Origin of the sequence: Paraburkholderia sp. J94 (assembly GCF_905220285.1) — a bacterium.
GTDB classification, from domain to species: domain Bacteria; phylum Pseudomonadota; class Gammaproteobacteria; order Burkholderiales; family Burkholderiaceae; genus Paraburkholderia; species Paraburkholderia tropica_A.
In genome coordinates, this window is sequence record NZ_CAJMZH010000025.1 from 1 (window position 1) to 98032 (window position 98032).

General features: G+C 59.7%; 68 protein-coding genes and 8 pseudogenes. 33 read left to right on the plus strand and 43 right to left on the minus strand.

The genetic code is table 11. The annotated features are described in order from the left end of the window. From U4Y88_RS35410 to U4Y88_RS35420, 3 genes are all read left to right on the plus strand, one after another. A partial coding sequence (locus U4Y88_RS35410) for a catalase (RefSeq protein ID WP_321789520.1) occupies positions 1 to 721 on the plus strand: 721 nt, incomplete at its 5' end. 79 nt (positions 722 to 800) lie between these two features. Beyond that, the gene (locus U4Y88_RS35415) at positions 801 to 2165 is read left to right on the plus strand and encodes an FAD-dependent oxidoreductase (RefSeq protein WP_321789522.1); all 1365 of its coding nucleotides are present in this window, start codon (positions 801 to 803) and stop codon (positions 2163 to 2165) included. Positions 2166 to 2443: 278 nt separating this feature from the next. Next, the gene (locus U4Y88_RS35420; protein ID WP_321789524.1) at positions 2444 to 3577 is read left to right on the plus strand and encodes an L-dopachrome tautomerase-related protein; all 1134 of its coding nucleotides are present in this window, start codon (positions 2444 to 2446) and stop codon (positions 3575 to 3577) included. Between the two features lie 252 nt (positions 3578 to 3829). Here the strand turns inward: U4Y88_RS35420 and U4Y88_RS35425 are convergent, their stop codons facing one another. The 8 genes from U4Y88_RS35425 to U4Y88_RS35460 form a co-directional block, all read right to left on the minus strand. After that, a complete protein-coding gene (locus U4Y88_RS35425; RefSeq protein WP_321789530.1) occupies positions 3830 to 5521 on the minus strand; it encodes an FAD-dependent oxidoreductase in 1692 nt (563 codons plus the stop codon). A 169-nt stretch (positions 5522 to 5690) separates the two neighbouring features. Then, complete coding sequence (locus U4Y88_RS35430; protein WP_321789532.1) at positions 5691 to 6698, minus strand: zinc-binding alcohol dehydrogenase family protein; 1008 nt, start codon at positions 6696 to 6698, stop codon at positions 5691 to 5693. Positions 6699 to 6736: 38 nt separating this feature from the next. Further along, positions 6737 to 7591, minus strand: coding sequence for an alpha/beta hydrolase (locus U4Y88_RS35435; protein WP_321789534.1), 855 nt, complete (start codon positions 7589 to 7591; stop codon positions 6737 to 6739). A gap of 40 nt (positions 7592 to 7631) precedes the next feature. Next, a complete protein-coding gene (locus tag U4Y88_RS35440; RefSeq protein WP_321789536.1) occupies positions 7632 to 8351 on the minus strand; it encodes a hypothetical protein in 720 nt (239 codons plus the stop codon). A 10-nt stretch (positions 8352 to 8361) separates the two neighbouring features. Beyond that, the gene (locus U4Y88_RS35445) at positions 8362 to 9393 is read right to left on the minus strand and encodes an alcohol dehydrogenase (RefSeq protein ID WP_321789538.1); all 1032 of its coding nucleotides are present in this window, start codon (positions 9391 to 9393) and stop codon (positions 8362 to 8364) included. Then, positions 9390 to 10121 (minus strand): hypothetical protein, encoded by a 732-nt coding sequence (locus tag U4Y88_RS35450; protein ID WP_321789540.1) that lies wholly within the window; start codon positions 10119 to 10121, stop codon positions 9390 to 9392. The genes U4Y88_RS35445 and U4Y88_RS35450 overlap by 4 nt, the downstream gene beginning before the upstream one ends. 104 nt (positions 10122 to 10225) lie before the next feature. After that, positions 10226 to 11080 (minus strand): alpha/beta hydrolase, encoded by an 855-nt coding sequence (locus U4Y88_RS35455; protein ID WP_321789542.1) that lies wholly within the window; start codon positions 11078 to 11080, stop codon positions 10226 to 10228. A gap of 36 nt (positions 11081 to 11116) precedes the next feature. After that, the gene (locus U4Y88_RS35460) at positions 11117 to 11578 is read right to left on the minus strand and encodes an SDR family NAD(P)-dependent oxidoreductase (RefSeq protein WP_321789544.1); all 462 of its coding nucleotides are present in this window, start codon (positions 11576 to 11578) and stop codon (positions 11117 to 11119) included. A gap of 116 nt (positions 11579 to 11694) precedes the next feature. Here U4Y88_RS35460 and U4Y88_RS35465 point away from each other — a divergent pair, with 116 nt between their 5' ends. The 3 genes from U4Y88_RS35465 to U4Y88_RS35475 all read left to right on the plus strand — a co-directional run bounded on the left by U4Y88_RS35465 (position 11695) and on the right by U4Y88_RS35475 (position 16960). Continuing rightward, positions 11695 to 12660 carry a GlxA family transcriptional regulator gene (locus tag U4Y88_RS35465; protein WP_321789546.1) on the plus strand — a complete coding sequence of 322 codons (966 nt, stop codon included), beginning with the start codon at positions 11695 to 11697 and terminating at the stop codon, positions 12658 to 12660. A 1187-nt stretch (positions 12661 to 13847) separates the two neighbouring features. After that, positions 13848 to 14678, plus strand: coding sequence for a tyrosine-protein phosphatase (locus U4Y88_RS35470; RefSeq protein WP_321789548.1), 831 nt, complete (start codon positions 13848 to 13850; stop codon positions 14676 to 14678). Positions 14679 to 15418: 740 nt separating this feature from the next. Next, positions 15419 to 16960 (plus strand): type VI lipase adapter Tla3 domain-containing protein, encoded by a 1542-nt coding sequence (locus tag U4Y88_RS35475; RefSeq protein ID WP_321789550.1) that lies wholly within the window; start codon positions 15419 to 15421, stop codon positions 16958 to 16960. Between the two features lie 943 nt (positions 16961 to 17903). Here U4Y88_RS35475 and U4Y88_RS35480 read toward each other — a convergent pair. From U4Y88_RS35480 to U4Y88_RS35495, 4 genes are all read right to left on the minus strand, one after another. Beyond that, on the minus strand, positions 17904 to 18350 hold the full coding sequence (locus tag U4Y88_RS35480; RefSeq protein WP_415774542.1) for a TIGR02594 family protein: 447 nt from the start codon (positions 18348 to 18350) through the stop codon (positions 17904 to 17906). A 397-nt stretch (positions 18351 to 18747) separates the two neighbouring features. Next, positions 18748 to 19116 (minus strand): DUF1493 family protein, encoded by a 369-nt coding sequence (locus U4Y88_RS35485; RefSeq protein WP_321789553.1) that lies wholly within the window; start codon positions 19114 to 19116, stop codon positions 18748 to 18750. Position 19117: 1 nt separating this feature from the next. Next, entirely contained in the window at positions 19118 to 19549 is a 432-nt protein-coding gene (locus U4Y88_RS35490; protein WP_321789555.1) for an STM2901 family protein, read from the minus strand. A gap of 706 nt (positions 19550 to 20255) precedes the next feature. Continuing rightward, a complete protein-coding gene (locus tag U4Y88_RS35495) occupies positions 20256 to 21335 on the minus strand; it encodes a zinc-binding alcohol dehydrogenase family protein (protein WP_321789557.1) in 1080 nt (359 codons plus the stop codon). A gap of 115 nt (positions 21336 to 21450) precedes the next feature. Here U4Y88_RS35495 and U4Y88_RS35500 point away from each other — a divergent pair, with 115 nt between their 5' ends. Continuing rightward, positions 21451 to 22224, plus strand: a complete 774-nt coding sequence (locus tag U4Y88_RS35500) for a helix-turn-helix transcriptional regulator (RefSeq protein WP_321789559.1) — start codon at positions 21451 to 21453, stop codon at positions 22222 to 22224. Between the two features lie 218 nt (positions 22225 to 22442). On the opposite strand, the gene U4Y88_RS35505 is transcribed toward U4Y88_RS35500, so the two are convergent. The 5 genes and pseudogenes from U4Y88_RS35505 to U4Y88_RS35525 all read right to left on the minus strand — a co-directional run. Further along, entirely contained in the window at positions 22443 to 23159 is a 717-nt protein-coding gene (locus U4Y88_RS35505; RefSeq protein ID WP_321789561.1) for a peptidase E, read from the minus strand. A gap of 268 nt (positions 23160 to 23427) precedes the next feature. Continuing rightward, positions 23428 to 24741 carry an MFS transporter gene (locus U4Y88_RS35510; RefSeq protein WP_321789563.1) on the minus strand — a complete coding sequence of 438 codons (1314 nt, stop codon included), beginning with the start codon at positions 24739 to 24741 and terminating at the stop codon, positions 23428 to 23430. A 445-nt stretch (positions 24742 to 25186) separates the two neighbouring features. Then, positions 25187 to 25477 (minus strand): hypothetical protein, encoded by a 291-nt coding sequence (locus U4Y88_RS35515; RefSeq protein ID WP_321789565.1) that lies wholly within the window; start codon positions 25475 to 25477, stop codon positions 25187 to 25189. A 36-nt stretch (positions 25478 to 25513) separates the two neighbouring features. Next, positions 25514 to 26434 carry a DUF72 domain-containing protein gene (locus U4Y88_RS35520; RefSeq protein ID WP_321789567.1) on the minus strand — a complete coding sequence of 307 codons (921 nt, stop codon included), beginning with the start codon at positions 26432 to 26434 and terminating at the stop codon, positions 25514 to 25516. An 11-nt stretch (positions 26435 to 26445) separates the two neighbouring features. Then, a pseudogene (locus U4Y88_RS35525) lies at positions 26446 to 27993 on the minus strand (OB-fold nucleic acid binding domain-containing protein); the annotation flags it as partial. 124 nt (positions 27994 to 28117) lie between these two features. Between U4Y88_RS35525 and U4Y88_RS35530 the strand changes: the two are divergent. From U4Y88_RS35530 to tnpC (U4Y88_RS35575), 11 genes and pseudogenes are all read left to right on the plus strand, one after another. After that, a pseudogene (locus U4Y88_RS35530) lies at positions 28118 to 28552 on the plus strand (IS66 family transposase); the annotation flags it as partial. Between the two features lie 752 nt (positions 28553 to 29304). Beyond that, positions 29305 to 31743: a hypothetical protein gene (locus U4Y88_RS35535; protein WP_321789569.1), complete on the plus strand. Its 2439-nt coding sequence runs from the start codon at positions 29305 to 29307 to the stop codon at positions 31741 to 31743. A gap of 87 nt (positions 31744 to 31830) precedes the next feature. After that, complete coding sequence (locus tag U4Y88_RS35540) at positions 31831 to 33954, plus strand: type I secretion system permease/ATPase (protein ID WP_321789571.1); 2124 nt, start codon at positions 31831 to 31833, stop codon at positions 33952 to 33954. A gap of 6 nt (positions 33955 to 33960) precedes the next feature. Next, a complete protein-coding gene (locus U4Y88_RS35545) occupies positions 33961 to 35379 on the plus strand; it encodes an HlyD family type I secretion periplasmic adaptor subunit (RefSeq protein ID WP_321789573.1) in 1419 nt (472 codons plus the stop codon). 178 nt (positions 35380 to 35557) lie between these two features. Next, entirely contained in the window at positions 35558 to 36808 is a 1251-nt protein-coding gene (locus tag U4Y88_RS35550) for a TolC family protein (protein WP_321789575.1), read from the plus strand. Between the two features lie 369 nt (positions 36809 to 37177). Next, entirely contained in the window at positions 37178 to 37606 is a 429-nt protein-coding gene (locus U4Y88_RS35555) for a hypothetical protein (RefSeq protein WP_321789577.1), read from the plus strand. A gap of 148 nt (positions 37607 to 37754) precedes the next feature. Continuing rightward, positions 37755 to 38174 (plus strand): GNAT family N-acetyltransferase, encoded by a 420-nt coding sequence (locus U4Y88_RS37825; RefSeq protein WP_415774544.1) that lies wholly within the window; start codon positions 37755 to 37757, stop codon positions 38172 to 38174. Positions 38175 to 38389: 215 nt separating this feature from the next. After that, complete coding sequence (locus U4Y88_RS35560) at positions 38390 to 38857, plus strand: hypothetical protein (protein WP_321789579.1); 468 nt, start codon at positions 38390 to 38392, stop codon at positions 38855 to 38857. Between the two features lie 211 nt (positions 38858 to 39068). After that, positions 39069 to 39449, plus strand: coding sequence for a transposase (locus tag U4Y88_RS35565; protein WP_321789581.1), 381 nt, complete (start codon positions 39069 to 39071; stop codon positions 39447 to 39449). Continuing rightward, positions 39446 to 39799: an IS66 family insertion sequence element accessory protein TnpB gene (gene tnpB, locus U4Y88_RS35570; protein WP_321789583.1), complete on the plus strand. Its 354-nt coding sequence runs from the start codon at positions 39446 to 39448 to the stop codon at positions 39797 to 39799. The genes U4Y88_RS35565 and tnpB (U4Y88_RS35570) overlap by 4 nt, the downstream gene beginning before the upstream one ends. 47 nt (positions 39800 to 39846) lie before the next feature. Next, a pseudogene (tnpC, locus tag U4Y88_RS35575) lies at positions 39847 to 40840 on the plus strand (IS66 family transposase); the annotation flags it as partial. A 38-nt stretch (positions 40841 to 40878) separates the two neighbouring features. On the opposite strand, the gene tnpC (U4Y88_RS35580) reads toward tnpC (U4Y88_RS35575), so the two are convergent. From tnpC (U4Y88_RS35580) to tnpA (U4Y88_RS35590), 3 genes are all read right to left on the minus strand, one after another. Next, entirely contained in the window at positions 40879 to 42423 is a 1545-nt protein-coding gene (gene tnpC, locus U4Y88_RS35580; protein ID WP_415774545.1) for an IS66 family transposase, read from the minus strand. Positions 42424 to 42501: 78 nt separating this feature from the next. After that, positions 42502 to 42849, minus strand: a complete 348-nt coding sequence (tnpB, locus tag U4Y88_RS35585; protein WP_321789587.1) for an IS66 family insertion sequence element accessory protein TnpB — start codon at positions 42847 to 42849, stop codon at positions 42502 to 42504. Continuing rightward, positions 42846 to 43253, minus strand: coding sequence for an IS66-like element accessory protein TnpA (tnpA, locus tag U4Y88_RS35590; RefSeq protein WP_321789589.1), 408 nt, complete (start codon positions 43251 to 43253; stop codon positions 42846 to 42848). Before tnpA (U4Y88_RS35590) ends, tnpB (U4Y88_RS35585) begins: the two co-directional genes overlap by 4 nt. A 74-nt stretch (positions 43254 to 43327) precedes the next feature. Here tnpA (U4Y88_RS35590) and U4Y88_RS35595 point away from each other — a divergent pair. After that, positions 43328 to 43867: pseudogene (locus U4Y88_RS35595) on the plus strand (IS66 family transposase); the annotation flags it as partial. A gap of 424 nt (positions 43868 to 44291) precedes the next feature. Here U4Y88_RS35595 and U4Y88_RS35600 read toward each other — a convergent pair. From U4Y88_RS35600 to imuA, 6 genes and pseudogenes are all read right to left on the minus strand, one after another. Beyond that, a complete protein-coding gene (locus U4Y88_RS35600) occupies positions 44292 to 46313 on the minus strand; it encodes a hypothetical protein (RefSeq protein WP_321789591.1) in 2022 nt (673 codons plus the stop codon). Continuing rightward, positions 46310 to 48022, minus strand: a complete 1713-nt coding sequence (locus U4Y88_RS35605) for a site-specific integrase (protein ID WP_321789593.1) — start codon at positions 48020 to 48022, stop codon at positions 46310 to 46312. The genes U4Y88_RS35600 and U4Y88_RS35605 overlap by 4 nt, the downstream gene beginning before the upstream one ends. Then, positions 48015 to 49280 (minus strand): site-specific integrase, encoded by a 1266-nt coding sequence (locus U4Y88_RS35610; protein WP_321789594.1) that lies wholly within the window; start codon positions 49278 to 49280, stop codon positions 48015 to 48017. Before U4Y88_RS35610 ends, U4Y88_RS35605 begins: the two co-directional genes overlap by 8 nt. Positions 49281 to 49408: 128 nt before the next feature. Continuing rightward, positions 49409 to 51025 (minus strand): annotated as a pseudogene (locus tag U4Y88_RS35615) (PHP domain-containing protein); the annotation flags it as partial. 2 nt (positions 51026 to 51027) lie between these two features. Then, positions 51028 to 52503 (minus strand): DNA polymerase Y family protein, encoded by a 1476-nt coding sequence (locus U4Y88_RS35620; RefSeq protein ID WP_321789596.1) that lies wholly within the window; start codon positions 52501 to 52503, stop codon positions 51028 to 51030. Next, a complete protein-coding gene (imuA, locus tag U4Y88_RS35625) occupies positions 52424 to 53134 on the minus strand; it encodes a translesion DNA synthesis-associated protein ImuA (protein WP_415774546.1) in 711 nt (236 codons plus the stop codon). Before imuA ends, U4Y88_RS35620 begins: the two co-directional genes overlap by 80 nt. Before the next feature lie 113 nt (positions 53135 to 53247). On the opposite strand from imuA, the gene U4Y88_RS35630 reads away from it, so the two are divergent. Together U4Y88_RS35630 and U4Y88_RS35635 are read left to right on the plus strand one after the other, a co-directional pair. After that, entirely contained in the window at positions 53248 to 53835 is a 588-nt protein-coding gene (locus U4Y88_RS35630; RefSeq protein WP_321789599.1) for a hypothetical protein, read from the plus strand. Between the two features lie 81 nt (positions 53836 to 53916). Continuing rightward, positions 53917 to 54141 (plus strand): hypothetical protein, encoded by a 225-nt coding sequence (locus tag U4Y88_RS35635; protein ID WP_321789601.1) that lies wholly within the window; start codon positions 53917 to 53919, stop codon positions 54139 to 54141. A gap of 51 nt (positions 54142 to 54192) precedes the next feature. Here U4Y88_RS35635 and U4Y88_RS35640 read toward each other — a convergent pair whose 3' ends face one another. Both U4Y88_RS35640 and U4Y88_RS35645 read right to left on the minus strand, forming a co-directional pair. Continuing rightward, positions 54193 to 57129, minus strand: a complete 2937-nt coding sequence (locus U4Y88_RS35640; RefSeq protein ID WP_321789603.1) for a Tn3 family transposase — start codon at positions 57127 to 57129, stop codon at positions 54193 to 54195. 532 nt (positions 57130 to 57661) lie between these two features. Continuing rightward, positions 57662 to 58024: pseudogene (locus U4Y88_RS35645) on the minus strand (ATP-binding protein); the annotation flags it as partial. 83 nt (positions 58025 to 58107) lie between these two features. On the opposite strand from U4Y88_RS35645, the gene tnpA (U4Y88_RS35650) reads away from it, so the two are divergent. From tnpA (U4Y88_RS35650) to tnpC (U4Y88_RS35660), 3 genes are all read left to right on the plus strand, one after another. Continuing rightward, on the plus strand, positions 58108 to 58590 hold the full coding sequence (tnpA, locus tag U4Y88_RS35650) for an IS66-like element accessory protein TnpA (RefSeq protein WP_321789605.1): 483 nt from the start codon (positions 58108 to 58110) through the stop codon (positions 58588 to 58590). Further along, positions 58590 to 58943: an IS66 family insertion sequence element accessory protein TnpB gene (gene tnpB, locus U4Y88_RS35655; RefSeq protein ID WP_027821151.1), complete on the plus strand. Its 354-nt coding sequence runs from the start codon at positions 58590 to 58592 to the stop codon at positions 58941 to 58943. The genes tnpA (U4Y88_RS35650) and tnpB (U4Y88_RS35655) overlap by 1 nt, the downstream gene beginning before the upstream one ends. A gap of 99 nt (positions 58944 to 59042) precedes the next feature. Continuing rightward, positions 59043 to 60647, plus strand: a complete 1605-nt coding sequence (gene tnpC, locus U4Y88_RS35660; RefSeq protein ID WP_321789607.1) for an IS66 family transposase — start codon at positions 59043 to 59045, stop codon at positions 60645 to 60647. A 152-nt stretch (positions 60648 to 60799) separates the two neighbouring features. Here the strand turns inward: tnpC (U4Y88_RS35660) and U4Y88_RS35665 are convergent. From U4Y88_RS35665 to rarD, 3 genes and pseudogenes are all read right to left on the minus strand, one after another. Beyond that, a pseudogene (locus U4Y88_RS35665) lies at positions 60800 to 61219 on the minus strand (ATP-binding protein); the annotation flags it as partial. Beyond that, positions 61209 to 62724: pseudogene (gene istA, locus U4Y88_RS35670) on the minus strand (IS21 family transposase). The pseudogenes U4Y88_RS35665 and istA, both read right to left, overlap by 11 nt. 323 nt (positions 62725 to 63047) lie before the next feature. Beyond that, the gene (rarD, locus tag U4Y88_RS35675; protein WP_321789609.1) at positions 63048 to 63971 is read right to left on the minus strand and encodes an EamA family transporter RarD; all 924 of its coding nucleotides are present in this window, start codon (positions 63969 to 63971) and stop codon (positions 63048 to 63050) included. Between the two features lie 32 nt (positions 63972 to 64003). On the opposite strand from rarD, the gene U4Y88_RS35680 reads away from it, so the two are divergent. Both U4Y88_RS35680 and U4Y88_RS35685 read left to right on the plus strand, forming a co-directional pair. Next, positions 64004 to 65020 carry a LysR family transcriptional regulator gene (locus U4Y88_RS35680; protein WP_321789611.1) on the plus strand — a complete coding sequence of 339 codons (1017 nt, stop codon included), beginning with the start codon at positions 64004 to 64006 and terminating at the stop codon, positions 65018 to 65020. 904 nt (positions 65021 to 65924) lie between these two features. After that, positions 65925 to 66128: a hypothetical protein gene (locus U4Y88_RS35685; protein WP_321789613.1), complete on the plus strand. Its 204-nt coding sequence runs from the start codon at positions 65925 to 65927 to the stop codon at positions 66126 to 66128. A gap of 215 nt (positions 66129 to 66343) precedes the next feature. Here U4Y88_RS35685 and U4Y88_RS35690 read toward each other — a convergent pair whose 3' ends face one another. From U4Y88_RS35690 to U4Y88_RS35720, 7 genes are all read right to left on the minus strand, one after another. Continuing rightward, positions 66344 to 68317, minus strand: a complete 1974-nt coding sequence (locus tag U4Y88_RS35690) for an alkyl/aryl-sulfatase (RefSeq protein ID WP_321789615.1) — start codon at positions 68315 to 68317, stop codon at positions 66344 to 66346. A 65-nt stretch (positions 68318 to 68382) separates the two neighbouring features. Further along, entirely contained in the window at positions 68383 to 70473 is a 2091-nt protein-coding gene (locus tag U4Y88_RS35695) for a cation-translocating P-type ATPase (RefSeq protein WP_321789617.1), read from the minus strand. Continuing rightward, positions 70470 to 71603 carry an SPFH domain-containing protein gene (locus tag U4Y88_RS35700; RefSeq protein WP_321789620.1) on the minus strand — a complete coding sequence of 378 codons (1134 nt, stop codon included), beginning with the start codon at positions 71601 to 71603 and terminating at the stop codon, positions 70470 to 70472. The genes U4Y88_RS35695 and U4Y88_RS35700 overlap by 4 nt, the downstream gene beginning before the upstream one ends. After that, positions 71600 to 72664: a protease modulator HflC gene (locus U4Y88_RS35705; protein ID WP_321789622.1), complete on the minus strand. Its 1065-nt coding sequence runs from the start codon at positions 72662 to 72664 to the stop codon at positions 71600 to 71602. Before U4Y88_RS35705 ends, U4Y88_RS35700 begins: the two co-directional genes overlap by 4 nt. A 55-nt stretch (positions 72665 to 72719) precedes the next feature. Continuing rightward, positions 72720 to 74633 (minus strand): protease modulator HflK, encoded by a 1914-nt coding sequence (locus tag U4Y88_RS35710; RefSeq protein WP_321789624.1) that lies wholly within the window; start codon positions 74631 to 74633, stop codon positions 72720 to 72722. A gap of 126 nt (positions 74634 to 74759) precedes the next feature. Then, a complete protein-coding gene (locus tag U4Y88_RS35715) occupies positions 74760 to 75932 on the minus strand; it encodes a transporter substrate-binding domain-containing protein (protein ID WP_321789626.1) in 1173 nt (390 codons plus the stop codon). Between the two features lie 81 nt (positions 75933 to 76013). Then, positions 76014 to 76916 (minus strand): hypothetical protein, encoded by a 903-nt coding sequence (locus U4Y88_RS35720; RefSeq protein WP_415774547.1) that lies wholly within the window; start codon positions 76914 to 76916, stop codon positions 76014 to 76016. A gap of 333 nt (positions 76917 to 77249) precedes the next feature. Here U4Y88_RS35720 and U4Y88_RS35725 point away from each other — a divergent pair, with 333 nt between their 5' ends. Next, positions 77250 to 77657, plus strand: coding sequence for an RT0821/Lpp0805 family surface protein (locus U4Y88_RS35725; RefSeq protein ID WP_321789630.1), 408 nt, complete (start codon positions 77250 to 77252; stop codon positions 77655 to 77657). A gap of 96 nt (positions 77658 to 77753) precedes the next feature. Further along, positions 77754 to 79166, plus strand: a complete 1413-nt coding sequence (locus tag U4Y88_RS35730) for a DUF2252 domain-containing protein (protein ID WP_321789632.1) — start codon at positions 77754 to 77756, stop codon at positions 79164 to 79166. Between the two features lie 114 nt (positions 79167 to 79280). On the opposite strand, the gene U4Y88_RS35735 is transcribed toward U4Y88_RS35730, so the two are convergent. After that, positions 79281 to 79616 (minus strand): response regulator, encoded by a 336-nt coding sequence (locus U4Y88_RS35735; protein ID WP_321789651.1) that lies wholly within the window; start codon positions 79614 to 79616, stop codon positions 79281 to 79283. Between the two features lie 415 nt (positions 79617 to 80031). Here U4Y88_RS35735 and U4Y88_RS35740 point away from each other — a divergent pair, with 415 nt between their 5' ends. The 3 genes from U4Y88_RS35740 to U4Y88_RS35750 are packed head-to-tail and all read left to right on the plus strand — an operon-like array spanning position 80032 to position 81851. After that, complete coding sequence (locus U4Y88_RS35740; RefSeq protein WP_321789634.1) at positions 80032 to 80802, plus strand: DUF2092 domain-containing protein; 771 nt, start codon at positions 80032 to 80034, stop codon at positions 80800 to 80802. A 4-nt stretch (positions 80803 to 80806) separates the two neighbouring features. Continuing rightward, positions 80807 to 81301 carry a hypothetical protein gene (locus U4Y88_RS35745; protein WP_321789636.1) on the plus strand — a complete coding sequence of 165 codons (495 nt, stop codon included), beginning with the start codon at positions 80807 to 80809 and terminating at the stop codon, positions 81299 to 81301. 19 nt (positions 81302 to 81320) lie between these two features. Continuing rightward, complete coding sequence (locus tag U4Y88_RS35750; RefSeq protein ID WP_321789638.1) at positions 81321 to 81851, plus strand: hypothetical protein; 531 nt, start codon at positions 81321 to 81323, stop codon at positions 81849 to 81851. On the opposite strand, the gene U4Y88_RS35755 is transcribed toward U4Y88_RS35750, so the two are convergent. Both U4Y88_RS35755 and U4Y88_RS35760 read right to left on the minus strand, forming a co-directional pair. Continuing rightward, complete coding sequence (locus U4Y88_RS35755) at positions 81837 to 83771, minus strand: ATP-binding protein (RefSeq protein WP_321789640.1); 1935 nt, start codon at positions 83769 to 83771, stop codon at positions 81837 to 81839. The two genes, U4Y88_RS35750 and U4Y88_RS35755, sit on opposite strands and share 15 nt — an antisense overlap. Positions 83772 to 83835: 64 nt before the next feature. Further along, on the minus strand, positions 83836 to 84438 hold the full coding sequence (locus U4Y88_RS35760) for a response regulator transcription factor (RefSeq protein ID WP_321789641.1): 603 nt from the start codon (positions 84436 to 84438) through the stop codon (positions 83836 to 83838). A 312-nt stretch (positions 84439 to 84750) separates the two neighbouring features. On the opposite strand from U4Y88_RS35760, the gene U4Y88_RS35765 reads away from it, so the two are divergent. Continuing rightward, positions 84751 to 85518 carry a hypothetical protein gene (locus U4Y88_RS35765; RefSeq protein ID WP_321789643.1) on the plus strand — a complete coding sequence of 256 codons (768 nt, stop codon included), beginning with the start codon at positions 84751 to 84753 and terminating at the stop codon, positions 85516 to 85518. 27 nt (positions 85519 to 85545) lie between these two features. Here the strand turns inward: U4Y88_RS35765 and U4Y88_RS35770 are convergent, their stop codons facing one another. Beyond that, positions 85546 to 87258 (minus strand): ShlB/FhaC/HecB family hemolysin secretion/activation protein, encoded by a 1713-nt coding sequence (locus U4Y88_RS35770; RefSeq protein WP_321789645.1) that lies wholly within the window; start codon positions 87256 to 87258, stop codon positions 85546 to 85548. A 104-nt stretch (positions 87259 to 87362) separates the two neighbouring features. Then, complete coding sequence (locus U4Y88_RS35775; protein WP_415774543.1) at positions 87363 to 96980, minus strand: YDG domain-containing protein; 9618 nt, start codon at positions 96978 to 96980, stop codon at positions 87363 to 87365. A 756-nt stretch (positions 96981 to 97736) separates the two neighbouring features. On the opposite strand from U4Y88_RS35775, the gene U4Y88_RS35780 reads away from it, so the two are divergent. After that, positions 97737 to 98032: SUMF1/EgtB/PvdO family nonheme iron enzyme (locus U4Y88_RS35780; RefSeq protein ID WP_321789649.1), on the plus strand; the 296-nt coding region annotated here is incomplete at its 3' end.

Consider the following 98032-nt stretch of genomic DNA (forward strand, 5'->3'; position numbering starts at 1 on the left):
ATCGGCGCAGCGCGATCTGTACAACGAGATCGAGAAGGGCAATTTCCCGAAGTGGCATTTCCGCGTTCAGGTGATGCCGGAAGCCGATGCCGCGAAGGTGCCGTACAACCCGTTCGACATCACGAAGGTGTGGCCGCACAAGGATTACCCGCTGATCGACGTGGGCACGATCGAGCTGAACCGCAATCCCGAGAACTATTTCGCCGACGTGGAGCAGGCCGCGTTCACGCCGGCGAACGTGGTGCCGGGCATCAGCTTCTCGCCCGACCGTCTGTTGCAGGGCCGCCTGTTCTCGTACGGCGACACGCAGCGTTACCGTCTCGGCGTGAACCATCACCAGATTCCCGTGAACGCGCCGCGTTGCCCGTTCCACGCGTATCACCGTGACGGCGCGATGCGCACCGACGGCAACCTCGGCGGCAACGTGAATTACGAGCCGAACCGTTTCGGCGACTTCGCGCAGCGTCCGGGCGCAGGCGAGCCGCCGCTCGCGGCCGGTGAGGTCGATCACTACGATCATCGCGAGGATGGCGATTACTACAGCCAGCCGGGCGCGTTGTTCCGCCTGTTCGACGCTGGTCAGCGCGAGCGTCTCTTCGGCAATATTGCGCGTGCGATGAGCGGTGTTCCACAAGACATCGTTGATCGAGTGGTGAAGCTGTTTGACCAGATTGATCCGGCTTATGGCGCCGGTGTACGGAGCGCGCTGACGGGCGACTGACACTCGGCCCATTCCAGGTAGATAGCACGAGCGTCCTATCAGCGGCGCATTGCTCACGCTCTTCATTGAGGAACTGTAGATGCCTGATATCAAACATTTCGAATACTTATTTCTCGGCGGCGGCAAGGGTGGCAAGTCGCTGGCGATGGACCTGGCTCGTAAAGGCAAGCGCGTCGCGCTCATTGAACGGGGAATGATCGGAGGGTCATGCATCAACGTCGCGTGCATTCCGAGTAAGACGCTGATCCAGAACGCACGGAATATGCAGGTCTGGCGCTCAATGTCGGCCGATCCGGAACTGCGTGCGGACATGACGCATGTGCATGCGAGCATCCGCACTGTTGTGGACGGCATGGTCGGCATCAATCGTCGCGCGTTTGAACAGTCAGGGCTCGAGCTTGTACTCGGAACAGGCCGGTTCGTCGCACCGCGACGAATTCTCGTTCGCCTGAATGACGGCACCGAACAACTTTTCTCTGGCGACGAGGTATATATCAACACGGGAACCGTCGCGATGATTCCGGACATTCCGGGATTGCGCGACTCCCGGCCAATGACCCATGTCGAGGCACTCAACCTCGAAAGTCTGCCGGAGCATCTCATCGTGCTCGGTGGCGGCTATATCGGGCTGGAAATGGCTCAGGCATTTCGTCGTCTCGGCAGCCAGGTTTCGCTAGTTCACAATATGCCGCGCGTCGCAATGCGTGAGGACGAGGACGTTAGCCTCGAGATTCAGAGCGCATTCGAGGCGGAGGGGATCCGCCTGTTGCTGGCCACGACAATTACCCGCGTCGACGGGATTTCCGGCAAGAGGGTCACTGTCGAGTTCAAAGATGGCAGTTCAATCGAAGGTAGCCATCTCCTCGTCGCGGCCGGTCGACAACCGGTAACCACCGACCTCGGGCTGGATCTCGCTGGCGTAGATCTGGACGAGCGCGGCTACATTAAGGTCGACGATAAGCTTGCGACGACCGCCGAGAACACGTGGGCGATTGGCGAGGTGGCTGGATCGCCCATGTTCACTCACGCTTCATTTGATGACTTTCGCGTACTTAAGGCCGGGATTGAAGGGGGCTCGTCTAGCACGGCGTCACGTGTCGTGCCTTATGCTCTTTTCACGGAGCCGGAACTCGGCCGTGTGGGCATCAACGAATCCGAAGCCAAAGCGCGCGGAATCGCTGCACGGGTGGCGCGATTGCCGATGATGGCGGTGCCACGTGCGCGCACCAATGGCACGACACGTGGATTCATGAAGGCACTCGTGGCCCCCGACTCTGGACGCATCCTTGGCTTTACGATGGTTGGCTCGGGGGCAGGTGAAGTCACGTCGGTGGTCCAGATGGCCATGCTCGGAGATCTGCCATACACCGCAATACGTGACGCGATTATCGCGCACCCTCTGCTTGCGGAAGGGCTAAATCTACTCTTCGCGACGCTTGACTGAGTTCGTCGGAGCGAATATCCCAAGGACTGACGTGCTGTCGGGTTGTACATCTGAGCCGAGAGTGTGTTGAGACTGGTGTCGTGTGTCTTCTTCTCAAACACGTGGGTATCGAGCGCTCTCTGGAGTACGTTGACGTTGAGGGATTTTCAAGGTTTCTTTGATTCTGAATACCGTCGTGGATGATTTTTCGTTGATCACCCGGTACAGCAGAGTTCTTTAACCGGTGCTTTGGCTTGATTGCGTATACAGCCTATTGAACGGGGAAAAAGGAGAGTCAAATGTGGAATAGAAAACGACTGGCGCTTGCGGTCGTCGCGGCGATAGCCGGATTTGCTGCACGAGTAGCAATTGCGGAAGATGAATCGACGGGGGCCCACAAGGAAGCTTCAGCGGTGCAGCTTTTCAGCATTCGTTCCAGTGAGAAAATGCCGTGGAATGCAGTGGTTGTCGACTCACGGAGTCGGGTCATCGTGAGCTCACCCCGCTGGACGGGAAGCGTGGGGCCGGCAGTTGCCATTGCAGGAGAACACGGCGAATTGACGCCGTTTCCGGATGCGTCATGGAACGACTGGAATCCGGGCTCGGATGCATCCAGACGTTTCGTCAGCGTCAATGCGATCCACGCCGACACAAGTGGCGACTTGTGGATCGTCGATACCGGTTCGCCGGATTTTGGTGGGAGTCCGATCGAGAACGGCGCCAAGATCGTACGAATCGATCCACGCACAGACGCGATCATACGAGTCTACATACTGCCTAAAGGTGCGCTCCGCCCACACACCTACGTTGACGATATCCGGATCAATGGTACGCATGCTTATCTCACGGATGCCGGTGAGGGGGCGTTGCTTGTGCTGAACCTCGAAGACGGAGCGGTACGCCGGCACTTCGACAGCGCGGCGTTCACCCATGCCAGACCGGATGACAAGATCGTTGTCAACGGCAAGGTGCTTGCAGGTGCAGATGGAAAGCCATTGAAGGTTAACGCTGATCCACTAGAACTAAGTCCCGATGGCAGAGTGCTGTACTTTGGACCACTTTCGGGGCCGATGTCCCAGATCGAGACCAGATATCTCGATGATGAGTCCCTGAGTGAAGGGACACTCGCGGAACACGTGACGTCATGGTTCGCCGATATGCCACCGGTCGGCGGCACTGCAATGGACGCAGACGGCAGTCTCTATTACACGCCGCTTGCCGACAATTCACTAATGCGCAGAGCACCCGACGGAACAGTTTCAACGGTGATCCGGGATAATCGGTTGCGCTGGGTCGACGCGCCTTTTATTGACGGGCACGGCAACATATTCCTCCCTGTCCCGCAAATCGATGGTGCACCGGCCTTTAACCACGGAAAGTCCACAATGAATATGCCTATCGAGCTTTATCGCCTTCGTCTGCCTCATGCTTGAAGTTGAGGGGGCACGGCGTGTTCCCATAGTAGAGACTGTCTGCGATGGTGTGACTGCCGTGTGCGCTTTGTTGGAGAGCTGTGGATTAAATATGCCGCGAGCCCGATAAGACATGAAAGTAGGCTCATCGGGCCGTTGACTAGTTTCATCGCTCTCGCGACGTTTGCGGGTCGAAAACGCGTCGGCAGTCACGAACAAGTCTGGCGCCAAATAATCCTCGTTTCGACGCTGCAGAGAGTAGCAGTGTGCTTGTCAGAGCGATGGGGTCTGACGTTCGAGATATTGATGAATCTGCGCGACCACGGAAGCCCCATCGCCAACGGCCGCTGCTACGCGCTTCGCGGAACCACGACGCGCGTCGCCTGCGCAAAATATGCCGCTAACGCTGGTTTCGTGCTCAGAGGAACCGGTGGAGGCCGATGTCCCCGTCAAAACGAAACCACCAGGGTCGACAGCTACACCGCATCCACTGAGCCATTCGGTGTTTGGGTGGGCGCCGATGAAAAGAAACACATGTCCTATCTCACGCGTCGTCCGCCCGGATTCATCGAGAATTTCCACAGTTTCGAGATTTGCGGACCCGTGAAGGGCAGTGATGGTGGCGTTGTAGTGAACCTCAATGTTTTTGAGCGTAGCGATGCGTTCAATCAGATACTGGGACATGCTGGCATTCAGGTTTCGCCCGCGAACAAGCATGACTACGCGCCGCGCATGTGAGGCAAGATAGACAGCTGCTTGACCGGCCGAATTACCTCCGCCGACGAGGATGACGTCCTGTCCAGTACACATCTTTGCCTCAACTGGAGACACCCAATAATATGCGCCTCGCCCTTCGAAGCGTGCGAGCCCATCGATATCCGGTTTGCGATAAGCAGCGCCAGATGCGATGACCACGCTGCGCGTTCTGATGGCTGTCTTGTTTGCGAGCTGCAACTGAAACGGCGACGAAGCGCAATCGAGCGATGTAACCGCTAAAGGGATCGCGAAGCGGGCACCGAATTTTTGGGCCTGAACGAAAGCTCGTGCCGTAAGTGCGTGCCCCGAAATGCCTGTCGGAAATCCGAAGAAGTTTTCGATGCGCGCGCTTGCGCCGGCCTGTCCGCCGGGCGCTTGTGGGTCAAGCACAACTACCCGAAGTCCTTCGGATGCGGCATAAACGGCGGTTGCCAGTCCAGCGGGCCCGGCGCCGACTATAGCGACGTCGAAAACTTCATCTGTTCCGAACTCGGGCAGCCAACCCAGGGCTTCCGCAAGTTGTGCTTCTGTTGGGGCGTGGAGAATGACGCCATCCGGGCTGAGAACGATTGGGTATTCCGCGCGATGATGCGAGCACTTCTGAAGGAACTGCGATACATCCCCATCCACGTCGGAATTGACTACCGTGTGGGGAATGTTATTGCGAGAGAGAAAGCCCTGCAGCGCGTTTAGTTTCTGCGTCGGTGCATCAGTTAAAAGAACGATACCGCTGCCACTTTCGATGAGGCCTACGCGTCTTAGGATCAGAGCGCGCATGATACGTTCGCCGAGTTCCGCCTCGGCAATGAGTAGCGAGCGTAGCTCCGCGGGCCGCAGGTGTACGGCGCTAACCTCTCCGATTGCGTGACCATCCACGAGACACCGACTCCCGGAAAGCTGTCCGGCTTCACCGACGAAATTGCCGGGCCCCTGTTCGTTGATGACAATCGCGCGATCGAAGGCATCCCGGCGCGTCACCCGAATCTCGCCGGTGAGTACGACGTACATGCCGAATCCCGGATCGCCAATCTTGAACATGAGCGAGCCGTCTGGCCATACCCGGACTTCCCCGAACCGCGCGATGCGGGACACTTCGTCGTCGGAGAGCTTCGGATACATCTGCTCTCGACGTGACGAACTGACGGAGCGTTGTGTCGCTGGAGCGGGCAGTTCGCCGGAACGATCATCGAAATCGCTCGGTGGTTGCATTGATAATCCTGACTCGTAGAGGAAATCGTTGGTTAGTCGACACGGAAGCCGCGGCTGGCATGTGGTGATGGTTCGGTACCACTCGCGAGCCGCGATCCGCATTTAGAACTGGTGCGAAACAGCGACGTGATCGGAACCGGGCTGGACGAAGGAATTTATTTCCGTTCCGTCAAAAGCCTTCCAGAACGATCTTGCCGACCGCCTTGTTGCTCTCTATCTGCGCGTGCGCCTTTCGAAGATTGGTCGCGTTGATGATTCCGATATGTTCCCCGAGCGTCGACTTAAGCGTTCCTTCGTCAATTAGAGCGGCAACGCGATCAAGCAGGAGATGCTGCTTGTCCATGTCAGCGGTCCGGTACATCGACCTGGTGAACATGAACTCCCAGTGAAGCGAGATCGACTTGCGCTTGAGCGGCATCGCATCAAGCGTAGAGGGATCATCGATCAGCGCGAGTTGGCCCTGCGGCTTAAGCAGATCCACTATCTGCTCGTAATATGTGTCCGTATGCGTCAGGCTGATGACGTGATCGACTTGCTTGATCCCGAACTCTTCCAGCTGCGCACGCAGTGGCTTCGTGTGATCGATGACATGCTTGGCTCCGAGTTCACGTACCCAGGCCTGTGAGGCTGCTCTCGATGCCGTACCAATCACAGTGACTTTGGTCAACTTGCTCGCCAGCTGCACGAGGATCGAGCCTACGCCGCCACCTGCGCCGATGACGAGCAGGCTTTCACCCTGTCCGCCGCGCTCTGCAACCTTGATGCGCTCGAACAGCAATTCCCAAGCCGTAATGGCTGTCAGGGGCAACGCAGCTGCTTGCGCAGCAGAAATGCTGGTGGGGCGACGCGCAGCGATGCGTTCATCCACGAGCCCAAATTCTGCATAGCTTCCCGGACGTGTGATGTCGCCGGCATACCAGACCGCATCGCCAGGTTTGAAACCTTTGACCTCAGCCCCGACCGATTCGACGGTCCCCGCTGCATCCCATCCGAGAATGCGCGCGCCGGGTGGCTGAACACCCTGGCGCAGTTTGCTGTCGACCGGGTTTACGGAGATTGCTTCGATCTTTACGAGAAGGTCGCGGGGACCCGGTTCCGGCTTTGGCAAATCCACTTCGTACAGCGCCTGCGGATCATCGATAGGCAGGCCTGCCTGCGTGTAGACGACGGCTTTCATATAGCATTCCTTGATGATTGAGGTGGGACAAACAAGCTTTATTCGCCGCGCAGGAATTCACGTACGTGCGCGGTATAGGTCGATGCGTATTGGAACAGGGCGCCGTGGCCTGCGTTGGGATACACAATGAGCGTTGCGTTCGGCAAATCTCTTACGAGAACAAAGCTGTTTTGCGTTGGGATCATGATGTCGTTGTCGCCATTGGTGACAAGTACCGGATGGCCGATCTTCGCCAGCTTCCCACTGACATCGCCCTTCCAGTTTGCCCACGCGATCATGGCCTGTAGTTGTGTTCCCGCTACTTCTGGGCCTGCCGGTACGTCGCGCTCTGCGCTGCGGGTGCCAAGGCGACTGACAAAGGCGGACGCCGCCGCCTTACCGTCTGCCGTAGAGGGGAAAAACAGACGCTTGAGCTTCTCACTCATCGGCATTTCGCTGTCGGTGTAGATCGCGACAAGTTCTGGCCGATCCATGCCTGCCCCCTCGCCGCCTTGGGGGGCGGTCCCCGAAAGAATGATGCGCGACACGCGGCCCGGCATCTCGATTGCGATCTCCTGCGCCAGGAAGCCACCTAGCGAGAAGCCGAGGATGTGGAGCTTGGACACCCCTATCGCATCAATGAACTTCATTGCGTGTGCGGCCATTTCGGCAATCGTTGCTGGGACAGTTCCAGTAGAACGGCCAACCCCTGCGTTTTCGAAGAGGATGATTTCTCGATCCTCGGCAAGCGCGTCGACGATTTCTGGATCCCAGTTGTCAAGCGTGCCGGTGAAGTGTTGCAGACAGAGCAGCGGCAGGCCGCCGTTGCTGTTGCCGAAACGGCGCATGGCGTAACGGACACCAGACACTTCGACGAATTGAGTTTCGACGCCGGATGAGCGATTGGTATTCACGGGTATTCCTCCGGGGCACACGCTGCGCCCCGTCAATTTTTTAGGTGAGGCTGATATTGCTCAGGTCGATCGATACAACCAGTGGCTCTGGGAGCGAGGAGCCGTCCGGCAGCCTAGGGAAGATGCGCCGCTTGGTCGGGATGCGAATTCCAGAAATCGTGATGTAGTCGCTTACGTAGTGCGCGCCGGGAGTGTTCCCTGCAATTTCCACGTCATAGTCGAGACGTCGAACAAGGTGGTCAGCGTTAACATAGATTGTCTGGACTTTGCTGAATACCTCTAGCGAATCGGGGTAGCGCACGACCACCTTGCGCCAGACTTCATCCCGCTCCTTCCACTCTCCAGCGTCTTCACATTCGACGCCGGGCCATGCAAGGACGAATGGCGTGTTCAGATACGTCCACATAGCGCATCCCGCAAAAAATGCGAGCTGCAGTGAATTCCAGGGGGTCTCAAGCGTGTGGCCGGCAAAGGACGAGCGTGGCTTGTCGGTTGTTTCGACGACGTTCTGCGATTCGTCGAGCAGCGAAATCGTATCGCCCGTGAATTCCGTGCGTGCCGCGAGCGTGCCGAACGGCGCGTGCGATGCCCACTGGCGATCGGTCGCTACGGTGACTGTCGTCTGATCGAGTATTCCACCTTGACCTTTTAGTCCCCACAACGCACCGCCTTGCGTGAGGTCGGCACGGATTTTCGTGAATTTGCGCCATTGCGTGAGTCCGCCATGGGCATCGATGATTGTTTGCGTGAGAGAATTCATGCGAGGCTCCTCAGTGTGTGGGGTTCATTACAAGGACCGCGCGGAAGCGAACATCACCGCGCATCATGCGGTCATAGGCTGATTGCGCCTGGTCCAGCGGAAATGTCTCGATCATCGGACGGATGTTCCGCTGTTGCGCGAACGCAAGCGTTTGCTCGTTATCTGCGACGGTGCCGGTCAGTGCGCCAACTACCGAGCGGCCACCGAACACGAGATCTATGGCGTTCACCGTAATGGGTTCGCTGGCGATCGCAACGACGACGAGCTTCCCGCGAGGCGAGAGCCCAGGCACCATCTCCGACATGCCGGGACCAGTCGGCGCGGTAGCGAGGACGACCTTTGCGCCGCCGAGGCTACGCAGAACCTCAGCGACGTTTTCGGCCTTGGCGTCAATGTACCGATGTGCGCCAAGGTCGCGCGCCAGCGGTGCCTTGTCAGCACCACGCGCAATCGCGACGGTGTAGAAGCCCATACTGTTGGCAAACTGAACCGCAAGATGGCCGAGGCCACCAAGGCCATGGACAGCAACGACGTCTCCTGGTCGCGCGCCTGCGTTTCGAAGCGCGTTGAAGGTAGTCAGACCTGCGCAGAGCAGCGGTGCGGCTTCTGCGGCGTCCAGGTCGTCAGGCACGCGAACGAGTCCGCGCGCCTCGGCGATCATGATTTCAGCGTAGCCGCCGTCGACGGTCATACCGGTGATGACCGGCTTCTCGCAATTTACGATGTCGCCTTGTCGGCACGATGGACACGTCCGATCTTCGCCGGCAAGGAAGCCGACTCCGACTCGTTGGCCGAGCGCCCAACCCTCAACACCTTCGCCGAGTGCTTCGATGCGTCCTACGACCTCATGGCCGGGTACGAGTGCGCTGTCGCTTTCGGCTCGTTCACGTTCAATTGTGGCGCTGTCGGAGTGGCATACCCCGCAGGCCTCGATACGAATGCGGACTTGTCCGTAGCGAGGTTCAGGAACGGGGCGCTCCACGAATTCGAGTTTTCCCGAACCCACTGCGATGGCCGCACGGTAAGTGACTGGTTGGATCATTTGGGTTCGCACTCGAAACGGAAGTCAGAAAGATCAACACCGACGATCAACGGCTCCGGCAGGGTGACGTTGTCCGGGGTGCGAGGGTAAATGCGCAGACGCGTCGGCATCCGGATGCCTTGGACCGTGACGTAATCGCTCAGATAACGCGCGGCGGCATTGCGCCCCTGGATATCGACTTCGTAGTCGTGGCGGCGGAGAAGCCCATCTGCATCGAAGTAAAGCGTCTGGACGGCGCTGTGCGTTGCGATGCTCGGTGCGAATTCGACCCGGAGGCGTCGCCACGGCAGGCCATCGACAAGCCAGGGATCAATCTCCTGCGCTGCCACGCCTGGGTGTCGCAATAGGAATGGAGACGTCAGATAGGTCCACATGGTGTAACCCGCGAAATACGCGAGCTGCGCATTAGACCAGGGCGTTTCCATCTCGTATCCTTCGAATGACGCCCGCGGATGATTGAGGGTCTCCACGATCGAGTCGTCAGCTCGGCGAATCTCGACCAGCGACGGGGTATAGATCGAATGATCTGAGGATGGCGCGAACGGCTCGTGTGACACTCGTTGTTCGTGAAGATCGACGGTGACACGTGAGTGCGTCAACACGTTGTCGCACTGTTTGAGTTTCCAGAGCGCGCCGGTGTGATGAAGCTTCGCAGACACGCGGCGAAAGCTACGAAATCGCTCAAGACCGCCTGCAGCCTCGATAGCTTTATCGATGAGATTATCCATTAGTAATCCATATTTGATATCCGAAGGGTTTTTTGTCACTATTCAGATATCGTCCCATGGGGGCTGTCTAAACCGTACGCCGCGTCGGCGGAGGGCGTTGGCGACTAAGCTAAAAATGCCGCGATATGGGCTGCACATGCCTGAGGAAACTGGAGTTGAGGTCCGTGTCCCGACTGTGGAAATGTGACAAGGTGAAGACTGGGTAACTGGCCGTTCAAGGTATACCAGTTCTCAATTGGAAATACGATGTCGTGATCTCCGCCAACGTGCAGAATTGGAATCGAAGTGGCGCGCAGCGCTTGCAGGACCGGTGGTGCAGGGAAAGCAGGATTTCGCGGGCCTTCACCGAGTTGATCCGCGGCCCAGCTATAGGGCACTTCAGGACTGACGTCGGACGTGCGGGAGCTGAGACGTCGTGAAGCCCTCTCTGCAGCTGCGCGGCTCTCCGCTGAAGTAGGTTCGAAGAAAAGGCTGACGAAATCTTCGAAATCGTTCTCGCGCTTTGCCAGCGTGTAGAACAGGGGCTCACCTGTTTTCACCAGCGGTCCGGGTGGTGTAGTCGCGATAAGCACCGCGTCACTCACAATTTGCGGAGCTTGCGCCAACACAATTTGTGCAGCCATGCCACCGATAGACCAGCCACCGATGACTACGCGACCAAGCTCCAGTGCACCGATCAATTCGATGGCGTCTCGCGCCAGTGCGGCGGGGCTGTAGGTGCGCTCGCCGGTGGACTGTCCGAGTCCACTGTAGTCAAAAGTGACGACTTCGAACCCCTTTGCGGCGAGACTGTCGAGGAACAGAGGATCCCAGGAATCCATCGTGCCCCTGAAGCGGACGCACAGTACGATGGGCTTACCGCTACCAAAACGTCGATACGCGAGGCGTCGGTTCGGTAGGTCGGCGAAGCGAGTTACCGCGCTGAGAGAAGGGGAATCAACATCAGGAGTTGTGCTCATCCGTATTCACCTGGTTAGTCAATCGATTCTGCGGAGCTAAAACGGGAAGGGGCCGCCATTCATTCCACCGGTGCTGGTCACAACGACGGCTGAACGGTAGAGGTTGGCCGAGCTACCACTCGACGCGAATTTCCTTACTGCTGCGCAGGACACTTCGCACTCAAGTTCCGCGGACTGGATCAACGAGTCGGCCTGCGCAGCAGAAAATGCGTTCTCTACGCCTTCGTCTGTGACACTGACGACCAGAACGACGCTGGCGTCCTGATCGATCTTTTCGACGATCGACGCGACATCGGAGGGAGAGCGTCGATCTGCGGCTACGACCTCAACTGCGCGTCGGGTCTGCGTGGTCAACTCTTCCGCGAGTGCGTTCAGACTCGCGCGATCGCGATCGATCAGAATGAGATCGTGCCCGTTGGCTGCAAGGTAATCCGCATAGGCTGCACCAATAACAGACAATGCGCCGCTTACCACTGCAGTTCCGCGTGAAGTCGTCATTCTTATTTCCTCGTTGGAAGACCTATCGACGCTAGGAGCCTATGATCCAGGGGAATCACACATTTCTCCAACGACATTTATAATCAGGTTTTCGGTCATGGCCCGCGGTGACAGTGATGCATCGAATTGGTTATTTTTTGACTGATGGATTCCAGGTTATGGCCATCGGAACACAAACTGTTTTCGAAATTGCCAACGTAGTGGCGCGAGAACAGATTTATAGCGTCACAAATTATTCACTTGCAGGTGGGGAAACCAAGGCATCACTTGGTGTATCCGTGAATACCCAGCCAGTTGACTCTACTGCGGTGGCGGACACGTGGATGGTCAGTGGAATCGTCAATCCGATAGGGCGAACCACTGCTCCTGAGGAGCTCCGATTCGTCATCGAAGCGTCTGAGCGGTCGCGGCGCACGGCGGGACTTTGCACCGGTGGATTTGTCCTTGGAGAAGCTGGTCTTCTCGACGGGCGGCGCGCGACGACGCATTGGGCGTTTGCGGCGGCGATGCAGGAGCGCTGGCCAAAGGCGGAAGTGGAGGCAGACCGGATCTTCATCGTCGATGGCCCGATATGGACCTCAGCTGGGCTGACCGCGGCGATGGATCTTGCTCTAGGGATGGTGGAGAAGGACCAGGGGCCCGATTTTGCCAATTCGGTCGCACGTGCGCTTGTCATGCACCATCGTCGATCCGGTGGCCAGTCGCAGCATTCCGAAATGCTGGCGCTTGCACCAAAATCGGACAGGATTCAGTTAGCCCTTGAGTATGCGCGGGTGAATCTGTCAAAGCCTTTGCGTGTCGATGATCTCGCAAAGGCCGCGCACTTGAGTCCTCGCCAGTTTGGACGTATTTTCCTCGCTGAGACTGGTGAGTCGCCGGCTAAAGCCATCGAGCGCCTTCGCCTGGAGGCAGCGCGGAACATGATTGAGCGAGGTCGGCATCCGCTCGAGACCATTGCCCGTGAGACGGGGTTTCGCGACAGGCGCCATTTGCGGGAAGTTTTTGTTCGTGGGTTTGGAGTATCCCCGCAGTCATTGAGGCGGGATGCCCGAAGCGATGAGCCGTCTGAGGTTGCAGAATAAATGGCTAACGATCTACTTGCTTTTGGCGAAAATCGGAATGCCGATCAAAATCGTAACGACTCTGTTCAAAGAGTTACTTTTCCTGCCCTAACTCAGTAACAGAAATCCCGCGGACAGGTGTTGGCAGCAGGATGATTTTATTCGAAGAACTGCATGGGTGGGCAACACCTGATTTCTCTACTCGGCTTCTTGGTTTTATCGCCAAAGCTCGGCATAAGTACTCCGTGTCATAGCGCGCCGTGAACGTCAGTTGCGCTTTGCTGCGAATTGCGACCCATCGACTAGCGCGAGATGGACAGGTCTCGGCTCGAGCCGCCAGCGATCCGCAGCTAGGTCCGGTGAGCCGAGCATCGGGGAGGCGTGACTTGCCGTCATGTCTGTGGCAGTTCTTCGACACGCGCGCGTGGGCGTTGTTGTGCAGCGCGGTTTCCCGCAGATCTGAAGTCGTCGCTGAATCCGGAGTCAAAACGCAAGCGCGGTTCATTGGCTACATCTATCGGTAGGTCTACTCCACGCGGCTCGCGGCGCGGACTGTCGAGAAAACGCTACTGCGCTAGATACTGAGACTGTCGCAGACGCGTTTGAGATGAATCGAGTCATTTGTTTTGACTTGGACGAAAGGCCGCTTTGTCGTGAAACACGGCCTTTCGAATCGGCAGTCCAGATGGCAGCTCATGGCCGGCTACCGACTCATGCGTAGCGCAGGAACGCGCCGCGGCGGCGGACCGGCTCAGTGCGACCCTTTCCAGACGCCCACCGTAGAGATCTCCGAATGTCGGATTCGGGGCACTCGGTGATCGTTCGCAATCGGCGGCGATGGGCCATTTCGAGACCGAGCCAGCCACGAGTCAGATCGTCCGAATTCGCAGGCGCGTCCCGCAGGGCTACTCCGCGCGTTATAGTCTGCCGACTCCTCTTGTGCGTCAGGACGCTCATGAGACGCCCGCCTATCGGATGCCCGGCTCAGCTAGCATCGGTATTAAACGTCCGATGGCGCAGAATCACAAAACAATGGCGTCCATTCAGAAAAGCATATCGCGGGCTTGCTTTATTGTGCAGTTTCCACGGGCCATCCCGCTTCGCACGTCAATCGCGCGAGCTCAGGTATGCATTGGATTCGCCCTCTCTTCTTCCTGTCGCAGAACCGCACGAGTGCGGGTGACGACAAACGAAACCGGAAACAACATATGTCCAGCGAGATCTCTTCGCTTCTGTCTGGCGCCGCCTCTGCAGAGGTCTTTCAGTCAGGTCAGGGATTCGAAACCGCAAACACCAGCCCACGACTGCCGTTCGAGAACATTCACAATCTGCGCGACCTAGGTGGCCTGCGTAGCCGCGACGGCAGACGCGTGCGCTCGGGTCGGCTCTTCCGCAGCGGCAATCCGGGTATGGCAAGCGCCGCCGACATCGCGCGGCTGAGAACGCTTGGCCTCGACGCTGTGATCGATTTTCGTTCGCCAGAAGAAAAGTCTCCTGAGGAAAGCGGATTCGCCGAAGCATTCAAGTGGATGGCACTGCCGGTGCTGGAAGGCAGCATGAACATGAACGAACTGGTGCCGCGGCTGCGAAGCGCGACACGGCAGGAAATGGACGACTTCGTGCTGCAGCTGTATCGCGATTTCCCAATCAAGCACCAGTCTGCTTTTGGCAGTTTCATGAAAGAGGCGGAAGCGGGCCGCACGTTGCTCTACCACTGCAGCACTGGCAAAGACAGGGCCGGTTTTGCCACTTTCCTGCTGCTGTCAGCACTTGACGTGGATGCCGAGGCGATTCTGGCCAACTACCTGGAGTCGAACCACTGGAACCGGCGACTCGTCCAGGGGCTGCTGGGACGCGTCGAATCCCTCGGTATTTCGCCCGACGTGGCAATGCCATTACTGGAGGTCCGCTCAGGTTATCTTCAAACGTCACTACGGACTATCGAGCAGGAATGGGGCAGCACCGCGCAATTCCTGAGCGAGGTGCTGGGCATCGACGTGCAGCGGGTGCGCGAGCACTACCTTGAGCAAGCTGACTGACCCAAATCAGCGAGACGTTCGACGATTCTGACAAACGAGCTGAGTCGATCTTCGAACGTCAGTTCCCGCCGCGAAGTGCAATAGCCTGAATTGGCTCGGCAGTTACACGAGAGCATGATCCGCATTCAAAGGGCCGCTGATTGATGTGGAGCGGCCAGTGGAATGGTCGTGTGATGGAAATGGCGAATGACGGCTCCTGGCCGAGCAGCGCCCCCGGGCAAGCACGACAACTGTCTCGGGCGCGGTCGTCTATGCAATCGGCATAGATCGACCCATAGCGGTCCTGCAGATCGTTCATGGGAATGTCCGCCTACTGCGGAAAAGCCATCGTTTGTTTGCGCAGCGATTGTTTCCCGATTGCCAATTTTGGCCGAACGCATGTCGATGCTATTTGCATGAAATGCGCGTTTGCTGAGGTACCTTTTCGCACACTGACGACCCGGGCAGTTTGTCGCCCACAGCAGGTAGCTCATCCCGTCGAGGACGTACGTCGTCGGCCCGTATAGAATCTTCTGGAATTCACCGCGCACGTCGAGATCCAGTGTCTCGTACGAGGGCGGCGCCGCGGCGGCAACTTTTAACGCGAGCGCCCCATGCTCGAGGGTGCGAAAAACGCGGTACTCGACTCACTGATGGTTAATCGGCACCGAGCAGTTGCCCCAAGCATCGCAGAACGCGCGTACGAGACGCTCCGCTTCGAAGTCGGGGTTGACTGGCTCTGGCTGTTGATCATATAGGTGATGGCAACCAAGAACCTTTTTGAACTAGACCGCTCTCCCATGCTCCAACGTTTGCTCCCGTTCTTTGTTCAGGTCGTGTTGGTAGCAGCAGGCACGCTCGCCTTCGCTGGCTTCGCTGTCTTCGCACGGTCAAGTAACGCCGCGGAGAAAAATGCAGGTAGTGGAGTTATCGCCGCTGGCGTTGCTTTATCTGCCGATGCGCCTCAGTCAGACGCAAACCCTCAGTTCAGTCTTGAAATTCGCCGGGTAGGAGTGACGGTAGACCGCTTCCGGCAACGGGCTTTGCTCATGCGACTCGACGAGGTTGGCCCCAAGGGCGCCGTGCTCTTGGCGGACCCCAAGGAGTACGAGTGGTCTCACAGCACACGGTGGGACCAGTTCACCACCCGTACCAATAACATCGTGAGTTATACGATCCTTGACTGGGTTCAATATTGGCCTATTCCGACGGTACTTGTTGGACCGCCAAGCGATTTGTCCAGATCAAACGCGGTACAGTTGGGCGCATTCCTTGGTGACGCCGACAACGGGTCCGGTGTGGGGAACAGCTTCTACATTCGGGTAAGTGATCTCAACACGGCTGACGGCTCTGAAGTTGTCGGGAAGCTGTTCAAGCTGTTTGACGAGCATCCCGATCTCCCGGCGGTGTTTGTCATGGCATTGGATGGTTCAAGCACACGCGGATTTGCCAAAACTCCCGGTAGCCCGTTGCCCGAGTTCAATAAGGACGGAAACTTCGTGCCCACCCAGCCTGACGCCATCGTTGGTCTGATAGTCACACGCAAGGACCGTATTGATCAGAAGATCCGGCCATATGCGACCGAGACATCAGGCACCATCGATAAAAGCAAAACGCGGTATGACGTTGTAAAGCTGTCCAATTTTTACTGGCGGGAGCAGCGTGCCTACCCGAGTCCCTCAAGTGGCGTCTACGACCCAACCAATGAATATTGGCAGTCGAAGTTGCCTGATTTTTATAAGACTGAATCCCTCAATTTGCCAAAGGGATTCAAACCCAATCCATGGGTGCCAATCCCCTGGACGACGTGGCAGCTCAAGGAATTCGATCAGTGGCCAGTACTCGGCTATCTGCACCGCCCTGTGACGGTAGACCTCTCGGACGGGCACGGCGCTCCGGCGAAAAAGGCCGACAAGATCGAGAAGCTGCGCACTGGCTGGGAGCAGGCCCTGGCAACGTTGCCGCAAGGCACGCAACCGGAGCGGATGTTCTACGACACAGGAGCTTCGACGGCAAACCTTGCTTTGCTTGTGCAGTCATTGCATGACAACAAGCAGAATATTGATCTAGACGATCCGGCCGACGCGTTCGACATGCAACATCGCATCGGCGCCGACACTGGCGTCAGCTCGACGTTTGTGCAGATTGCCCTTGCTACCATGATCGGCTATGGCGATGGCAAGACGAATGCACTTGTGAATCTGCGCGACCCCGGGCATGCGACGATTACGATGTTGACGCCGCCGGACGAAGCCTCGCGCAAGGCGAATCCGCAGGTTTTCAGTTGGAGCGTTCCGCAATAGCAGAGGGTCGAGGTGCCAAGGGGGAGGTAATCGTTGTTGGAAACGCACACGGCCACGGCGGCTAAGGTGTCGCCGGGCTGCTATAGCGCCGAGCCTAGTCGCTCCACCACCCAGGCGTGGGGAGCTTCTTGGTATAAGGCGAGCACTGCTCGCGAAGAAGTCGCATGCCCTTGTAGTCCAACGTAACGACCGAAACGGCGGGGTCGGTTGGCCATTTCGCGAACGCGTAATCTGCTTCGTACTCTTTGCCTTCTATGCACGCGATATAGGGCTCAGCCACGAACCCCACAGCCGTGGTCACCCAGATGCGCGCTTCTCCATGTCGATCGAGGGTGCCATCGAAGGCAGTCGAATGATACTGATTGCAGGCGGCCCCAGACCATCCGAATAACGGGATGCACGGCGTCTGCCATGTCGTCTGGTAGACCGTGACATCTGCCCCAGAGAGAGGGTGACCCTCTCCCGCGACTACCCTTAGGGTAAGGTGCCGGGGGAAGACCCAAGGCCCCGCGTGTTCCCACATCAGGAAAAAGAGCGCCATGGGGATGGCAACGAAGAGCCAACGTCTTTTGAGCTTCATACGCATCTACTCGTCGATTCCGCGCCCGTTCAAAGCCGCATTGACCACCGCAGACAGCACACGATGCGCTGCCTCCAAGGTCACCGTGTTGGATGCCTTGCCGCTCTTAGCATGCTTCCGTGCGTGCGCTACCCACTTGCTGATCCTCATTGCAGCAACACCATGTCAGTTTAGGAAAGCCGGCGCCATCAGTCTGATTTGACGCGGCGTGGCCGTGGTTTGGGCTGCATTGTCGGCGATTCAGATCTCATTGTCGAACGGCCGCTTCTGGCCGACCCGTGCCGTATCCGGTCGGCAAAGGTCGCCCCAAAAGGGGCAAGGCGGCCGCCCAAAACCGGGTCTTCATCAACGTCGCTGGAACCGTCAGGACGGCTCTGGCCACCTGTAGCCGAGGACCGATTCGACCGGATAAGCTAGCTCGCGAACTTCATCCAACTGGTTTCCGCCGAGGAGATAAACAAACTTTTCGTCGTGGCGAAGGTAGAAGCCTACGTGTCCCTTCCAACTTGTCGGATCGTCGCGCGTTAGCACAGTAACGCAACCGTAGATCGGGTTCTCCAGAGCGACGCCCCAATCGAGCCATGACCGAGCCAAGGCTGATCGCGTCCCGCGAACCCCGGCACCTGCCAGGCACCAGTTAATAAATGAGGAACACCAGGAGATCTTGTCGTCGTAGCCAATCAGATTTGTTTGGTTGTTGTATTCGACTATCCGGGGATTGGTTTCGCCAACCGGAAAACGTCTGACACCACATTCTGCAATCGCTACCGGCATCCAGACAGGTTCGGCGTCACTATCTCTGATATCCATGGTCATTCGCGTTGGCGGGATTCTCAAGTTGTCGAGGGGATTGTCACCGATTCGAGCGGCTTGGTCGACAGTCTGATTCTGGCCGGGTGCCGTCCGATGCAAATCGCAAATCGCCTGCCTCGTGCGCAGACGCCTTTGGCAGGCAGCACACGCCGCCCGAGCAGACCTTCGCGAAGTCGGAAAGCCGACGTTAATTTTCTGACTGATCTACGCCCCGCCTGTTGATCTGCAAGCGCAGAAAGCCGCGATGAAAGCACGAAAGAAACTCAAAGCTGCGTAGCGGTTCCACGGCAGAACCATGCTTTCTTGCGAAACCCCATAAAAACACCGGTTTCAGGGGGTTTAGGCAATGCCGCGAAGGGAATCTAGCAGCGGCATATCGCGGTTGTGCGTGCAGTCAATTGCGCGGGTTGGTCGCTTCGATTTCCTCGGTATCCCATCGCCCGCGCCGCATTGCCTCAGCCAGCATGCCCAGCGTGATCGGCACTAGCGGGGCATCGCGGAATTTCTTGGAGAACAATCCAGCGACTGCCCGCACGACATCCAGCGAGTCCGGGCCGAAATACCTGGCGTACGGGAAGCCCCCCGGAGCCTCAATCTTGAATTTTTCCGCCCATGCATCGATAAACTCAACAGCGTCCACGCCGGTAAGCCGTAGGTCTTCTTCGATGCGCGATTCTGGCGTTAGCTCAAGGCGGCCAAAAAGCGGGCGGCCCAGTTCTTCGCGGGCGAAAGCCTCAAGATCTTCCCAAGTCTGATCCGTCATTTCAAAGAATCCGATCCTCTGGCTTCACCATTCGGTTGTACGTGAAGAGCGTGTTACGCATGATCAAAAACGCATCAGCGCCAAGCATTACTGTTCCGACAACCGGAATGGTGCGACCAACGAATGCACCAAGGCTGCGAGTCATGGCGATGCGAAGTCCGCCCGCACCAGCCTTTACGATGGTCGGCAACCGAACGGCCACACGGAACGGCAGGAATTTGCGTGCGGCCATTGAGACAACCGATGTACCGGCAACCGCCCCAGCGAGTTTGCCGCCAACAGGCACATCATTTTGACCCAAGAGGATTGCCGCCGCCGCGGCTAGATCGTCCAGGCCCAATTCCTCACGAGTTTTATCGACCGCGATGTAAAAAAACAGTTCACCAGCGCTGATACCTCGGTGTATGCCGTATGAATATGCGTTCGTGCTCATTGGTCTGCGTGGCGAATATCTGAGATATTACGGGATTCAGTCGCAGGTACTTTACCGTATTCCAATGACGATCTCAAAAGCCCGGGAGCTATCGCTATAGTTCCGCGAAAGAACTACCGATGTTCTACCGAAAGGCGGTAAAACCAGATATGTAGGCTCGTCCGTAAGTCACATGGGGGGATTTACCAGCGGTTTCCAAGCCGCGCAGATCAACATGCGGTGGCCTCAACCGATTTGCGCGAAGAACTCCCGGTGCATGATCCCCAAGATGGTCGCATACATTAGTTTCAGTGCGTCGCTGTCCTTCTGGCTTGCCGCTCATCTTTCACCGTTGACAGGAACTCGGTTGCGCCGATTGTTAGCGATCTAGACGACGCCTTCGACTGACCGCTTCTGGCCGCGTACCGCCCGACAACCAAGCGCGGCGGTCGCCGCAGGCGCACCCTGTCATGCAAAAGGCATAAGGCGACCCGAAGCGGTCGGCCGACTTTCTTAAAAGCGGCCGTTCCACACAACTTTGCACGTGGCCATTGTCGGTAGCCGCCCTCCATTCCCGCTCTGCCTTAGGCTTTTGCATCAAAAATTTGCACAGCAAGATCTCGTGAAGCCTATTCCGGTCAGATCGTTCAGGCGTGATCGGACGTGGCATTGTCTGAAAGGAGCCGGCGCGCTGGCATCGCCTGAGCGAAGCGCTAGAAAACGGCGTTTATGGCTGGACGACCGTCATCCTGAATGGACCGCCATTCGCCGCGGCATGACTGATGGCCGCGTTAACGTCGTCGAGTTTAAAGGACGTCACGTCGAAGAGTGCGAGATCGAGCAGACCGCCGCGGATTAGGCCGGTCATAAGCGTGACCGCTTCAGGCGGATACATCCATTTGCCCCGCACGGTGATATCGTTGCGCATGATCCACGGATAAGGCAAATCGAGTCCGTCGCCGCCGAGCATGCCGACACCGCCCATTAACACAATACGTCCATAGGGCCGCACGGCCATCATCGCCGCGCGCACCGTCCTCGTAGTCGCAGATGGCGGCAGCAGATCCATTACGCAGTCGATAGGGGCTCCGGCAGCTGCACGCATCCGTTCCCTATCGTCGTCCTCGTTGCCGGTTAGCTTCACGGTACGGATGCGTTCGCCGAAGCGCCTTTGCAGATCGGCGAGCACGAGTTCATTGCGGCCTGGCGCGACCACGCAGCGCACACCCATTGCGAGGGCTACGGCTATGCACGCGCTGCCGAAGTTGCCGGTTGCGCCGCTCACAAGCAATGTCTCGCCAGCCTGCAGATTCGACGCAAGCAGCCCGCCGTACGGAACCAGCATTGTGTTGAGTGCGCACCATTTCGAGGCATCGGCGGGACCGATTTCACCGATGCGAATGGCGTTCTCTGTTGGCACGCGCATTTGGGCGGCGAATGGGCCGTGGCGGAAATGGCGCGCGAGCCGCAGGCCTCCTTCGCCGCCTGCACTCCAGCCCTGCAATGTAATGTCGGGCGTGAGCGCGTCATCGCGTGAACGGACGGTCGGATCGCAGAAAACCCAGTCGCCTGTTTTGAGATGTGTGGCGTCGGGGCCGAACGCACGCACGCGCCCGATTGCCCCGCAGCCCGGCACGATCGGCAATTCGATCGCGTAGCGGCGCTCGCCTGTGAACACTTCCCGCGCATACGACAGTACTGGCGCGGCAACGACGTCGACGATCACTTCGCCGGTGCCCAACGAAGGATCTGCTACATCTTCAATCGCAAGTGGCTCGCCGAGTGTCTTCAAAATCGCTGCTTTCATTTGAGTTTCCTTTGATGATGATCGGAAGAGGCCATTCTGGCAGGCGTAGAATCGGCAACAAGGCCTGGTACTATCCTGGGATTGCTGCGTACCTGCTTGTGGAGGAGGGGCGGTCATGACAACAGCGAGCCGAAGCGAATTTGGCGACTTTCTGCGCTCACGGCGCGAGAAGCTAAGCCCCGAATCGGTAGGACTTAACAACGGGCGGCGGCGTCGCACCCCCGGTTTGCGTCGCGAGGAAGTTGCAGAACTCGCGGGCATCGGCGTGGACTGGTATGTGCGGCTCGAGCAGGGCCGCACGGTGAGTCCGTCCGATACCACGCTCGAGGCGCTGGCTCGCGCGCTGCGGCTCGGCAAAGTCGAGGCGGCGCATCTGCGCGCACTGGCACGCGGCGGCGATCGGCAGCCCTTCACTCGCGAGAGCGTGCCGGAACCCATCGCGAATCTGATCGCGACACTTGCGCTTCCCGCGTATGTCACCGGCAGGCGCTGGGATTTGCTGGCCTGGAATGCGGCGGCGGCCGATCTTCTTGGCTTCGAGCGTCTTGCGGAAGCGGATCGCAACATTCTGGCGTTCATGTTCATCGAACCGGATTCGCGACCGCTATTCGGCGGGAACTGGACCAGTGAGGCGCGCCGCATGATTGCCTTGTTTCGCGCAACGCACGATCTGTATGCCGACGATCCGGCGTTTGTCGAACTGGTCGAGCGCTTGCGCGCGCACAGCGCCGAATTCGCAAAATGGTGGAACGCGCACGATATTCGTGCCGGCATGGCCGGGCAGAAGGTCCTGATCCATCCAGAGCACGGCGCGCAACGCTACGACTACGCGACGTTTCAGGCGAACGACGACCCCGCGTTGAAACTCGCGATCTACACGCCAGCGTGAATCAAAACTCTTGCGCGCGGCGCGTCAGCATGGAGAGTCAAGCCGGTTATCGCATAGGCTCGACCCACGGACGACAATGGGACGGGTCAATCGACCCGCATGTGTTTTGTCGCTGGGCGCTCGTTGACGATTCGTGGTCGAAGCCGGGTGTCCGTTCGTGGCCGCATTGCGTCTCATGACTCAATGCAGCGAGCGTGTCGGCAGCTCTCTCGGCCACGTCAGCCGATGCAAACGGTCGGCAGTGCGGTCTCGATTACCGAATTGGCTTCGCGGTAGACCTGATGCGCTGTCGATCCCGGTCGCCATGAGAACACGCGGTCGATAGAGGTGCCCTCATACAAAACCGCCGAAAAATCGTCAATGGCAATCGAAGCGGGAATCGCACTAGCCTGGAGGGCGGCGTGTAGCGACGTACGTCTCTTCGGATCGCTGCTGTAGTGAACAGCGCAGCCGCCTGGTAGTAAGCCCAAACAGTCGAGCGGGCGGTACGTCGGCCCCCAGAATGAGTCAGTGAGACCGGCCTCGAACCAGCACATGGCACCTGCGCTCATGCCCGCAATCAGAACGCCGTTTTCCCAAGCCTTCCGCACCGCCGTGTCGACTCCCCACTCGCGCCACACAGCGAGCGCAGACCGGGTATTGCCGCCACCAACGAATATCGCGTCCTGATCTAGAAGTCGTGCAGGAAAATCGGCGACAGGAATAGACTTGGCCACGGGCTGGCGAAAGAATGCGAGGTGGGAAGTGTCGCTGCCTAAGTCGCCGAAGGCGGCGTGGAATTTGTCCAAATGCGCCGGAAGGTCACCGCTGGGCGTCGCGAGATAGCAAATGTTTGGTCGTGCCTTTCCTGTCAGGCTGACGATGTGTTTGTCGATGGGCGATGGCCCGTCTTCCATCATGAAGCCGCCACCGCCTATGGCAAGAATACGTCGCATAGATGCTCCACTCGTTGACCGTCGGCCGCCTCGCAAATAGTTCGGCGCTCGGTCCCGATTGTCGACGAAGTAGGCGGCTACGTCGAATGTCTCAAATTGGCCGGCTACCGACCCATGCGTCGTGGAGGAGGGCGTTGCGATGATGGGCCGGCCCAGTGCGACCCTGAGCGGTCGATTAAATCTCTACAAAGCGGTCATTCGATCGTGTCTCCGGTAAGAGCAATTCGCACGTACGCGCGGCATTTCGTGACCCTCGCCACGTTGCGATCTATGTAGTCTGTCTCGATTCTGGCACTTCAGCCGCTTTGAATGCATGGGGATATTCGTGACGAAACCAATCTTTCACCTGATCGTGGTTGAGGGCAAAGAATTCGCGCGATCGCGGTATCAGGACAAAACCAAAAGCGAGCAAACATGTGGCGAGACCGAAGCATGTGTAGACCTTCACCACGGCCCAATGCGTGAGCGCGACGCCTGCGATCATCGGTCCAAGAATGCCCGCAATCTGCGTGGTCATATTGCTGGCAGCAAGAATGCGCACGCGGAAATTTTGCGGAATAGCCAGTGAGCGGTGAGTCGCGCCGACGAGCCCCATCGATGCATTGGCGAAACCTACACATGCAAACGCCAATACGAGAACGATGGGTGAGTGAGCCCAACCCGAAACGGCAAGCGCCAGCCCTTCGCACATAGCGGCCCCGACTCGGACATTGAAACGACCGAACCGACTGACTAGTGCGTCAGAGCCACGAAAGCTGCCGAGAAGTAAACCTATAGATAAGGCCGCTTCGCTACCACCTAGCCAGAGACCCGAGAGCCCGAGTGATTGAACCTTGAGTGGAATCAGCATACCGACTGCGGGGCCTTGGAATATCCAAACGAAGAAATTGACAAGTGTCCAGCCGCGCTCCAACGGGACGATCCATTTAGCATGCAGTCCGGCGCGCAGGTCGTCCCACCAACAGGCAAGACTGCGATGGCGTTCGTGATGCTGAGATTGAGAAGGAAGCTGCCAAGTCACGTAAGCAGCGACACCGAGCAAAATGCCGTTCATCCAAAATGTTGCAGCGATACCGCTCAACGCCAATGTAGTGCCGGCCAATGCTGGTCCTAAGGCACGGCCAGCCGCCTGCGTCGATTTACGGAGACGAAGCACCTTCGCCAAACGATCCGCCGGAACAAGTTCAGCCGATATGGTAGAGCTGGCCGGCCCGACGAAAGCTTTCGCTATAACGGTCACTGTGCCTATGGCAATGATCGGCATGAGTCGGTAGCTGGACAGGGAGGCGAGCATAGCGAGGGTAAAAGCGACAACCATCAGGGTGCATAAACCCCATGCAATCTGGGGTCGCTTTGCGTAGCGATCCCCAAGTGGAGAAAGCAGTGGCATTGCAAAGATCGTGGCGATCGCAATGCTTACGCTGTAGATCGCCAGGTCGTGCGCGCCGCCCCGATGAACGATCCACCAAGGGAGCGTGATATAGCCAACCATTTCTGCCAAGATTCTCAGCAGATCGCTGAGAAGCAGACTGGCAAGAGGCACGCCGAGTGCGTTTATGCGAGCTTTTATTTTCAGGAACACCGTCTTCCCCTGTCGAGCCGATGATGCTACCTCAACATTTTTCCCGCTGTTTAGATGCACTCTTCCACAGGCTAGCGATTCATTAGTGGGCGACGTAGACGCCGTGATTCACCGCTGGCGACGCTTCAGATCGAGATTGTCAGCAATTCACGCAAATATGTTGACCGACCGTTCATGGCCGGACAGCGCCTGACGTTTGGCCCGACTACAGACGCACGTGGTTTGCCTGGAGGCTTGCACCAACAGATTTAATTCGCGGCCCGAAAGGGCCAAGCATGCCGGTTGAAAGCTGTGAATCAGTCACACGTTACCTGCAACTACATCGGACTCGGTCTGAACGCCTTCTGGCAGCGTCGAAAGATGGGGCAGACGCTGCCTTTTCGGCTGGCGAGCGGTCCTCGCGCGTTCGAGCCCCTCCTCGAACACTCTACCGGCGCTGCGCGGGTCATCGGAGAGGGGTGTCGCCCAGCCAGAGCGAGATCTCTTCCCGATACTCGAACGCGGGGTCACGCGACCACGCCACGAACCCTGCCTCCCACTCGTCCCACACAACGTCATCGAGGTCAAACTCTTCCTCGACGAAGCGTCGATCGTCGTCCCGCAGATATGCAAAGACCAGATGCCGAGCGTCTAACCAGGCGATGACGTATTCGTCCAGTCGTGCCGCGGTACCGCGTGGCTGATCGCGCAACAACATCGCCAGATCACTGACAAATTGCTCCTGCGTCGTTTTCATTTCGACCTCCGTCCCGGCAACACGCCAGGTAGCGAGCTACGTTCGCGTTACTCCACCGCTTTGCTGATCGAGGATTTCGATGAGCGTCCTCGCGTTGCGCTGCCCTTGATCTTCCATGTTGTTGTTGAACACCACGTGTGTCTGAGCAACGATGCCCGCGATTTCACGTATCCGAACCGAAAGTTTGGATAACTCATCATTCTGATAGTCATAGTTGAAACGATCGCTCGCCGCCGTCGCGCCCTTGATGTTCCACGTCTCATGATTTCGGCCGTGCAACCTCACGAGCGCCAGTGCGGGATTGGTCACCTCCCACACGGCTGGAATGCTGTTGGCGCTGCCTTGCGGCTCGTCGACGATCACGTTGACGAGCTTGCGGTCACGCTCGAAAGCGAGTGTCGAATCTGCATGCGCGTTGTCGAACCAGCTTCGATTTCTGAACTCCACAGCCATCAAGAATCGATCAGCCATAACGTCGGCGCAATGCTCGACGTGAGCGCGCCCGTCAGGACCAGACGTGACCCACGGTGCGAACTGGAAGTGGACCGCGCCCAGCTTTCCAGCGCCGGCGAGTGGGGCGATCGCCTCAAAATAACGGCGCCACAACTCGGCCCGGATCTCCTCCGGCATGTCCTTGTAGTAGAGATTCTTTTTCCCGTTTTGCGGGAGTGCGGGCTGCATGTCCTTGGGAAACATGTCGCGGGGCGTCTGGTGGCCCGTGAAGAGGCGAAACGCCTTGATGTTGAACGTGAAGCCGGGCGGGGTCCTCTCGACCCACAGGACAGAATTGCTTCCACTCGGCATCGAGTAATAACTGGAGTCAACTTCAACGAGCGGAAACTGGCTGGAGTAGAACCGCAGGCGCGCTTCCGCGCTGTTGCATCCTGGCGGATAAAAACGCTTGCTCTTGATGAGGGTGGGGTCAGTCCATGACGCCGTGCCTACGCGGATATCCATTCGCACCTCCTTCAGCAGAAGTCTCGACTGACCGTCTGAAGCTCGCCAAGCAGCTGACTCACATCCACGAGCCGGTTCGCAACGAGATGGCGCACCTCGCCCTGGCGTTGCCATACGCCGTACACGGCGAGCAACGACGAGCCGAGCGCTTCGCGCCTGAATTTTTCCAGCACCGACTCCCACACGATGATATTGACGCTGCCGCTCTCGTCTTCTAGCGTCATGAACATCACCCCATTTGCCGTGCCCGGCCGCTGGCGCACCGTGACGATTCCGCAGGCGCGTGCGAGCTGACCGTTACGATACTGCATCAGCTCACCCGAGGCGACGAGACGCATCTCCGCGAGCTTCGGCCGAAGCAGGGCAAGCGGGTGCCGGCCTAGCGTGAGTCCGGTCGCGCGATAGTCGCCAACGATCTCCTCGCCTTCCGTCATTGGCGCGAGCGCCGGAGTCTCGTCGTCGTCCGAAGCTTCACGCAGCAGATCGCGATCGGGGACGGCGGCCACTGCCTGCCAGAGCGCAGCGCGGCGCTCGCCGGCGAGCGACTGAAGCGCGTTGGCGGCCGCGAGCATTTCGAGGTCGCGGCGATCGAGCCGCGCGCGGCGCGCGAGATCCGACACGTCGCGGAAAGGGCGCACCGCCCGTGCCATTTCGATGCGCGCCGCTGACTCTGCTTTCAACCCGCGCACGAGCGACATGCCCAGACGCAACGGGTCATGTGTCGTTGCCCCCTCGATGCTGCTGTCCCAGTTACTGATCGTCACATCGACAGGCAGGACGCGGACGCCGTGGCGCTTCGCGTCCTGAACGAGTTGGGAGGGGGAGTAGAAGCCCATCGGCTGGCTGTTGAGCAGCGCACACGCGAACACCGTCGGTTCGTGGCATTTCAGCCAGGCGCTCGCGTAGACCATCAGTGCGAAACTCGCTGCGTGGCTCTCGGGGAAGCCGTACTCGCCGAAGCCCTGAATCTGCGCGAAGATCTGTTCGGCAAAGTCGCGACTGTATCCGCGCTCCAGCATGCCGTTCACAATACGGTCGTAGTACACGCCCAGTCCGCCTTTGCGACGCCACGCCGCCATCGCGCGTCGCCGCTGGTCGGCTTCGCCCGCCGTGAACCCGGCCGCGAGCATGGCCACCTGCATGACCTGCTCCTGAAAGATCGGCACGCCCAGCGTGCGCGCGAGGGCCTGCTCAACCTCCGGGCTCGGAAACGTCACCGGTTCCAGTCCCTGCCGCCTTCGAAGGTAAGGGTGCACCATGCCGCCCTGGACCGGACCCGGGCGCACGATGGCCACCTCGATCACCAGGTCGTAGAACTGGCGTGGGCGCAATCGCGGCAACATGCTCATCTGCGCGCGCGACTCGATCTGGAACACCCCTACCGTGTCCGCGCGGCAGATCATTTCGTATGTGGCAGAATCTTCCGCAGGTATGTCCTGCAACTCGAAAATCTCGCCCCGCTTGTCCGATATCAGGTCGAGCGCGCGGCGCACCGCCGAGAGCATCCCCAGCGCAAGCACGTCGATTTTCAGCAGCCCAAGCGCTTCGATGTCGTCCTTGCAACCGCGAATTGGACACCCATGGACACACGTCAAAGGCTTGTCAGAGAAGGAGCGAACTCGCACTACCAATGTCCACAGCTCTTTGATGAGGAGGCCGTCTCTCGGGGAGCAACCAACAATACAGCAGGAGAAAGCCAGACCGCTGCTTCAGATCTACGAAGCATGGCTAAGGGCAAAGCTCGAAAGACTGTCGTCGAAGTCCGATACGGCCAAGGCGATCAACTACACGCTGAACCAGTGGAGCGCCCTGACGTTGTATTGCGAAGACGGTACGCTCGAGATCGACAACAACATCGCGGAGTACGCGCTGCGTTGTGTAAGCCTGGGGCGGAAAAATTTTTTATTCGCTGGCTCAGACAGCGGTGGCGAACGGGCAGCCGCGATGTACGCATTGATTGGCACTTGCAGACTGAATGAGATTGATCCGCGTGCCTACCTCGACTACGTGCTAACCCATATCGCCGGTCACAAAATCAATCGCATCGGCGATATCTTGCTTTGGTGTGTGGCAGATAAACTGCACAACCCAGGCAGTCCGCCAGACACTTCTACCTGACTGGCAGTTCCAGTTCAACATCATGCTTTACGCGCAAGCGCATGGACGAACGGCCCAGCCGAGGCGCTTACCGTTCTCCGCCTTTTTCACGGGCTTCAACGGAGCGTCTCCGGTACCGGCCATAATGACCAGTGCATGCGATGCTGCAAACAGCGCGCGAATGACGTCCGGCTGGTTGAACGGGCTCTGGTCTCGCTGCCGAGGTGCGATTCAAGTATGCAAAATGAATTGTCAGAGTCTATCGCCTAGCGTTACGGAGAGCTTGACAAAGGCCAACGGTTATCTAAGATCATTCTTCGTAAGAAACGGAAAGGTTTCGTCAGTTCCGCATAAGATCCATGCCGCATTGGTCGCGATGGGAAACCAGTTTCCGAGAAGGTTTAAAGACAAGGAGTGGATTTTTTCGAGGCTGTATTTTTAACCAAGAATTGGATAATTTACGGACAGGCTATTTCTTTACCATTACATTCCGATGCTAAAAATAAAATCATGAACCTGCCGAGAGGGATTTTTCGAAGTCCTGGGAACGGTTAGCCAATGGGTGGAAAATTGCCCGACTCTAGGATGCCCGGTTCCACCAGTTTTCACTGCGCTTTTCAGTCCTGCCTGTAAAGCATCAATCCCGATCCGATGGAGATTGATGTTCTGATTAAAGATTGTTATTTGATTAGAATTGCATAGAAAATTGGATATCTAGATATCTCGGTGGAATTTCTTCTTGCAACATCACGTATGCACAGAGGGGAATGGCAATGAGTGGATTAACTGTCGTTCAAACAGTTACGAACGTTGCAAACTATGTCGCAGCGTGGATCGATTATCTTAATAAGAGCAATGCTCTTGCGGCGACGCCGAATGCTGACAATCAGTTGGCACTGGTCAACAGTTCGCAGTCTCTGCTAGCTGCGGCGACTGCTTTAGAGTCGACTCCAGGATTCACTATCCTTTCGCAAACAGCCGGATTTGTTACGGCCCAAGGAGCGATAAAATCAGATGTAAATGCGTATTTGGAGGCGCAATCTGTAAAGGATCAGACCACCGCTTTTGCTTCGGTAGTGAACGATGTGGCGACCATGACCGGAGCCGTCGCAACCGTTGTTGAAGGGGTGGCGGCGAGTGTCGGCGCGGTCGGGCTCGTATCGATAATGGAAAATGTAGCGCGAGATGCCAGTGGTATTGGCGCGCTGTTCACATTGCTACAGGTTGGCGAAGATGTTGGTGAGTGGTACAACAACACCTACTTGCCGGGTCTGAAGAAATTTCTAGGTACTGGCACAACTATTCAGGACGAGGGTATCCTCACTAGCATGGATGGCCCCGGGGGCACCGCGGTGATCGCGATGTCAGGTCAAATCGGCGATACCTTGTCGGGTGGATCGCTGGCGTATTCAGAGTCAGGCAGTCTCCCTGGCAGTGTAACTATCGCATCTGATGCGTCGGGTGTGACACAGGTCAGCGGTACAGGCGTCACTTTAGACATTAGCAACGCGAACCTCTCTATCGATCAAACGGATGATTTGCGTATCGATGGGCGCGGAAATAGTATTTCGATTGCTAGCGAAACCTCAAATTCTGTAACTCTGTTCGGTCAGCAAAACAATATATTCATTGACGGGGCCGCCTCCGGAAATGTAATTACCCTTATGGCCAGCGGCGGCTCAAACAGTGCGTATATAAACGACGCGACAGGGGCCAGCATAGTACTCGGCGACGCGAATGGTCATCTTGACCTCTACGACGTGGACAGCAATATCAACCTGATAGAACAGGGAATCGGGAGCACTGTCACAGGTTACATGGGCACAAACGCTGCGGTTAGCGGTGACGGGCTAAATTTCGAGGTTGGCAGCGGTGAATTTACTTTGACAGGAACCGGTAACAACATTGTTCTTGACGACGGCGCATCAGTGACGGTGAGCGCAGGTAGTGGCGATGTTATTACCAACATGAAGACGGGGCAGAGCATCGCATTCAGAACCGGTATCGACGGTGCGAATCTCAGTGATCAGATTTTAATGGTTAGCGGAGCTGGCCTTGTCATGATCGGAAATGGCGATGGAAGTGAGAGCGATACTTTCACAGCCAATTCGGACGGAACCATGACGGTAACGATGGTCGGTTCAGCTGGCGAAGAAGTAGCCAATTTTAACGCCAGCGGAGAAATAACGGACTCGGAAATATATTTTGGCGGTATCCTCAATTCGTCTACTAGTTACGTTTACGACGGAAACGAGATCACTTCGTCATGGTCAGACGCAAACGGAACCTTACTTCAGACCCAAACAATAAATGCGACTGATGGCTCTGTCATAAGTGGGAAATCGTACAATCCTGACGGTAGCGTTTATTCGCAATTATGGGGTATATCGGGCGGATTTGTGCAAATGACATGGTCATCATCATCGCTGTTAAATACGGAGATCGAGACTCGAGCCGGTAATATATTGCAGCAAACCCTCTATTATCCCGACGGGAGCGAGTGGGGTACTTACTCAACTGACCTGGCGACAGGAAACATTGACCAATGGAACTATCAGGACGACGGTAGCGCTTACGCAAGCTCAGAAAGCTCTACTATTGTTCTCTCGTCAGGTTACTATGCGAAGACGCAGTCTGTTTCATTCGACACTAGCACCGGGCAGGTAACTAGTGCGGTCCTATATAGTAATTTCGACGAATACGGAAATGCCGCCAATGTTGAGACCCTGTCAAGCAGTGGGGGCTCATTTTTTTCGGAAATTGATTCATACGACGCGAAAACGTGGCAACTGCTTAGCAGCACAACTTTCGACCCACTTACGGGTGACGTCATCAGTTTCACCGGCTCGTCGGTTCCAGCGCAGGCAACAGCGTTGTCAGAATATTCTGATCAGCTTACCGCTGCGGCATTTGACCCGAGTTTATATGGGATTACTGATGCGACTTCAACAGCTAGTGTGGCGTCACTCGTACCAAGTACCTCGACCTCAGCTGCATCTCTTGACGTGGTGGGAAGTCCGTTGGCGGAAGCAGTCTTGTCCGATCGCGTGCGTGGACACGCACAGGACAAAAGCGGTGCAACTTTCGCGGATGAGGGAGTTAGACTGCTTATTCAATCGATGGCTACATTTTCCGTACATCCGGACGATACGCACCGATGGTCCAGCTCAGATGTAACTCGTCCTTTGAGCGATGTCGCAGGTCATTCCTGACAGGAATCGTATGCCTATGATTTATTTATTGCGACGTGAAGTTGGCATCAATCGGTTAATAACATTATTCACTTAGCGCTTATACAGATGGAACAAGATAAAGAGTTCCACGCAGCGGACTTCGGACTGAATGGTCTCGTCATGATCGCACGCTACCATGGGATGGCGATTGATGCACAACAGATCCGGCATGCAGCGGGTTGTGGTAAGGAGGTCTTCAGTGAACGACAGCTATTGTTGTCTGCGCGAGCTATAGGACTCAAAGTCCGAGCAGTAACGATAACAGCCGCACGCCTTAAGACGACCCCCTTTCCCGCTCTGGCGATGGCGCATAACGGTGCACACTTCATGATCGCCGCTTGTGATGGGACAAAAGCCCTCACTCTGTTGCCTGGAGAACGTGCGCCAGTAGCTCGCGCGCTGGAGGATGTCATCGATGCCTGCAACGGGCGTGTTCTCCTGTTTGCTTCTCGTGCTTCTGTCTCCGGGGAACTGGCACGCTTCGATTTTTCGTGGTTCATACCAGCTATTGTAAAATATCGAAGGCTGCTTCTCGAGGTACTGGCCGTCTCGTTCCTGCTGCAGATATTTGGACTTGTCTCGCCGCTAATGTCGCAAGTGGCGATGGACAAAGTGATCACTAACCACGCGTACAGTACGCTTAACATAGTTGTCATCGCACTTTGTATCGCGTCGACTTTTGAGATATTGTTGACCGGATTGCGTAACTACGTCTTAGTTCACACCACAAACAGAATTGACGTAGAACTCGGTGCACGCCTCTTCAGACATCTTATGGTATTGCCCATAGGGTATTTTGAAGTTCGCCGTGTTGGCGACACTGTATCACGTGTTCGTGAGCTCGAAAATATTCGAAATTTTCTCACAGGCCAGGCACTAACGGCGATACTCGATCTGTTTTTTTCAATCGTTTTCTTGGCAGTGATGTTTTTTTACAGTGCTCGCCTAACAATTATTGTCGTTATATCTCTTGTGTTGTATGCGGCGATATCGTTTGCACTAAATCCTGCTTTTAGGTTTCGACTCGGAGAGAAATTCTCCAGAGGTTCCGACAATCAGTCATTCCTTGTTGAAGCGATATCAGGCATCCATACTGTTAAATCGATGGCCGTGGAGCCACAATTTGTCCGCCGCTGGGAAAGCCAATTGGCATCGTATGTTACTGCTGGATTTTCCGTTAGCTCATTAGGAAATGTCGGGCAGCAATTGATCCAGTACGTTGGAAAAATTGTTACGTTTCTTCTTCTGTTTTTTGGCGCAAGGCTTGTTATAGACGGCAGACTTAGTCTCGGTCAATTTGTTGCATTTAATATGATGTCTCAGCGCGTTTCAGGTCCTGTTTTGCGTCTCGCGCAGCTTTGGCAAGACTTCCAGCAGATCGGTATCTCCATGCATCGGCTTGGCGATATCCTGAACGCTCGAACGGAACTTCCTGCATCGAGACAGACACTGCCCCCTATGCGCGGGGATGTGTCGTTCGAGAATATTCAGTTCCGGTATCGACAAGATGGGCAGTATGTCCTTAACGGCGTTTCACTCAAGATCAAAGCGGGCGAGACGATCGGTATCGTTGGGCGATCGGGTTCCGGTAAAAGCACCTTGACGAAACTTCTTCAACGTCTTTATGTACCGGAACATGGCAAGGTGTCCATTGATGGAATCGATCTCGGGCTCGCTGACCCCGCGTGGCTACGTCGGCAGATTGGAGTGGTGCTGCAAGATAGCCTCCTATTCAACCGCTCAATTCGTGAAAATATAGCGGTAGCCGAACCCGGGCTTCCGATAGATGCTGTCATACGAGCTGCCACGTTAGCGGGTGCACACGATTTCATTCTTGAGCTTCCGGAAGCATACGATACGCTCGTTGGCGAGCATGGCTGCTCTTTGTCTGGTGGCCAACGTCAGCGAATTGCAATTGCGAGGGCGCTCGTAACTAACCCTCGCATCCTGATCTTTGACGAAGCGACAAGCGCATTAGATTTCGAAACCGAGCGCATCATTCAAAACAATATGCGAGGAATCTGCAAGGGCCGTACCGTGCTGATCATAGCGCACAGGTTGACTGCGGTACGAACCGCAGATTTCATCGTTGCTATGGATAAAGGCAGGATTATCGAGGCTGGAACTCATGAGACGCTGGCGACGAATGGTGGCTACTATTCACATCTGCTAGCGCTACAAAATGGGTAGTCCGTCATGACGATATATTTTCGAGCTCTGACGGATTTGCTTTGCCGATACGGCGAGGCATTCCGCACTGCCTGGTCGATGCGAGAAACGCTTGACGGCGGACACCGCAGCGTCGACGAAATTGATTTCCTTCCGTCGCAGCTCGAGCTGGTTGAACGACCTCCTCATCCAGCGCCACGCTGGGCGCTACGCATGCTGTGCGCCCTTTCGGCAGCGATCGTGCTCGCTTGCGCATTCGGCAGGCTCGATATTGTCGCGACTGCGAAAGGGAAGGTGCTTCCTAGTCAACGTGTAAAGGTCATCCAGCCGGCGATCACGGGCGTCGCACGCAGCATTCTGGTCCATGATGGCCAGCGCGTTATGGCTGGAGAGAGACTTATTGAACTCGATACGACTCAAGCTGCTGCCGATTCGGATCGGGCGCGCAAAGATCGCATCAACGCTGAACTTGCAATCGCGAGCGCGCAAGCAACGCTTCACGCTCAAGCTGTTGGCGGAGTTCCGATCGTTGCCGCAGTTACGGGTGCGAGCGCTGATGATCAGCGGCAGGCCCAAGCATTGGCAGATAGCATCGTCAAGGAGGTGCAGGCAAAGGTAAGCAGCGCAACTGCAGAATATCAGAAGCGCATTGCTGAAAGGGCTACGGCCGATGCCGAGGTCCAAAAATTAGCTGCGACGACTCCGCTTGCGCGCCGTGAGGCGGACGACTACAGAAATCTTGCAAGCGAGAAGTACGTATCCGAGCACGACTATCTCGACAAGGAGCAAAAGGCATTAGTTTCCGAGCACGATCTGGTCGCTCAACGTAGCCACTCTAATGAGCTTGCTGCGGCTATTGCAGAACAGCGTGCGGATATTGCCACGACAGTTGCAACGTTCCGAAAGGAGCAACTAGATAAACTGACGAAAGCGGAGCAGGAGCTACAACACAGCTCCGACGAGGAGACGAAGGCAACGACACGCGAGGGGTTGCTTTCGTTGACTGCGCCTGTCTCTGGCACAGTTCAGCAGCTTTCTGTGCATACGTTAGGCGGCGTTGTTACGACTGCCCAGCAGCTTATGGTGATCGTTCCAGATGATGCACTTGAAGTCGAGGCCAATATCGAAAACAAGGATATAGGATTTGTGAAGCCGGGCCAGGAGGCTAACGTCAAGATCGACGCGTTTCCTTATACTGAATATGGAATCTTCAAAGGGCAAGTCGTTTCTGTTTCGAATGACGCTGTCCCCGACAAGAGATTGGGGCTCGTTTTCAAGGCGCGTATCAGGTTGCCGGGAAATTCTGTGTTTGTAGGCGGTAAGTCGATTTCCATTACGCCTGGAATGCAAGTCACAACGGACATCCTTACAGGGAAGCGCTCCGTTGCGGCTTACTTTCTCACTCCACTCATGGAAAGTGCTCAGGAGGGATTGCGTGAGCGCTAGGAAGTGCGCGGCTTACGCCAGCGTTATTTTTGGGGCATATTTGTTCGCGTCGCATGCTGTAGCGGATGTTCTAAACATAGATGTCTTCCGCACCGCACGCGCAGTGCCTTCGTATGCGGAAGGGGCGCTCAGTAACTCCGCAAGCTGCGCTGACTCGTCGAGTCGTGAACCTGTCACGTTGCGCGAGGCACTGGATCGTTCACTATGCAACGATCCAAAGCTTCGTGCTGCCTGGGTAGATATAAAGGTGAAAGCTGCACAGTTAGGTCAGGCTGACGCTGCGTATCTCCCAACCGTGTCCGCGAACTACCAAGGCCTGCGCGACGATTCTGCTACGGACGTACACGGATATCCCAGGCTCAGTGCAGCAAACCAGTCGTTCATCCAGACTGTCGACGCGACAGCAACGCTTGTCATATGGGACTTTGGTGCTCGCTCATCAGCGGCGCGCGCGGCAAGAGAGCTGGTTTTGGCTGCAACGGCGACATATCGGGCGACGTTGCAGACAGCGATAGCCAATGTGTCTAAAGATTACTTTTCCGCAATCGGGGCGGAGGGGCAGGTTAGTGCCGCACAAAAAACGCTCGCCGTGGCCCAACAGACATTCACTGCGGCTATCGCTCGTGTCGAACACGGCGTTGCTCCGATTTCAGATAAGCTTCAGGCGGAAACGTCTTTGCAGGAAGCTGTATATGCCGCACAGAAGGCAGGTAGTGATGCGCGCGCGGCAAAAGGAATTCTCTCAATCGACATGGGGCAGGCGCCAACAACAGTTTATGCGCTTCCTGACATGCAATCGGCCATTCGGGTTGGTAGTGTGAATGGATCATCGGTGCATGAACTGTTGGAGGAGGCTGATATAGGCGATCCGTCTATAGCGGCCGCACTCGCGCAACTCGATGCGGCCCGAGCAAGCGTCGACAAGGCGAAGGCCGATGGGATGCCTACGATATCTCTCACCACGAAGTACACTTTGAACAATCAACCCGCTAGTCTCGGCCTCGGGGTAGCGGAATTCCCCGCAACTGGGCACGACTGGTATTTCGGTGTCGTAGTACGTATCCCTGTTTTCGATGGGTTTTCTCGGTCGTATCAAATCCGTGAGGCGGAGGCTACGGTTGAAGCAAAACTGGAAGCTGTGCGTGATGCACGAAAGCAGGTTGCGACGGGTATCTGGACGAACTATGAGGCAGTGACCTTAAGTGAGCAAAATGTCGAATCATCTGAGCGATTGCTGGACATCGCAAACAGCTCATTTGACGCTGCGAATCGCCGCTATAGGCTTGGCGCCGGCTCAATACTAGAGGTTTTGAACGCCCAGTCAGCGCTGGCGCGGGCTCAGAAGGGATTGGTTAGCTCCTTGACGGATTACGCAACGGCGACACTTCAACTCGCTGCTAAGCTCGGCCGACTTCGGGACTGGGAATAGTCTCGTGTGCAGACCTACGATGAGCTGCCGCTAGATTGACTAAGCATGCCTGGCCTGTGTCTCGCGGCAGTTTCTGCGGCCTTGACGGATTGTGGAATTTGCGCGTCGTCAATGCGATCGTCTCGCCCGCGTTCTTTACTCGATCTCGGGGTTTTGGCAAGGAGAAGGGCGTGGACGATACAAACTGCAATCATGCGAAGTACTTATGCGTAGTTGAGTATTACGTCGGCGTCCGACTGGAGAGCGGCGTACTTGCGAATAGGGCCTGTCGTTTGGAGGCGGTTCTTCAGTTTGCGGCGCTAGGTTTCATTAGCGCGATTTCCGATACGTAGATGCATTGTCATAACTAACATAGGCTTGGGGGTTGCATTGAAAAAATGGAATCGTGCAAAGAGTAAAGCTGCAGCTTGGTGGACACATTCGCCGACATCCATTAAAGCTGCGATTTTCCTTCTTTCAACGTTCTTGGCTATTCACGCTCTGTTTTTAGTGGGTATTCAAAGAACAATTCCTGCTCCGTCGTGGAGACATCCGTTCATTACCGGTCTAATCATAGAAGCAACGTTAGTAGCCCAACTCGTTTTCGACCTGTACGTCATCGCGCTCATTGGGCGCAAACGCGCTATCGGTCGTCTCGTCGTGTTCTTAGCATTTGTCGCACTTTCAGCTCTCCGCTTCATATACGGTATCAAACTTCACATCGACGTGGGCACCGCTATCTTCTTGGTGCTTGGCGCTGTCTCGGCGCTACTCTTCACCCGTGAAAGTCGGGATTGGTTTCGCTCTCGTGGGATGTGAAAATATCCCCGAGAAAATGTATCGAATCGGCGCTAATCCGTCGAGGACATTTCTAATGTCTGATATCGAGCGGTCGGACCGTCTGCCAAAGGCCGAGGCCGTGTAGAAACGCTAGCAGGCAACCCCAGCAGAAAACACGACCTCTCAGATCGCGCTCTGTTGGCTTGATGACGACTCGGGAGGGGTAAAGCAACACCCGAAAACCGAGGAATTTCGCGTTTTTACACGGCCTCGGCCGTTATACTTTTTCATTCACGAAGAGGAAGGAAGAATTCGTGGTGACTTGACTGCCAAGACGCACTCGGAATATTTGAAGGCCCAATTTCTTTGGGTCGATGAGCAGCACCGCTCCTACGGCGTGGCGGCTTCGGAGTTGATGATATCGGCAGAGAGGGTAGCACCGAAGCGTGGCTGTAAGAACGCATTCCTTGACACGCTAGGCTCTAAAGCCCTTGAGTTCTACAAGAGGCGCGGCTATTCTAAATTCGGTCGGCTTTCCGGCTTCAGCGGTGAACATGAGCGCTACTTCCTCTGCAGGACTTTGGAGCCCTACTCTGTCCATCTGTAGCGGAGCTCCTAGGCTCGCGCCGAACCGTTCCGCCGCTGCTGCGCGTTAGTACGCGTCTCATGGGTCGACCGTCCTCCATAAACGGACAATTTGCGCTGTAGCGAAGATCGTGAACAATGACTTCGTTGTCGCGATCAGTGTAGGGCGAGTACCCGTCTATATGGCGAAATGGGCATATCTTCTCAACTTTCGAAAGCACGAAGAAAAATCCAACAATGAACTTTAATCTTCGCGATAGTGCACCGATCCTCAATAGTGACACTCCGGCCACTATAAAATTTGCCGCCCTGATTTTTCTAATTTCCTATTCCATGACCTTGCATTCGTTGGTCATCTTGATCCATGGCGAATACTTGTTTTATGTGGGGCATGTACCTGACTATCTCAAAACATCGGCTGGCTCGATAAGGAGTGTCGAGCGCTTTACCGTTGCGGTGCTGGCAATGTGGGCACTGATGAAAGGGTTTCTGATTGTAAAGCTCCTTTTCCGGCGACGTTGGGCAAAAAATGTGTTGTCCGCGATAGTGCTCTTAATGTTCATAGTGATCTTCTGGACGCACTCGATGCACCCGGAGAACGAGTCGTTGAGTCTGCCCAATAATTTTGGAAACGTTGCCGAAGTCGTGGCCGTAGTTCTTCTATCTACACCACGAAGCGCGGCCTGGTTTCGACTTAGGGCATAGGTGGACTTGACCGCTCGCACAATGTCAACTGTGCCGACTGATCAATGCAGCATAAATACATTCACTATTAGAAGTGGTTAAATTGCGTTCCGGGTTGTTCAGATGCGACCTGGAATTGTCATGGGTAAGCACCCGGTGAAGTCATCTTGATCGGTAAGTCGTGCCACCTGACGATCATGTCCATTCAAATTTAAATGGACAGGTGTCCACGATGGACGAAGTCGAGGTTGTACCGGATGTCGTTCAGCCGACACGGCGCCGGCGGCATAGCAAGGAATTCAAGGAGACGGTCATTCGGGCGGCAATGCAGCCGAACGTGTCGATTGCGGCCGTGGCACTGCATTACCTGTTGAACGCCAATCTGCTGCGTAGCTGGGTTGCCGCGCGGGAGGAACGCGATGCGGCTGAAGCAGCCCGGCAGGAATTGAATGTCTCGTCGCCGGAATTTGTGCCGCTGCAGATGCAGAATGGTGTTTCAGCGGCGACGCACATCGAGATCGAGGTACGCAGGGGCACGACGGCGATCACGGTGCGCTGGCCACTGGCGGCCGCGGGCGACTGCGCAACGTGGCTGCAGGGGTGGTTGCGTTGATTCGCATCGATGCCGTCTGGCTCGCCACGGAGCCGGTCGACATGCGCGCCGGTGTCGATACGCTGCTCGCACGCGTGGTCAAGGTGTTCGGCGCGGCAAGGCCCCATCATGCCTATCTGTTTGCCAATCGGCACTCGACTCGAATGAAGGTGTTGGTCTACGATGGCTTGGGTATATGGCTTGCCGCACGGCGGCAGAACAAGGGGCGCTTCGTCTGGACGAACGGCGAGCAGGCGGTGAGCGTGGGGCTGAGCTCTGAACAGCTTCAAGCCCCTGGTGATGGGACTGTCGTGGCGCACTCTCGCGCCGGATTACGCGATCACGGTGGTTTTAGCCCCGTAAGTACGTAAACTGTTTCCCTTGCTGCATCGCGCGCCGCTCTGGCAGACTGGTCGCCATGGACATACCCGCCAATCTCGATGCCCTCAGTACCGAACTGAACGCGAAGCTGATGGCCGAGATCGCCGGGAAAGAAAGAGAGTTGCAGTACCGGCAAACACGTATCGACCAGCTTACGCACGAACTCTCGGTCATCAAGCGGCCGCAGTTCGGCAGGCGCAGTGAGCAGCTCGACGAGGAGCAACTGAGCCTGCTCGAGGAAGCGTTCGACGCGGATCTGTCGGCAATCGGGCTCGAGCTGCAGGGGCTGAAGTCCGGCGAGCAGGCAGGGACACCACGGCAACAGCCAAAGAGTGAACCGCTTCCTCCCGAACTGCCACGTACCGACATTCCTCACGAGCCGGACAGTACGATCTGCACGTGCGGCTGCGAGCGCGTTCGCATCGGCGAGGACATCAGCGAGAAGCTGGATTACACGCCCGGCGTGTTCACGGTTGAGCGGCACATCCGGGGTAAATGGGCCTGCAAGGCATGCGAGACGCTAGTGCAGGCTGCGATGCTGCCGCACGTGATCGACAAGGGCATCCCGACCACCGGTCTGCTGGTTCAAGTGCTGGTCGCCAAGTACAGCGATCACCTGCCGTTGTATCGACAGGAGCGCATCTTTGCGCGGGCGGGTTTGGCGATCGCGCAATCGACGCTCGGTGCCTGGGTTGGCGCGTGTGGCGTGCGCCTGCAGCCGCTGGTCGATGCACTTCGCGAAGAGGTATTGCAGCACGCGGTACTGCATGCCGACGAGACGCCGGTACAGATGCTTGCGCCGGGAAAGGGCAAGACCCATCGAGCCTATCTGTGGGCGTACAGCACCACGCAGTTCGCCGATCTGAAGGCGGTGATCTATGACTTCGCCGATAGCCGCGCCGGCGAACATGCACGCGCATTCCTGGGAGAGTGGCGTGGCAAGCTGGCGTGCGACGATTGCGGGGGGCTACAAATCCAGCTTCAGGAGCGGGGTCACGGAGATCGGGTGCCTAGCCCACGCGCGCCGTAAGCGTGGCACCAGCGACGTCTTGACTGGAGATCGTGATCCTCAGACTGCCGTGCGGAGCTGAGCTGCGACGACCCACGGTGTGAGTTCGTCGATGCGGTTGATGGCATGGTCTGCGATGCGCGCGAGCACGTAGCGCAGATACGCTTCAGGATCGATGCCGTTGAGTTTCGCGGTGCCAACGAGGCTGTAGATCGCAGCAGCACGTTCGCCACCGGAGTCTGCGCCGGCGAACAGATAGTTGCGGCGGCCAATCGCTACCCCGCGTAGCGCGCGCTCGACAGGCAGGTTGTCGATTTCGAGCTGCCCGTCATCGCAATAGCGTGTGAGCGCGTCCCACCGGTTCAACGCATAGAGGATCGCCCGACTCGTGTCCGATTTGCGCGAGAGCGTTTCCAGCGTCGCCTTGAGCCACGCATGGAACCGGTCGAGTAGCGGCCGCGCGTGCTCCTGGCGATGGGCGCGGCGCTCGTCGGGCGGTTTGCCCCTGATGGTTTCCTCGATCCTGTAGAGCGCGCCGATACGCTCGAGCGCCTCAGTGTTCAACGCATTGGGGCGCGCCGCGTGCAATTCGTAGAACTGTCGTCGGGCGTGCGCCCAGCAAGCTGCCTCCGTCACGCGCCCGGTTTCGTAGATGGCCTGGTAGCCACCGTATGCATCGGCTTGAAGCGTGCCGTTGAACGAATCGAGGTGCTGCTGTGGATGGATGCCCTTGCGATCCGGTGTATAGGCGAACCACACCGCCGGCGGCGTCATGTCGGCCGATGCACGATCGTCGCGCACGTACACCCACAGGCGACCGGTTTTCGTCTTGCCGTTACCCGGTGCAAGCACTGGAACCGGCGTGTCGTCGGCGTGCAGTTTCGTCGCTGACATTACGTGAGCACGCAGTGTTTCAACGAGCGGCTGCATCAGCGTCGCCGCGTGACCGACCCACTTCGCAAGCAGCGAGCGATCAAGCTCGACGCCTTCTCGTGCGTACATGACCGACTGCCGGTAGAGCGGCACGTGGTCTGCGAACTTGGAGACCAGTACATGGGCCAGCAACCCTGGGCCGGCGAGACCGCGTTCGACGGGGCGGCTCGGCGCAGGCGCCTGGGCGATGTGGTCGCAACACACGCACGCAAACTTCGGGCGCACATGACGGATGACCCGGAAGCTGGCCGGCACGTACTCCAGTTGTTCTGCGACGTCTTCGCCCAGCGACTTCATCAGGCCACCGCACTGCGTGCACTTCCCAGCGGATTCGGGCAGGTGCGTCTGGATCTCGCGCGGCAGATGTTCCGGCAATGGCCTGCGCGGTGGCTGCTCCACTGCCTTGCACGGCGTTTTCGGGATTTCGACTGGCATCGCGCCTTCGTCGGCCTCAAGCTCTTCTAGACGTCGTTCGAGTTGCTCGATCTGGCTGTCCAGTTTCTCCGACTTGCGACCGAACTGCATACGACGCAGCTTGGCAATGAGCAGCTTCAGGTGTTCGACTTCGGCGGCGCGCGAAGCCAATGCAGCTTGTTGCGAGTCGACCGTTTCCTGCAACTTGAGCACTTGCGCGTCGCGTTCGCGCAGTGCGGCCTCCTGGCTGAGCAGCATGGCCTTCAGCGTTTCGACATCGTCGGGAAGTGGGTTCGCGCGCGTCATGCAGGGCAGTTTACGCGCCGCCGGCGACGTTTACAACGCTGAGGTCGGTCGCGCCGTTCTCGTCGGTTGCCGGCAGTCGATACCTTCCAGCAGCATCGAGAGTTGCGCCGGGCTCAGGCAGATGACGCCGCCGTCGGCTTGAGGCCAGACGAAGCGCCCCTTCTCGAGGCGCTTCATCAGCAGGCACATGCCATCGCCGCTGCACCACAGCACCTTGAGCAGGTCGCCGCGTTTGCCACGAAACACGAACACGTGCCCGCAGAAGGGATCGCGTTCCAGTACGGTCTGCACCTTGGCGGCGAGGCTGTTGAAGCCTGAGCGCATGTCGGTCACGCCAGCAGCCAGCCAGACGCGCGTGTGGCTGGGCAGACCGATCATGTTGCTGCTCCCGGCATACCGCGCAGCATGCGCAGCACCAGCATCAAGGTACTTTCGTCAGGTGCGCCTTCAATACGCACCCGGGAGTTGCCGACACTGATTTCGATCGCCCCTGACGGTGCAGTGACCGGCGCTGGAATCGATGCCGGCGGCGCTACCTCGGTCAGCGCTGCATCGATCCTTACGGGAAGCAGATCAACGGGATCGTATTCACCCGCGTGCAGCGCCCGGCGCCATTTGAACACCAGGTTCGTGTTGAGCCCGTGTTCCATCGCCAGGCGTGCAACCGAAACCCCGGGCTCGCTCGCCAGCCTGGCGATCTCGCGCCGGAATTCGAGCGGATGATTCGGTATGCCTTTGCGGCCCGACTTCTTCGGTGCTTCTGTTGTCAAAATAGTCCCCACTACTCGATTGTGGTGGGGACTACTCTGGCAACTTCTGGTCAGACCGTCGAGACGGTATGCTGGACTCGCTTACCGCGCGCCGTAAATTCTTCGATTTACTCGTCAAGCACCAGAGCGAGCTGGCCGAGCCCGCGCTGCGATACTTCGGTGCGTTGTACGAGGTAGAACGCAACGCCGCACAACTCGAGCCCGATGGAAGACGTCTTGTGCGCCAGGAGCGGGCTCGCCCCATCGCCGACGAACTTCATGCATGGCTGCTCACGCAACGGCAGCGTGTGCCGGACGGATCCGGGATCGCCGCGGCACTCGACTACAGCCTCAAACGTTGGGAGTCGCTTACGCGCTATCTGGACGACGGGCATGTGCCAGCCGATAACAACTGGGTCGAGAATCAAATGCGGTCGTGGGCCCTGGGGAGGTCGAATTGGTTGTTCGCAGGATCTCTGCGTGCCGGAAAACGCGCGGCCGCGATCATGACATTGATCTGCTCTGCATAACTGAACGGACACGATCCGCTGGCTTACCTGACGGACGTGTTGACGCGCTTGCCGACACGCCGTGCCGCCGACATTGCGCAACTGCCTCCTCATCGCTGGACGCCGACCGCTGCTTGATCGTTTGAGCGATTGCCCCCGTCAAGATGCCTTCCCCGGGTGCTTACCCTCGATCTGACGCTGTAACGAGTGCACTTGCTCCGTCAACTCGATAATTCGCCTGTTCGCGCTCACTACCATTGACTGAGCAAAGTCTCGCTGTAGCAACGCATCGGCGAGTCGTTCCTCAAGCGTTCGCCTGTGACCACGACGTTCAGCGTTGATCAGATGTCTCGACGGACGATCTGAATTGTGTAGTTCGACGTACGCCTGTATTTCTCGAACCAGCGCTGGAAACCGCGATTTCCTTAGCGCGGACGGATCGCAGCCAGCTTCGCGTGCGATATTGTTTTGGGTAACGGCCGTCCCGTGTGGCATGGTTGTCGGCTCACCATTCCGGAGTCGGTGAAAGGCATCGCGGAAGCGCATTTCGGCATTCACGCCGTCAACTTTTTTCGACAACATGCAGATAGTTCTCCATGCTTCGGCATTCTGACAGGAGCGCGTTATGGCGCGGACTGCCCAAGGGCAATCGGGACATTTCCGCCCGCGCGGTCGCGAGGTCCTGACGGATCCGACCTTCCTTGGCTTTATCGAAGAGAACGTCGGTGCAAGGGCGTCCATCATAGCCACCCGCGCATCGCGCAATTGACTCAACGCCACCGTATTCGCACGCACCGGCCTTCATGCAGCCGCCGAGGCGGTGCTCCCGGAACGTCACCTTTCCGCTGCGTGCGCAGGCGACAAGAGTTTTGGTGTCTTTTCCGCTGAGCAGATTAACAAGAACCGCCTCCTTTCTTGCGTGCGAGTGGGGAGAAACAAACCGCTCGCTCATCATCGACTCGAGTTGGGCCACCATGGATTCGTACATCGCCGTAATGACCGCCGTCTCGACGTGCTCGTTAAGGCGCAAACGCGTGTACCCTCGACCGTAATAGAGCGGCATCAATCGGGAGGCATGCTTCATATGCTGTTGCATCGAAGTGTCCGATATGAGACCTGAGGCGAACATGTTGACGGCGCCTGTTCGTCGATACTGATGCCAGGCTAGTGGCCACACCTTCCCGACATCAAATTCATCCTCTGGCAAATTTGGCGTCAGCCGGCGCGCGATCCTCAAATCTTCACTCGTGACACGCAATTGATCGGAGTCCATCAACTTTGGATAGATGTCCAGATACTGCCGGAGGCTGCACGTCTCGGCGCGAATGTCATAGGTCTTGCGATTACTGACAACCCAAGGTTCGTATGGTGCACTGAACAGAAACGGGTGGCGCGTGTCCGCTTCCGTCGTTGCGCGTGCCGGGTTTGCTTCCTCACAGTGCATTCGAAGCCGCGCAACGACGGTCATGGCTTCGATGGCAATGCTGACGCTGGGACTTGCAACCCATCGTGCGTCGGAATCCGGTTGCGTTTTGGTCGTCTCTCCGCAAATCAGTGGAACCCGCCCAAGTTTTTCATCGTCCTCCCAAACGAGACAACCGACCCTGAGCGACGCGGCTTCTTCCCGACGTTGAAGTGTGAAATTCGTAACGTATGCGAGGCCAGCAACGCTCACCAGCGTTAGGTATGCTGACAGGGAAGTTATCAGAAATCGATCGGGTCGAACTTCCAACCATCGCTGAAGCAGACTGGCTATACCAAACCGATCAGCAGTCCCAGCGAATGACCCATGTGATATTCGAGTGTTTTGATATGTCCTGAACGGTGCCTTGCGACGATCCCTGTTGGGGTCGAGCGCTTCCTGCAAAGAGCCGTAATTCTCTTTATAGGCATTCAGACAGAACATGTAACACGCCTCAAGCTGATCGCGGTGGTTGAGGAAATCGTCCAGGCACGCGCGGAGGCGATTGAGTTGATATACCCAGATTCGTGGTGGTATGTACGGCGTTTGGACCGCGATGTGTTCTATTCCGGCGGCCGCCAGGCGTTTCAGCCACTCCGTATCCAGAATGAAGAAGCCGATCTGTTCCCGCGCATCATAAAATCGATGAAATTCGGCGAGCAGGTGGCCACCCATGCCTGGCGTCGTCACGTTAGGGATCTGTTCTACGATCAGAGGAAAGCGCATGAGACGATCAGCCCGAATGCCATTCTTGCTGCACAATGCGACAACGGCGCGCATACGGGTGAATTCAGACTTCAGCGTGCTCACCTTGCGCGCTGCCCGGTGCCCCCACATGCGCCATGTCAAGAGTTGTCGTAACAGGTCGGCGTTTGTGGGGTCTATGGGATCGGTTCTGCAAGACTCGCCGTCGCCGAAATTCAGCGTCAATGTCCTACCTGCCATCGGCGTTAGATCCCAGACGGGATCTCCCCACAACGACAATACCCGCCCATTACGATCAATGCTCACGGGCCAGTTGCGTGGTGGTGGCCAGCTTGGAGGGCGAAAGCAGGATGCGTCTGACGTCATCCAGTCGGGTTTCATTGCCAGCCCGAATTCGCTCAATGAACTGTTCTTCATCCTTCTCCACCTTCCATAGCGACGATCAGCCGCTTCCACTCGGGGTGGTAATCGCCTTCTTCGACGCGTGTCAGGGATTCTTCTACCCATGACCGGCGCGTTGCGTTCGAACGCTGAAACCATGTCAGCTTTCTGCTGATTCGATCAATTGCGTGCTCAGCAGGATGCGTTACCCTGTCGCCTAGGGCAGGGCGGTATCGCGCCATCTCCAGAATCTTGAGGTGTCTGAAGCAGCTCAACGCCCATACATAGTCTTGCGAATCAATATCGCGATGATGCTCGCACCAGAGACAACCTGAGGCACGGGTGCAGTCGGGTAAGGGTGCGTTCCGGGGCCTGTCGGGTACTGTGCAGGGTGCGCCGTCACACTCGCCTGGAGCAATGGATTTGACGTGTGAGCTCAAGGCGAGGTGTGGGTCTGTTTGTCGCCAGAATCGCGCGACTTCTCCCATTGTGCGTTGCAGTGACGGACGCGCGTAGTTCTCGATAAGTGATTGCCGGTGATGCTGGGCCATGTCTGCGGTCAAATCCGGGTCACCGCTGCGTCGCAGGAGCCAGTTGATCCTCGTGCTTCGCAGAACCCTCGGAGTAATCCAGCGGACGCCAACCTGTCTGCACGCCTGCTGGATCTGTATGAAGCATGGAGGGGTCGATACGAACGTCGTGAACCTGAACACCGGAAACAGACGACTGTCGGCCGGGAATACGGAACGACGCCAGGCGAGATAGCGCTCGAAATGGCTACGATATTCCCTGTAAATTACGAAGAGGACCTCGCCTCTGCGACGTGCCTTGTAGTCGCGGACCTTGTAACCATCGACATCGCTGGCGTAACTGAACTGGCACAACGTCAACTGATGGGCCTGCGCAAGATTCATCCCGGTCTGCGCGATAAATGTTAGCAATTCGGCCAGAATACGCATGTTCGCTATAGGGTAGCGGGTGCGGAGGGTTTTGTCGTTGTCGAACCGCTCCTTTCTCTTCTCGAATCTCCTGATGTGACTCTCACACGTTGACGGCGCAACAGGAGGAGCTGGTCTGCCCGAGTAATGGAGTAGTTCGCCTCCGCCCGAGAGCGGGATACGAAGAGGGGAAGGGCCCCACAGTGCGTCGAGCGTGATGGCGTCGCAGATATCCTGAAGCAGACGTCCGAATGCGAACGTCTCTTCCAGGTTCTGATTTTCAGACCTTGCCCCCTGGACCTTGCGGGCAGCTCCTGGCTGCTTGAGTCGTGTCGACCTTATGATCGCGGATCGCCGTTCGAGTGCGAGGTCGAGGATAACGCCGACTGCGCGTGCCCGCGAGTAGGCGGTCTTGTTGCTAAAGATCTTTCTTACCTGAACATCGTGGACGAGCGAATCGGTCCAATGCATATAGGCATCGATTACGCCTCTTGACTCGAACAGGTGGTCGTTTCCGTCAACCCACCTGACAAAACTGTTCATCGCAATAACTTCATTTCGCGCTGTCGCTCTTGCGCCGCCACGGACGATCTTTGATGTGATGGCGGTGTGAATTGCACGGACGAGCTCAACGCGACAGACGTCCATTTCACCCCAGCGTCCGGCCCTTATTTCCGCGTAGACTGTCCTGTGGTGCGCTCCAGCAGCGCCTCTGTATAGCCAGCGAGACAGGTCCCAGATGGTTTCACGCGATCCAAGCGCTATCTCCGGAATGGTCAAACGACTCGAAGCCAGGTTATCAGGCATCAAAGCTGTTCCAGTTGCGGTTTCTGACTCCCGAGAAAGCCACCGTAAATTCGTTCGCAATAGTAGCCTTGATCGGGGCTTGCTGAAGGAATCTCACATAGCGCAGCGTTACCGCTTCGTCCTTGTGAAACATTGCGTCACGCACGAAAGCAATCGCGGCCGCTTCACCGGCAACGCGCAATGCAATTTCCATCAGCCACGTACCGTAAGTGCACCGGGTCTGGTGAAACCTGAACGCCGACATGAAGTGCAGCCCTTGCCGAACGGCCCGACGGCGAAGATCGGTCATGAGACGATTGAATGATTCCGGGCGGTAAGGGTTGCCGCGAGAGGTCAAAAACAGCAGATGCCGGCACTCGGCAGTGGCCTTCGCCTGCCTGGCCAGTCGTGGTATGGAGTACGTGTATCGCCGGAGCGCGTCGATCAAAAACCGAGGTACCAGCAGGTCGCCTGAAACGCTAAACTTGGTTTGCACGCCTGTGCCCGGGCCAACCGGAATTCGGTATAGGCCAGTCATTGACGGATCTGGCATGGCATCTTCGACACTGCCGACGCGTAGCGTAGCAATTGTGCCGATGCGTGCGCCTGTGAAAAAGCCAAGCGACAGCATCAGATGGATTGCATCAAGCTGTTCCGCAGCAGTGAACTCCAACAGGTTTTTTACGTGCTCAGCGCCAATGGAAGTCAGTCCGTCCTCAAGTGCAAGGCCTGGACGTGCTCGATTTGGGATAGCGAGATCAGAGGAGACGCGCATCAGCGTGCGCTCGAACCCCGTTACATCAAAGTATCGAATCACGGCCATACGATCTTTCCAGACGGGAGCATTTCGGCTCACAAAGCCTTGCACCAGCGAGAAGCGATAGAACTGGATGACGGCGCGCATTCTCGCAGTCGTCGTGCTGGGCTTCAACAAACCTGAATCCCGTTGACGGATCAGGTTTCCACGGTAGCGAACCAGACACCTGTCGGCCATGCGTTTGGGGAAGTGACGCCAGTCGATGCCTTCGGCTTCAAGCCAGTCTGCGTAGGCACACAGATGTTTCATGAGTGCCGATATGGTTTTCATATCGGAGCCGCTTACGCTTATGGTGCGATCGGCCGCCCAGAGATTTACCTCAGACCAGCTATCGCCAGTCGACCAGAAGATCTGCGGCAGACGCTCAATGACTCGGCCAATCCGGTCGATCTCCCAATTCACGACGCCGTTTTCGATGCATTCACGCATAGGCGTGAATCTGATGTACTCAAGAAGCGCCATAGCAGATCATCAGTGTGGGCTCAACCGGAGAAAGCCGGACGCGGAAGACTTCTTCGTTCGTGGCTTATTTTTCTGTTGTTCGATGTCCATGGGATGACACAAACGAGTTGCGCGTCCACGGCCTGCAATTCGCGGTTGTCCTTGTCCCACTGGATGATTGAGCGGTCGACCATCGCGGCATTCTCGATCGGGACCAGCCGCGAAAGCTTGCCGCGACTGATCACGAAGCCACCACTGTGCTGAGAGAGGTGGCGCGGGAAACCGAGCAGCAGCGCGGCAAAATTTGCCCACTGCACGATCAGCGGCGTCTCGGGATCGAGGCCCGCTTCTGCGAACCGCCCCAGCAGATCTCGACTTGAATCGAACCAGTGGTGTGCCTTCGCCACCCTGTCCACGATCGCGGGATCGACGCCCAGCGCCTTTCCGGCCTCGCGCAACGCGCTGCGCGGCCGGTACGTCGTGACCGCGGCCGTCAACGCGGCGCGCTCGCGACCGTACTTCCTGTAGATGTACTGCACAACCTCTTCGCGCCGCTGATGCTCGAAGTCCACGTCGATGTCCGGCGGCTCCCCGCGCTCCTTGCTGATGAACCGCTCGAACAGCATCGACGAGCGTGCTGGATCGACCTCGGTCACGCCCAACGCATAGCAAACCGCCGAGTTCGCGGCGGAGCCACGCCCCTGGCACAGAATTCCTTCATTGCGCGCGAAGCGCACGATGTCGTAGACCGTCAGAAAGTATGGCTCGTACTTCAGGTCGGCGATCAGCGCCAGTTCGTGTTCGATCTGCGTCTGGGCCTTGTGGGGCACGCCCGCAGGCCAGCGGCGGTGGGCGCCAACGTAGGTTTCCTGCCGCAGATAGGCCTCGGGCGTGAAACCGTCGGGTACAAGCTCGTCCGGGTACTCGTAGCGCAGCTCGTCGAGCGAGAAGGTACAGCGACGCGCGATGGCGACGGTCTCCGCGAGGGCGCGCGCCGGGTACACGTTCGCGAGCCTGAGGCGCGAGCGCAAATGCTGTTCGGCGTTCGGGGCGAGATCGTAGCCGCACTCGGAAACTGGGCGTCCCAACCGGATGGCTGTGAGCACGTCCTGCAGCGGCTTGCGCGAACGCACATGCATCACCGGCGCACCGGTGGCCACGACCGGTACACCGTGGCGCGCAGCGACCTGCTCGACAACACCGCGATGGATATCGTCCATTGCCCGCGCGTGGAGCGTCAGCGCAACCCAGGCGCGATCGCCGAATGTCTCCGCGAACCACGCCACCTGTGCGTCGAGGCGGCCCTCATCTGCCGGATAGTCCGGGCTGAGAATTGCGATGCAGTCGGGCAGGGCTCTGAGATGCGCCTGCGCAGGGTCGGGGCGATCGAGGTCGCGCGCGGCCAGCCTGTAGCTGCCTTTGTCTGCGCGCATGCGCGCCATCGTGATCAGCTCGCTAAGGTTGCCGTATCCGTTGCGATTCATCGCCAGGGCGGTAAAACACAGCGCTGGCGTACCGTCGGCGTTCGTCAATGTGAAACCCGAGCCCACGACGTACGGTATGCCGGCCTTTTTCGCTTCGACATGTGCGCGCACGACACCGGCCAGCGAACACTCATCGGTAATTGCGATCGCGCTATAGCCGAGCTGCGCGGCACGCGCCGCGATATCGTCCGCGTGCGAAGCACCGCGCAGGAATGAGAAGTTCGAGAAGCATTGCAGCTCCGCGTAGTCGGGGAGCGCACCAAAACCCACGAGAGTCGACATCGCTATCCGAACAACCCATGGAGAAACCAGCGAGGATCGCGCTCATCACGACTACCAACGCGCTCGCGATATATCCAGTAGTGCAGATTGTTTTCAGCCTCTGCCACGAAGTAGTCGCGTGTCACGATACTGCCGTCCTGCCAGCCGCACTCGATGCGCTCCGCCGGCGAAACAACGCGCAGCGCCGTGCCATAGAACGGTCGATGTCCGCGCATAATCAGTTGGATCGGCGTATCCAGCAGCCACGAAGGGCGGGGCAGGTCACGGGGAAGATCGTGTCGTGAACGCTGCGTATCACTCGTCGTCGGGACCCAGCGCGCGGCGACCTCTGGTCGATAGTCGGCGACCGGGGAAGGGCGCAGCACGTTTTCCGCGCCAAGTCGCGCGACAAGCAACTCCATCAGCCGGGCGTGGTCCTGTGGCGAGCCGCCAGGCTCCGGGAACAGCGAATCGCTGGGCGCTTCGGCCGCGCGGACGTCCTTTGCCGCGAGCCTGAGCGCGATAACCGGGGCGGCGAGCTCAATGCGCGCCAGCCGCTCTTTAAGCAGTCGAACCAGATGCTCTTCATGCCAGGTCGGTTCGCCGAGCGCCACTTCAATTTCCGTTGGCGCGATCGCATCTCGGCCGCGCTCGTGCTCGAGGGAAATGACGAAGCGCGCGATCGCCAGTTGCCTCGCCGCGAGCCATCCGGTCATCTGCAACGTCAAACGACGCGCGGCAAAAAGGCACGCCTCGACGTGTTCGATCCGGTCAGGCAATTCGACCCGAGCGTCGAAAGTGGGGGGCATGACCAGCCATTCGTGCACCTCTGGCGCGGCGCCGATCGCGCGGTCGAGCGCATCAAGCAGCGCCGTACCACAGCGTTTCTTCAGGCCCGCGCGCGGCAGCCGCATCACGTCCGCCATCGTTGTGCATCCCAGTCCGTCGAACCAGTCCGCGTATCGACGCGCGGCCGGCAGGGCCACCACCGGCACGCGTGCGAGCGCGCGGCGTTGCCCTCGATCGCTCAGCGCGACGCCCGCACACGTTCGCGCGAACAGCCACGCTGCCTGTGCGGTCGCTGCGACCGCCATCGAGCTTGTCACGCCGAAATCCGCGACCACGCGGCGGACGGACCGCCGTAAAGCCCGGAGGCCACCGAAAAGTCGCAGGCTAGCAGTTACGTCGGCCAGAACCACGTTTTCTTCCGCGATAACAACGAGCGGCGTGAACTGGAGCAGGGCTGCCGCCACGCCATGAACGGTTTCACTCTCACGCGCAGCATCCCGCTCATGGAGCGTCGCGTCCGGCGCGAGCGTGAGCACGCCGCCCCGGCGCATGCCGCCGACGACCCCTCTCGCGCGCGCCGAAATGTCAGCGTCGAGCACCCGATCTTTTTCCAGCACAACGACCCCGCCGTCAGACGCTGGCGTGTGCCAGGTCGGGCAGAAACTCTCGATGGGGAGGCGCGGCAGACTGACGCCGATCCAGAGGTGCATTTCGATTCAGGAGAATGGGTGAGGGCGACAGGGACACAAATACGGGCGCATCGCGATGCGGGCCGCGGCGTTTAATGAACGAGACGTTCACGCCTCCCTCTGACGGGCCCAGCCCGAGCCGTAGCGGCGCGGGCGAAGTCGCACTCGCCGCGGCCATCGGCCGGAACAGAAAGAAAAGCGTGTCCGCGCGCTGCGCCGCCAGATGCAGACGTCGGAGCGCCTCGGCTCTAACGTGCGACGACCAGAAAAGCAGGCCACCTGCAGTGCCACCACGAAGGATCTGCTCAACCGCCCAAAGGGCGTCTGCCGTCGTTCCCGGCTTGAGTAGACACAGGTTCGTCGTATCGAGTCCCCACCACGCCAGGGCGGACTGCTGCAAACGGTGTGGAGGCTGGACGACGAAGACAGGTCGCTGGGAGATGCGCGAGAGCGCTGGCCGAAGAAGCCGAAGCTCGCCGCAGCCGGGCTGCGGCTGCATCAGTTCAGTCAGCGATCCCGTTGGCCAGCCGCCGCCTGGTAGTTCAAGGTCCAGGTCTACGTGACCGCTGGACAGGGTGCGATGCCCCGCAGAGCCCAACTGAGACGCTCTCCACACGTTCGGATGCAGATCCTCCACCCGCAGTAGCGGCATCGCTCCCATAGCGTCCTCATCACTGTATATTTATACAGTAGTATAGTCGGCACAACCTCTTATGCAAAGCGTCCCTTATTCGCGTCGAGTGGCTTTCATCTTATGATTGCGTTATGAAAAAACTACTTATTCCACTCTGCGCGGCAGTTACGACGCTTGCAGCCTGTTCGTCGCAACACGATGCCAACGAGAAGAATTTCTCAACGGCTATCGACTCCTTCATCCAGAAGCGCACGCCAGCCGTCTGTTTTTCCTACCTTAACGTCGGCACCGTAATTTCTGACAACGACCCCGATCCTCTCGCGAAGGAGCTTCGGGCTTTGGCGAGCGTTGGTGTTCTCGCCGCTGCGACGACAAAGCAATATGGCTCGACCGCAACGATGCATCAGTATTCTCTGACATCTCTCGGGAAGTCCCACTTTCAGGACGGGCAGATATGCTTCGGCAAGGTTTCGCTAGATAAGGTCGTCGGATGGACGCCGGTGGAGAAAGTGCCGGGCATGGATGCGGCAACGTCAGCCGTTTCGTTCACCTATTCCGTTCAGGACGTGCCGCCTTGGGCAGACAGTGCCGATGTCCGTGATGCGATTCCGTACGTCCGTGATGTGCTCGCTGGTTCTGAGAAGCATCAAGCGGTTATCGCCGATCTAACTTTGATGGGCGACCACTGGTCGGTCGGTAAAATCAGATCACCGCTTTAACGAACGGCTACACGTTCTATCGCACGAGTCGACTGGCCGGCCGGAGTTGGGTGGAAGGATCAACCGCTAACGGAGAGAATCATGCTCGACAGCACAGATATTCAGAAACTTGCCAGGAAACACGGCGTTTCGGGAGATCCTGCGGCCATCGTCGCGCTGGTTCGCGCAGTTGAGCATCTGACGGTCGGGGCGATTGTCACACGAGCCGCGATCAGCTTCGCGAACCGGTATCCATTTGATTTTCGTGCAATTCTCCGGTTAGGAACATCCACGCCTGGCGCGCCTTTGCCTTGTGTCCCCGTATAAATATCGTTTCGAATCAAACACCTGCTGACTCCCCCCCTTTGGATCCTTGCCTCAGGCGCGAAGACTGGCGGTAGAAGCATGAGGATCGGTCGCGAGACTTGGAAGGATCCGATGTGCGTACCGAGCCACCGGAAAATTGAACGTGCCGCGCAGGTTGATTCCCTCCAAATACGTCGGTGCGATTCTTCTCAACTGCCCAGGGTCCAGTGGCACGCCCGTGGCCGCCTGAATTTCCTCAAGAGCGCGTTGCATATGGGTGGTGTTCCACGCCATCAGGATATTCGAGAGAAGTGTCAGCGCGGACGAGACTGCCGAGAGCGATTGCTGACGGCGTGCAAGTTCGACGGGTATCTTGCCAATATGGATCGCGCGTTGAACGTTGTGCACCGCTTCTCCGCGGTTCAGGACATGTTGCATTTCTGCCCTGAACGGGGCATTGGTGAAATAGTCGATCAGAAAGATACTTCTGAACAGGCGACCAACGTGAACGCCTCCTTCATAAACGGCCTGCCCACGCGCTGCTGAGCCGAAGCGAGCCAGAGCTTCGACTGCCGTACATTTTCCAGAACGGATGGACGCAGCGATCCTGACTAACTCGTCCCATACGTCCACGATGAGTTCGAGCCTCACATCGCGATCAGTGACCGCAGCGAGTTGTTGTGGTACTGCATGGTTTCGAGGGACATGAAGCCGCCGGTCACGAAGGTGTGACAGGCGAGGGCATAGATCGAATCCTAGTGCCCGTGCCAGGCCCATTGCGAAATCGGTGTAGCCATGGGTGTCAACGGCGAGCTGCGCTATGTCCCCGGCCGCACTCTGGCGGACAACACCTTCGATCGCGGCGCCGGCCTGGCGATCGTTCAACACGATGGGCTGGTCGTAAAAGATGCCCCACCGATCGAGCACGTGGGTGTACATCCCGATGGATGCCGTGCGCCGCCGCGGATCGGCACGCGCCTGCCAGACTGTACGAGTCGTCTCAAGCGACATCATGTCGGAGGATGCCAGATCGGCGCGGCCCCAATGAGCGGCGACGGGATGCTCATGCATGAATTCGAGCACAGCATCGGCAGCGAGCCGAAGCACTCTCTCATCCTCAAGTCGCCTCATCATCTGACGGATTGCGACCGGCGAGATCTCCGGGACCATTCGGGATATCTCCGCTGCGGAGAGCGACGTTCCGTGCGCCAGTACGGCCGAATACATCATGAGTAATTCGACTCGCGATCGAGGTTCACGCCCGAGCAGGATCCAGCTGAAGCGCGTTGCGCTGTCAATTTCGAGAATGATCTCCGGCAACTGGCCGGGCGGATGGGCTTCAAAAATCGCTCTTCGCAGGCGATCGGATGCTGCGTCTTCTGGCTGGGCTTCCAATGGATCGAGATGCACCGCCGTATCAATCCACACCGCGCCTTCATCCGCTGCACGATTCAGCAGTTCAAGGCGCTGGGCGAGATGAGCCAGAACCGGTCCAAGGAACTCCTGAGGGTCCTGCGGTAGCCCGAGGTGTCCATACAGGTTGTTTCGCTTTGTTCGCCAATCTTCGGCGGAGATCAGCATGTGAGCCTGACTCCGGAAGGAAAAGCTGTGCTCGACAAAGATCGTGCCGTTGCGAAGAGCAATACGCATCGCAAAAAGCGTGGCCCATTCGAAAGCCACCATTGCCTTCAGACGGTCGTAACCGTCAATTGATTCGCGCCAGGCGCGCCCAAACCGGATGTTCACGCCGTCAGGCAGCAGGTAGGCATGACGCCGGTAGAGACCTCGCAACAGGACAATCGCATCGATAACCGGATGATCGGAGTCGGCTTCGAATGGCAACTGGACAATACGAATCAGCAGATTGCGCGCGTAATGCCGCTTTCGAAGCAGGCACTGCCGGATCTCGCTGCGGCGGCTGGGTGGATGTGGTTGCAGTACCCGATCTGCCAGCAGGCAAAGCTCTTTGCCCAGAACTTCGCGGGAGAGGGACTCGTCCATCGCGAGTGACTTCACGGCGAGTGCGAATTCTCGAAGCTGATCTGCAGCCTTCAATCGTGCGCTTTCGACGTCACGCGACGCATCGTTGACGATTTTCAGGACCCAGCGACGCAACATTGTGAGGACCTGATCGGTCGCTGTACAAAGGCTGTACCGCATGAAGCACGCTGCTTCAAGCCTTCGTGCTTGCGGTTCGACCCGCTTGCTGATCGAGGGTGGCCGACTGGCACAGCGTCGCGCGTAATACCGCACAATCGCGTCGTTACACCCGCCAGGCCAGCAGTTCGCTACCCCGTACATCGTGAGCAGCTTGATCTTGTCGAGTACCTCTCCCATCTGGTGCGTCGAGCCGCGAAGCGGCACAGCCCACAGCCAGCGCTGCAGACTTGTGTGCTCTCCATATGGCTGGGACAGGGTACGCGCCCAACTATCGAGCCTGTCGACGCCGAGCGCCTGCACAAGCGTATCGTGCAGCGCGTTCTCGATATCGTGCACTGCCTGAACGACGAACTGCCTCAGACTACGATCGGGCGGTATCACGATACGATGTTCGTAAAACCAGCGCTTGAGATCGCTCATTAGGTGGCCGCGCTCAGGACGCCCAGTGAGTTGCTCCTTGAGCCAGCGGATCACATACCGACGCTGATGTTCGGCGATCGTCCGGAAATTTATGATGGTTTTTGCGAAGCCCTGGTGGTCGGAGAGTGTTTTGAAGTTACCGTCATAGATCGACCGGAGCGTCCCGACGTCCGGCGTCTGGACATCAAGCTGCTGGCCAAGGTGTCGCCATAGAACGGTCGGGATCTGCCGGTATGAATCAAGCGGCCGACCGGTCATTCGCAGGAAGCCGACGTGCAGCGCGATGGCCAGCCGGTAAAGATCGGTGCGCCTCGAATCGATCTGGGCGCGTTCGCGCTTTGAAAAAGTAAAGAAAGTGCTGAGTTCGAACTCACTCAGCTCCCGCGGCAACTGCCGGATCCCGAGATATGCCAGTCGCCAGTGATCCATGAGGCAGCTCCGCGTCGACGACGAGAACGCACCAGCGTAGCGGCGCAAAATCATCGGCGCCACGGTAGAAATCGGGATTCCTGCGTGGAGGCGCAGCACCTAAGAAAAGTACCTGATCATCGGCCGAAAAATTGACATAACATACCGTTTGTGACGCATCGCGATGCTCGTCCAGCGTTGACATAACCATTCCGGAATTAAAGATTGATAATCTTGGTTATGTTAAATTTATTATTCGAATGAACTAACACCCGGGTTTGGGCGGTAGGCGCGATTCTGGTCATTATCCCGGCGCCAATGCACTCAGCATCAAATCAGCCGGAGGCTTGCCTCTGTCATTTTATCCACCAACAATAGTACTTTTCCTCAGGTCGCCTGCCGCAGGTGCGGCCAGTATCAGACGATGCATCTCCGAGCAATCGGGTTGAAAACTGTTTTTAAGACAGAATAAGGTGAGAGTGTTGATTTGCACGGAATCCTGACCCACGATTTGCATTGAATTCTGACCCACCCGTTGGACCAGCTTTTCGGGTTATTCGGTGGGTATCTGGGTCTTCTTTCTCTCCTTCCTTGGCTGTGTCGTGCTGTTTCTGAAACGATAGCTATCGTTGCCTGTTTCTACAATGTGGCAGTGGTGCGTGAGCCGGTCGAGCAGCGCCGTCGTCATCTTTGCATCGCCAAACACACTGGCCCACTCGGCGAAGCTCAGATTGGTGGTGATGATGATGCTGGTTCGTTCGTAGAGCTTGCTGAGTAGGTGGAACAGCAGCGCACCGCCGGTCTGGCTGAACGGCAGATAGCCGAGTTCGTCCAGCACCACGAGATCGGCATACACAAGCCGCGTGGCGAGTTGTCCGGGCTTTCCCACCCGCTTCTCCTGTTCGAGTGCGTTGACCGTAAGCGCGAAATTCTCCGCACCTAGCCGGCGCGGCTGAATCAATCCACGATTGCGTCCGCAGACTTGAATTGCGGACGCAAATGATGACCGACACTGACTTTGATTTTCTCCCTCTGCGAGTGACGCGGACGTGCGCGGATGGCAAGCATCGATACGATCCGGAGGGCAAGCGTAAGTTGATCGAAGCCTGCCGCCGGCCGGGCGCGTCATTGGCAGGTCTGGCGCTGAAGGCTGGGGTCAATGCGAACCAGTTGCGCAAATGGGTACAGCTGCAAGAGCGACGGGAAGTTGCGGGCGTTTTGCATGGTGCTATCGCGCAAGCACCGTCAGCCTTCGTGCCGGTCGTCTTGATCGACGAGTCACCGGCATCGACTCTTGCGGAAACGGCACTGCCAGCCCCGCAGCCGTCGCTGCAACGAGAGCCGGCCCGTCCGTCGCTGCGGGCGGCGCCGCTGGCGCGTTTGTCGGCGACACTGCCTAACGGCGTTGTGCTCGAGCTCGAATGCTCTGGGCGAGACACCTCACTGGTCACAGCGATGATTGCCGCGCTGGGAGCGAGCTGATGTTCCGCTTCGACCACGACCTGCGGATCTACCTGCATCGCGAGCCGATCGACTTCCGGGCCGGACTGAATACGCTGGTGACGATGGTCGAACAGTCGATGCAGCTCGATCCGCTCGCACGAGCCGTCTTCGGATTCCACAACCGGAAACGGGATCGTGTAAAGCTGTTGCTCTACGATCGGGCCGGCTTCTGGCTGATGTTGAAACGGCTCGAGGTGGATCGTTTCGCTTGGCCCCGTCGTCAACAGGCCGTGATCGAACTCACGGTCGACCAGCTCCATCTGCTGCTCGATGGCATCGATCTCGACGCGCTGCGTCCGCATCCCGCCCGACAGTACTGCTTCGCGAGTTGAGGCCCGGTATCGCGAACGTTGTTGGTCAACAACGTTCGTCCCGGCTGTTACACATCTCCGTAAACCTGTGCGGCGCCGCGCTTCGCTATCGTGAATCGCATGAAAGCCGATCTCGCCCGATTGCCGCAGGCCGCCAAGGTCTACATCCACGAACTCGAAGCCGGTCTCGCCGAGCGCGATGCCAGGATCGACGAACTGACCAGGCGCCTGGATGCGCTGGAAGAGCAATATCGTCTCGCGCTGGCCCGGCAGTACGCGCCGAAGAGCGAGAAGCGCAAGGATCGCGTGTTCAACGAGGCCGAGCAGGCGGCCGATACCGAGCCGGTCGACGGGGACGACAGTGACGTGCCTTCGCTGCCGGACACTGGGTTGCCGGAACTCGACAAGCCCGAACCCGGCAAGCGAGGCCGCAAGCCGCTGCCTGCGGATCTGCCGCGCGAGCGCATCGAGTACGATCTGCCCGAAGACCAGAAGAGCTGCCCGTGCTGCGGCAAGGCCCTGCATCGCATGGGCGAGGACATCAGCGAGCAACTGCACATGGAGGTCAAGGTGTCGGTGCTGCAGCACGCGCGTGCCAAATATGCGTGCCGACACTGCGAACGCCACGGTGTGCGCACGCCAATCGTCGTCGCGCCGATGCCGGCACAGCCCCTGCCGGGCAGTCATGCCAGTCCTTCGATGATCGCCGCCGTCACGGCAGGCAAGTACGTTGACGGCACGCCGCTGTACCGGATGGAGGATGTGCTCGCGCGCTCGAACATCGCGGTCAGCCGCGGCACGCTGGCGAACTGGATCATCCGCCCCGCTGAGCTTCATTACACACGGATTTACGATGCGCTCAAGCAGGTTCTGCGCAGTCAGTGGTTGATCCACGGCGATGAGACCACGGTCCAGGTGCTCAAGGAAAAGGATCGAAAGGCGCAGGACACGTCGTACATGTGGGTGTACAGGAGCGCGGCGGACAGCGAGCAGCCCGTCGTGCTGTTCGAGTATCAACCTGGGCGCGGTGGGGAGCATCCGCGTGCCTTCCTCGGCGACTACGCGGGCACGCTGATGACGGATGGCTGGCCCGCCTGGCGCACGATCAAGACGGCGACGCACCTCGGATGCCTTGCGCACGCGAGGAGGCTGTTTACGGACGCGCTCAAGGGCCAGAAGAACAAGCCGAGTCCCCGCATCACGAAGGCACTCGAGTTCTTCCAGGCGCTGTATCAGGTCGAAGCGCTCGCGAAACAGACGATGCCCGAAGGCGAAATGCTGACCGATTACCGGTATCGACTGCGGCAGCAGCACAGCGTGCCGCTGCTGAGCGCCTTCAAGGCATGGCTCGATGAGTTGGCGCCGAAGGTTCTGCCGCAGAGTTTGCTCGGCGAGGCGATCGGGTACTGCCGCCGACAGTGGCAGTATCTGATCCGTTACGTAGACGACGGCCGTCTGCCGCTTGATAACAACGTCATCGAGCGCGACATCAGGCCGTTTGCCACTGCGAGAAAATCGTGGTTGTTCAGCGACACGGTTGCGGGAGCGAAGGCGAGCGCGATGGTCTACAGCATGATGCTTACGTGTCGCGCTTGCAACGTCGAGCCTCACGCCTGGCTGCTGCACGTGCTGACCGAATTGCCGCAGCGCGCCGCAGACGCGGACATCAGCGACTTGCTGCCGTTCAACTACGCGAAGCGGCAAGCCGAGGCGGGCGCGAGCTGACGCACCGAGCGCGCTTCGACCATCGCGTCGACGCGTATTACCGAGACTCCATCGCGAACATCGTCGGTCGACCTCGACCGTCACGATGCGGCTATGCTCGCCCGTCAGTTGCAAATGATTATCGATTCGGTGTGCTGAATTTACCGCTTACCGTTGACCAGTTCGATGGTGGAGAAGAAGCGCACACGGCGGCGGTGATGTTCGAGCGCCTGCACACCGATCGCGGTTGCCAGATGGGTCTTCCCCGTGCCGGGTCCACCCACCAGAACGATGTTGTGCGCCGAGTCGATGAACTCGCACTGGTACAGTTGGCGCACCAGCGCTTCGTTGGCATCGCTGCAACTGAAGTCGAAGCCGCCAATATCGCGATACGCCGGGAAGCGTGCCGCCTTCATCTGGTACGCGAGCGAGCGCACTTCGCGCTCTGCCAGTTCTGCCTTGAGCAGCCCGGCGAGCACCAGCGAAGCCGACTTGTAGGCCGGCGAGTCCTGCGCGGCAAGCTCGCCCAACGCTTGCGCCATGCCGTGCAGCTTGAGCGACTTGAGCATCTGCATCATGACGTCAGGCTGCATGGTTGTCCTCCCGACCCCTTAGACGGTCATAGCGGCTGACGTTGGCCTGCGGCTCGACGGTCAACGCGAAGGCCTGTGGCGTCTGCAGCGGGGGCACAGGCGGGCTGTCAAGAAGCCGGCTCAGGATGTTCAGCACCGTCTGCTTGTTCGGTGCGCCAGCCTCGAACGCCAGCTCGACTGCAGTGAGCACCATCTGTTCGTCGTGCAGCAGGACCAGCGCCAGAATCTCCACCATCTCCCGGTCGCCGCCGGGGCGCTTCAGCAGCACGCCCTGCAACTTGCGGAAGCCCGCTGGAAACTCGGCGAATGGCGCGCCATTGCGCAGCGCTCCTGGTTTGCGCTGCAGGACTGCCAGGTAGTGACGCCAGTCGTAAATGGTTTCGCCGTGGTCATGGCTGCGGTTGATACAGCGCTCGTGCTCGGCAATCACCTGGCCTTCGGCGACGAACACGAGTCTGGCTGCGTAGACGCGCAGACTGACGGGCCGGTTGGCGAACGACGCCGGCACGCTGTAGCGGTTGCGCTCGAAGTTCACCAGGCAGGTTGGTGAAACGCGTTTGGTGTGTTCAACGAAGCCATCGAACGGCTGGCCCACCGGCATCAGGTGCGGCCGCTCGGCCGACCACGCATCCCAGATCGTCATGTCCTGCTCCGGATGCCGGGTCTGCTGCCACAGCAGCACGCACTGGTCGGCCAGCCAGTCGTTGAGTGCGGCGAGTGAACCGAACGTCGGCACCTTCTGCCAGAGCCGGTGACGGCTGTCCTGGACGTTCTTCTCGATCTGCCCCTTCTCCCAGCCCGAGGCGACGTTGCAGAACTCGGCATCAAACAGGTAGTGGCTCACCATTGCACTGAAACGCGCGTTGACCTCACGCACCTTGCCGGGACGCACCCTGTCGACGGCGGTCTTCATATTGTCGTAGATGCCGCGGCGGGGAATGCCGCCCCAGGCGACGAACGCGTGATGATGCGCGTCGAACAGCATCTCGTGGGTTTGCAGCAGGTAGGCGCGCAGGAAGAAGGCACGGCTGTGGCTGAGCTTGAGCTGCGCCACCTGCAGCTTGGTGCGCTCGCCGTTGATGACGGCCCAGTCCTCGCTCCAGTCGAACTGGAACGCTTCGCCCGCCGCAAACCGGAGCGGCACGAACGTCCCGCGCCCGGTCGTCTTTGCCTGCTCGTGCTGTTCCTGTCGCCAGCGTCGGGCAAACGCCGCGACGCGATCAAGAGCCGGTGAAACCCAGCGCGCAGAGATCCGCGTGAATCTGTTTGAGGGTCCTTCGCTGTTTGCGAGGCCGACCAGCTTCAGTCTTGAGCCAGCCTGCGAGCTTCGCCGCGAACCCGTCGAGCTTGCTGGGGCTGTGACGTTCGGGATAGGCGGGCAGGACAGTGCCGGCCCGTATGTACCGCCTGACCGTGTTTCTGGACACGCCCAGCCGTTTGGCAATCTCGCGCAACGAAACATGATCGCGAAAGTGCCAGCGTCGGATGATGCTCAATATAGCCACGTCGATCACTCCGTTCCCCTGCCCGTTGCCGAGCAGGTCAGTGTTCTACGTGGGTCAATATTCGATGCAAATTACTGCACAGGGTGGGTCAGGATTCCGTGCAAATCAACACATCAAGCTGATCCGCCGCCGCCGCCGCCGCCGCCGCGCGCTCGTACGCGCCTAATGGGTCGGTAGCCGGCCAAAAGCGGACATCTGCCCTCCAGGTAACGATGTCCGCTTCGTACCGACTGTCAACAGGAATGCTGGGCTGGCATTACTCGCACAAAATAGCGGCGTGGCGATGTGGCGGAACCCGGTCGACGGTGATGGCGATCAACACGTCAACCCTCGAGCGACTCGCAGATCTCGGTGATTGAGGGCTTTCTGACTTGCCACACGTATAGCCCGGTGAAAAATACCGACATGGAAACAGGAGCGTAGGTCCAGACATCGTTTGCGCTTATCGGCTCATGAAATAGCGCTGCGGAAATGATCGCGAGGAGTATCGGCTCGATGTAACCGAAAAGCCCGAATATGCCGATAGGAAGCAACTGGCTGGCCCGCAAATACGCCGAGAAGCTTAACGCCGAAAGGATGCCCAGCCCCGGGAGCAGGCATCCCATAAGCGTTGCACTGCCGAGTGCGCCAGAAAGGTTATCGCCGCGCAAGGCCATGATTGCAGCGACGGGCGCCATGGCCATCAGTTCGGCGCCAAGAATGGACAATGAGTCGTGCCGAAGTTTTCGGCGTAACAGGAAGTACGGCGGGAACCCGAGCGCAACAACAAGCGTGGGCCACGAGAAGGCTTGATCGATCAGAAACTTGTGTGCAACCCCGGCCCCGGCGCATGCAACGGCAATCCACTGCAGTGCGTGTATCGGTTTTGCGTCCACGAGTTTGCTGACCAGCACCATTACAATCGGCAAAAGAAAATATCCCAGCGATACGTCGAGCATTCTTCCGTGCAGCGGCGCCCACATGAAAAGCCATTGCTGCAAGCCCAAAAGGCCTGCGCAGGCCAGAAGCAAGGAGAGCGTCCCCGGATGCTTGCGCAGTCGATTGAGCAGCGAAACCCATTTCCCAATCGAACCGGCTCTTATCATCAGAACGATAACGATCGGCAAGGTCCACAGTGTTCGCCACGCGAAGATCTCCACACCGTCGAGGGGCGCCAACCACTTCACATACGGGGAGATCAGCGCAAATGCGGCCGTGGCTATAATCGTCAGCGCTACCCCGCGCAGTGATACTTCGTTCTGGTTCATAGGTGTTGCTCACTGCTTCGAGCGAGAAAAGGATGATGAAAAAAGACGTACCTCGGTTACTGTCAGATACGCCGCGAGGCGGCGCCGCAACGGCCGAGTTCGGCGGCCTATATGCAGATGAGTGGTCGGCACTCCTGGCTGTGGCAAGTGAAGGATCATTCGTCGCTGCAGGCTCGCTTCTCAATCGAGACGCATCGGTCGTATCGAAACGCATCGCGTCGCTTGAAAAGCGCTTAGCTGTTCGCCTGCTCGAGCGAAGTACCCGAAAGGTGCGCCTGACCGATGCAGGAGCGCAGTTTGCCGAGAAGATCCTGCAGGCCAAAGCGCTCATCGCCGAAGCTGAGCAAGAAGCCAGCCAACACGCCTTTGTCACCACGGGCCGGCTGCGTCTCGCCTTTCCCGGAACCCTCGGCAGGTTGTGGCTCGCGCGGTTGATCCCGGAATTCCTTTCGCGATATCCGTCCCTGCAAGTCGAAGTCGATTACAGTGAGCGATATACCGACCTGATAGCGGAGGGATTCGACGCGGCCGTGCGCATCGGCACCATGGCGGACAGTCGGTTGGTGGCAAAACCGCTTGCCCCCCACAGCAGAATTTTGGCAGCCTCCCCGGACTATTTGGCGCGGCATGGCTTGCCACGCTCCCCTTCCGATCTTGCTCAACACAACTGTCTCGAGTTCGACGGTTTGCTCGACTATCCACAGTGGCAACTCTTCAATGGCAAGCGCAGCGTTCGCGTCCAGGCACGGGGCAACTTGCGCTCCAACGACAGCAGTGCCTTGTTGGAAGCGGCGCGTGCCGACGCAGGGATACTCGGCGCAGGTGACTGGCTGATGAGTCGCGATATCGACACGGGGAGCCTCGTTCGGGTGTTGCCCGCCTGGGAACTGGGTTCGCGCGGTGGCATTTATCTTGTGCGGCCGTCAGCACGCTTCACGCCAGCCAAGACGCGTGCTTTCAGTGACTGGATATCCGAGAAGTTCTCCCCTCAGCCACCGTGGTCACGGGCAAAGCCGACCAAGCAACGCAAGCAGCGTACATCCGATTGAGCCCGAGAAAAATCGCCATGGGTGCATGACATTGCTGCATGCAATGCCGGAATTCGTTGCCCGAGCGGCACGAATCGGCAGTGATAGGAAGAACGTGCCACGTCACGGTACAGCAGATGCTCGCTCAACAAGCGGACATCGCAGCCAGGCACCTCGATGTCCGCTTCGGGTCGACACCGGTAGTTGGCGGGCAGCGGTGAGGTGCGGCCGCGGCTTCCCGGCGCTACCCGGCTGGTGCCGGGCCCGGGTGTCGGATGACCAGGCTGCGCAGTTGCTGACGCGACCAACCCCGAAAGATGCCTGCCGTCCCGCCGATCGAGGGCTGCGGCTGCAGCATCGGCACCCTCCTCTGCTCCGGTTTCGCCACTTCAGGACGGGCAGTCAGCAGGTCTCTGATCGGAAAGGAAAATTATAAGGGACCTGAAGGCAAAGCCCCTTCAAGCCAGGGCCGAGCTAACCGGAGAGCTGCATGGAAATCAAGGGGACACCATAACCCGTCGAACACGCTGCGTGCAGGGATTTTTTGCAAAGGTTAGGATTGTCTGGCCGGGTACGAAAAGCACGCACCCGGCGAACCTCAGCCATATTGAGCCCGCTATTTCACGCGGGCTTTTTTTCATGGTACAGCGGGCGGGCCAAGCGTCGGATTTCAGCATCCGTAATTACACGAATCATGGCTGCGGTAAGGAGTCGTCGCTGTTCTTTGCGGCTGACCAGACGCTCTGCCATGGCGTCAGCAAGTTGTTTTTGCGATCGATCGGAACCGGCATATATGCAAACAAAAAAGAGGGATGAACGCCATGGGGGAATTACACGGAGCGAACGCGATCGACGGGGCGTAGTCACTCGGCACATGGGAGTGTCAATTCAGGCGTGGCATTACCGTCTGTCGAGAAGCCGCCCCATGATCAAGTGGTCGCAGTCGCGAACCGGTAAATTGAATGGCGTGGACTGTGTGTTCGCGGTTACACAGGGACGTGGCCGGGCATACGCATATTTCGTCTGGAACAACGAACTGCTTGTCTTCTACACGGGAGAGCAGACCCTGGATCACGGCGAGGAGATTTGGTATCAGTGCCCCATGATGGGCGCCCTCCCGGCGAATTGAACGTGTACTGAAAGTTAATTCAGGGATGTGACTTTTGCATTTTCATTGAGCTGGTGAAAAAGTACTCCCCAAGTTCGCAGGCACCGGATGCCTGCTCGTTACTACCCGCCTGGTCTCCTCCGCTGTTGATGCGCTTTTCGATGTCTGGATCAGATCGACAGGACGGCCTCGCGTTCACGTTGAACGCGAGGCCGTCGTGTTACTCGACGTGATGATTACGGATTCGGGCGCGGCGTCACGATCGGGAACAGCGGATTGAAGCTGTCGGTCAGCGACAGGAGTTCGGTGATCTTGCCGCGATCGCCGTCCACCTTCGCGCGCCCTGCCTGCACTTCCTTATCGAGATTCGTTTGATGCAGCATGATGTTGTCGAGGCTCGACTTCGGCAGCGACAGCGTCACGTCGGCGTTCTGGATCTGCTTGCCTTCGCTGTACACCAGCACCGAATTCTCCAGCCGCACCGCGTACTGCTTGTGGATGTCGGGGAAGACCCAATTCACTGAAATCGTCTTGCCGTCCGCCTTGTCCCCGTCGATATGCATGGAGAGGAACTCCAACGCCATTTCAGGCGACATCGCGCGGATCGTGTCGGGGCTCGCAGTCTGCACTGCCGGCACCTTCGGGATGCCGTTGCGCAACTCATACGCGCCCATCAGGTAGACGTCGCGCCACGGGCCGGCTTCGGACTGGTAGCCCAATTGTTCAAGGGCGTCGGCTTCCAGATTTTTCGCTTCCTGATTGTCAGGCTCGGCATAGACCGCCAGGTTCATGACCTGCGCCACCCAGCGATAATCGCCCTTTGCATAAGCGTCCCGCGCCTTTTTCGTCACCGCCGGCACACCGCCCATGAACTCCATCGTGCGCTTCGCGGTGTCCACCGGCGGCAGCGGGTGCAGATCGGCCGGGTTGCCGCTATACCAGCCCATATAGCGCTGATAGACGGCCTTGGCATCGTGCACGACCGTGCCGTAATAGCCGTGGTTGTACCACTCCTTGTCGAGGCTCGGCGGCAGCTTCACCATGTCGCCGATTTCGTCCATCGTGTAACCCATGTTCAGCAGACGCAGCGACTGGTCATGCACGTATTTGTAGGTGTCACGCTGCTTCGACAGGTAATCGTTGATGCGGTCGTTCTCCCACATCGGCCAGTGGTGGGAGGCAAACACCACCTGCACCTGTGGGCCGAACATGTCGATCGTCGTATCGAGCGCCTGCCACCATTTGTTCGCGTCGCGCACCTGCGCGCCACGCAGCGTGTAGAGATTGTGCAGCGTATGCGTGGCGTCTTCCGCCGCGCACAGCGCGTGATATTTCGGGAAATAGAACAGCATTTCCGCGGGCGCTTCGGTGCCAGGCGCCATCTGGAACACGACGTCGAGTCCGTCGATGGTGCGCTTTTCCCCCGTCTTCTTGATGATGTCGGTCGGCGGAATCAACGTAACCGTGCCGTTGGACGTGGTCTTGCCCAGGCCGCCGTCAATCTGCCCCTTGTCGCTGCGCGGCAGCAGCGAGCCATACATGTAGATCGCGCGACGACTCATGGCGTTGCCGGCGAAGACGTTTTCGCTCACCGCCTCTTCCAGGAAGCCATCCGGTGCGTAGATCTTCACCTTGCCGGATTTGACGTCGGCTTCGTTGACCACGCCCTTCACGCCGCCGTAATGGTCGACGTGGCTATGGGTGTAGATGACCGCGACCACCGGTTTTTTCGGCCGATGCTGGTAGTAGAGATCGAGACCGGCCTTCGCCACTTCGGTGGAGATCAGCGGGTCGATCACGATGATGCCGTTGTTGGTCTCGACGATCGTCATATCGGACAGGTCGAAGCCGCGAATCTGGTAAATGCCGTCCACGACCTTGAACAGGCCGTTGTTCATGTTGAGCTGGGCGTTGCGCCACAGGCTCGGGTTGATCGAGGGCGGTGCGTTCTGGGCCTGCAGGAACTGGTAGCCGTCGAGAGTCCAGACCGTCTTGCCGTCGGGTGTCTTGACGTCGATATTCGGCAACGTGGCGATAAAGCCGCGCTTCGCGTCTTCGTAGTCCTGACGATCGCTCATCGGCAGGGTTTTCAGCAAGTCGGCGTTTGCCTGCTGGGTCGCGGGCGTCGCGTCCTTGTTGGTTTCGGCGGCAAGCGTCGCGCCGAAGCTCACTGCAAGCGCCACGAGTGGCAGGAGAAAGCGGGCTTTCATGGGCAACCTCACGTGATGACATCGGGTGTTGAACGTCGTCGTTTGATCCATTTCCCAACCGAATCTCAGGCGCTGCGTGGCCTCGGCTCCTTGTCCGGCGCGCCTTGCGGCGGATGCTGAGCACTTTCCTCCGTGCGGCCACTGGAGGAAACCGTGTGCTCCTGCCCTGGCTCGGCGATTCTCAGGAGACGCCCGGCATTAGCCAGAACGATAAATGTGCCGATGTTGTGCAGCACGGCGATCCATACCGCGGACACCAGCCCGAGCGCGGCCACGGCAATCACCGCCCCCGTCCACGCCACGCCGATCATCGCGTTGAGCGCCGCCGTGCGACGGCAGCGGCGGCCGAGCTTGATGCAGGCGGGGATGCGGCGCAGGTCGTCGCCCAGCAGGACAACGTCGGCGGCGGCCACCGCGATATCCACGCCGCGCCCGCCGATCGCGATGCTCGTCGCCCCGGCCTTGATCGCCAGCACGTCGTTGACGCCGTCGCCCACCACCAGCGGATGTCGGCCCAGTGCAAGTTGCTGCTTCACGAATTCGAGCTTGTCTTGCGGCAGCGCGTCGGCGATCACGTGCTCGATGCCGACTTGCGCTGCAACCGCCTGCGCGACGGCCTCGCGGTCGCCGGACAACAGCGTCTGGTGCACGACGCCGAGTTCGCGCAACTCCGCCATGGCGTCGGACGCTTCGGGACGCAGCGCGTCCGCGAACACGAACCAGGCGAGCAGCCGGCCATCGAGCGCGAGGCCCGCCACGGAGCCTGCGTAGCGCAATTCGGGCAGCGCGAAATCGGGCACGTGTTTGCGCAATAGCGCATCGCGGCCGAGCACCGCCAGACCTTCGGGTGTTTGCGTCGTCACGCCCAGCCCGCGCCACTCGCGGATCGCGTCGTTGGCATCGTTCGCGACCGGCGCGTGGCCGCGCTCCCGCGCGTAAGCAAGCAGCGCGCGGCTCACGGGATGCGCGCTGCCGCGCGCCAGGCGTGCAGCGAGTGTGAGCGCGCCTGCCGCATCGACGCCCGGCTGCAGCGCCACGTCGACCACGCGCAGTTCGCCGTGCGTGAGCGTGCCAGTCTTGTCGATGACGAGCGAATCGAGATCGGCCACGCGGTCGAGGAACGCCGCATTGCGCAGTAAGAGTCCGTGGCGCGCGCCCACTGCGATGCCTGCAATGGCTGTGGCCGGTGCTGCGAGCACGAGCGCGCACGGACACGCCGCGACGATGACGGCCAGCATCGCGGAGGCGTTCTCCGAAACGAACCACACGAGCGCCGCGCCCAGCAGCACCAGCGCCAGGTAACCGCCCATGTAGCGTTCGAGCGCTTCCGTGATGGGCGGCTTGGCGCGTTCGGCGTGGGCCAGCAACTCGACGATCTTGCCGAGCGTCGAATGCTCGCCGACTTCGGTCACTTCCACGCGCAGCGCGCCTTCGATATTCATCGCGCCGCCGTAGAGCGCATCGCCCGCCGCTACTTCGAGCGGCAGCGACTCGCCGGTAATCGGACTGTTGTCGACGGCTGAGCGGCCGCCTCTCACGATGCCATCGGTGGGAATGCGCGCGCCGGGCGCGACTTCCAGCAGGTCGCCGCGCGCAAGTGCTTCGATGGGCACGTCTTCGACGCCGCCATCGGGCCGCACGCGCATCGCACGCGTGGCGGCCAGCTTCGTCAATGCACGGATGGCCTCCTGCGATCCGAGCACGCTGCGCTCTTCGAGCGCGTGCCCGAACGTCATCACGACGGGCAGCAGCGCGGCCGTGGCCATGTCGCCCGTCGCCCATGCCGCGAGCATGGCGAGCGCGATGAGCCGGTCTGTCACGCCATGCAGGCTCGGATGCCTGAGGCTGTGCCACGCACCGGCGAAGACCGGCCCCGCGACCAGCAGTGATGCCAGTCCCGCGAGCACGTCGGCTACCTGCGCGCCCTGAGCCGTGAAATAGCGGCAGCCCAGCGAGAGCAACAGCAGACCCGCCGCCGCAAGCGCGAGAACGATGCGCCGGGAGATCGCAGCACGCTCTTCGGGCGCCAGCGCGACGCCGGGAAGCGCTTCGAAGTCCGCTCCCCCTGCTTCGGCCGCCTGGTCATGGCCGTGCTCATGCCCGTGCCCTTGCGTTGCGGCATCGATACGCGCTAGCGGTTCCACATGGGCATTCATGGCGCCTTCCCTGGCAGTACGAGGCTCGACGTGTCGTAAGGATCGATCGTCGTGACGTGGCCCGCCTTCGAAAGAATCTGCTGGATGCGGTCGCGATACGCGCGCGCCAGCAGCCCCAGGTCGCTGTTTGCGCCGAGCGGCGCTTCGAGTTGCAGGATCGTCTGCGTTTCTGTCTGGGCCCGCGTCACGCGTTCTGTCGCGCTCGCCTGCGCGCTTTGCAGGATCTGGTCGGCGTGCTGCTGGGCGTCCTGGCGCGTGGTTTCCGCGGCAGTGCGCGCGTCGGCGACCGTGCGCTCGGCGCTCTGCAAGGAACTGAGCACCGAGTTGAACGCATCGACCGCCGCGGCGGGCACGCTCGCCTGCACGTCGATACGCGAAACCTCGATGCCCAGCCCCGCATGCTGCGCTTCCAGTGCGTGCAGACGACGCTCGATCGCGCCCGCGATATCGTCGCGCAGGCGCTCGCGGCGCGCGGCCATCTGCACGTCCGAGGCCAGCAGTTCGGGCCGCGCGACGAGGATGGTGTCGAGATCGCGCGCCGCGCCGACCTCAGCGACCGCGGAAGCCGTCAGGCGTTCGATTGCCGGAGCGAGCAGCGCCTGCTGCAACACGTAGTCGTACGGCGAACTCACGCGGTAATAGAGCCGCGCGCCGAGCTGCACCACTGCATCGTCGCCGGTCAACACGTAGCCGGAGCCCGCGAGCGCATCGGACAGCCGTGAGCCGTTGGTGCCCATTGCGGCATCCGGATGAAAGCCCCAGGAGGACATGTCGTTGAAGGGCAAGTTCGTATCGGTGGGGGGCGCGTTGGGTGCGGGATCGAGTGCATGGGCGCGCGGGTCGCGATCCAGCGAGGCAATGCGCTGCTCAAGCACGCGTGCGGGACCGGGCAGCAGCGCGACCGTTTCGAACGGACGCGGCCATGCGATTAGCAGACCCGCACCCTGCACGCGCACGAACTTGCCGAAGCGCATCACGACAGCCTGACTGTCGGGTGGCACGCGCTGCACATTCGAGAACATCCACGCCAGCGCGGCGAACACGGTCAACGCGGCGATGAACCAGAACGCTCCGCGCACCGCCTGGATGCCCGGCGACGTGCGCGAAGGTAACGTAGCGGCCGTGCTCATGGCTGACGGCGCGCGCTCGCGGCGGCGCGAGCATCATGCGATGCCGTAACAGATTCGAGTCCCGCCGGCCCTTGCACGAGCACACGGAACGGCGCGGCGTCCGTGCGCACGATCAGGTTGGTGTTGCCGTTCACGACAGTCGACAGCGTGTCGAGCGAGCGCAGCATCGTATAAAGCTGCGGATTGCCCGCGTAGCTCTTGCCGTAGATGGCGGCGGCATCGCGACGCGACTGGGCTTCGATACCGGCGGCCTGCGCGTTGGCATCGGCCACGGCGACGCGTGCGTCGCGGTCGGCATCGGAGCGCACCTGGGCCGCTTCGAGCTTGCCTTGCGCGGTGCGTTGCGCCGCTACCGTCTCGCGTTCGGCGCGCATGCGCTCGACGGTGGCTGACAGCGTTGCGGCGGGCAGCGTCAGGCGTTCCAGTCCGACCTGGACCGCGTGCACGCCGTAGGTCGCGTAAAGCTGCGAGTCGATCTGGCGGCGCAGTTCGTCCTCGTACTGCTCGAGTTTCACGTCGCTCGCATTGGTATTGACGAGCGTGGAAAGATCGAAGCCCGAGGTGATGGTTTGCAGCGCCGAGCCGAGCAGCGAGCGGATCTGGCGCGCCGCCTCGTTGGGTTCGTTGCGCACGGCGCGCACGAAGTGGCCGACATCGGCGCTGTTATCGGGCACGCGCCACGCCACGTAGGCCTGCACCAGGATGCGCAGGCCGTCGCGCGTGCCCACGTCCTGCAGTCCGCTTGACGTCGTGTGCAGGCGCAGATCGACCGGCACGGCGGTTTCGATCGGCGCGGGCAGCCGCCATGCCAGTCCCGGCTCGAGCTCGACGCGCACCGGTTCGCCAAAACGCGTGACGACAGCGGCTTCCCCTTCATGAACCTGCACCACGCTCGCGGTCGCCACGGCAATCAGCACGCACAGGATCGCCAATGCCACACGCCACCCCAAGCCCCATCCGCCGCCGCTTGCATGGCCGTCGTGAGGCTCGCCGTGATGATGATGCGCGTGCCCTGCATGTCCCGCGTGGCCGTGATGAATGTGAAGTTGTGAACCGCTCAAGGTCTGCTCCTCAGGCTCGGTACAGTCGCGGAATACAGTCGCTGGATACAGCCACTCAAAACAGTTTCTTCGCCCCGGCGGCATCGCCCGTATTGAACGAGCGCAGGTCGATCGTCGCGCGCTTGTCGCTCACGAGGCGGTCGTCGATCACCGTCAGGTTGGCGTTCTGCAATCCCTGCTGCAGATTGCGCAGGTAGTACTCGAAGGCGAACGCGGGGCCGCCCGCCTGCTGGGCCGCGATATCCGCGCTGAAGGTGGTCTGCTGCATGCGGGCCGCAGAAAGCGTTTCTGCAGCGCTTGCATTGGCTTCGGCGACGCTTGCCTGTGCCTGTTCGTGCGCGGTTCCCACGAGCGTGGCGGCCAGGCCATGGGCTTCGGCGACGCTCGCCGCCGTGCGGATCTGCGCGGCCTGCACGCCATGCCAGGCCGCCGAGGCGCCCGCCGGGGGATGCACGCTCTCAATCACCACCGCCGTCACTTCGATGCCGCTGCCGAGCCGGTCGAGCTGCTGCTGCGTCGCGTGGCGGATCGCATCGGCAATCACGGTCTGGCGCGCTTCGACCAGCGCGTCGAGCGTGTGCGAGGCCAGGTAACGCACGATCTCGCGATTGGCGATCGCGCGCGTGACGTCGGCGATATTCGCCGCGCGATAGAGCGCGGCGCGCGCATCGGCGTCGCTCGCCCCGATGCGGTAATCCAGTCGCACATCGGCGCTGACGATTTCGAAATTCTGCTGCTGCGCATTCGCACCCGCGATCACCTGACTGGTTTCCCAGGGATGGGCCACGTCCCAAAGCCGGTCGAGCTGTTCGGGCGAGCGCGCGTCGGCTGGAATCAGCGGTGCGGCGACGCTTGCGCTCCCGGCAGCATCGGCGATATCCGACACCACGATCTGATGAACCGCGCCGTTGTCGATGACGCGCGCGAGTCCGAACGGCCAGGGCAGCCCAATGTGCAGGCCCGGTTGCCACACGGCGTGCGCCGCGCCGAAGCGCTCGTAGACAGCGCGCTGCTCCGGTTGCAGTATCGTGACGCCGCTCAGCAGCCATCCCGTCGTCACGAGCGCGACAAACGCGGCTGGCAACATGCGCAGCGTGCTATGGACGACCCAGCTTTGCCGCAGGTCGATACCGAAGCGGCTGCGCAGCGATTCGCCCAGTTCGGCTGGCGACCTTGGCGGGCGCACGAGCCAGTGCACGACGGTGCTGTCCACCAGCGTGAGCGGCGACGCTGACGCACGCGGTGGCGTGAACCAGGTGAGCGTGGCGCGCAAGGCGTATTCACCGGCGACGAGCGCGGGCAGCGGCACTATCGCCATCGCCAGCCAGCGGCTATCGACACCGCGCCACAGGTACAGCCCGGCGCTGGCCGCACAACCCAGCGCAACGACGAGCGCAATGCGCAATGCCCCGGCGAGCACGGTATCGGCGTGCTGTACCGGCACCCGCGCAGCAATTAAACGCTCGAGCACCAGTGTGACGAAGGCCAGGGCGAGTGCACCGATGCATCCAATCGCCATGACATTTCGGACCTGAGCGCCCGCAGCAGCAGGATGTCGGTCGAAGACGAAAAATGTCGCCGCACACAGGAGCAACGATACGAGCGAGACTGCCAGCACGCACCATGGCCACCAGCGGATGGCGCGCAACCGTGCCTGCACCCGTCCCGCCATCGGCTGCCACCCTGCTCGCTTGAGCAGCTTCCATTTCCCGGAAGGAAAATCTCGTGGCACTCGCGTATTAGTCCGGCGAGCGTAGGCAATACAGTTGCGCGAACAACTTGTTGCCACAAGCAGGACATTCAGCGATGTTGCCGCGAGCGGCGCGATCCATCGCAGCTCGGCCCAACTCGTGCGTAGATATGTGATGAACGCAAGCGCGGCAGCAAGCAGCAGGCACGCCCCCGCGATCAACCGATAGGGTTGCGCATTTCGTCCAGACATGTCGTCACGGGAATATCCGTTGCCCATTTCGCAGGTGTTCTATCCTGGGTGACCATTGCGAACGAGTATCTTCTGACCTGCTTCATGTCACCATAGGTATTTGGGGCAAAACGGATTGCCCTTTCGGGCAATTCAGGCAACCACGCTCGGCGCTCATTTAGCCTGCGAAAACCACTTTCCGTAAATCTGTTCGTAGGTGCCGTCCTCGTACATGGCGAGCAAGGTTTCATTGATGGACTTGCGCAGCGGGCTGCCGTTTGGGACGGCGATGCCGTATTTTTCTGGCCTGAATACGGGCCCCACGACGGTGAGCGCGCCATTGCCGCGCCGTGCGGCCCAGTATTGCAAGGTCGGTGCGTCGTAGACGATGGCCTGGACGTCGCCGTCCATGAGCATACGAAAGCCGTCGTTCGCATTGGTCACGCGCGAGAAAGACAGGCCGCGTTGCGTCAGGTATTGCGCGGCAATTGTCCCTGGCACGGTGGCGATCTTCCTGCCGGGGAGATCGTCCGGCCCGCGTATGGTCGATTGCAAACGAGCCACCGTCTGCGAGGACGTGACCGTTGCCGTGAGTTGCGCAATCAGCACCACGCCAATCAACCACATCGCAGGCACCAGAATGCGCTTGAAAATACCGGGTGTTTCACGTTCGCCGTGCTCGCCCGTGGCGATGATCAACATGGTCACCCAGATTCCCTCGCCGATCGAACGCCAGTACGGCTTCTGGAAATTGGCGTCGCGCTTGCGCTCCATCAGCCACACCAGATTGGCGAGAATGAATACGATGCCAACCGTGATCGCCACAAGCTGCGCGATCGCCAGCCACGGCACGGATTGGAGCAGCGCCATGACGGAATTGTCGTTCTGCGCCCGCACCATGATCTGCAGCCCCGAGTCGAAATAAGGCAGCGAAAAGTCGACGCTCTTTTCGCGCGTGGGCGTCATGGTGATGGCCGCGATGGCGACTTCGGCGTCGCCGCGCTGGACCGAGGCAAGCAGTTCAGGTTGGGTGGCCACTGGCCGCCACACGAAATCGACATGCATGCGGCGTGCGATTTCATCCCAGATATCGATGCTGAAACCTTCGGGCGTCGCGGTTTGCGGAATGACAAACGGCGCGACAGGCGCAATCGCGACGCGCAGCGTCCCTTGTGCAGAGTGTTGACTGCCTGCCGCTGAATCGCTTGGGAATGCTGCCACTGCCGGCGTCGCTTCGCTCACGCTGGACGACGGTGGGGCTGTCTGGCTCCACGCTGCCGGCATCCCTGTCATTGAGAGGACGATCAGCGCAGCCCGAAAAACATCCTGCAAACCTGGCGTGCGCATCGCTTTTCTCCCGAAGTCGCGTCGAAAAGGTAGGAATCACAGAAAACTGACGCGTGGCATTGCAAGCGGAGTCTCTCCGAACTAGAAGCTCAGCGCCAGGCCAAGGGATGCGCCCGTAATGTCCTTGCCAAAGGCATAGCGTGCCACGATGCGCAAACGCGAGAACAGTTTGGTGATCGCTCCGGTATCAATTTCGACCCCGGCACCCAGCGACGTCAATTGATTGAAACCAAGGATGTCAGCCTGACTGCCCAGGTAGGTCGAGTGCGAAAGTTCAAGCACGTAACGCAGCGGTCGATGGAAGACCAGCAAGCCGGTCGGGGCACGCCAGCGCGCATAGAGGTTAGTCGACTCTGCGTTGGCCGATCCACGCACCGCGCTGGACGAACCGAAGCTCTGCAGATAGATATCCGTGTAGCGTAGCTCGAGATCGAATTCATAGGGTTCCTGACGAGGGTACCAGCCAATCATCAGAGAGCCACCCAACCCGTAAGCGCTCATCGATCCGTTGCGAATGAAGTCGATATTGCTGTCGGTCTTACGATTGAGCAGGAACTGAGCGGCGCTAGCGTCACTCAGGACTTCACCTAGCGAAAAGTTAAAGATCGGCCGGATCACCAGATCCTTCTTTTCGTTGAGAGGGAAGTCCCAGCCGATGCCCCCTGTCGCCGCAACGTTGGTCCAGCGGGTCGGCAGCGCGCGCTGCTCCTGTCCGTCCGAGACGACGAATGTGGGATCGTAGCGAGATCCGCCGATTGCGCCCTCCAGATAGAGCGGAAAGCTTGGGCTCAGGGTGAAGCCGCCGCCCACCTGCGTCATGTTCAGGGATGGATCACCCGTCGCGCCGTTGCGGATACCGAGTGAGCTCGCGGAGAGATCCGGCGTGACGGTAAAAGACAGAAGCGCGAGCACCCCGTTTGCACGTTTCTGAACGTCAGGCCCGGTCCATACAGGTGTACTTTGCGCCCGCGCCCCGCTCGTCATGATGCACTGCGCCAGCGCGACCAGCACAACCCCGGCAAGCACTGGGGCTATCCGGACGGGTCGTTTCCGAAAGATATCGCCGGATAGCCTTTGCATGCTCATCCTTGGGTCGGGTGGCGCGTCGCCGATGGTGCCCTGACGTTCCGCGGGCGCGGCGAGTCTGACCGCCGTGGCACCATCCAGCTGCGTAGGGTAACAACCGGTGATGAGGATTTAAAGGTGCTTGCCCCGAATTGCCCCAAAGGGCAATCGAATTGCCCCAACTACCTATCGATTCTGCGCGCGCTCTGGACGACACTCTACCGATAAAGCTCGCGCCCAAGGAAGACAGAGATGAATTTACGCACCCGTATCATCTGGATTCCGCGCGAGATGCTGCACGTGGCAATGGGCGGCGCGCTCGTTCTCGGGGTTCACCCGGCATGGCCCGCGAATCTAAATTTTCTGAACGACACACCAATGAGCTACATGAAGCAGCCGGACATTGATTCCATCAAGAAGGCCGCGGTGGTCGCACTGAACACAAAAGGCGACGGCGAGGCGCTGCACTGGACCAATGCGGGCACAGGCAATGGCGTGCCGATCGCCGCCACCCTGACACCTGGCGACACCGCGAAGTCCGGCAATGCCACCTGCCGGTTCGTCGCGGTCGAACTGGATGCGAAAGGGCAATCGATGAATCTGCATCCGCGGTATTGCCGCTCAGGGGGAGGCCAATGGCAATTGCAACGCAAGCAATGATGGGCGTAGTCCGGACGCCTGAGTGACCTTCACCGGCTCCCCCTCCCCCCCGATGCAACGCGGATCGACGTACCGGATGACATAGTGGAGCAAACCATGGCAGAAATCGAAACTCTGGCCCGGCGCCAGGAGATCGGACGTGCCGCTCGCGAACGCGCGCGCCGCTCGCAGCATGCTGAAATTGGCGACACGGATCGTGACCCCGTCGACCTGCTAAAGCAAAATAGCGCCGGCCGGGTCAGCGCGCTCGTCCCGCTTCGATATGGCCGCATGGGCGTCTCGCCATTCACGTTTTATCGCGGCAGTGCCATCATTCAGGCGCATGACCTGAGTGCGACTGTGAATACCGGCATTGCATTCCCGATTTGCGGCGACGCGCATCTTTCGAACTTCGGCGGCTTCGCCACCCCTGAGCGGCAACTGATTTTCGATCTCAACGATTTCGACGAAGTCGCACCCGGCCCTTGGGAATGGGACGTCAAACGTCTCGCGGCCAGCTTCGTGATTGCAGGTCAGCATATGGGCGTTAGCCGCGGGCCGATCGCGGACTTTGTGGCGACTGTTGCCCATGAATATCGCGACCGCATGCACGAGTATGCTGAGCGCAGCACGCTTGAGCTTTGGCACGACATCGTTACATTTGAGCGCATGATCGACACGGCTGCCACCGACGAGGGCCGACGCCTGTTACTCAAGACGCGGGAAAAAGCAGCCACCCGCACCAACGAAAGCATGCTCTCCAAAATGGCGGTCCAGGAGAACGGTCGCTGGTTGTTGCAGGACGCGCCTCCCGCGCTGTTCCATCCGGGCGGCCCCAATACCCTGCTGGGCAAGGAAGAAGCATGGACAGACACCAAAGCCTGGGAGGGCAAACTGGCCGCAGCGTTCGACGAATACCTGCGCACACTCCCCGCTGACCGCCAGGCACTGATCGGCCAATTCCAGCTTCAGGACGTCGCGTTCAAGGTCGTTGGAGTGGGCAGTGTGGGGACGTTCTGCCTCGTGATGCTGTTCGTGGACGGACATGGCGCGCCGCTGTTCCTGCAGGTCAAGGAGGCGCGTGAGTCGGTAATCGCCCGCTACTTTCGTTCCGACCCGATTCCGCACCAGGGGCAGCGTGTGGTGGCCGGGCAGCGTTTGCTGCAAGCCGCGAGCGACGCGTTTCTGGGATGGACTACCGGGCCCGCGGGCCGCGAATTCTACTTCCGGCAATTGCGGGACATGAAGGTCTCGGCAGAAGTCGAGCGCATGAGTAACACCCTGCTACAGGGCTACGCGCGCATTTGCGGCTGGGCTCTGGCCCGCGCCCATGCGAAAGCGGGCGGCAAGGCGGTCGAGATTGCAGCGTATCTTGGCAGCGGTGAGCGCTTTTCCGATGCGCTAACCGAATACGCTTTCTCCTACGCAGAACAGAACAATAAGGATTACGACGTTTTCATTCGCGCCTGCCGGTCCGGAAAACTGGAAGCACGCAGCGATGAGGACATGGCCGCGGATTTCCGCATCTGACCACAGGTTGCGCGAGCCACTCTCATTACGCCATCGCGGTTGTGGCAATCACGACCGCGCCAGGACGCGGCTTTGCGTGTGTGAATGCGCTATCTACACGCACAACCGCACAAACTAAAGTGCGTCACGCACGGCATCGAGCAAATCCCGCCCGAGAAATGGTTTCGCCAGCAAGATATGCCCACCCGCCCTCGCAACTGCCTGCCGGTTCGCCGGTCCATCAAAAGCCGTGACGAATATGGCAGGTGGACGTATTTGCGGCAGTGCTTCATAAAACGCCAGTCCCGAAGCGCCAGGCAACTGGATATCGACGATCAGGCAACGAGCAGACGATGCCCACGTGGATGCCCCCGGATCTTCGGCGCTAGTAAACGAATGCGTGTCGAATCCAGACAGACTCAAGAGTCGCTCGATCGCGCGTCGCAATCCCGCGTCGTCCTCGATAATCACGATCAACTCGCCGTTTCCATCCATCTTGCACCCGGGATGCGTTAGCTCAGCGTGATGAAACTACTGCCCAATCACTGATGCCTTGAGGCTACGTCCTGTCGTCTTACCAGATTTACTTCCCACACATCACTGACGCTCGCATTTACGGTCTGTGGGACGGTACCTTACGATTCGGTATTCATGCAGTGTTGCCTGGAAGCGCTGATACATCCATAGGTACTAGGGGCAATCACGTTTCCCTTTCGGGCAAATTCGGGCAAATGCCTTTCCTTTCGGCGCGCTGGCTACTACATTACGCACTACAACTGAGCCGCGCATTCGTGAAATAGCAGTTCGAAGATGAACGTGCATTTTCATCCCCTCGCTCGTGCACCAGGAGAATACGATGAAGAGAAGGGCTTTATGCATTGCGATCATGACTGCAACGCTCTCGGCTCCTGCGCTCCACGCGCAGACTGCAGCCCCCCCCTCCCCGCCCCAGGCAGCAAGCGGCAGCGCCGTGCAAGCGGTCAATCCCGCGGCTGTCGATGCGCTGAAAAAAATGGGCACATATCTCCAGTCGCTCAAGCGCTTTAGTGTATCGACCGAACTGACCGGCGAGCGCGTACTTGAAGACGGTCAGAAGCTCCAGCATTCCGCGAGCGCCGATCTCGACGTAGACCGCCCCAATCGCATTCGCGCCATCATGACGAGCGCGCGCAGCAATCGCGAGATCGTCTACGACGGCAAGTCGGTCACACTTTATACGCCCGCCCAGCGCTACTACTCAACGGTGGCCTTCGACGGCACGGTCGGCGCGTTGATTGACCGTCTGCATGATCACTATGGCGTGGAGTTCCCGCTTGCTGATCTGTTTGTCTGGGGCACGCCATCAGCGCCGGTGGATCAGTTCGAATCCGCGATGTATGCCGGCGAGGACTACGTCGAGAATGATCTCTGCGATCACTACGCATTCCGTCAGAACGATCTCGACTGGCAGATCTGGATCACCGCAGGCGCCCACCCTTTGCCGCGTAAGCTCGTGATCACGCGCCGCGACGACGACGCACGTCCGCAATCTGTTTCCATCATTAACTGGACGACCCGTCCCGATTTCAAGGATGCGATATTTACCTTCAAACCACCGTCAGGCGCGAAGAAGATCGAGTTTGTCCCCGTCGCAACAAATGCTACGAACAAGGGGTAGGCCCATGAAGATCCTTTTCCAGCGCCAGTGCGCCCGCTTGCTGCCCGCCATCCTGATCGTCGGTTTCTCCATCGCGCATTTACCGCCCGCCGAGGCAGTCGGCCGGGGCGGTGGCGGTGGCCATGGAGCGAGGGAGCGTCCATCAGGTGGCGGCGGGCGTCAGGTCAACAGCGCGCGAGCCGACGACCGCACGCGCAACGTGCGCAATACGAGCGTGAACAACGTCAACCGCAATGTCAACGTGAACCGGAACGTCAATGTCGACGTGCACAACGACAATCATCACGGCGGTTGGGATGACGATTACCATCCTGTCGCAACTGCAGCCGCGGTGACTGCAGCGGTTGGCGTGACTTCCGCGGTCGTTGGCTCGATCGTGCGCTCAGTGCCCCCTAACTGTGCACCCGTCAACTACCGGGGCATGATCTACCAGCAATGCGGAAGCACCTGGTATCAGCCTCAAGGTTCACAGTACGTTGTGGTTAATGCGCCGTACTGATTGCGGACTGGAGGGCACCATGAGCGCAATTCTGGAAAAGATCAAGGAAGAGTTCATTAAAGTTCTGCCGCCGACGATCTTCTTCTTCGTCATTCTTCACATCGTCGCGTTGATCCGTGCGCTCATGGTCAGGGAGAGCGGCATCTCACCAGAGACTACGGTGTCTGTGTTGATTGCGTCGCTGATTCTTGGGAAATCTGTGCTGCTTGCCGACATGCTGCCCTTCATTAACCGCTTTCCCGATAAGCCGCTCGTCTGGAACGTCGCGTGGAAAACGCTCATGTATGCAATTGTTGCGCTGATCATTCACTACCTGGAGCGGCTCTACGACTTCTGGAAAGAAGCTGGCAACTTCGCAGCGGCAAACCACGAGCTGATCACGCACATCAGCTGGCCACGATTCTGGGCAGTGCAGATACTGCTTGTGACGCTGATAGTCAACTACTGCGTGATTGCGGAGCTCGCGCGGGCCATCGGAAAGACTACGCTAAAGCGGATGTTCTTTGGGCCACTACCTGCGCCGCAGCCAGGCTCATCACGCGTGCCGTGAGGCTCGGCGAGGTAGCCACACGACAAACGAAGTGCTCATGCCATTTCCCGAAGCCACGTGTACCCGCCCGCGATGCGCTTCCACAATCGAGCGAACAATGGACAAGCCCAGCCCCATTCCGTGCGGCTTGGTTGTATAGAATGGCTCAAAGAGGCGATTCGCGACGGCGGAATCGATTCCGGTTCCCCGATCCGTTACGCTGAATTCGACGCCATCTTCCAGTTGTCGCGATGCGAGCGTTAGCACGCGGTTTTCCACTTCAATATCATGCATGGCGTCCATCCCGTTGAGTGCGAGATTGAGTACAACCTGCTGGATTTGTACGGGATCCCCCAGGACTTCTGCGTCTGGGGCATCGAGGCCAGTCTCCAGAGTGATATCTCGTCGCCTGGCTTCCGGAGCGATCAGCGTCAGCGTGTAGGAGAGAGTCGAATCGAGTGAAAGCTGCCGAAAAGCAATTTCCTGCTTCTGCAGCAAGCTGCGCAATCGCTGCACAACATCATTGGCCCGCAACGCGTCCCGCTTCACGTCGGAAAGGATTTCTGCAAGCTCAGACGCATCGAAATGTTGCGTGCTTACAAGCAATTCGGCGGCATCGGCGTTACTTAGGATCGCGCCCAGCGGCTGCCCGACTTCGTGGGCAATCGAGGCGCTTAGTTCACCGACCGTGGCAAATCTTGCTGCCCGCGCGAGTTCGCCACGCCGCGTGACGGCTTCAGCTTCGGCAAGTCTGCGGCTGCGACGTTGCGCCAGCAACGCTACGATCGTGACCAGTTGCACCACCAGGAGCGTGATTGCAGTCAACACGATGTCGCGGTGCTCCCGGAATATCGAAGGTGGCCGGTCGATCAACTCGCAATCTGCGGGTAGCGCTGCGATAGAAAGGCCATAACGCTCCATCTGGGTGACGTTTGCGATGCACCGCGCGGGCAGAGGGTTGAATTTGAGACCGTCGACCCGACCTCCGTTTCTCATGATCGCCAGCGCAGCGTCAGCGGTCATACGTGCGTTTTCCTCGAAGTCGTACATTGCTCCGGCCGTTACTCCTCCTTCGAGATACGTTGAATACCATGCGTAGATTGGGGCGCGCGACGCTGCAACAAGGCCGGGCACAATCTGATACGGAAAATAGCGATGGCCATCACGGTCCCTGTACATGGTCGTATAGATAACTGCAACCCGATCGTCTAGCCGCGAGAGCCGCAGTTTAATCTCACTTAAACTCATTCCCTGCCAGTCCTCAACGGTCGTCCATTGGCTGCGGCGCTTCGTGGCCGCCTTGATCACCTGATCAATGAACGAGTAATCGCTATCCGTCGTGCCACCTATCACCACGAGTCGGCTGGCCTGGGGTTGCAGACGTTCTGCAAGCGCGAGTGTCTTCGCTATCTCTATCCGGAAAGGAACGCGGGCGAAGTGATCTGGCAGAGGATTTCGGTAAAACCACTCTTCCGGAACGCTTGAAAGTAATACTGGGGCACCGGGCCATATCTGCGTGTGATACCTCAGTGCGAAGTCGGCGGCATGATTGCCCACGACGATCACGAGATCAACACGTTGCCCGGAGTACTTCTTTTTTACGAGTGCGAGGAACTCTGGCGTGAGATCCTCTGAGCCAAACCGGAACCCGTCAAGTGATTCGAGGTATACCTCGGCCGCTTTGGGCGTGGCCAAACCGAGCGTGTCCCTGAGCGTCTTTATCTGGACCAGCACCGCCGGCTGGCTCGGGTCGGCACCGGTCAGGATAACCACGCGGGGCGGGTCGTCCTGGAGCGAAACTGGAAATGCCGGATTTGATCCGGCAAGAAAGAGAAAAATGATCGCGCTCAGGAACGAGATTATAGTTTTCCGCTCGCGCATGGCATTCCCAATTGTATTCGCGCGCCCATCGCTGTTTATCAGAAACACGCGGGCGAGCACGCACCTGGCACCTGTCACCGCCGCCGCGCGTGTGTATTCAATACGCATTAGAACAAGGAAGTTCCTACGCAATCACGTTCGATCTGTCAGCACACCGCAGTAGCGCCGGTATGGACTCCACACCGAACTTTCGCATGAGTTCTGCCCGGCAGCTTTTTATTGTTCGCTCGGAAACTCCAAGCTGCGCGGCGATCTGCTTGTTGCGCTGTCCAGACGCGATGCCACGTAATACATACCGTTCCCGTTCGCCTAACGCTTTAACCGGATCGTGCGCAGACGACGTTCTTTGTCCGACTTGTCCCAGCGCCGTCTCAAGCGCCGCGAGCAGCGTCTCCCGTTCGACCGGCTTGACCAAAAAATCTACTGCACCGGCCTTCATGGCTTTGACAGTCAATGGTATGTCGCGATACGCGCTCATGAAGATGATTGGAACGGGCATGTTCTGACGGGACAAAGCCTGTTGCAGCTCAAGACCGCCAGGGCCACCAAGTACCATATCGAGTAACAGGCATCCGGTCCAATCGCGGGGATCGCTCACGAGAAACTCACCCGCCGACGCGTATTCCCTGACTTCAAAACCCGAATGACTGAGCACTCTACAGAGGGCCGTCCGGATGGAGGCGTCGTCATCAATGACGTGTACGAACGTGCCAGCAGATGCGTTCACGGGTTTCTCCACTATTTGAACGTGCGTACATTGCTGGACTCAATTTTTTATTGACGCACGGTTCTGACTTGCCTCCCTGGCAGCCACGTGAGCACCTGATCAGCACTCACCTCATGTTTTATATCAAAATTGTAAGGCGCCTGCTTTTCGGGTGTGTGAATGATTGAATTCGTGCCTATCCGACTCGGGACGCAAAGTGTGAAATTGGCTGACTGGTGATTTTGATAGATAACGTTCATCTTCAGTCGCAGCAGTCTCGCTTGAAGCATTTACTTAGAACGAATCGAGTGCACATGCCAACTGGATATTTACATGCCCCAGATCATTTACCATCCTGCTGTTCTGTTCCTTATCCTGATCGTGCTGTTTTCGATCGCCGCCTCACTTGGCGCGATCGTACTGCATAGACTTTCACCGCTATCGGAGGACGCGCGCGAGAATTTTAATGTCGTGCAGGGCGCCACACTTACCCTTCTCGCACTTTTGATCGGCTTTACACTTTCGATGGCAGTGAGTCGCTATGATCAGCGCAAAAATTTTGAAGAAGAAGAAGCAAATGCGATTGGTACCGAGTATGTGCGTGCAGATTTGCTTGGACCCACCTCTGCTGCTGCAACCAGAATACTCTTGAAGCAATATCTGCAGCTACGCATTGATTGCTACAGGACACGCGATCGCTCGGAGCTGGATTCAATCAACCGCAAAACCATAAAAATTCAGGACCAGCTCTGGAATGAGGCCAGCGAGCGAGCTCTGGCTGAGCCGAACCCTGTAACAGCACTTGCGGTCGCTGGAATGAACGACGTGCTCAACACGCAGGGATACACTCAGGCGGCATGGAGCAACCGCATTCCGCTTTCTGCGTGGGCCCTGATGATTCTGATAGCGTTCTTCAGTAACCTGATGCAGGGTTACGGTGTGCGTGCCTCGAGTGGGCGACGCGTTCTGTTATTCGTGCTGCCGTTTACCGTATCGCTTTCACTTGGCCTGATAGCAGATATCGACAGCCCTCGAGGTGGTTTGATTCGCGTTGCCCCTGTCAACCTGATCAGCCTTCAGCAATCGCTCTCAAGCGAATGACTGTGCAACGTTCACCGTATCGTCGCACTAGAACGATTTACGCATCTGTAGCCAGCAGTGGACCGCCGTGCTGGCGTTGGCGCTCAGTATTTCGGGCGTGCGTCCGAATGGAAACGCGACGCTCGCCGTCACCAGCAGCTTGTACGGCCCGTTCCATTGCACGCCGAATCCCGCGCTGCTCAACTGGCCGGTGTTTGGACCGGACACGAACACGTTCTTGTACTGCTGCACCCAGCCCGTGTCGACGAAAGCCGAAAACTGCCAGACGCCAGGAATCTGCTGAAACGTGGCGTCGTGGCGGTATTCGAACGTCGCGAGATAGCCCCGCGAGCCCGACAGCACGCCCACATCGTAGCCGCGCACGCTGTCCGGGCCGCCCAGATAAAACTGCTCTGATGTATCAAGATTCTTGCTGGCCGTCTGACCGGAAATTCCCAGATAGAGCGCATCGTGACGCGCGAGCTGTTGCAGCCGCGACACCGAGACGGAAAGCTTGACGTAGTGCCCCGCCGTATCAGCGCCGAGCTGGTCGACGATATCGGTTTGCAGATTGTTCGCCGCGAGTACGCCATACGTCATCGCGATGCGCGCGTTGATCACGCCCGTCGCGTCGAGTTCGTCGCCGGCGAGCGTGGTCGTGAGGCTGTTGGTGTGGCGATCGTTTTGCAGGCCGATCACGTCGATGTTGTCGTTCAGCCGCCGGAAATCGTATTCGACCTGGCCGTACAGATTGCCACGCGTATTGCGGATGATCGGCTGGGCGAGCACGACACCGCCCACGAACGCGGACCCGTGCGCCTCCAGATCCGATAGATCGTTGCCGAGGTGATAGTCGAGGCCCGAGATCGTCGCGCCGAGCGTCGTGCCCTGACCGTTCAGCAGATAGCGATAATCCATGCGGCCATACGTCATGCCATGTCCCGAGGTCAGCGCGCTGAAATCCAGCAGATCGCCCTGATTGAACAGTCCATTGATGTTCAGATTGCCGCTGCCGCGCACGCGTCCGCTATACGGGTCGCCGAAATTGTCCACGCCCGCGTCGGCGCTCACGCGCTGCTGCGGCGTCACGTCCACGAGCAGATCGGACGTGCCCACCGCCTCTCCAGGCCGCATCGTCGAACTCACCACCGCGCCGGGAATGTCCTGGAGTAGCAGCAAGGTGCGCTCCAGTTCGAACTCGCTGACGGGCTGGCCGCTCTGCAACGCGCCGAGGGTGTTGTCGAGCACGCGCGACGACACGCTGCTGCGATTCGTCATCGATACCGCGCCATAGCGCGCTTCCGCCACGTCGATGCGCACCACGCCGCTGTCGATGGTCTGCGCGGGCACGTAGGCAGTGGCAAGCGGATAGCCGTGCTCGTGATAGACGTCGCTGATGCGGTCGGCCAATGCGTTGAGGTCCGCGAGCGTCAGGTCCTTGCCTTCGCTCGGCGCCACCACCGCGCGCAGCAGCTCGGCGGGCAGTTCCGTGTTGCCGGTGATCTCGATCGAGCGCACCGGGAAGCGCTTCGTGCTGTCCGCGGGGGCGCTGGCAGGCGGCTGGATCGTCAGGTCGAGATTCGAGGCAGGCGGCTGCACCGACGGCTGCGGAACTTGCTGAAGCAACTGGCCGCTGCCGCTGTTCACGGGCGCTGTCGCGCGCACCTGGGCGTGCGCGCCGGGCGCCGCGGTGGCGAAGGCGACAGCAACGGCGAGGCCAATCCGGTTTCTATGCAGGCGTTTCGAGCGATTCTCGATCATGGTCTCGGTTCGAAGATGTCGTGCATCGTGAGCCCCGCGCGTGCGCGAGCGTCGACGTGGTGGTTGACGCGAACTTCTGCCTGCCGTTGCGCCTGAGCGCCGTTTCACTGACCGGGCAAATGCACGCCTCCGTCGAGCACCGTCAGCGCGAGGCCGGGACGGAAGTCCGGGCGCGCCACGTTGCGCTGGTTCGGGCGGTCCTCCTGCATCTGATTGCCGGTGTAATGGCCCTGCGCCGTGTCCGCCGCCATGCCATACGGCGTCTGCACGCCCGACGGCCCGAGCGGCGCCTGCACGCCTGCCAGCGCGCCGATGGGCACTGGCGCGACGGGCGTGATGATGTCGGCGGTGAGGCCTTCAGGCTGCACGAGCACGTAGTTGCCGGCGTCGGCGCCGCCGATCGTCATCGCGGTGCGCACGGGCTTGTCGAATCCCACAGCGGGATCGTTGAAATAGCCCACGGTATCGTTGCCGAGCGTCACGCTGTCGCCGCCAAGCACGCCCACGAGACGGTCGCCGTGCAGCGTGTCGTAGACGGTGCCGTTGTAGGTGCGATTGGTGGTCTGCGTATCGGCGACGTTGAGCGTCGCTGGCGTGATGCTGACCCAGTCCACGCCGCCCACCAGCGTGTAGTTGCTGCCGGACGCGGCGCCGTTGCCGCTGAGCGTGTAGCCGCCAAGCCCGCCGGACGCGAACGCGTTCTGGCTTCCGACGTTCTTCGTTGCGAGCGTGCCGCTGCCCGAGAGCGTGAGCGTTTCGCCGTTCACGCCTTGCAGCACGCCGCTCGTGCCGAACAGGTTCGCCGCCGCGCCGGTCGTCGCATCGTAGACGCGGCTGCCGGTCAGATCGAGCACATAAGGCGCGATCGACGCCGACGTGGTCGCTGTCGTGTTGAACGTGTAATTGGCGGCGTCCGCGCCGCTGCCCGAGATGCCCGTCACCACGATGGGAATGCCGCTGCCCGCATTCGGCGTCACGAAATTCGCCGACTGCGCGCTCAAGCTCACGCTGTCGCCGCTCAGGATGCCGCTGCTGGCGAGACCCACTGATGCCGTGCGCGTGCCGTCGTAGACCTTGTTCGCGCCGGTGGCGTTGACCGTCACGGCCAGCGGCGTGATTGTCACCCAGTCGGCGCCGCCCGCGAGCGTGTAATTGCTCGCGAGTGCGGCACCGTTGCCGCTCAGCGTGTAGCCGTTCAGGCCGCCCGCGGCGAATGGCTGCTGCGAGCCGGCGTTGCGCGTGCCGAGCGTGCCCGTGCCGCTAAGCGTGAGCGTTTGACCGGCGACGCCCGCAAGCTGGCCGCCGTTGCCGAACAGGCTCGCGCTCGCCGTATTCGTGCCGTCGTACACTCGGCTGCCGGTCAGGTTCAGCACGGCGGGCAGGATGTCGGCGAAGGCGATCGCCGAGGTGTTGTACGTGTAGTTGCTCAGCGCGCTGCCGCTGCCCGTGATGCCCGCGACGTCGACCTGAATGCCGTTGCCCGCGTTCGCCGAAACGAAGTTCACGCTGCCCGCCGTGAACGTGGCCGTGTCGCCCGCTACGAGGCCGCTCACGCTGAAGCCGTTGGGCGTCGCTGTCGTGGTGGCGTCGTAGGTTTTATTCTGTGCGCTGGCCGTCACGGTCAACGCGCGCGCGGTGATGTCCGCGCTCGTCACCACCACGCGGCTGCCGAAGGTGTAGTTGCTGATGTCGGCGCCGTCGCCGTAGAGCCCGACCGTGATCGGAATGCTCGTGCCCACGTTCGGCGTGGCGAAGGTCGCCGAGGTGTAGCCGACCGATGCGCTGTCGCCGGCCTCGAGGCCCGTCACCGTGAAGCTCGCGAGTTGCGCGGCCGTGGTGCCGTCGTAGACCTTGTTGTCGCCGACCGCCGTGATCGAGATCGGCTTCGGCGTGATGTTGACCCAGTCGCCCGCGCCGCCGCCGAGCGTGTAGTTGCTCGACAATGCGCCGTTGTTGCCCGTCAGCGTGAAGCCCGCGAGACCGGTCGCCGTGAACGGCTGCTGGCGATTCGCGTTCTTGCTGGCGAGCGTGCCGCTGCCAGAGAGCGTGAGCGTTTCACCGTTCACACCGTTCAGCACGCCGCTGCTGCCGAACAGGGCGGCGTCGGCGCTGGTCGTGCCGTCGTAGACGCGCGTACCCTGCAAGGTCAGCACGTAGGGATAGATGTCGGCCGTGGTCGTCGCGCTAGTGTTGAACGTGTAGTTGCGCGCGTCCGCGCCGCTCGCCGCGATGCCGTTCACCGTGACCTGAATGCCGGCACCCGCGTTGGGCGTGGCGAAGGTCGCGCTGTTGAAGCCGAAGCTCACCGCGTCGCCCGCGAGGATGCCGCTGGGCGCGAGCGTCGCCGATGCCGCCGTCGTGCCGTTGTAGTAGCGGCTCGCCGCGCTCGCGCTGACCGTCACGGCCAGCGGATTGATTGTCACCCAGTCGGTGCCGCCCGCGAACGTGTAGTTGCCCGCCGACGCACCGTTGTTGCCCGTGAGCGTGAAGCCCGCGAGTCCATTGGCCGCGAACGGCACCTGCGTGCCGGCGTTTTTCGTCGACAACGTGCCGGTGCCGGAGAGCGTCAGCGTCTCGCTGTTCGCGCCCGTGAGCACCCCGTTATTGCCGAACAGGCTCGCGTTCGCGCCCGCCGTGCCGTCGTAGGCGCGCGTGCCGGTGAGATTGAGCACGAACGGCAGGATGTCGGCGGCGGTCGTGGCGCTTGCGTTGTAGGTGTAATTGCCCGCATCGGCGCCGCTGGCCGTGATGCCGTTCACGGTCACGCGAATGCCAGTGCCCACGTTCGACTGGGCGAAACTGGCGTCGGCAGACGCGAAGCCGAAGCTCACGCTGTCGCCGGCCAGCACGCCGGTCGTCGCGACGCTCGCGTTGGCCGCCGTCGTGCCGTCGTAGGTTTTGTTCTGCGCGCTGGCCGTCACGGTGATGCCGAGTGGCGTGATCGCGCCGGTCAGGCCCGTGGGCTGCGTCAGCGTGTAATTGCCCGCGTCGGCGCCGCTGATCGTCATCGTGGCCGCTGTGACGGTCTTGCCGCTACCGGCGTTCTTGTCGGCGAACGTGCCCGTGGTATCGTTGCCGAGCGTCACGCCGTCGCCCGCGAACACGCCTGCGAGCGCGGCGCCGCTCAGCGTCGCCGCCGTCGTCGCGTCGTAGACCTTGGTGTTCACGCTCGTGCCGGTGACCGAGAGCAGCGCGGGCGTGATCTTGACCCAGTCGTCGCCCGCGAGCGTGTAATTGCCGGGCAGCGAGCCGCCGATGCCGGTGAGCGAGAAGCCCGCGAGTCCGTTCGCCGCGAACGGCTGCGCGGCGTTCACGTTCTTGCTGGCGAGCGTGCCGCTGCCCGACAGCGTGAGCGTTTCGCCATTCGCGCCCGTGAGCACGCCGTTGTTGCCGAACAGGCTCGCGTTCGCGCCCGTTGTGGCGTCGTACACGCGCGCGCCCTGCAGGTTCAACACGAACGGCGTGATGTTGGCGCTCGTCGTCGTGCTGCTGTTCTGGAGCACGTAGTTGCCCGCATCCGCGCCGCCGAGGCTGATACCCGCCACGGCGATCGTGATGTTGTTGCCCACATCCTTCTGCGCGAAGGTCGCGGATGTATCGGCGAAGGTCACGTTGTCGCCCGGCACGACGCTCGCGCTGCTCAAGGCGACCGTCGCGTTGGTGTTGCCGTCGTAGACCTTGTTGCTGCCCGTGGCGCTCACAAGCACGATCGGCAGCGTCGTGATGCTGGCCGTGAGACCGGCGGGCTGTACCAGCACGTAGTTGCCCGCGTCGGTGCCCGCGATCGTCATGCTTGTGGTCACGGGCTTGGCGGTACCGACGTTCTTGTCGTTGAACTGGCCCAAGGTATCGTTGCCAAGCGTCACCGTGTCGCCGCTAAGCACGCCCTGCAGCGTCGCGCCGGTCAGTTGCGCGTTGGTGTTGCCATCGTACTGCTTGTCGTGTGCGACCGTGTTGGCGACGGTGAGCGTGGCCGGCGTGACCGTCACCCAGTCGCTGCCGCCCGTGAGCGTGTAGTTGCTCGCTTTCGCCGAGCCGTCGCCGGTCAGCGTGTAGCCGCTGAGGCCATTGGAGGCAAACGGCTTCTGCGCGCCGACGTTCTTGTTGTTCAGCGTGCCCGTGCCGCTGAGCGTCAGTGTTTCGCCGTTCTGGCCCTGCAGCACGCCGCTGGTTCCGAACAAGGTCGCGGCGGCGGCGGCGGTGGTGTCGTAGACGCGCGTGCCCTGCAAGCTCAGGACGCGCGGGGTGATGTTCGCCGTGGTGTCCGCGATCGTGTTCGAGAACGTGTAGTTAGCCGCATCGGCGCCGCCCGCGGTTATGCCGGTCACATGCACCGCGAGATTGCTGCCCACATCTGACTGCGAAAAGTTGGCTGCCTGATCGCTGAAGCTCACCTGGTCGCCGCTCACCACCGCCGCGCTGCGCAGATTGACCTGCGCCGCCGTGGTGCCGTCGTATTGTTTGTCGATGCCGGTCGCGGTGATCGTCGCGGCCAGCGGCGTGATGCTGGCCGTGATGCCGGTCGGCTGCACCAGCGTGTAGTTGGCCGCGTCCGTGCCGGAGATCGTCATGCTCGTGCTGACGGGCTTCGCCGTGCCCACGTTTTTGTTGTTGAAGTTGCCCGCGGTGTCGTTGCCGAGCACCACGCTGTCGCTACCCAGCACGCCGGACAGCAGCGCGTTTTGCAGCGTCGCGGCCGTCGTGCCGTCGTAGACCTTGTCCAGCGCCGTGGTGTTGAGCACCGTGAGCGTGGCGGGCGTGATGGTCACCCAGTCGGTGCCGCCCGCGAGCGTGTAGTTGCTCGCGAGTCCGCCGCCGCTGCCGTTGCCGAGCGTGAGCGTGCCGAGGTTCGCGAACGCAATCTGCTTGCCGACGTTCTTGCTGGTGAGCACGCCCGAGCCGCTCAGCGACAGCGTCTCGCCGTTGACGCCGTCCACCGTTCCCGCGCTGGAGAACAGGCTCGCGTTGGCGCCCGTCGTGGTGTCGTAGACGCGCGTGCCGGTCAGATTGATGATCTTCGCCGTGATCTGGCCGCGGGTGCCCGTGGCCTGGGTCGGCAGCGCGTAGTTCGAGAGATTCGTGCCGAGCGCCGCTGTGTAATCCGGCGGTTCGAGCGTCGCGCCAATGCCGATGTTGATGCCGACGTTCGGCGAGAAGTAGCCGCTCGACGCGGTCTGCGTGACCGTGGCGCTCTGGTTGCCGACAAAGCCCGTGACCGCGAAGTCCGCCGCGCCCAGCGTGACCGAGGTCGTGCCGTCGTAGGCCTTGATGGGGTTGCCGGTGATCGTGACCGTGAGCGGCGCGGGCGTGATGTTGGCCAGCAGGTTCGAGGGCTGCGAGACGGTGTAGTTGCCCGCCTGCGCGCCGCCCAGCGTGAAGCCGCTCGCGGTGACCTGGATGTTGGTGCCGGCGTTAGCGGTGGCAAACTGGCCTGTGGCGCTGCCCGAGGCGAGCGTGACGTTGTCGCTGCCGAGCACGCCCGCGAGCGTCGCGCCCGTGCTGTTGACGGTGGCCGTGGTCGTGCTGTCGTAGACCTTGTTGTTGGCCACCGCGCCGCTGATCGTGAGCGGCGCCGGCGTGATATTGGCAGTGAGACCCGTGAGCGGCTGCAGCGTGTAGTTGCCCGCCGCGCTGCCCGCGATGCTGAAACCGCTCGCCGTCACGGCGATATGGCTGCCGACGTTCGACTGCGCGAACGTGCCCGTGGTGGACGTCGTGAGTGTGACATTGCCCGCGTCGGACGGCACCACCCCCGAGAGCTGGGCGGTGCTGACGTCGAGCGTGTCGGCGGTCGTCGTGTCGTAGACCTTGTCGGTGGCATACGCGTTCAGGATGTAAAGCGGCGCCGGCGTGATGGTGCCGGGGCCGGAAGCCGTGGTCGGCAGCAGATAGTTGCTCAGCAGCGTGCCGCTGCCGGCCGTATAGTTGCCCGGCACGAGCGCGCCGCTCACGATCCGGCTGCCTGCATTTGCCTGCGCGTAGTTGAACTGCGCGCTCGGTGAAATGGTGGCGCCCTCGCCGCTCACGAAGCCGCTTATCTGGAAGTTGCTGCCGCTCACGCGCGCGATCGCGTCGCCGTTGTAGACCTTGGTCGGATTGCCGATGATCGTGACCGTGAGCTGCGCGGGCAAAATCGTGCCCGTACCATAGGCCGTGACCGGGAACGAATAGTTGTTCAGGTTCGTGCCAGCGCCGGCGGTGAGATCCGACTGCGCGAGCGACGCGCTGACCGCCTGCGAACCCGCGTTCTTCGTCGCGTAGGCGCCGGTGATCGTGTGCGAGACCGTGGCGCTGTCCGTGCCGACGAAGCCGCTGAACGTGAAGTCGCTCGCCGGTATCGTGGCGATCGTGTTGCCGTCGTAGGTCTTCGACGGATTGTTGGTGATCGACGCCGACAATCCGCCGCTGATCGGCCGCTGCACGATCGTGCCCATCCCGGTTGCGCTCGTGGGCAGCGCGTAGTTGGACAGCAGCGTGTTCGGCCCCGCCTGGAAATTGCCAGACGTGAGCGACGTGCTGACGCCCTGATAGCCGACGTTGGCGGTGGCATACGCGCCCGTCGCGGGATAGGGACTCAGCGAAATCGACTCGCCGGGAATCGCGCCGCTAAGCTCGTAATTGCTGGCGCCGAGCGAGGCCGTGTTGTTGCCGTCGTACACCTTGGTCGGGTTGTTGACGATGGTGACGATCACGGGCGCGGGCGTGATGATGCCGCTCAACGAGGAGACGATGTCCGGGAACGTGTAGTTTGACATCGAGGTGCCTGCCGCGGGCACGAAATCCGAAGGCCGCAGCGCGGCCGAGATGCTGATGCCCGTGCCCGCATTGGGCGTCGCATAGGTCGCCGACACCTGGCCGATGGTCGCGCTCTGCCCGCCGACGAAGCCGGAAATCGAATAGTTCGACTGGTTGAGCGTGGCGTTGGCGCTGCCGTCGTAGACCTTGGTCGGCGAGCCGAGGAAGGTCACCGTGAGCGGCGCAGGCGTGATGCTCGCCGTGAGGCCGCCGACCGCGGCCACCGAGTAGTTGCCCGCCGCCGAGCCGCCGAGCACGAGGCCGTTCACCGAAACCGCCAGACCGTTGCCTACGTTCGACTGACTGAACGCGCCGGTTGCGCCGTTCGTCGTGAGCGTGACATTGCCGGCGTCAGCGGGCACAAGACCGCTGATCGTTGCGCCGCCGAGATTGAGCGAGGCAGTCGTGGTGGCGTCGTAGACCTTGTCGTTAGCTGTCACGCCCGTGATGGTGATCGACTTGGGCGTGATGTTGGCGGCGAGATAGGCCGGCACTGATATCTCGTAGTTGCCCGCTTTCGCGCCCGTGAGCGTGAAGCCCGAGGGCACGACGGAAATCTGGTTGCCGACGTTCGCGGTGACGAAAGTGCCCGCCGCGCCACTCGTATCGAGCGAGACCTGGCCGCTGTCCGCGCTGATCACGCCGAACAGCGACGCGCCGTTCGAATTGAGCGTGGCCGCGCGCGTGCCGTCGTACACCTTGTTGCTGGCGATCAGCCCGCTGATCAGCAGCGGCGCGGGCGTGATCGTGCCGCTTCCAGTCGCCGCCGTCGGCAACGTGTAGTTCGCGAGATTGGTGCCGCTGTTCGCGACGAAATTGGTCGACGTGAACGCTGCGTTGATTGCGATGCCCGTGCCGGCATCCGCGCTCGCGTAGGCCACCGAACTGGCCTGATTGACGCTCGCGCCCTGCCCCGCGACGAAGCCGGTGAAGCTGTAATTGCTCGCGGTGAGCGGCGCCGACGTGGTACCGTCGTAGACCTTGGTCGGATCGTTGACGATGCTCACCGTGAGCGGCGCGGGCGTGATCGTACCGATGTCCGCCGACGCGAGCCCTCTGGCCTGATAACCATAAACCGGCACGCCGCCCGCCGTGGTAACGACAACGCCCGCGAAAGTCGTCGGCGAATTCACCGTGATGCCGGTGCCGGCGTTCGCGGTGGCGTACGTGCCGGTCGCGCTGGCGATCACATCGCCGTTGACGAGGCCCGTCGTTTGCAGATTGGCGCTGGTCAGGTCGGCCGTGGTCGTGCCGTCGTAGACCTTGGTCACCGTGCCCGTGAGCCCGGTGAGCGTGATGGTGGGCGCGAGTTTGTACAGGAAGCCGTTGCCTGAGGCAGCCGGCGCGGTGCCGAACGGTGCGTTATACTGAATGAATGACGGCGCGAGGCCGCCGGTAGTGTCGAGCCGCGGATCGCTCGAGTAAATCCGCCAGGCCGCCGAGGTGCCTGTGCTCACGGCGGCGCTGCCGGCGTTATTGACGAAATTTGCATTCGTGCCCAGCTCGACGCCCGCCGCGCCGGTGATCGCCGCGCCCGCCGCGATCGTCAGATTGCCGGTGCCCGCCTGCATGGTCACCGCGCCCGCGCCGCTCACCGAAGCATTCACGTTGATCGCGTTGAGCGCCTCCAGCGTGAGGCTCGCGGCCGCGTTGGTCCAGCTGATCGCCGCGTTCACGTTGATGTCGCCCGCGCCCGGCGTCTGCTGCCCGGCGCCCGTCGCGCCCGAGGCCGTCGTCTGCTCGACGACGTTGGTGCCGCCGTTCAGGGTCGTCGAGATCTGCGTGGCCGCCGTCGCGTCGATGGTCAGATCGGTTGGATCGACGAGCCAGGTGCCCGCGCGGCCGAACGGCGCGGCCGCCGTGATGTGCGAGTCCGGTGCGACGCTGAAATGCGCCGCCGACGTTTCGATCGAGCCGCCGTTGCCGCCATTGGGCGCGCTCGCGTCGAGCGTGCCGCCGACGTTCACAGTGCCAGCCGCCATGCCGCCGAGCAGCACAATCTTGCCTTCGTGATCCTCCACCGTCTGCGCGCGGATCTTGCCGGTGTTGTTCACGGCGCTGGCCAGCAACGCGTCCTTCGCGCCGGCCGTCATGATGACCTGGCCGCCGTCCGCGACCAGCAGTTGGCGGTTTTCCGCGAGATTGTCGAGCGTGGCGGCGTCCACCTGAATATGCACGAGCTGCGCGCCGTCGAACGTGAGTGTGGCGGCGCTCGCGCCGGCCAGCGCGATGGTGCCGAGCCGAGCGCTCACGACGCCCTGGTTCGACGCCCGGTTGCCGAGCAGCGCCACATAACCGCCGTCGGCGGCGACGATCGTTCCCTGGTTGACGACCGTACCCGTGCCACTGCCCGAGAAACGCCGCGTGTTGCTGCCGAGCGTGTTCGAATCGACATCGAGCGTGGACGCAACGATGCCGCCGACATTCACGCGCGCCGACGGTCCGAATAGCACGCCGTTCGGGTTGATCAACCAGACCTGGCCGTTGGCATTCAGGTGTCCGAATATCTGGCTGGCCGTGCTGCTGGCGATGCGGTTGACGGCCAGCGCGCTGCGGCCCGGCTGCACGAAGTTCACCGTCTGGCCCGCGCCGACATCAAAGCCTTTCCAGCTCAACTGAAGCGTGGGGCTGCTTTGCTGGATGGTCGTCGTCGCTCCGGATTGGCTGATCGCACCCGATCCGGAGACAATCTGTCCACCAGTTGGTGCGGCCGTGGCCTGAGCACTCAGAATACATGGTAGACACGCACAGGCGAAATTGAATACCGCACGGCGCGGCCGCCCACGACGGCGCTGACACGAACCACGCACCCCATTTCGACGCGTCAATTCGGAAGCGACGACCCACTGCTCGAGCGATCGATTCCAGCACAGGGCAAAAATGTGATTCATGACATCGCCATATCCCGTTGGGAAACTGGACAACATCGCGTTGCCATCGCAACCTATGCAATTCGAGTGTCCGGATGTTTGGCTGCGCCTGTCAAATCGCGAACGCAGTCACAGTTTGGGAAACGCTCGCCCCGCACCTAGGGCAAGCGACCGTACGTAAGTTTTAGTAATTTTTTCAGAAACTGACCATAGGGATTATGGGCAACCCGATTGCCCTCAGGGGCAACGCCAGTTCCCCAAAAGATTCTGAATCGTTTCCTATCCCGGACAATGTGGAATGGCGACGGTGCAAGGAAGCAGGTGCGCACGCGTGACTGGCTAACTGTGTGTCGCTTCGAGCGGAAATCGAATTATTCTGTAACGCGGATAATCGTTGTTCAGTAAATTGAAATTAATGCGCAATGCAGACAACCATTTCGATGGCCGTAAATTATCCTGCGCGTTGCATTAAGTGCAGGATCAGGTAACGCAATAATCAATACCTCCATTCCATATTTTGGCGAGAGTCACACCAGCGCAGTGTCGCATTGCCCATTCGGGCAAAGTCGTTGCCCTTTTCCCCAATAGCGAACGCACAGAAATGCTGCAATAGTGGATGTTGTCTCACACGCTTCACCAACGTAGCCGCGAAGCCATGGCGAGCACTCGCGCCCGCGGTCTGTCTGCAATTCCGTCAGGCACCCTATCCATCCAATCATGTCAATTTCGTTTAGCAATATTAACCATGATATGGTTGCCAAAATTGAAACTGCGCCGTGGCCCGACATGGTGTTGGTGCCGGGCGGTACTTTCATGATGGGCTCCGACCATCACTACCCTGAGGAAGCGCCCGCGCACAAGGTCCGCGTGCGCGGCTTCTGGATCGATCGTCATGCGGTGACGAACGCCGACTTCCAGCGCTTCGTCGATGCCACCGGCCACATCACGTCCGCCGAGCGCCCCGCCAATCCCGACGACTATCCGGGCGCGCTGCCCGAGATGCTCGCGCCGTCCTCGGTGGTGTTCGCGAAGCCTGAGAAGCGCGTGGATCTGCGCAATCACTACAACTGGTGGACTTATACGCAAGGCGCCGACTGGCGGCATCCGCA

What these genes read in the sequence shown, in the direction of transcription:
- U4Y88_RS35450 (WP_321789540.1), bottom strand. Translation starts at nt 10,121, where the DNA reads ATGGATAATCTCATCGATAAAGCTATCGAGGCTGCAGGCGGTCTTGAG.
- U4Y88_RS35490 (WP_321789555.1), bottom strand. Translation starts at nt 19,549, where the DNA reads ATGAGCACGAACGCATATTCATACGGCATACACCGAGGTATCAGCGCT.
- U4Y88_RS35775 (WP_415774543.1), bottom strand. Translation starts at nt 96,980, where the DNA reads ATGTTGTCCAGTTTCCCAACGGGATATGGCGATGTCATGAATCACATT.
- U4Y88_RS35770 (WP_321789645.1), bottom strand. Translation starts at nt 87,258, where the DNA reads ATGATCGAGAATCGCTCGAAACGCCTGCATAGAAACCGGATTGGCCTC.
- U4Y88_RS35610 (WP_321789594.1), bottom strand. Translation starts at nt 49,280, where the DNA reads ATGGCGCTTCTTGAGTACATCAGATTCACGCCTATGCGTGAATGCATC.
- U4Y88_RS35635 (WP_321789601.1), top strand. Translation starts at nt 53,917, where the DNA reads ATGCTCGACAGCACAGATATTCAGAAACTTGCCAGGAAACACGGCGTT.
- U4Y88_RS35470 (WP_321789548.1), top strand. Translation starts at nt 13,848, where the DNA reads ATGTCCAGCGAGATCTCTTCGCTTCTGTCTGGCGCCGCCTCTGCAGAG.
- U4Y88_RS35420 (WP_321789524.1), top strand. Translation starts at nt 2,444, where the DNA reads ATGTGGAATAGAAAACGACTGGCGCTTGCGGTCGTCGCGGCGATAGCC.
- U4Y88_RS35765 (WP_321789643.1), top strand. Translation starts at nt 84,751, where the DNA reads ATGCCCCAGATCATTTACCATCCTGCTGTTCTGTTCCTTATCCTGATC.
- U4Y88_RS35475 (WP_321789550.1), top strand. Translation starts at nt 15,419, where the DNA reads ATGGCAACCAAGAACCTTTTTGAACTAGACCGCTCTCCCATGCTCCAA.
- U4Y88_RS35720 (WP_415774547.1), bottom strand. Translation starts at nt 76,916, where the DNA reads ATGACGAGCGGGGCGCGGGCGCAAAGTACACCTGTATGGACCGGGCCT.
- U4Y88_RS35605 (WP_321789593.1), bottom strand. Translation starts at nt 48,022, where the DNA reads ATGCCTGATAACCTGGCTTCGAGTCGTTTGACCATTCCGGAGATAGCG.
- U4Y88_RS35505 (WP_321789561.1), bottom strand. Translation starts at nt 23,159, where the DNA reads ATGCGACGTATTCTTGCCATAGGCGGTGGCGGCTTCATGATGGAAGAC.
- U4Y88_RS35415 (WP_321789522.1), top strand. Translation starts at nt 801, where the DNA reads ATGCCTGATATCAAACATTTCGAATACTTATTTCTCGGCGGCGGCAAG.
- U4Y88_RS35430 (WP_321789532.1), bottom strand. Translation starts at nt 6,698, where the DNA reads ATGAAAGCCGTCGTCTACACGCAGGCAGGCCTGCCTATCGATGATCCG.
- U4Y88_RS35460 (WP_321789544.1), bottom strand. Translation starts at nt 11,578, where the DNA reads ATGACGACTTCACGCGGAACTGCAGTGGTAAGCGGCGCATTGTCTGTT.
- U4Y88_RS35495 (WP_321789557.1), bottom strand. Translation starts at nt 21,335, where the DNA reads ATGAAAGCAGCGATTTTGAAGACACTCGGCGAGCCACTTGCGATTGAA.
- U4Y88_RS35500 (WP_321789559.1), top strand. Translation starts at nt 21,451, where the DNA reads ATGACAACAGCGAGCCGAAGCGAATTTGGCGACTTTCTGCGCTCACGG.
- U4Y88_RS35485 (WP_321789553.1), bottom strand. Translation starts at nt 19,116, where the DNA reads ATGACGGATCAGACTTGGGAAGATCTTGAGGCTTTCGCCCGCGAAGAA.
- U4Y88_RS35630 (WP_321789599.1), top strand. Translation starts at nt 53,248, where the DNA reads ATGAAAAAACTACTTATTCCACTCTGCGCGGCAGTTACGACGCTTGCA.
- U4Y88_RS35545 (WP_321789573.1), top strand. Translation starts at nt 33,961, where the DNA reads ATGACGATATATTTTCGAGCTCTGACGGATTTGCTTTGCCGATACGGC.
- U4Y88_RS35515 (WP_321789565.1), bottom strand. Translation starts at nt 25,477, where the DNA reads ATGAAAACGACGCAGGAGCAATTTGTCAGTGATCTGGCGATGTTGTTG.
- U4Y88_RS35740 (WP_321789634.1), top strand. Translation starts at nt 80,032, where the DNA reads ATGACTGCAACGCTCTCGGCTCCTGCGCTCCACGCGCAGACTGCAGCC.
- tnpB (WP_321789587.1), bottom strand. Translation starts at nt 42,849, where the DNA reads ATGATCGGTCTGCCCAGCCACACGCGCGTCTGGCTGGCTGCTGGCGTG.
- U4Y88_RS35480 (WP_415774542.1), bottom strand. Translation starts at nt 18,350, where the DNA reads ATGGATATCAGAGATAGTGACGCCGAACCTGTCTGGATGCCGGTAGCG.
- U4Y88_RS35690 (WP_321789615.1), bottom strand. Translation starts at nt 68,317, where the DNA reads ATGAAAGCCCGCTTTCTCCTGCCACTCGTGGCGCTTGCAGTGAGCTTC.
- U4Y88_RS35715 (WP_321789626.1), bottom strand. Translation starts at nt 75,932, where the DNA reads ATGCGCACGCCAGGTTTGCAGGATGTTTTTCGGGCTGCGCTGATCGTC.
- U4Y88_RS35445 (WP_321789538.1), bottom strand. Translation starts at nt 9,393, where the DNA reads ATGATCCAACCAGTCACTTACCGTGCGGCCATCGCAGTGGGTTCGGGA.
- U4Y88_RS35710 (WP_321789624.1), bottom strand. Translation starts at nt 74,633, where the DNA reads ATGGGCAACGGATATTCCCGTGACGACATGTCTGGACGAAATGCGCAA.
- U4Y88_RS35680 (WP_321789611.1), top strand. Translation starts at nt 64,004, where the DNA reads ATGATGAAAAAAGACGTACCTCGGTTACTGTCAGATACGCCGCGAGGC.
- tnpA (WP_321789605.1), top strand. Translation starts at nt 58,108, where the DNA reads ATGATGACCGACACTGACTTTGATTTTCTCCCTCTGCGAGTGACGCGG.
- U4Y88_RS35535 (WP_321789569.1), top strand. Translation starts at nt 29,305, where the DNA reads ATGAGTGGATTAACTGTCGTTCAAACAGTTACGAACGTTGCAAACTAT.
- U4Y88_RS35695 (WP_321789617.1), bottom strand. Translation starts at nt 70,473, where the DNA reads ATGAATGCCCATGTGGAACCGCTAGCGCGTATCGATGCCGCAACGCAA.
- U4Y88_RS35425 (WP_321789530.1), bottom strand. Translation starts at nt 5,521, where the DNA reads ATGCAACCACCGAGCGATTTCGATGATCGTTCCGGCGAACTGCCCGCT.
- U4Y88_RS35465 (WP_321789546.1), top strand. Translation starts at nt 11,695, where the DNA reads ATGCATCGAATTGGTTATTTTTTGACTGATGGATTCCAGGTTATGGCC.
- U4Y88_RS35700 (WP_321789620.1), bottom strand. Translation starts at nt 71,603, where the DNA reads ATGAGCACGGCCGCTACGTTACCTTCGCGCACGTCGCCGGGCATCCAG.
- tnpC (WP_321789607.1), top strand. Translation starts at nt 59,043, where the DNA reads ATGAAAGCCGATCTCGCCCGATTGCCGCAGGCCGCCAAGGTCTACATC.
- U4Y88_RS35750 (WP_321789638.1), top strand. Translation starts at nt 81,321, where the DNA reads ATGAGCGCAATTCTGGAAAAGATCAAGGAAGAGTTCATTAAAGTTCTG.
- U4Y88_RS35455 (WP_321789542.1), bottom strand. Translation starts at nt 11,080, where the DNA reads ATGAGCACAACTCCTGATGTTGATTCCCCTTCTCTCAGCGCGGTAACT.
- U4Y88_RS35540 (WP_321789571.1), top strand. Translation starts at nt 31,831, where the DNA reads ATGGAACAAGATAAAGAGTTCCACGCAGCGGACTTCGGACTGAATGGT.
- tnpC (WP_415774545.1), bottom strand. Translation starts at nt 42,423, where the DNA reads ATGCTGCTCAGCCAGGAGGCCGCACTGCGCGAACGCGACGCGCAAGTG.
- U4Y88_RS35565 (WP_321789581.1), top strand. Translation starts at nt 39,069, where the DNA reads ATGGACGAAGTCGAGGTTGTACCGGATGTCGTTCAGCCGACACGGCGC.
- U4Y88_RS35600 (WP_321789591.1), bottom strand. Translation starts at nt 46,313, where the DNA reads ATGAAGAACAGTTCATTGAGCGAATTCGGGCTGGCAATGAAACCCGAC.
- U4Y88_RS35640 (WP_321789603.1), bottom strand. Translation starts at nt 57,129, where the DNA reads ATGGATCACTGGCGACTGGCATATCTCGGGATCCGGCAGTTGCCGCGG.
- tnpB (WP_027821151.1), top strand. Translation starts at nt 58,590, where the DNA reads ATGTTCCGCTTCGACCACGACCTGCGGATCTACCTGCATCGCGAGCCG.
- U4Y88_RS35685 (WP_321789613.1), top strand. Translation starts at nt 65,925, where the DNA reads ATGATCAAGTGGTCGCAGTCGCGAACCGGTAAATTGAATGGCGTGGAC.
- imuA (WP_415774546.1), bottom strand. Translation starts at nt 53,134, where the DNA reads ATGCCGCTACTGCGGGTGGAGGATCTGCATCCGAACGTGTGGAGAGCG.
- U4Y88_RS35620 (WP_321789596.1), bottom strand. Translation starts at nt 52,503, where the DNA reads ATGCACCTCTGGATCGGCGTCAGTCTGCCGCGCCTCCCCATCGAGAGT.
- rarD (WP_321789609.1), bottom strand. Translation starts at nt 63,971, where the DNA reads ATGAACCAGAACGAAGTATCACTGCGCGGGGTAGCGCTGACGATTATA.
- U4Y88_RS35745 (WP_321789636.1), top strand. Translation starts at nt 80,807, where the DNA reads ATGAAGATCCTTTTCCAGCGCCAGTGCGCCCGCTTGCTGCCCGCCATC.
- U4Y88_RS35725 (WP_321789630.1), top strand. Translation starts at nt 77,250, where the DNA reads ATGAATTTACGCACCCGTATCATCTGGATTCCGCGCGAGATGCTGCAC.
- U4Y88_RS35560 (WP_321789579.1), top strand. Translation starts at nt 38,390, where the DNA reads ATGAACTTTAATCTTCGCGATAGTGCACCGATCCTCAATAGTGACACT.
- U4Y88_RS35520 (WP_321789567.1), bottom strand. Translation starts at nt 26,434, where the DNA reads ATGGATATCCGCGTAGGCACGGCGTCATGGACTGACCCCACCCTCATC.
- U4Y88_RS35730 (WP_321789632.1), top strand. Translation starts at nt 77,754, where the DNA reads ATGGCAGAAATCGAAACTCTGGCCCGGCGCCAGGAGATCGGACGTGCC.
- U4Y88_RS35440 (WP_321789536.1), bottom strand. Translation starts at nt 8,351, where the DNA reads ATGAATTCTCTCACGCAAACAATCATCGATGCCCATGGCGGACTCACG.